This window comes from Actinomadura sp. J1-007, from assembly GCF_009793335.1.
Taxonomy (GTDB): domain Bacteria; phylum Actinomycetota; class Actinomycetes; order Streptosporangiales; family Streptosporangiaceae; genus Spirillospora; species Spirillospora yumaensis.
The window spans coordinates 54,413-168,762 of record NZ_WING01000001.1 but is presented as its reverse complement, the minus strand read 5'-3'; the positions used below and the strand labels follow the sequence as shown (position 1 = coordinate 168,762).

At 74.7% G+C, this 114,350-nt stretch carries 99 protein-coding genes and 7 pseudogenes (2 of these 106 running past the window's edge); 64 read left to right on the top strand and 42 right to left on the bottom strand.

Annotation, left to right across the window (positions count from 1 at the left end; translation table 11 throughout):
- Positions 1-484: the 5' portion of an AzlC family ABC transporter permease gene (locus tag GEV43_RS00785; RefSeq protein ID WP_160819065.1), read on the bottom strand. It extends 257 nt beyond the left edge of the window; 484 of the gene's 741 nt are visible here — the first part of the coding sequence; it begins with the start codon at positions 482-484; the stop codon falls past the left edge of the window.
- A gap of 73 nt (positions 485-557) precedes the next feature.
- On the bottom strand, positions 558-935 hold the full coding sequence (locus GEV43_RS00780) for a chorismate mutase (protein WP_160819064.1): 378 nt from the start codon (positions 933-935) through the stop codon (positions 558-560).
- Positions 936-1,472: 537 nt separating this feature from the next.
- Here GEV43_RS00780 and dnaE point away from each other — a divergent pair.
- A complete protein-coding gene (gene dnaE, locus GEV43_RS00775) occupies positions 1,473-5,003 on the top strand; it encodes a DNA polymerase III subunit alpha (protein WP_160819063.1) in 3,531 nt (1,176 codons plus the stop codon).
- A gap of 131 nt (positions 5,004-5,134) precedes the next feature.
- Here the strand turns inward: dnaE and GEV43_RS00770 are convergent, their stop codons facing one another.
- Entirely contained in the window at positions 5,135-5,848 is a 714-nt protein-coding gene (locus GEV43_RS00770) for a DUF6882 domain-containing protein (protein ID WP_160819062.1), read from the bottom strand.
- Positions 5,849-6,093: 245 nt separating this feature from the next.
- Between GEV43_RS00770 and GEV43_RS00765 the strand changes: the two genes are divergently transcribed.
- A complete protein-coding gene (locus tag GEV43_RS00765) occupies positions 6,094-6,672 on the top strand; it encodes a hypothetical protein (protein ID WP_164717162.1) in 579 nt (192 codons plus the stop codon).
- Here the strand turns inward: GEV43_RS00765 and ybaK are convergent.
- On the bottom strand, positions 6,556-7,053 hold the full coding sequence (gene ybaK / locus GEV43_RS00760) for a Cys-tRNA(Pro) deacylase (protein WP_160819061.1): 498 nt from the start codon (positions 7,051-7,053) through the stop codon (positions 6,556-6,558). The genes GEV43_RS00765 and ybaK overlap by 117 nt on opposite strands.
- 56 nt (positions 7,054-7,109) lie before the next feature.
- Positions 7,110-7,799, bottom strand: coding sequence for an LON peptidase substrate-binding domain-containing protein (locus GEV43_RS00755; RefSeq protein WP_160819060.1), 690 nt, complete (start codon positions 7,797-7,799; stop codon positions 7,110-7,112).
- Between the two features lie 226 nt (positions 7,800-8,025).
- Between GEV43_RS00755 and GEV43_RS00750 the strand changes: the two genes are divergently transcribed.
- Both GEV43_RS00750 and GEV43_RS00745 read left to right on the top strand, forming a co-directional pair.
- Entirely contained in the window at positions 8,026-8,202 is a 177-nt protein-coding gene (locus GEV43_RS00750) for a hypothetical protein (RefSeq protein ID WP_160819059.1), read from the top strand.
- 81 nt (positions 8,203-8,283) lie between these two features.
- A complete protein-coding gene (locus GEV43_RS00745; protein ID WP_160819058.1) occupies positions 8,284-9,108 on the top strand; it encodes a PhzF family phenazine biosynthesis protein in 825 nt (274 codons plus the stop codon).
- On the opposite strand, the gene GEV43_RS49040 is transcribed toward GEV43_RS00745, so the two are convergent.
- Positions 9,077-9,439, bottom strand: a complete 363-nt coding sequence (locus GEV43_RS49040; RefSeq protein ID WP_241682721.1) for a hypothetical protein — start codon at positions 9,437-9,439, stop codon at positions 9,077-9,079. The genes GEV43_RS00745 and GEV43_RS49040 overlap by 32 nt on opposite strands.
- Before the next feature lie 16 nt (positions 9,440-9,455).
- Between GEV43_RS49040 and hisD the strand changes: the two genes are divergently transcribed.
- The 9 genes from hisD (at position 9,456) to GEV43_RS00700 (ending at position 17,510) form a co-directional block, all read left to right on the top strand.
- Positions 9,456-10,781 (top strand): histidinol dehydrogenase, encoded by a 1,326-nt coding sequence (gene hisD, locus GEV43_RS00735; RefSeq protein ID WP_160819057.1) that lies wholly within the window; start codon positions 9,456-9,458, stop codon positions 10,779-10,781.
- Positions 10,778-11,866 carry a histidinol-phosphate transaminase gene (locus tag GEV43_RS00730; protein ID WP_160819056.1) on the top strand — a complete coding sequence of 363 codons (1,089 nt, stop codon included), beginning with the start codon at positions 10,778-10,780 and terminating at the stop codon, positions 11,864-11,866. Before hisD ends, GEV43_RS00730 begins: the two co-directional genes overlap by 4 nt.
- Positions 11,863-12,456 carry an imidazoleglycerol-phosphate dehydratase HisB gene (gene hisB / locus GEV43_RS00725; RefSeq protein ID WP_160819055.1) on the top strand — a complete coding sequence of 198 codons (594 nt, stop codon included), beginning with the start codon at positions 11,863-11,865 and terminating at the stop codon, positions 12,454-12,456. Before GEV43_RS00730 ends, hisB begins: the two co-directional genes overlap by 4 nt.
- A gap of 3 nt (positions 12,457-12,459) precedes the next feature.
- Positions 12,460-12,630 carry a hypothetical protein gene (locus GEV43_RS46720; protein WP_164717161.1) on the top strand — a complete coding sequence of 57 codons (171 nt, stop codon included), beginning with the start codon at positions 12,460-12,462 and terminating at the stop codon, positions 12,628-12,630.
- Complete coding sequence (gene hisH, locus GEV43_RS00720; RefSeq protein WP_160819054.1) at positions 12,627-13,268, top strand: imidazole glycerol phosphate synthase subunit HisH; 642 nt, start codon at positions 12,627-12,629, stop codon at positions 13,266-13,268. The genes GEV43_RS46720 and hisH overlap by 4 nt, the downstream gene beginning before the upstream one ends.
- Positions 13,269-13,356: 88 nt before the next feature.
- On the top strand, positions 13,357-14,076 hold the full coding sequence (gene priA, locus GEV43_RS00715) for a bifunctional 1-(5-phosphoribosyl)-5-((5-phosphoribosylamino)methylideneamino)imidazole-4-carboxamide isomerase/phosphoribosylanthranilate isomerase PriA (protein WP_160819053.1): 720 nt from the start codon (positions 13,357-13,359) through the stop codon (positions 14,074-14,076).
- Positions 14,077-14,140: 64 nt separating this feature from the next.
- Positions 14,141-14,893, top strand: a complete 753-nt coding sequence (hisF, locus tag GEV43_RS00710) for an imidazole glycerol phosphate synthase subunit HisF (RefSeq protein ID WP_160819052.1) — start codon at positions 14,141-14,143, stop codon at positions 14,891-14,893.
- Positions 14,894-15,249: 356 nt separating this feature from the next.
- A complete protein-coding gene (locus GEV43_RS00705) occupies positions 15,250-16,008 on the top strand; it encodes a RimK family alpha-L-glutamate ligase (protein ID WP_206681031.1) in 759 nt (252 codons plus the stop codon).
- A 923-nt stretch (positions 16,009-16,931) separates the two neighbouring features.
- Entirely contained in the window at positions 16,932-17,510 is a 579-nt protein-coding gene (locus GEV43_RS00700) for a hypothetical protein (protein WP_160819051.1), read from the top strand.
- 27 nt (positions 17,511-17,537) lie between these two features.
- Here GEV43_RS00700 and GEV43_RS00695 read toward each other — a convergent pair whose 3' ends face one another.
- The 4 genes from GEV43_RS00695 to GEV43_RS00680 all read right to left on the bottom strand — a co-directional run bounded on the left by GEV43_RS00695 (position 17,538) and on the right by GEV43_RS00680 (position 23,375).
- A complete protein-coding gene (locus GEV43_RS00695) occupies positions 17,538-18,806 on the bottom strand; it encodes a YeeE/YedE family protein (protein ID WP_160819050.1) in 1,269 nt (422 codons plus the stop codon).
- A gap of 636 nt (positions 18,807-19,442) precedes the next feature.
- Entirely contained in the window at positions 19,443-21,143 is a 1,701-nt protein-coding gene (locus tag GEV43_RS00690; protein WP_160819049.1) for a CocE/NonD family hydrolase, read from the bottom strand.
- 130 nt (positions 21,144-21,273) lie between these two features.
- Positions 21,274-22,230 carry an acyl-CoA dehydrogenase family protein gene (locus GEV43_RS00685; RefSeq protein ID WP_160819048.1) on the bottom strand — a complete coding sequence of 319 codons (957 nt, stop codon included), beginning with the start codon at positions 22,228-22,230 and terminating at the stop codon, positions 21,274-21,276.
- Positions 22,230-23,375 (bottom strand): acyl-CoA dehydrogenase family protein, encoded by a 1,146-nt coding sequence (locus GEV43_RS00680; protein ID WP_160819047.1) that lies wholly within the window; start codon positions 23,373-23,375, stop codon positions 22,230-22,232. The genes GEV43_RS00685 and GEV43_RS00680 overlap by 1 nt, the downstream gene beginning before the upstream one ends.
- A gap of 196 nt (positions 23,376-23,571) precedes the next feature.
- On the opposite strand from GEV43_RS00680, the gene GEV43_RS00675 reads away from it, so the two are divergent.
- From GEV43_RS00675 to GEV43_RS00660, 4 genes are all read left to right on the top strand, one after another.
- Complete coding sequence (locus GEV43_RS00675; RefSeq protein WP_160819046.1) at positions 23,572-24,234, top strand: hypothetical protein; 663 nt, start codon at positions 23,572-23,574, stop codon at positions 24,232-24,234.
- A gap of 192 nt (positions 24,235-24,426) precedes the next feature.
- The gene (locus GEV43_RS00670; RefSeq protein WP_309239371.1) at positions 24,427-24,819 is read left to right on the top strand and encodes a sigma-70 family RNA polymerase sigma factor; all 393 of its coding nucleotides are present in this window, start codon (positions 24,427-24,429) and stop codon (positions 24,817-24,819) included.
- Positions 24,816-25,979: a hypothetical protein gene (locus tag GEV43_RS00665; protein ID WP_160819045.1), complete on the top strand. Its 1,164-nt coding sequence runs from the start codon at positions 24,816-24,818 to the stop codon at positions 25,977-25,979. The genes GEV43_RS00670 and GEV43_RS00665 overlap by 4 nt, the downstream gene beginning before the upstream one ends.
- The gene (locus tag GEV43_RS00660; protein WP_160819044.1) at positions 25,976-26,341 is read left to right on the top strand and encodes a hypothetical protein; all 366 of its coding nucleotides are present in this window, start codon (positions 25,976-25,978) and stop codon (positions 26,339-26,341) included. Before GEV43_RS00665 ends, GEV43_RS00660 begins: the two co-directional genes overlap by 4 nt.
- Here the strand turns inward: GEV43_RS00660 and GEV43_RS00655 are convergent.
- Together GEV43_RS00655 and GEV43_RS00650 are read right to left on the bottom strand one after the other, a co-directional pair.
- On the bottom strand, positions 26,275-26,529 hold the full coding sequence (locus tag GEV43_RS00655; protein WP_160819043.1) for a hypothetical protein: 255 nt from the start codon (positions 26,527-26,529) through the stop codon (positions 26,275-26,277). The two genes, GEV43_RS00660 and GEV43_RS00655, sit on opposite strands and share 67 nt — an antisense overlap.
- 85 nt (positions 26,530-26,614) lie before the next feature.
- Positions 26,615-27,244: a superoxide dismutase family protein gene (locus tag GEV43_RS00650; RefSeq protein ID WP_160819042.1), complete on the bottom strand. Its 630-nt coding sequence runs from the start codon at positions 27,242-27,244 to the stop codon at positions 26,615-26,617.
- Positions 27,245-27,575: 331 nt separating this feature from the next.
- On the opposite strand from GEV43_RS00650, the gene GEV43_RS00645 reads away from it, so the two are divergent.
- Positions 27,576-28,097, top strand: coding sequence for a hypothetical protein (locus tag GEV43_RS00645; RefSeq protein WP_160819041.1), 522 nt, complete (start codon positions 27,576-27,578; stop codon positions 28,095-28,097).
- Positions 28,098-28,442: 345 nt separating this feature from the next.
- Positions 28,443-29,522 carry a S1 family peptidase gene (locus tag GEV43_RS00640; protein WP_160819040.1) on the top strand — a complete coding sequence of 360 codons (1,080 nt, stop codon included), beginning with the start codon at positions 28,443-28,445 and terminating at the stop codon, positions 29,520-29,522.
- A gap of 84 nt (positions 29,523-29,606) precedes the next feature.
- Here GEV43_RS00640 and GEV43_RS00635 read toward each other — a convergent pair.
- The 8 genes and pseudogenes from GEV43_RS00635 to GEV43_RS00605 all read right to left on the bottom strand — a co-directional run bounded on the left by GEV43_RS00635 (position 29,607) and on the right by GEV43_RS00605 (position 38,127).
- Positions 29,607-30,757: pseudogene (locus tag GEV43_RS00635) on the bottom strand (acyl-CoA dehydrogenase family protein).
- A 180-nt stretch (positions 30,758-30,937) separates the two neighbouring features.
- Positions 30,938-31,982 (bottom strand): annotated as a pseudogene (locus GEV43_RS55810) (winged helix DNA-binding domain-containing protein); the annotation flags it as partial.
- A 46-nt stretch (positions 31,983-32,028) separates the two neighbouring features.
- Complete coding sequence (locus tag GEV43_RS00625; protein WP_160819039.1) at positions 32,029-32,358, bottom strand: hypothetical protein; 330 nt, start codon at positions 32,356-32,358, stop codon at positions 32,029-32,031.
- A 156-nt stretch (positions 32,359-32,514) separates the two neighbouring features.
- A complete protein-coding gene (locus tag GEV43_RS47110; RefSeq protein WP_175249953.1) occupies positions 32,515-32,958 on the bottom strand; it encodes a hypothetical protein in 444 nt (147 codons plus the stop codon).
- A gap of 157 nt (positions 32,959-33,115) precedes the next feature.
- Positions 33,116-33,469 (bottom strand): hypothetical protein, encoded by a 354-nt coding sequence (locus GEV43_RS49025; protein ID WP_241682720.1) that lies wholly within the window; start codon positions 33,467-33,469, stop codon positions 33,116-33,118.
- Entirely contained in the window at positions 33,469-34,374 is a 906-nt protein-coding gene (locus GEV43_RS00615; protein ID WP_241682719.1) for a hypothetical protein, read from the bottom strand. Before GEV43_RS00615 ends, GEV43_RS49025 begins: the two co-directional genes overlap by 1 nt.
- A 133-nt stretch (positions 34,375-34,507) precedes the next feature.
- Positions 34,508-36,289, bottom strand: a complete 1,782-nt coding sequence (locus GEV43_RS00610) for an ABC transporter ATP-binding protein (RefSeq protein ID WP_160819038.1) — start codon at positions 36,287-36,289, stop codon at positions 34,508-34,510.
- Entirely contained in the window at positions 36,286-38,127 is a 1,842-nt protein-coding gene (locus GEV43_RS00605; RefSeq protein ID WP_241683164.1) for an ABC transporter ATP-binding protein, read from the bottom strand. The genes GEV43_RS00610 and GEV43_RS00605 overlap by 4 nt, the downstream gene beginning before the upstream one ends.
- Positions 38,128-38,334: 207 nt before the next feature.
- On the opposite strand from GEV43_RS00605, the gene GEV43_RS47780 reads away from it, so the two are divergent.
- The 21 genes and pseudogenes from GEV43_RS47780 (at position 38,335) to GEV43_RS00500 (ending at position 60,198) form a co-directional block, all read left to right on the top strand.
- Positions 38,335-38,865, top strand: coding sequence for a maleylpyruvate isomerase family mycothiol-dependent enzyme (locus GEV43_RS47780; RefSeq protein WP_206681030.1), 531 nt, complete (start codon positions 38,335-38,337; stop codon positions 38,863-38,865).
- Between the two features lie 500 nt (positions 38,866-39,365).
- Positions 39,366-39,572, top strand: coding sequence for a cold-shock protein (locus GEV43_RS00595; RefSeq protein ID WP_160819036.1), 207 nt, complete (start codon positions 39,366-39,368; stop codon positions 39,570-39,572).
- A gap of 117 nt (positions 39,573-39,689) precedes the next feature.
- Positions 39,690-40,079, top strand: a complete 390-nt coding sequence (hisI, locus tag GEV43_RS00590; protein ID WP_206681029.1) for a phosphoribosyl-AMP cyclohydrolase — start codon at positions 39,690-39,692, stop codon at positions 40,077-40,079.
- Between the two features lie 3 nt (positions 40,080-40,082).
- Positions 40,083-40,814 (top strand): Trp biosynthesis-associated membrane protein, encoded by a 732-nt coding sequence (locus GEV43_RS00585; RefSeq protein ID WP_160819034.1) that lies wholly within the window; start codon positions 40,083-40,085, stop codon positions 40,812-40,814.
- Positions 40,811-41,476: a response regulator transcription factor gene (locus tag GEV43_RS00580; RefSeq protein WP_160819033.1), complete on the top strand. Its 666-nt coding sequence runs from the start codon at positions 40,811-40,813 to the stop codon at positions 41,474-41,476. The genes GEV43_RS00585 and GEV43_RS00580 overlap by 4 nt, the downstream gene beginning before the upstream one ends.
- 52 nt (positions 41,477-41,528) lie before the next feature.
- Positions 41,529-41,960 carry a DUF2752 domain-containing protein gene (locus GEV43_RS00575; RefSeq protein ID WP_309239370.1) on the top strand — a complete coding sequence of 144 codons (432 nt, stop codon included), beginning with the start codon at positions 41,529-41,531 and terminating at the stop codon, positions 41,958-41,960.
- Between the two features lie 101 nt (positions 41,961-42,061).
- Positions 42,062-42,883 carry an indole-3-glycerol phosphate synthase TrpC gene (trpC, locus tag GEV43_RS00570; protein ID WP_309239369.1) on the top strand — a complete coding sequence of 274 codons (822 nt, stop codon included), beginning with the start codon at positions 42,062-42,064 and terminating at the stop codon, positions 42,881-42,883.
- Positions 42,884-42,993: 110 nt separating this feature from the next.
- Entirely contained in the window at positions 42,994-44,229 is a 1,236-nt protein-coding gene (gene trpB / locus GEV43_RS00565; RefSeq protein WP_160819032.1) for a tryptophan synthase subunit beta, read from the top strand.
- Positions 44,226-45,050: a tryptophan synthase subunit alpha gene (trpA, locus tag GEV43_RS00560; protein ID WP_160819031.1), complete on the top strand. Its 825-nt coding sequence runs from the start codon at positions 44,226-44,228 to the stop codon at positions 45,048-45,050. Before trpB ends, trpA begins: the two co-directional genes overlap by 4 nt.
- A 181-nt stretch (positions 45,051-45,231) precedes the next feature.
- Positions 45,232-45,726, top strand: coding sequence for a vitamin K epoxide reductase family protein (locus tag GEV43_RS00555; protein WP_160819030.1), 495 nt, complete (start codon positions 45,232-45,234; stop codon positions 45,724-45,726).
- A gap of 70 nt (positions 45,727-45,796) precedes the next feature.
- Positions 45,797-46,573 (top strand): thioredoxin domain-containing protein, encoded by a 777-nt coding sequence (locus GEV43_RS00550; protein ID WP_160819029.1) that lies wholly within the window; start codon positions 45,797-45,799, stop codon positions 46,571-46,573.
- A 227-nt stretch (positions 46,574-46,800) separates the two neighbouring features.
- Positions 46,801-47,595 carry a thioredoxin domain-containing protein gene (locus tag GEV43_RS00545; RefSeq protein WP_160819028.1) on the top strand — a complete coding sequence of 265 codons (795 nt, stop codon included), beginning with the start codon at positions 46,801-46,803 and terminating at the stop codon, positions 47,593-47,595.
- Between the two features lie 94 nt (positions 47,596-47,689).
- A complete protein-coding gene (lgt, locus tag GEV43_RS00540; protein WP_160819027.1) occupies positions 47,690-48,931 on the top strand; it encodes a prolipoprotein diacylglyceryl transferase in 1,242 nt (413 codons plus the stop codon).
- Positions 48,932-49,016: 85 nt separating this feature from the next.
- Positions 49,017-49,642: pseudogene (locus GEV43_RS00535) on the top strand (VIT1/CCC1 transporter family protein).
- Between the two features lie 70 nt (positions 49,643-49,712).
- The gene (locus GEV43_RS00530) at positions 49,713-50,510 is read left to right on the top strand and encodes a hypothetical protein (protein ID WP_160819026.1); all 798 of its coding nucleotides are present in this window, start codon (positions 49,713-49,715) and stop codon (positions 50,508-50,510) included.
- 732 nt (positions 50,511-51,242) lie between these two features.
- On the top strand, positions 51,243-52,007 hold the full coding sequence (locus tag GEV43_RS00525) for a hypothetical protein (protein WP_160819025.1): 765 nt from the start codon (positions 51,243-51,245) through the stop codon (positions 52,005-52,007).
- A gap of 410 nt (positions 52,008-52,417) precedes the next feature.
- Positions 52,418-56,974, top strand: a complete 4,557-nt coding sequence (gltB, locus tag GEV43_RS00520; protein ID WP_160819024.1) for a glutamate synthase large subunit — start codon at positions 52,418-52,420, stop codon at positions 56,972-56,974.
- A gap of 14 nt (positions 56,975-56,988) precedes the next feature.
- On the top strand, positions 56,989-58,452 hold the full coding sequence (locus GEV43_RS00515) for a glutamate synthase subunit beta (protein ID WP_160819023.1): 1,464 nt from the start codon (positions 56,989-56,991) through the stop codon (positions 58,450-58,452).
- Positions 58,453-58,546: 94 nt separating this feature from the next.
- Positions 58,547-59,125 carry a GNAT family N-acetyltransferase gene (locus GEV43_RS00510; protein ID WP_160819022.1) on the top strand — a complete coding sequence of 193 codons (579 nt, stop codon included), beginning with the start codon at positions 58,547-58,549 and terminating at the stop codon, positions 59,123-59,125.
- Between the two features lie 55 nt (positions 59,126-59,180).
- Positions 59,181-59,606, top strand: a complete 426-nt coding sequence (locus tag GEV43_RS00505; protein WP_160819021.1) for a helix-turn-helix transcriptional regulator — start codon at positions 59,181-59,183, stop codon at positions 59,604-59,606.
- 133 nt (positions 59,607-59,739) lie between these two features.
- Positions 59,740-60,198 (top strand): VOC family protein, encoded by a 459-nt coding sequence (locus tag GEV43_RS00500; RefSeq protein ID WP_160819020.1) that lies wholly within the window; start codon positions 59,740-59,742, stop codon positions 60,196-60,198.
- On the opposite strand, the gene GEV43_RS00495 is transcribed toward GEV43_RS00500, so the two are convergent.
- Complete coding sequence (locus GEV43_RS00495; protein WP_160819019.1) at positions 60,199-61,626, bottom strand: pyridoxal-dependent decarboxylase; 1,428 nt, start codon at positions 61,624-61,626, stop codon at positions 60,199-60,201.
- A 338-nt stretch (positions 61,627-61,964) separates the two neighbouring features.
- Here GEV43_RS00495 and GEV43_RS00490 point away from each other — a divergent pair, with 338 nt between their 5' ends.
- Both GEV43_RS00490 and GEV43_RS00485 read left to right on the top strand, forming a co-directional pair.
- Positions 61,965-62,843 (top strand): hypothetical protein, encoded by an 879-nt coding sequence (locus tag GEV43_RS00490; protein ID WP_160819018.1) that lies wholly within the window; start codon positions 61,965-61,967, stop codon positions 62,841-62,843.
- Positions 62,844-62,992: 149 nt separating this feature from the next.
- Entirely contained in the window at positions 62,993-63,415 is a 423-nt protein-coding gene (locus GEV43_RS00485; protein WP_160819017.1) for a DUF6010 family protein, read from the top strand.
- Positions 63,416-63,430: 15 nt separating this feature from the next.
- Here GEV43_RS00485 and GEV43_RS00480 read toward each other — a convergent pair whose 3' ends face one another.
- Positions 63,431-64,141, bottom strand: a complete 711-nt coding sequence (locus GEV43_RS00480) for a helix-turn-helix domain-containing protein (protein WP_160819016.1) — start codon at positions 64,139-64,141, stop codon at positions 63,431-63,433.
- A 72-nt stretch (positions 64,142-64,213) separates the two neighbouring features.
- On the opposite strand from GEV43_RS00480, the pseudogene GEV43_RS00475 reads away from it, so the two are divergent.
- Together GEV43_RS00475 and pyk are read left to right on the top strand one after the other, a co-directional pair.
- Positions 64,214-64,767: pseudogene (locus GEV43_RS00475) on the top strand (type 1 glutamine amidotransferase domain-containing protein).
- A gap of 106 nt (positions 64,768-64,873) precedes the next feature.
- Positions 64,874-66,306 (top strand): annotated as a pseudogene (gene pyk, locus GEV43_RS00470) (pyruvate kinase).
- A 93-nt stretch (positions 66,307-66,399) separates the two neighbouring features.
- Here the strand turns inward: pyk and GEV43_RS00465 are convergent.
- Positions 66,400-68,016 carry a zinc carboxypeptidase gene (locus GEV43_RS00465; protein WP_160819015.1) on the bottom strand — a complete coding sequence of 539 codons (1,617 nt, stop codon included), beginning with the start codon at positions 68,014-68,016 and terminating at the stop codon, positions 66,400-66,402.
- Between the two features lie 165 nt (positions 68,017-68,181).
- On the opposite strand from GEV43_RS00465, the gene GEV43_RS00460 reads away from it, so the two are divergent.
- Entirely contained in the window at positions 68,182-68,706 is a 525-nt protein-coding gene (locus GEV43_RS00460; protein WP_309239367.1) for a VanZ family protein, read from the top strand.
- Here GEV43_RS00460 and GEV43_RS54475 read toward each other — a convergent pair.
- Positions 68,687-69,463, bottom strand: a complete 777-nt coding sequence (locus tag GEV43_RS54475; RefSeq protein WP_309239366.1) for a nitroreductase family deazaflavin-dependent oxidoreductase — start codon at positions 69,461-69,463, stop codon at positions 68,687-68,689. The two genes, GEV43_RS00460 and GEV43_RS54475, sit on opposite strands and share 20 nt — an antisense overlap.
- A 5-nt stretch (positions 69,464-69,468) precedes the next feature.
- A complete protein-coding gene (locus tag GEV43_RS46710) occupies positions 69,469-70,206 on the bottom strand; it encodes an NAD(P)-dependent oxidoreductase (protein WP_164717159.1) in 738 nt (245 codons plus the stop codon).
- Between the two features lie 514 nt (positions 70,207-70,720).
- Between GEV43_RS46710 and GEV43_RS00450 the strand changes: the two genes are divergently transcribed.
- The 8 genes and pseudogenes from GEV43_RS00450 to GEV43_RS00415 all read left to right on the top strand — a co-directional run bounded on the left by GEV43_RS00450 (position 70,721) and on the right by GEV43_RS00415 (position 79,293).
- Entirely contained in the window at positions 70,721-71,692 is a 972-nt protein-coding gene (locus GEV43_RS00450) for a Gfo/Idh/MocA family oxidoreductase (protein ID WP_206681028.1), read from the top strand.
- The gene (locus tag GEV43_RS00445; RefSeq protein ID WP_160819014.1) at positions 71,689-72,546 is read left to right on the top strand and encodes a TIM barrel protein; all 858 of its coding nucleotides are present in this window, start codon (positions 71,689-71,691) and stop codon (positions 72,544-72,546) included. Before GEV43_RS00450 ends, GEV43_RS00445 begins: the two co-directional genes overlap by 4 nt.
- Positions 72,543-73,541, top strand: a complete 999-nt coding sequence (gene iolC / locus GEV43_RS00440; RefSeq protein ID WP_375539025.1) for a 5-dehydro-2-deoxygluconokinase — start codon at positions 72,543-72,545, stop codon at positions 73,539-73,541. The genes GEV43_RS00445 and iolC overlap by 4 nt, the downstream gene beginning before the upstream one ends.
- Positions 73,538-74,392, top strand: coding sequence for a 5-deoxy-glucuronate isomerase (gene iolB / locus GEV43_RS00435; RefSeq protein ID WP_160819013.1), 855 nt, complete (start codon positions 73,538-73,540; stop codon positions 74,390-74,392). Before iolC ends, iolB begins: the two co-directional genes overlap by 4 nt.
- Positions 74,389-76,235 (top strand): annotated as a pseudogene (gene iolD / locus GEV43_RS00430) (3D-(3,5/4)-trihydroxycyclohexane-1,2-dione acylhydrolase (decyclizing)). The gene iolB and the pseudogene iolD overlap by 4 nt, the downstream one beginning before the upstream one ends.
- Positions 76,236-76,277: 42 nt before the next feature.
- Positions 76,278-77,291, top strand: a complete 1,014-nt coding sequence (locus GEV43_RS00425; RefSeq protein WP_160819012.1) for a sugar ABC transporter substrate-binding protein — start codon at positions 76,278-76,280, stop codon at positions 77,289-77,291.
- Entirely contained in the window at positions 77,291-78,364 is a 1,074-nt protein-coding gene (locus GEV43_RS00420) for an ABC transporter permease (RefSeq protein ID WP_160819011.1), read from the top strand. Before GEV43_RS00425 ends, GEV43_RS00420 begins: the two co-directional genes overlap by 1 nt.
- Positions 78,361-79,293, top strand: coding sequence for an ATP-binding cassette domain-containing protein (locus GEV43_RS00415; protein ID WP_160819010.1), 933 nt, complete (start codon positions 78,361-78,363; stop codon positions 79,291-79,293). The genes GEV43_RS00420 and GEV43_RS00415 overlap by 4 nt, the downstream gene beginning before the upstream one ends.
- 60 nt (positions 79,294-79,353) lie before the next feature.
- On the opposite strand, the gene GEV43_RS49015 is transcribed toward GEV43_RS00415, so the two are convergent.
- From GEV43_RS49015 to GEV43_RS49000, 10 genes are all read right to left on the bottom strand, one after another.
- The gene (locus GEV43_RS49015; protein WP_309239365.1) at positions 79,354-81,015 is read right to left on the bottom strand and encodes a serine/threonine-protein kinase; all 1,662 of its coding nucleotides are present in this window, start codon (positions 81,013-81,015) and stop codon (positions 79,354-79,356) included.
- Positions 81,012-84,203: a hypothetical protein gene (locus tag GEV43_RS00405; protein WP_160819009.1), complete on the bottom strand. Its 3,192-nt coding sequence runs from the start codon at positions 84,201-84,203 to the stop codon at positions 81,012-81,014. Before GEV43_RS00405 ends, GEV43_RS49015 begins: the two co-directional genes overlap by 4 nt.
- Positions 84,140-84,523 carry a hypothetical protein gene (locus GEV43_RS00400; RefSeq protein WP_160819008.1) on the bottom strand — a complete coding sequence of 128 codons (384 nt, stop codon included), beginning with the start codon at positions 84,521-84,523 and terminating at the stop codon, positions 84,140-84,142. The genes GEV43_RS00405 and GEV43_RS00400 overlap by 64 nt, the downstream gene beginning before the upstream one ends.
- Before the next feature lie 153 nt (positions 84,524-84,676).
- A complete protein-coding gene (locus tag GEV43_RS00395; protein ID WP_160819007.1) occupies positions 84,677-87,937 on the bottom strand; it encodes a chromosome partitioning protein ParA in 3,261 nt (1,086 codons plus the stop codon).
- The gene (locus tag GEV43_RS00390; RefSeq protein WP_309239364.1) at positions 87,934-88,896 is read right to left on the bottom strand and encodes a hypothetical protein; all 963 of its coding nucleotides are present in this window, start codon (positions 88,894-88,896) and stop codon (positions 87,934-87,936) included. The genes GEV43_RS00395 and GEV43_RS00390 overlap by 4 nt, the downstream gene beginning before the upstream one ends.
- Positions 88,829-89,479 carry a hypothetical protein gene (locus GEV43_RS00385; protein ID WP_241682718.1) on the bottom strand — a complete coding sequence of 217 codons (651 nt, stop codon included), beginning with the start codon at positions 89,477-89,479 and terminating at the stop codon, positions 88,829-88,831. Before GEV43_RS00385 ends, GEV43_RS00390 begins: the two co-directional genes overlap by 68 nt.
- On the bottom strand, positions 89,476-90,693 hold the full coding sequence (locus GEV43_RS00380; RefSeq protein ID WP_160819006.1) for a hypothetical protein: 1,218 nt from the start codon (positions 90,691-90,693) through the stop codon (positions 89,476-89,478). The genes GEV43_RS00385 and GEV43_RS00380 overlap by 4 nt, the downstream gene beginning before the upstream one ends.
- 150 nt (positions 90,694-90,843) lie before the next feature.
- Positions 90,844-91,113: a hypothetical protein gene (locus GEV43_RS46705; RefSeq protein ID WP_164717124.1), complete on the bottom strand. Its 270-nt coding sequence runs from the start codon at positions 91,111-91,113 to the stop codon at positions 90,844-90,846.
- Complete coding sequence (locus GEV43_RS55805) at positions 91,005-92,552, bottom strand: protein kinase (RefSeq protein ID WP_375539075.1); 1,548 nt, start codon at positions 92,550-92,552, stop codon at positions 91,005-91,007. The genes GEV43_RS46705 and GEV43_RS55805 overlap by 109 nt, the downstream gene beginning before the upstream one ends.
- Before the next feature lie 115 nt (positions 92,553-92,667).
- Positions 92,668-94,575, bottom strand: coding sequence for an N-6 DNA methylase (locus GEV43_RS49000; protein ID WP_241683158.1), 1,908 nt, complete (start codon positions 94,573-94,575; stop codon positions 92,668-92,670).
- Positions 94,576-95,259: 684 nt separating this feature from the next.
- Here GEV43_RS49000 and GEV43_RS00365 point away from each other — a divergent pair.
- The 7 genes from GEV43_RS00365 (at position 95,260) to GEV43_RS00335 (ending at position 104,025) form a co-directional block, all read left to right on the top strand.
- Positions 95,260-95,409: a hypothetical protein gene (locus GEV43_RS00365; RefSeq protein ID WP_160819003.1), complete on the top strand. Its 150-nt coding sequence runs from the start codon at positions 95,260-95,262 to the stop codon at positions 95,407-95,409.
- Between the two features lie 1,100 nt (positions 95,410-96,509).
- Positions 96,510-97,022, top strand: a complete 513-nt coding sequence (locus GEV43_RS00360) for a DUF6461 domain-containing protein (protein WP_160819002.1) — start codon at positions 96,510-96,512, stop codon at positions 97,020-97,022.
- Entirely contained in the window at positions 96,941-97,618 is a 678-nt protein-coding gene (locus GEV43_RS00355) for a hypothetical protein (protein WP_160819001.1), read from the top strand. Before GEV43_RS00360 ends, GEV43_RS00355 begins: the two co-directional genes overlap by 82 nt.
- Positions 97,619-97,894: 276 nt before the next feature.
- Positions 97,895-100,930, top strand: a complete 3,036-nt coding sequence (locus GEV43_RS00350) for an NB-ARC domain-containing protein (RefSeq protein WP_241682715.1) — start codon at positions 97,895-97,897, stop codon at positions 100,928-100,930.
- 87 nt (positions 100,931-101,017) lie between these two features.
- Positions 101,018-101,275 carry a helix-turn-helix transcriptional regulator gene (locus GEV43_RS00345; protein WP_309239363.1) on the top strand — a complete coding sequence of 86 codons (258 nt, stop codon included), beginning with the start codon at positions 101,018-101,020 and terminating at the stop codon, positions 101,273-101,275.
- Between the two features lie 129 nt (positions 101,276-101,404).
- Entirely contained in the window at positions 101,405-102,997 is a 1,593-nt protein-coding gene (locus GEV43_RS00340) for a class I adenylate-forming enzyme family protein (protein ID WP_160819000.1), read from the top strand.
- 83 nt (positions 102,998-103,080) lie between these two features.
- On the top strand, positions 103,081-104,025 hold the full coding sequence (locus GEV43_RS00335; protein WP_160818999.1) for an AMP-binding protein: 945 nt from the start codon (positions 103,081-103,083) through the stop codon (positions 104,023-104,025).
- Between the two features lie 21 nt (positions 104,026-104,046).
- On the opposite strand, the gene GEV43_RS00330 is transcribed toward GEV43_RS00335, so the two are convergent.
- The 5 genes from GEV43_RS00330 to GEV43_RS00310 form a co-directional block, all read right to left on the bottom strand.
- Positions 104,047-104,667, bottom strand: a complete 621-nt coding sequence (locus tag GEV43_RS00330; RefSeq protein WP_160824193.1) for a response regulator transcription factor — start codon at positions 104,665-104,667, stop codon at positions 104,047-104,049.
- A gap of 80 nt (positions 104,668-104,747) precedes the next feature.
- Entirely contained in the window at positions 104,748-106,007 is a 1,260-nt protein-coding gene (locus GEV43_RS00325) for a sensor histidine kinase (RefSeq protein ID WP_160824192.1), read from the bottom strand.
- A 30-nt stretch (positions 106,008-106,037) separates the two neighbouring features.
- Positions 106,038-106,772 (bottom strand): ABC transporter permease, encoded by a 735-nt coding sequence (locus tag GEV43_RS00320; protein ID WP_160818998.1) that lies wholly within the window; start codon positions 106,770-106,772, stop codon positions 106,038-106,040.
- 101 nt (positions 106,773-106,873) lie between these two features.
- Complete coding sequence (locus tag GEV43_RS00315) at positions 106,874-107,800, bottom strand: ABC transporter ATP-binding protein (protein WP_160818997.1); 927 nt, start codon at positions 107,798-107,800, stop codon at positions 106,874-106,876.
- 156 nt (positions 107,801-107,956) lie between these two features.
- Positions 107,957-109,390 carry an aldehyde dehydrogenase gene (locus GEV43_RS00310; protein ID WP_160818996.1) on the bottom strand — a complete coding sequence of 478 codons (1,434 nt, stop codon included), beginning with the start codon at positions 109,388-109,390 and terminating at the stop codon, positions 107,957-107,959.
- Between the two features lie 393 nt (positions 109,391-109,783).
- Between GEV43_RS00310 and GEV43_RS00305 the strand changes: the two genes are divergently transcribed.
- Genes GEV43_RS00305 through GEV43_RS00295 form a run of 3 tightly spaced genes read left to right on the top strand, consistent with a single transcriptional unit; the run spans position 109,784 to position 112,895 of the window.
- Positions 109,784-110,944 (top strand): NAD(P)/FAD-dependent oxidoreductase, encoded by a 1,161-nt coding sequence (locus GEV43_RS00305; protein WP_160818995.1) that lies wholly within the window; start codon positions 109,784-109,786, stop codon positions 110,942-110,944.
- An 11-nt stretch (positions 110,945-110,955) separates the two neighbouring features.
- Positions 110,956-112,230 carry a nitrate/nitrite transporter gene (locus GEV43_RS00300; protein ID WP_160818994.1) on the top strand — a complete coding sequence of 425 codons (1,275 nt, stop codon included), beginning with the start codon at positions 110,956-110,958 and terminating at the stop codon, positions 112,228-112,230.
- Between the two features lie 59 nt (positions 112,231-112,289).
- Positions 112,290-112,895, top strand: a complete 606-nt coding sequence (locus GEV43_RS00295) for a disulfide bond formation protein DsbA (RefSeq protein ID WP_160818993.1) — start codon at positions 112,290-112,292, stop codon at positions 112,893-112,895.
- Positions 112,896-112,943: 48 nt separating this feature from the next.
- Here GEV43_RS00295 and GEV43_RS00290 read toward each other — a convergent pair.
- Positions 112,944-113,390: pseudogene (locus tag GEV43_RS00290) on the bottom strand (deaminase); the annotation flags it as partial.
- Between the two features lie 45 nt (positions 113,391-113,435).
- The gene (locus tag GEV43_RS00285; protein WP_160818992.1) at positions 113,436-114,122 is read right to left on the bottom strand and encodes a dihydrofolate reductase family protein; all 687 of its coding nucleotides are present in this window, start codon (positions 114,120-114,122) and stop codon (positions 113,436-113,438) included.
- Between the two features lie 174 nt (positions 114,123-114,296).
- On the opposite strand from GEV43_RS00285, the gene GEV43_RS00280 reads away from it, so the two are divergent.
- A protein-coding gene (locus GEV43_RS00280; RefSeq protein WP_160818991.1) for an exonuclease SbcCD subunit D crosses the window boundary here: on the top strand, positions 114,297-114,350 show its 5' portion. The gene runs 1,089 nt beyond the window's last position; the window shows 54 of its 1,143 coding nt (coding positions 1-54); it begins with the start codon at positions 114,297-114,299; the stop codon falls past the right edge of the window.

The window sequence follows — 114,350 nt, the reverse complement described above, 5'->3', positions numbered from 1 at the left end:
GCGCGAGGAACACCGCGGGGCCGAGCACGTCCAGGCCGTACCGCTCCGGATCGCCGAGCCGGGCGGCGCCGAGGGCGCCGAGCAGCGTCGTGGCGTTCCAGGTCGCGTAGAGGGTGAGCCCGGTCGTGAAGAAGCCGGTCCGCGCCGACGCCCGGTCGGGCTGGGCGGTGGCGACGGCGGTCGTCTCGTCGATCACCACGTGGGCGGTGAGGACCCGCCGCACGCCCCGCACGCGCAGGACGTCCGCGAGGCGCAGGCCGTAGAGGGCGTTGCGGCCGCCGAGCAGGACGGCGCCGAGCGTCCCGGCGACCAGCCCGCCGCCCCCGCCGACCACCCCGGCCAGCGCGAACTGCGAGGCGCCGGTGAACGCCAGCAGGCTCAGCATGCACGCCTGCGCGGCCGACAGCCCGGCCGTGACCGCCGCCGCGCCGTACGCGAACCCCGACACCCCGACGGCCAGCCCGACGCCGAGCCCGTCCCGCACGGCGCTCCGGACCGCGTCCGGGCCGTTCGCGGGCGGCGGTTCCGGGCCGGGCGGGCTTGGACGTCCACGGCGGTCAGACCGTGCGGCGGGAGCGGTCTTCGGCGGCCTCCAGGCCGGCCTCGATCACGGCGGCCATGATGCGGGAGAGCCGCTCGGCGCCGAGGGACGGGGCGCGCAGGGCCATCGCCTCGACGATCCGGCGCTCCCGCTCGGGGTCGCGCCCGGCGAAGCCGCCGACGGGCTTGAGCCGCTGGACGACGGCCGCGATGCCCGCACGGCGCTCCAGCAGCACGGCCAGGGCGGCGTCGATCTCGTCGATCGCGGCGCGCGCCTCCGGCAGCGTGGCGGGGGCGGCGGGGCCGTCCAGCCGCAGCGTCAGCCCGGCCGGGCCGTGCTGCTCCGCGGCCCGGGGCGCGCCGCCGTTGGCGGGCTCGGTCGTCGGATCGGTCATGTGGGGGTTCCCTCTCTCGCGGGCGGCCGTCCGCGCAGGGAACGTGCCGTCCGCGCCCGGGGCCGCGCTCTCGGATGAGCGGTGCTCGACCATGAAAAAGGCAGAGCCCTCGTGGGCTCTGCCTCTCGCCGGCTCCGGGGTCGTCGCTCAGGTCGCGTGGACCGGCTCACCCGGAGCCGGCCGCGTAAAGCCGAAACAGCGACGTTCCATGCCCGCAATGGTACGGGGCCGGGACGATGCCGCGTCAACTTCCGGACGCCGCGTCTCGTTCCCTGAGACACCCGCTGACGGCCGGAAACGGCGGCGGAGGCGGGCCGGGCGGGGGCGGCCGGCAACGGTGGGTAGTGGGGTGTTCGGGGCGGATGGGGCATCCGGAGTGTCGGGGCACGGGCGGGCGGCGGGGCGGGTTAGGCTCTCAGGACCGCGTCATTCCGGAGCGCGTTCCGGGGTGGCGATCTTCCCCCGGGACCTAGAGGGCGCCGACGCGTGCGGACCGCACGCGGGCGGTCGCATGCGAAAGCTGGAGGCGCAGAAGGCATGGCCGACTCGTTCGTTCATCTGCATGTCCATACGGAGTACTCGATGCTGGACGGCGCCGCGCGGTTGAAGCAGATGTTCGAAGAGGTCGGCCGGCAGAAGATGCCCGCGATCGCGATGACCGACCACGGCAACATGCACGGGGCCTACGACTTCCACAAGCAGGCCACGGCGGCCGGGGTGACGCCGATCATCGGGATCGAGGCGTACATGGCGCCCGAGTCCCGCTACCACAAGAAGAAGGTCCAGTGGGGCGAGCCGAGCCAGAAGCGCGACGACGTCTCCGGCGGCGGCCTGATCAACCACAAGACGCTGTGGGCGCGTAACCGGACGGGCCTGCACAACCTGTTCAAGCTGTCGAGCCGGGCGTTCACCGAGGGCTTCGTCTTCAAGTACGCGCGGATGGACGAGGAGCTCCTCGCCGAGCACGCCGACGGGCTGATGGCGACGACGGGCTGCCCGTCCGGCAAGGTCCAGACGCGGCTGCGGCTCGGGCAGTTCGACGAGGCGCTGAAGGCCGCGGCGACGTTCCAGGACATCCTCGGCAAGGACAACTACTTCCTGGAGCTGATGGACCACGGGCTCGACATCGAGCAGCGCGTCCGCCAGGGCCTGCTCGACATCGGCAAGAAGCTCAACATCCCGCCGGTGGTGACCAACGACTCGCACTACACGCACGAGAGCGAGGCCACGGCGCACGACGCGCTGCTGTGCGTGCAGGTGGGCAAGCAGCTCGCCGACCCCGACCGGTTCCGGTTCAACGGCAGCGGCTACTACCTCAAGACCGCCGACGAGATGCGCTCGATCGACCAGTCCGAGGCGTGGCTGGAGGGCTGCAAGAACACCCTGATGATCGCCGAACGGGTCGAGCCGGAGGGGATGTTCGAGTACCGGGACCTCAGCCCCCGCTTCCCGGTGCCGGAGGGCGAGACCGAGGAGACCTGGTTCCGCAAGGAGGTCTGGAAGGGGCTGGAGCGCCGCTTCCCGGACGGCCTGCCCGACGGGTACCGGGAGCAGGCCGAGTACGAGATGGGCGTCATCCTCGGCAAGGGCTACCCGTCGTACTTCCTCGTCGTCGCCGACTTCATCATGTGGGCCAAGGAGAACGGCATCCTGGTGGGCCCCGGGCGCGGCAGCGCCGCGGGCTCGCTGATCGCCTACGCGATGGGGATCACCGACCTCGACCCGATCCCGCACGGGCTGATCTTCGAGCGGTTCCTCAACCCCGAGCGCGCCTCGATGCCCGACATCGACATCGACTTCCCTGAAGACCGGCGGGCCGAGGTGATCCGCTACACCACCGAGAAGTGGGGCGAGGACAAGGTCGCCTACATCGCCACGTTCGGCACCATCAAGGCGAAGGCCGCCATCAAGGACGCGGGCCGCGTCCTCGGCTTCCCGTACGCGCTCGGCGACCGCATCTCCAAGGCGTTCCCGCCCGCCGTGATGGGCAAGGACATCCCGCTGTCGGGGATCTTCGACGACAAGCACCCGCGCTACGGCGAGGCGGGCGAGCTGCGCAAGCTGTACGAGGACGAGGCCGACGTCAAGCAGATCATGGACCTGGCGCAGGGCCTCGAAGGGCTGATCCGGCAGACCGGCGTGCACGCCGCCGGGATCATCATGTCCGGCGAGACGATCACCGACCACGTGCCGGTGATGCGCCGCGACGCCGACGGCGCGATCATCACGCAGTTCGACTACCCGACCTGCGAGACGCTCGGCCTGCTGAAGATGGACTTCCTCGGCCTGCGCAACCTGACGATCATCGACGACGCGCTCAAGGGCATCAAGAAGAACAAGGGCATCGACGTCGACCTGCTCTCGCTGCCGCTCGACGACCAGCCGACCTACGACCTGCTGGCGCGCGGCGACACGCTCGGGGTGTTCCAGTTCGACGGCGGCCCGATGCGCTCGCTGCTGCGGCTGATGAAGCCCGACAACTTCGAGGACATCTCCGCCGTCGGCGCCCTCTACCGGCCGGGCCCGATGGGCGCCAACTCGCACACCAACTACGCGCTGCGCAAGAACGGCCAGCAGGAGATCACCCCGATCCACCCGGAACTGGAGGAGCCGCTCAGGGAGATCCTCGACACGACCTACGGCCTGATCGTCTACCAGGAGCAGGTCATGGCGATCGCGCAGAAGGTGGCGGGCTACACGCTCGGCAAGGCGGACCTGCTCCGCCGCGTCATGGGCAAGAAGAAGAAGGCCGAGCTGGACGCCCAGTTCGTCGGCTTCGAGCAGGGGATGATCGACAACGGCTTCTCGAAGGAGGCCGTCAAGACCCTGTGGGACATCCTCGTCCCGTTCTCCGACTACGCGTTCAACAAGGCGCACTCCGCCGCGTACGGGCTGGTGTCGTACTGGACGGCGTACCTCAAGGCCAACTACCCGGCCGAGTACATGGCGGGCCTGCTCACCTCCGTCGGCGACGACAAGGACAAGAGCGCGCTCTACCTGTCGGAGTGCCGCCGCATGGGCCTGAAGGTGCTGCCGCCCGACGTCAACACCTCCGAGGCCGACTTCACCCCGCTCGGCGACACCGAGATCCGCTTCGGCCTGTCGGCCGTCCGCAACGTCGGCACGAACGTGGTGGACGGCATCGTCGCCGCGCGCAGGGAGAAGGGCGCCTACGCCGACTTCAACGACTTCCTCAACAAGGTCCCGCCGATCGTCTGCAACAAGCGGGTCGTGGAGTCGCTGATCAAGGCGGGCGGGTTCGACGAGCTCGGCCACGAGCGCAAGGCCCTGCTGATGGTGCACGAGCAGGCGATCGACTCGGTCATCGACATCAAGCGCAAGGAGGCGATCGGGCAGGACTCGCTGTTCGGCGCCCTGGAGAACGACGGCGGCGACGACGCGTTCGCCGTCGTGATCCCGGAGGGGGAGGAGTGGGACAAGACCACCCTCCTGGCGTTCGAGCGGGAGATGCTCGGCCTGTACGTCTCCGACCACCCGCTGCTCGGCGTCGAGCACATCCTGGAGCGCGAGGCCGACTGCACGATCGCCGTCCTGAACGGCGGCGAGCGCCCCGACGGCCAGGTGGTCGTCGTCGCCGGGCTGCTGTCGGGCCTCCAGCGCAAGGTGACCAAGCAGGGCAACTCGTGGGCGATGTTCCAGCTGGAGGACCTCGGGGGCTCGATCGAGGTCATGTGCTTCCCGTCGTCGTACCAGCTCTGCTCCACCCTGCTCGCCGAGGACGCCATCCTCGTCGTCAAGGGCCGCCTGGACCGCCGCGAGGACGTCGCGAAGATCATCGCGATGGAGGTGATCCAGCCGGACCTGACCATCACCGACGCGACCGGCCCGCTCTCGGTCACGCTCCCGCTGGGCCGCTGCACCCCGCCGGTCGTGTCCCGGCTGAAGGAGGTCCTGGTCACCCACCCCGGCTCCGCCGAGGTGCACCTCCACCTCCAGAACGGCCCCCGCATCACGGTCGTCCGCCTGGACGACAAGCTGCGCGTGGCCCCGTCCCCCGCCCTGATGGGCGACCTCAAGCAGCTCCTGGGCCCGTCCTGCCTGGGCTGACCTACCGAAGCCTCTGAAGGAACCCGCGGCGGCCGTCCCGCTCCAGCCCGAGCGAGGACGGCCGCCGCACGCTGCGCCTAGGAACCGCGCGCCGTGCCTAGGGAAGCCTCAGCCCGTCCGTGCTTGTCGGGTCAGGCGAGGGCCGTGGGGCGGGGCTTGGAGACGGTCCGCCCTTCCCAGTGGGTGAAGCGGCCCATGCCGTCGAAGTGGGCGCGGGCGCGGCCCCCGTCGCGGAGGCGGAGCTCGGTGAGGCCGTCGGTCTCGCGGTACGGGACGCGGTGGTGGCTCAGCAGGCGCGCCAGGGTGAGGCGCGGGTCGCGGGGGAAGAGGCTGACCGCGTTCATGAGCAGGCGGGGGAGCGGGACCGGGTCCCACGCGGCGGGCGGGGCCTGCGGGTCGTCGACGTGGAGGTACGCCGAGCCGCCGTCGTAGCCGGCGCCGATGTAGCCGCCTCCGCCGAGGACGCCCCCGGCGGCCATCGCGATCAGCTCGCCGCCGTGCCCGGCGGGCCCCTCGTACCAGGACAGGTCGACCTCGGGCGTGGTGAACTCGGGGATGCCGAGCCGTTCGCCGAGGGCGGGGATGACCAGGGTCGGCCCGACGGCGGGGTGGCCGTCGCCGAACTGGGGGTTGGCCCAGCCCCACAGCCAGGTGCGCTCGCGGGCGGCGTAGCTGCCGAGCAGCGACACCCGCACCGTGACGCCGCCGCTCGCGTACGTGCGGGCGGTCAGGTCGGCGCTCCAGTCCTCGCGCGGAAGGAACTCGGCGAGGGTCTCCTGCTGCTGGAGGACGACCGCGGCCAGGGCTGCGCCGAGGCGTTCGAACGCGGGACTGAATCCGGACATGTCGGGCACATTATTCCAGATGAATCGGGCCGTTCGGGGGCGGGAATCGGACAGTGCTGGATTGTCGATCGGCCGTTCGGGGCAGGCTAGGCTTTCGCTGCCGGGATCATTCCCGGTGGCGGTCCCCGGGACACCTGGGGGTTCGCCCGGACGGCGCCCGGCCGTCCTTGCGGACGTGGCCCCCCGCGGGGCACCTGACCTTTCCACTAGGAGCGTACGAGGTGCGGCGACCGACCGGGAGGGCCTTGCGAACCTGGGCGGTCACCACGGCGGTCGTGGCCGTCCTCGGCCCGCTCGCCGGGCTCCTCTGGCACGCGATCGTCCCGGACGTGGCGTACGTCGTGATCCAGGGCGAGGCGCTGCTCGCCGACCCCGAGGGGCAGGGGCCCATCGGCGTGGACGCCAGGTTCGCCCTGATCGGCCTGGTGGCCGGAGCGCTGTGCGGCGTCGCCGGCTACCTCGCGGGCGGGCGCCGCAACGACCTGCCGCTGCTGTTCGGGCTCGTGGTCGGCGGGGCCGCCGCGTCGCTGCTGGCCTGGCGCGTCGGCCACCAGATCGGCCTGGCCGACTTCCACCGGGCGGTGCGCGGCGCGCCCGACGGCAGGAACGTCACCGGGGTCGCCGACCTGCGCGCGACCGGCGTCCTGGTGTTCTGGCCGCTGGTGTCGGCCGCCGTGTACGGGCTGCTGGAGATGATCGTCAAGCGGCTACCGGCGCGCGATGGCGGCGAGCCGGGCGCCGGTGAGGCGGACCAGGTCGGCGGGGGCGAGCTCGATCTGGAGTCCGCGCCGTCCGGCCGAGACGTAGACCGTCGCGAACCCTGACGCCGACTCGTCCACCACCGTCGGCAGCCGCCTGCGCTGCCCGAGCGGGCTGATCCCGCCGACGACGTACCCGGTGGCGCGCTCGGCGTCGCGCGGGTCGGCCATCTGCGCCTTCTTCCCGCCCGCGGCGGCGGCGAGCGCCTTCAGGTCCAGCGTCCCCGACACCGGGACCACCCCGACCGTCAGCCGCCCGTCCACCTCGGCGAGCAGCGTCTTGAAGACCCGCTCGTGCGGGACGCCGAGCGCGTCGGCCGCCGCCGCGCCGTACGACTCGGCGTCCGGGGGCGGCTCGTACGGGTGCAGCGTGTACTCGATCTCCGCCTCGGCCGCCGCGACGGTCGCGGGCGTCCCCCTGCCTCCGGTCGACCTTGCTGGGCTCATGCCACCAGTGTGCCCGCGCCGATCTTCCGGCGCCGCCGCACCCCGCCGCGCGCGGCTCAGTTGGGCGTGAACGACCCGTCCAGGAACTGCCCCGCCGGGACGGTCGGCAGCACGTCCAGCAGGCGGTTCTCGCGGGCGAGCAGGTCGCGTTCGGCGCGCAGCCGCAGCGTGGCGTCCTCGGCCTCCAGCAGCCGCTGCTTCTCGTGCCCGTCCAGCACGATCGACGCGGCGATCAGGTACGACAGCCGCACCGGGTCGTCCGGGAGCGTGATCGGCTCGATCTCCCCGCGGCCGTCCGCGGGGTCGCCCGGGTCGGCGCCAGCCGCGGCCAGCCGGTGCCGGTACAGGTGGAACTGCTGCCGGACGCGGCGCGCGAGCGGGCCGGGCTCGGCGCCGGGCTCCTCCGGCAGGATCTCCACGTCGCCGCGCAGGTACGGGCGGCCCCGGTCGATCTCCTTGAGCCGGAACCGGTCGCCGCCGACCGCGACGATGTCGTACCGGCCGTCCGGATGCGGGGTGACCTCCCGCAGCTCGGCGACGCAGCCGACGTCCGCGAGCCGCCGCGCGGCGCCTTCGCCGACCTCGTGGCCGAGCTCGATGCCGACCACCCCGAGCCGCCTCGGCTCGGGCCGTTCGAGCAGGTCGCGGACCAGGAGGCGGTACCGGTCCTCGAACAGGTGCAGCGGCAGCACCAGGCCCGGGAACAGGACCGTACCCAGCGGGAACAGCGCAAGCCGGTCGGTCACCGTGCCCTCCCACGCTCGGGGCGGCCCAGGGGCGGCGCCCTCCGCGCCAGGGTACGTCCGGATCCGGGACGGGTCATCACCCGAACGGGCCACACCCGTTCGGGGCACGGGGGCATGGTCATCCCCGGCCACTTCGCGCGGTCCGCGCGCCCCGGCGGGCCGCCGCCGCTACGTTCGGGACCGATCCCGGGGGTTCGCCTCCCGGGCGGACCGTGGAGAGCGCCCCATGTGGCTCAACCTTCTGCTCCTGAGCGCGGCGAGCCTCGCCGTCGGATTCGTCCTCGGCTGGATCGCCGCCTGCCCGCGCCGCTGGGACGCCCGCTTCCGCGACGAGCCCGGCCCCGCCCGCGAGGACCTCCCGCCCTTCGCCCCCGCCGCGCCCCGTACGCCCACCCGGGCCTGACCCCCGGCCCGTCCGCGGACCGGGCCACTCGTCGGGATTGGCCGTGTCGGAACGGGAGCCGCCGGTTCTAGGCTCGTCGGCATGAGGATGCTCGTCGTCGACGCTTTCACCGACCGTCCGTTCGCCGGGAACCCCGCGGGCGTCTGCCTGCTGGGCGAGGCCGCCGACCCCGGCTGGATGCAGCGGGTCGCCGCGGAGATGAAGCACTCCGAGACCGCGTTCGTCCGGCCGGTCGACGCGCCGGACGCCGACTTCGAGCTGCGCTGGTTCACGCCGCTGGTCGAGGTGGCGCTGTGCGGGCACGCCACGCTGGCGTCCGCGCACGCCCTGTACGCCACCGGGACCGTCGCGCCGGACCGCCCGATCCGGTTCCAGACGCTCAAGAGCGGCGTGCTGACGGTCACGCGGGCCGCGGACGGGGCGCTGGAGATGGACTTCCCGTCGGTGCCGCCCGTCCCCGCCGACGCCCCCGCCGGGCTCGCCGAGGCGCTCGGCGGCGGGACCCCCGCGCGGCTCCTCGGCGTCGGCCGCAACGCGCAGAACGACCTGGTCGTCGAGGTTACCGACGAGGCGGCGGTGCGGGGCCTCGCGCCCGACATCGCGGCGCTCGGCCGGATCGACGCGCGCGGGGTCGTCGCGACGGCCGCCGCCGAACCGGGCCGGGCGTACGACTTCGTCTCCCGGTTCTTCGGCGCCCGCGTCCTGCTCGGCGACGGCGAGGACCCGGTGACCGGCTCGGCCCACTGCGCCCTCGGGCCGTTCTGGGCCGGACGGCTCGGCCGCGACGACCTCGTGGGCTACCAGGCGTCCGAGCGCGGCGGCCTGGTGCGGGTCTCCACGCGCGGCGACCGCGTCCGCCTGGCGGGGACGGCCGTCACCGTCCTCGACGCCGCCCTCGCCGTCTGAGCCGGGCGGCGCGCGCCGGGGACGGCGCGCCGTCCGCGCCGTCCGCGCCGTCCGCGCCGTCCGCGCCGTCCGCGCCGTCCGCGCCGTCCGCGCCGTCCGCGCCGTCCGCGCCGTCCGCGCCGTCCGCGCCGTCCGCGCCGTCCGCGCCGTCCGCGCCGTCCGCGCCGTCCGCGCCGTCCGCGAGGCCGCGCCGTCCGGGCCGTCCGGGCCGTCCGGGCCGTCCGGGCCGTCCGGGCCGTCCGCGCCGTCCGCGCCGTCCGCGAACCCGGGGCGGCCGGGGCTGATGGGTGCGTCTCGGGACGTGAGACGGTGCACGGGGGACGGGTGCCACTCCGTAGACTGGACGGGTGATTTCCCGTATCGACCTGCGCGGCTCGCTTCCCGGCGACCCGCGCTCCGTGCTGCCCCGCGCCGAGCTCGACGTCGAGGCCGCCCTGGACAAGGTGCGGCCCATCTGCGAGGACGTGCGCCATCGCGGCTCCGAGGCGGTACGGGAGTACACCAAGGCGTTCGACGGGGTCGATCTGGAGAGCGCCCGCGTCCCCGTCGCCGAGATCCACAAGGCGCTCGCCGGGCTCGACCCGGCCGTCCGGGACGCGCTGGAGGAGAGCATCCGGCGGGCGCGGCTCGTCCACCGCGACCAGCGCCGCGCCGACGTCACCACCCGGGTCGTCCCCGGCGGGACGGTCACCGAGCGGTGGGTGCCGGTCGGGCGGGTCGGCCTGTACGTGCCGGGCGGGCGCGCCGTCTACCCGTCCAGCGTGGTCATGAACGTGGTGCCCGCGCAGGAGGCCGGGGTCGAGTCCCTCGCCGTCACCTCGCCCGCGCAGAAGGAGTTCGGGGGCCTGCCGCACCCGGCGATCCTGGCCGCCTGCGCCCTGCTCGGCGTGGACGAGGTGTACGCGGCGGGCGGCGCCCAGGCCGTCGCGATGTTCGCCTACGGCACCCGCGACTGCCCGCGCGCCGACCTGGTCACCGGGCCCGGCAACATCTGGGTCGCGGCGGCCAAGCGGCTGCTCAAGGGCGTGATCGGGATCGACTCCGAGGCGGGCCCGACCGAGATCGCCGTCCTCGCCGACCGCACCGCCGACCCCGTGCACGTCGCCGCCGACCTGATCAGCCAGGCCGAGCACGACACCCTCGCCGCCGCCGTCCTGGTCACCGACTCGGTCGAGCTGGCCGACGCGGTCGAGGCCGAGCTGAAGGCGCAGGTCGCGCGGACCCGGCACACCGAGCGGATCACCGAGGCGCTCGGCGGGCGGCAGTCCGGCATCGTCCTGGTCGACGGCGTCGAGGACGGCCTGAAGGTCGTCGACGCCTACGCGGCCGAGCACCTGGAGATCCAGACGGCCGACGCCGCGGGGGTCGCCGCCCGGGTCCGCAACGCGGGCGCGGTCTTCGTCGGCCCGCACGCGCCGGTGTCGCTCGGCGACTACCTCGCCGGGTCCAACCACGTCCTGCCGACCGGCGGCTGCGCCTGCCACTCGTCGGGCCTGTCGGTCCAGTCGTTCCTGCGCGGGATCCACGTCGTGGAGTACGACGAGGCCGCGCTCGCCGAGGCCACCGCGCGCGTCGTGACGCTCGCCGAGGCCGAGGACCTGCCCGCCCACGGCGCGGCGCTGAAGGCCCGCTTCGACTGGCGCGTCCCGGCCGAGGGGGAGGCGCGGCCGTGACCTCGCTCGACGACCTGCCGCTCCGCGACGACCTGCGCGGACGCGAGCCGTACGGCGCGCCGCAGCTCGACGTGCCCGTGGCCCTCAACACCAACGAGAACCCCTACCCGCCGTCCGAACGGCTCGTGAAGGCGCTCGGCGAGGCCGTCATGGACGTCGCCGGGTCCCTCAACCGCTACCCCGACCGCGACGCGGCCGCGCTGCGCGCCGACCTCGCCGCGTTCCTCTGCGCCGACACGCCCGGCGCCGGGCTCACCGGGCGCAACGTGTGGGCCGCGAACGGGTCCAACGAGATCATCCAGCAGATCCTCCAGGCGTTCGGCGGGCACGGCCGCACCGCGCTCGGCTTCGAGCCGTCCTACTCGATGCACCCGACGATCACCAGGGTGACCGGCACCGGCTGGATCGACGCGCACCGCGCCGAGGACTTCGGGCTGGAGCCCGAACGGGCCGTCGCGGCGATCGAGGAGCACCGCCCCGACGTGGTGTTCCTCACCTCGCCCAACAACCCGACCGGCACAGCGCTGCCGCTCGACGCGATCGAGGCCGCGCTGGACGCCGCGCCCGGCATGGTCGTGGTGGACGAGGCGTACGGCGAGTTCCGGCGGGCGGGCACGCCCTCGGCGCTGTCGCTGCTGCCCGGCAACCCGCGGCTGATCGTCACCCGGACGATGTCCAAGGCGTTCGCGATGGCCGGGACCCGGCTCGGCTACCTCGCCGCCGACCCGGCCGTGGTCGACGCGCTGCTGCTGGTGCGGCTGCCGTACCACCTGTCGGCCGTCACCCAGGCGGTCGCGCGCACCGCCGTCGCGCACGGCGAGGAGCTGCTCGGCACCGTCGACGCGCTGCGCCGCGAGCGCGACGCGCTGGTGGCGTGGCTGCGCGGCGAGGGACTGACCGTGGCCGACTCCGACGCCAACTTCGTGCTGTTCGGGACGTTCCCGGACCGCCGACGCGTCTGGGAGGGCCTGCTCGAACGGGGCGTGCTGATCCGGGAGGTGGGACCGCCCGAGTGGCTGCGGGTGTCGGTCGGCACCCCCGCGGAGACGGCCGCCTTCCGCACCGCACTCAAGGAGATTCTGTGACGCGCAGGGGGAAGGTCGAACGGGGGACCAAGGAGACGCGGGTCCTCGTCGAGATCGACCTGGACGGCACCGGCCGGGTCGACGTCGCGACCGGCGTCGGCTTCTTCGACCACATGCTCGCCCAGCTCGGCAAGCACGGGTCGTTCGACCTCACGGTGAAGACGGCCGGCGACCTCTACATCGACAGCCACCACACGATCGAGGACACCGCGATCGCGCTCGGCCAGGCGTTCCGGCAGGCGCTCGGCGACATGGCCGGGATCCACCGGTTCGCCGACGCGTCGATCCCGCTGGACGAGGCGCTCGCCCAGGTCACCGTGGACGTGTCGGGACGCCCGTACCTGGTGCACGTCGAGCCCGAGGGCATGGCCCCGATGATCGGCCCCGAGTACGACACGACGATGACCCGGCACGTGTTCGAGTCGTTCGTGTCCAACGCGCGGATCGCGCTGCACGTCCACGTCCCGTACGGGCGCAACGCGCACCACATCGTCGAGGCGCAGTTCAAGGCCCTCGCCCGCGCGCTGCGCGACGCGGTCGCCCTCGACCCGAAGGTGCACGGCATCCCCTCCACCAAGGGGGCCCTGTAACCGGTGGACATCGGCGACCTGCACTTCACCTACGGCAACGTCGCGGTCTTCGCCGTGGCGGTGTTCCTGCTGATGGGCGTGATCAGCTTCATCAGGCAGGGGCTCAAGATCGCCGCCGGGATCGTCTTCGTCCTGTTCGCGCTGGCCGCGGCGGCGGGGGTGATGTGGCTGTGAGCCCCTCGGTCGCCGTCCTGGACTACGGGTCGGGCAACCTGCGCTCGGCCGAGCGCGCCGTCGCCCGCGCGGGCGCCGAGGTGACCGTGACCTCCGACTGGGACGCCGCGCTCGCCGCGGACGGCCTGGTCGTCCCGGGCGTCGGCGCGTTCGCCGCCTGCATGGCCGGGCTGCGCGCCGTCCGCGGCGAGCAGATCATCGGCCGCCGCCTCGCCGGGGGACGGCCCGTGCTCGGCATCTGCGTCGGCATGCAGATCCTGTTCTCCAAGGGCGTCGAGCACGGCGCCACGACCGAGGGCTGCGACGAGTGGCCCGGCACGGTCGAACGGCTCGACGCGCCCGTCCTGCCCCACATGGGCTGGAACACCGTCGAGGCCCCGGAGGGCACCGACCTGTTCCGCGGCCTGGACGCGGACACGCGGTTCTACTTCGTCCACTCCTACGCGGTGCGCCGCTGGGAGCTCGAACCCGACCCGTCCGGGCGGCTGACGCCCCCGGCGGTCACCTGGGCCGAGCACGGCGACCGGTTCGTCGCCGCCGTGGAGAACGGCGCGCTGTGCGCCACCCAGTTCCACCCGGAGAAGTCGGGCGACGCCGGAGCCCACGTCCTCCGCAACTGGCTCAAGACCCTCACCTGACGTCCCGCCGCGTGCCCGCCGCCCCCCCGTGCGGGGGAGCGCCCGGCGCCCGCGGCGGCCCTCCCACGAGCACGGATAAGGTTTCCGCATGACTCTGACGCTCCTTCCCGCAGTCGACGTCGCCGACGGCCGGGCCGTGCGCCTGGTGCAGGGCGAGGCCGGCACCGAGACCTCCTACGGCGCGCCGCTCGACGCCGCGCTCGCCTGGCAGAGCGCGGGAGCGGAGTGGATCCATCTGGTCGACCTCGACGCCGCGTTCGGGCGCGGGTCCAACCGGGAGCTGCTCGCCGAGGTCACCGGGCGGCTCGACGCGAAGGTGGAGCTGTCCGGCGGCATCCGCGACGACGCGTCCCTGGAGGCGGCGCTCGCCACCGGCTGCGAGCGCGTCAACATCGGCACCGCCGCGCTGGAGGACCCCGCCTGGTGCCGCAAGATCATCGCCTCGCACGGGGACCGGATCGCGGTCGGCCTGGACGTGCGCGGCACGACCCTCGCCGCGCGCGGCTGGACCCGCGAGGGCGGCGACCTGTGGGAGGTCCTCGCCCGGCTGGAGGACGACGGCTGCCCCCGCTACGTCGTGACGGACGTGACCAAGGACGGCACGCTGCGCGGCCCCAACACCGAGCTGCTGCGCGAGGTCTGCTCCCGTACCGACAAGCCCGTCATCGCGTCCGGCGGCGTGTCGTCGCTGGACGACCTGCGCGCCCTCGCCGGCCTCGTCCCGGACGGCGTGGAGGGCGCGATCGTCGGCAAGGCCCTCTACGCGCAGGCGTTCACCCTCGAAGAGGCCCTGGAGGCCGTCAAGTGACCGGACGCGTCGCCTCCGGCGGACGGCGCGTGGCCGCGGGCGATCCGGACGTTCGGGGGGAATCATGACGGTGGCCGTACGGGTGATCCCGTGCCTGGACGTCGACGCCGGACGCGTCGTCAAGGGCGTCAACTTCCAGAACCTGCGCGACGCGGGCGACCCCGTCGAGCTCGCCCGCCGCTACGACGCCGAGGGCGCCGACGAGCTGACGTTCCTCGACATCACCGCCTCCAGCGGCGACCGCTCCACCACCTACGACGTGGTGCGCCGCACGGCCGAGCAGGTCTTCATCCCGCTCACCGTCGGCGGCGGCGTCCGCACGGTGGACGACATCGACCGGCTGCTGCGCGCGGGCGCCGACAAGGTCTCGGTCAACACCGCCGCGATCGCGCGCCCGGAGTTCCTGCGGGAGGCCGCGCACCGGTTCGGGTCCCAGTGCGTCGTGCTGTCGGTGGACGCGCGCCGTACCGGCGACGGCGTCGAGGTCACCACGCACGGCGGGCGCAAGGGCACCGGCATCGACGCGGTCGAGTGGGCCCGGCGCGGCGAGGAGCTCGGCGTCGGCGAGATCCTGCTGAACTCCATGGACGCCGACGGCACCAAGGAGGGCTTCGACCTGGAGATGCTCCGCCGGGTGCGGGCCGCCGTCTCCGTCCCGGTGATCGCCAGCGGCGGCGCGGGAGCCGCCGCGCACTTCGCCCCCGCCGTGTCCGCGGGCGCGGACGCCGTCCTCGCCGCCAGCGTCTTCCACTTCGGCGACCTGAAGATCTCCGAGGTCAAAGACGCCCTCCGCACCGCAGGCCACCCCGTCCGCTGAGGGCCGGGTCGGCACCCGGTCTGCTGGCAGCCGGGCCCGCCCGGCTCGCTGACAGGTGGGCCCGGGCCCGTCTGCTGACAGGCGAGCCCGGGCCCCGTCTGCTGACGGGCGGGCCAGCCGTCCTCCGCTGACAGGCGGGTCGCCTTGCTGAGAGGCGGCTCGCTCCCCTCCGCCGACAGGCGGGCCTGTGCCCTCGGCTGGGAGGTGGGCCTGTGCCCCTCGGCTGAGGGGTGGCTCGCCTCGCCCCGCCGAAATGCGGGCCCGTGGCGTCTGCTGAGATGTGGACCGTTCCCTCCGTTGCCAGGTGAGCCGTTCCCGGCGCTTGGGAGAACGCCCCCGAACCGCTGGGAGGACCCATGTCCGATTCCCCGCGCGTGGCGCTCGCCACGTGCTCCTGGCTGCCCGATGGCAGCGACGATGTCGTTCACCTCATGAAGGCCCTCGCCGGGCTCGGGGTGCGCGCCGAGCCCGTCGTGTGGGACTCCGGCGCGGACTGGGCCTCGTACGACCTGACCGTCGTCCGCTCCACCTGGGACTACCCGGCCCGGCGGGACGCGTTCCTCGCGTGGGCCGACGCCGTGCCCCGCATCGTCAACGCGCCCGAGGTGCTCCGCTGGAACACCGACAAGCGCTACCTGCGCGACCTCGCCGCGGCGGGCGTCCCGGTCGTCGAGACGCTGTGGGACCCCGCCGACGTCCCGTCCTCCTGGCCCGAGTACGTGATCAAGCCCGCCGTCTCCATCGGCTCCCGCGACACCGCGCGCTGGGGGCCCGGCGAGGAGGAACGGGCCCGCGCCCACCTCCGCGCGCTCCGCTCCGAGGGCCGCGCGGTCATGGTCCAGCCGTACCTCTCGGCGGTCGACACCCTCGGCGAGACCGCCCTGGTCTTCCGGGACGGCGCGTTCAGCCACGCGGCCCGCAAGGCCCCGATCCTCACCGCGGGGGCCGGGATCGAGGGACCCGTCGCGTTCGACGCCTCCCGCGGGCAGGTCACCCCGTCCGAGGCGGCCCCGAGCAGCTCGCCGTCGCCGAACGCGCCCTCGCCGCCGCGCCCGGCGGCCTCCTGTACGCCCGCGTCGACCTCGTCCCGGGGCCGGACGGCGCGCCCGTGCTGATCGAGCTGGAACTCACCGAGCCCAACCTCTACCTCCAGCACGCGCCCGGCTCGGCCGCGCGGTTCGCCGAGTCCATCGCCGCGCGGCTCTGATCACTCCGGGTCGTCGAGCCGCGCGGCGACCCGGAAGGTGATCTCGACGTCCCGGTAGGCGTCGCCCTCCCGTACGCGCTCGGGCAGGTTGACCCGCTCGCTCCCGGACTCGCACCGCCCCGGGGCTCGGCACCGCCTCCCGCCGCGGCGTCCGGCGTCCGGCGGTGGACGACCTCGTCCGCCTTGGCGCGGGCCCTGATCTCCACGTCCGGCTCGTCCATCAGTCCCTCAGCCTCCTCAGAACGCCGCCCACCACCTGCTCCACCCCGGACAGCCCCGCCCGGACCGACTTGCGCCCGATCGCGCCGACCAGCCGCGACACGCTCTCGTCCTCGAGATCCTCGCCCGCGCCGCGCCCGCCAGGGCCGCCACGGCTGTCCGTGCCGTTGGGGCTGTCCGAGCCGTCGGGACGGTCAGTACGGTTGGGGCGGTCAGTGCCGTACGGTCCGTACGATCCGTTCGGGGCTCGGCGGTTCCGTCCGGCCACGCCGCCGCCGACCTCGTCGGCCGCGCCTCGCGCACCGTTCCGGAGGGCCGGGCCCGCGCCGCCCGTGCTTCGCGTGCCTCCGGGGGATGGGCCGCGGGTCCCGTTGGGCGTCGGCCTGCCCCCGCCCGCGTCCCGTGCCTCCCGGGCCGTTCCGGCGCCGCTTCCCGCGCCCCGACCGCCCGGCACGGCTCCGGCGACCGCCCCCGGACGGCCCCGCCCCCTCCGGCCCCCACGTCACGCACGCCTTGGCCCCTTCCGGTGCCTGCGTCGCGTACACCTTGGCCCGCGCTGGCCCCTGCGTCGCGTACACCTGGGCCCGCGCCGGGGCCCGTGTCGCGTACGGCTTGGCCCGTTCCGGCGCCTGCGTCGCGTACGGCTTGGCCTGCGCCCGTGCCGACGTCCTGGACGGCGCGGCCGGCGCCTTGGCCGAATGCGCCTACGGCCTGGCCGGTTCCGCCGCCGACGTTCTCCAGGAACGTTCCGGTGCCGCGGGTGACGTTCTCCAGGATCTGCGGGTTGGCGTCGATGGTCTGCATGACCCGTTCGACGATGCGGGCGACGTTGCCCAGGCGGACTTTCAGGAGGGCCCGGGCTTCGACGCCCTTGAGGGTGAGGTCCACGTGGCCGAGGACGACGTCGGCGCCCACGCCGAGCCGCAGCAGGTCCAGGACGTCGGCCTGGAGCGAGACGCGGGCCTGGAGGTTCTCGACCTCCAGGGTGATCTCCTCGACCTTGACCACCGGGACGTCGAGGAGGACGTCCGGTTCCTGGTCGCCGGTGCGGGCGAGGGCGTCCGGCCCGTCGTCCTGTCGGTCGTTCGCTGGCATGCCGTCCCCCCGAACGGTCCCCGGGATGAGGTCCTCACGGGTCGGCTACCCGGTCCGGCGGCCCTTCACGCCGGGAACACGCAGGTCAGGGCGTGAAGGGCCGTTCGCGCGGCGGGGCGGCGGTCAGCAGACGGAGTCCTTCGGCGTGGGGTTGGGGAGGGCGAACAGGGCGCGGGCGCGCAGGCCGAACCAGGTGCCCGCCAGGGCGGTGACGCCCCACAGCCAGCCGTGCAGGCTGCCGGAGGCGATCCCGGCGAGGTAGGCGCCGATGTTGCAGCCGCCCGCGAGGCGGGCGCCGACGCCCATGAGGACACCGCCGAGGACGGCGGCGACGGCGGTCCGCCAGGGGAGGCCGCGGTGCAGCGTCCAGGCGCCTCCGGCGGCGGACGCGACGGCCGCGCCGAGCATGATCCCGATGTCGGTCAGGCTGGTCTTGTCGCCGAGGACCGGGCCCGCGAGCATGTGCGCCTGCTTCGGCTGCTGCCAGTAGCTCCACGACTCGGGGTGCAGGCCGACGAGCTGGAGCAGCTTGGCCCCCCACAGGGCGAACGCGCTCGTGATGCCCCAGGCCCCGCCCGACACGACCAGCACGGCCGCGCCGAGGACGGCGAGGACGACCGCGCCCGCGAGCAGCGGCCACGAGCCGCGGATCGCCCGGATCGGGCCGCGCGCGGTCGGCGGCACGCCGACGGGCGGCGGGTTGCGGCGGGCCTGGACGACCCGGGTCAGCGCGACGACCCCGGCGAGGACGGCGATCGTCACCGCCCACGACCCGAACCAGCCGATGTGCTCCGACATCACCACGCCCGGCACCGACGGCAGGTCGTCCACCAGGTCGTACTGCCAGGAGTACAGGACGGACCCGGCGATGAACCCGCCGAGCGTCAGCACGATCGTCGACTGGCCCGACCCGATCGCGAACAGCGTGCCGGACGCGCACGCGCCGCCGAGCTGCATCCCGATCCCGAACACGAACGCCCCGGCGAGCAGCGCCACGCCGAGATCGCCGCCGGACGGCTCGGGATGCGACCCGAACAGGCCCGTCCCGGTGCCGATGACCAGGGCGAACAGCGTCGCGGTGGTGCCGAGCAGGACGGCGTGGGCGCGCAGCCCGGTGCCGTTGCCGACCGCGACGAGCTGCCGCCACGCCGAGGTGAACCCGAACCGGGAGTGGAACAGCGCCACGCCGAGCGCGAGGCCGAGCAGCAGGAGCACACCCGGCTTGGCGCCGTGCTCGGCCCAGACGTACCAGGTCAGCGCGGCGGAGCCGGCCGAGGCGACCGCGAGCGGGACGCGGCGTACGGGCTGGAGCCCGTCCGCCTCGGGCGGCGGGGAGGAGGTGACGGGCGGGGGCAGCGACGGCAGGCGTCGTGGCGGGAGCGTCGTTGACACGGGTTCTCCAGGGGGTGAACGACCCGGGCGTTCTCCGGCGGCGGGGGCGTGTGCCCGCGGCGCGGCCCGGAGGCGGGACGCGGGCGCGGGCGGCGGCCGTGCGGCGCGGCGCGATGCCGGGACGGGTCAGGGGATGGTCGGGCGGGGGAGGGGCGGCGTCAGCGCCGACACAGTCCGCCGTCGTCCACGCGCGCGAGCGTGATGGCGAACAGCACCATCCGCAGCCACGTCGTAGACCCGATCATGGCAGCCGAGGATACCCGCTCAACCGGACATAACGGCAGCCCACCCCCTCACTCCCTCCCGAGTCCGCCCCTCCCGTCCGCACGCCCGAGCCCGTCCGCCGTAACGAGACGTTCCCTGGGAACGGCTCCGACCGCGCTCCGCAGGGCGAACGGCCGGGCCGCCTCTCAGCCGGGAAGCCCCTCAGTCTGGGAGACTCCTCGGCCCGAAGGGCCCTCAGCCTGGATGGCATCTCAGGCTCGGAGGCCCCATCGGTCGTATCCGGTTCGCCTCGCATCCGGGCGCCGATCGGCCTGGGTGGTCCTTCAGGGCAGGAGGTCCTTCAGCCTGGACGGCCCGGCTCTTCGAGCCTGGAGGTCCCTCAGGGTGGGAGGTTGCTCGGCCCGGAAGCTCTCAGGCCGGGAGTTCGGGGTCGGTGGCGGGGGCGGGGACGGTGGCCTCGGGGGTGCGGGAGGCGATGGGGAGGATGATCGCGGACGGGTGGTCGGGGTCGTGGAAGACCTCCTGGCGGGCCGCGACCGTTCGGTACGCGGTGGCGAGGGGTTCGCCGGTGCCGGGGTTGGGGGCGACCTTCGGGTGGGCGCCGCTCGCCACGTGGACGCGGACGCGGTGGCCGCGCGCGAAGCGGTGGCCGGTCGGCCACAGGTCCACCGCGACGCGGCGGACGCCGGCGGTCCCGACGGGCTTGTCGGCCGCGGAGGGCAGCCGCAGGCCGCCCTCGCACACGTTGCGGGACGTCCCGTCGGGCGCGACGTCGCACAGCCGGACGATGAAGTCGGTGTGCTCCCGGTCGGAGCGGACGAACAGGTCGGCGCCGACCGGCCCGATCACGTCCAGGTCCTCGGTGAGGGCGGGCGAGGTGAAGACCAGGACGTCGCGGCGGCGTTCGAGGGGGCGGTTGTCGACCGGCTTCGAGCTGCCGAGCAGGGTCGGGCCGCCGAGCGCGGGCGTCGGGCGCGCCGGGTCGAACCGGTAGGTGCTCGGCGGCGCGTCCTGCGGGCCGTCCTCGCCGAGGCCGCCGCCGGAGTGCAGGTGCCAGCGGTCCTGCCGCGTTCCGGGCGGCGGCCAGTCGCGGTAGTCGCGCCACTCGCGCGCGCCCGTGACGTACAGCCGGACGGGGTGGCGGCGCAGCCCGGACGGGTCGCCGCGCAGGTGCGCGCGGAACCACGCGAGCGACTCGCGGAACGACACCAGGCCGTGCCGGGCGTCGGCGTGCCACCACGGCCCGATCGTCAGGTACGGTCGCCGTCCGGCGGAGCGCAGCGCCAGGTAGTCGCGGATCTCCCAGGGCAGGAACACGTCGTACCAGCCGCCGAGCAGCGTCACCGGCGCCTCGACCCGGCCGACCGTCCCGCTGAAGTCGCGGCGGTCCCAGTACTCGGACGGGTCGGGGCCGTGGTTGGCGAGCAGGTCACGGTAGAACCGCATCGGCGCGCCGCCCGTGAGGACGTCCAGTTCCGCCAGGGGGCGGCCCGACAGCGCCGCGCGGACCGCGCGGCGCCGCGACGTCAGCGGCGCGGTGAGCATCCCGAGGCGGGTCTGCTGCCGGTGCGTGAGGTCGGTCCAGGTCAGCGTCGACTCCAGCGCGAACGAGCCGCCCACGTACGCCGCGTCCCGGAACGACGACGCGGTGATCTGGAGGGCCATCGCGCCGAGCTCGGGCCCCGCCTCCGCGGCCAGCGCCCACGCCGAGTAGCCCAGGTAGCTCGCCCCGTACGTGCCGAACGAGCCGTTGAACCACGGCTGCCGCTTCAGCCACTCGACGGTGGCGACGCCGTCCGCGCGCTCGCTGCCGAGCGGGTCGAACTCGCCGCCCGACCCGAACGTCCCGCGCGCGCTCTGCACGACGAGCTGGAACCCGAACGGCACGAACGGCAGCCCGTTCAGCATCGCGGCGGGGCCGCGCCGCCCGTACGGGGTGCGGACGAGGATGGTGGGCGGCGGGCGCCGCACCCCGGTCGGGACGTACCGGTCGGCGAGCAGCGTCACGCCGTCCGGCATGGTCACCGGGAGGTCGCGGTGGACGGTGTAGCGGGGGAGCCTGCGGCGGAGCCGGATCGGGGGCGGAGCGGGCAGTCGGTCCCTGAGGGCCATGCTGTCTCCCAGTCGCCGTGCGTCCCCGGCGGGCCGGGGGCCGCCGGCCGGATCGGATGCTACTAACTGGTAACGGTAGCCGCTGGGACCCGCGGACGGCACCTCGCCCGGACGCCGCGGATCCGCGCGTTCAGCGGCCGGTGAGGGTCGCCCAGGGGTCCCCGGGACGTCCGCCGAGGACGTCCGCCCAGGTCGTCTCGTCGCCGTACTCCTCGCGCCACGACCACAGCCGCAGCGTGAAGCGCCGCAGACCGTGCTCCTGCGTGACACCGATCGCGCCGTGCACCTGGTGGGCGATCGCGGCGGCCCGGCCCGCGGCGCGCGACGCGTTCGCCTTGGCCGCCGCCACGGCGACCTCGTCGTCCGGGGCGCGGACGGCGGCGCGCACGGCGACGTCCGCGACGGCGGCCTCCCCGGCGAGCTCGGCGAGCATCTGCTGGACGGCCTGGAACCGTCCGATCGGGCGCCCGAACTGCTCCCGCTCGCCCGCGTACCGGACGGCCAGGTCCAGCGCGCCGCGCATCGCCCCGGTGAGCTGGACGGCCCGCGCGAGCGCGCCCCACCGCCGCAGCCCCGCCGCGTCCACGGGGGACGGCGCGGCGCGTTCGGCGCGGACGCCGTCGAACGTCACTTCGTCGCGGGGCTCGCCCGCCACGTTCTCCCCGGGCGTGATCGTCGCGAGCGCGGGATCGGCGACCACGACCTGCCGCCCGTCCGCGACGACGGCGACGCGGTGCGCCGACCGGGCCCAGGGAACGCGGCGCAGCGTGCCCGTCAGCACCCAGCCGTCCCCGTCGCGGACGGCCTCGAACGCGCCGTTCCCCGCGGCGGCGGTCAGGGGGCCGCGCGGCACCGGCAGGCCCGCGGCGGCGAGGAGGCGGCCCGCGAGCCAGCCCGTCTCCGCCAGCGGCACGGACGCGCCGTGGCGGCCGGACGCGCGGAGCAGGACGGCGGCGTCGGCGAGCGTCCCGCCGCTGCCGCCCGCGTCCTCCGGCACGCCCACGGACGCGAGCCCGGCCTCCTCCAGCGCCGGCCACGGATCGGGGCCGGACAGGATGTCGCGGGCGGTCTCCTCCAGCAGTCCCATCAGCGCACCCCCAGGCCGCGCGCGACGATGCCGCGCAGGATCTCGTTCGTACCGCCCCGCAGCGTGAACCCGGGCGCCTGCACGACCGCCTGCGCCAGAGCGCGCGCGAGCGGGTCGGGGGAGCCGGGATCGGGCTCGACGCCGGCGTGCTCGCGGACGGCGTCCACCACCTCGTTCTCGAACCGCGTGCCGAGGTCCTTCACCAGCGCCGCCGGGACGTCCGGCGTCCCGCCCGCCGCGAGCGCCCCGGCGACCGCCAGGGACGCCTGCCGCAGCGCCCACAGCCGCGCCATCAGCCGCCCGACGGTCCGCCGCGCCGCCGGGTCGGCCGTGTCCGCGGCGCGGCCGTGCAGGAGGCGGATCAGCATGAACGTGCTCAGCAGCCGTTCGGGGCCGCTGCGCTCGTACGCCAGCTCGGCGGTGACCTGGCGCCAGCCGTCGCCCGGCCGCCCGAGCACCATCGCGTCGGGCACGAACGTCCCGTCGAACACGACCTCGTTGAAGTGGTGCTCGCCGGACAGGCCGCGGATCGGCCTGATCGCCACCCGCTCGTCCGGCAGCGCCACGATGAACTGGCTGAGCCCCGCGTGCCGGTCGCCGGCGTCGAGGGGCTCGCTGCGCGCGAGGACGAGGATCGCGTGCGCGAGGTGCGCGCCGCTCGTCCAGACCTTCGTGCCGCGCAGCGTCCAGCCGCCGTCCGCGCGCTCCGCCCTGGTCCGGACGGACGCGAGGTCGGAACCGGAGTCGGGCTCGCTCATCCCGATCCCGAAGAAGCACTCACCGCGCGCGATCGCGGGCAGGAACCGCCGCTTCTGCTCCTCGGTCCCGTTGGCGAGGATGCTCGGGCCCGTCTGCCGGTCGGCGATCCAGTGCGCGCCGACCGGCGCCCCGGCGGCCAGCAGCTCCTCGATCACCACGAACCGCTCCAGCGGCGAGCGGCCGTGCCCGCCGTACCGTTCGGGCAGCGTCATGCCGAGCCAGCCGCGCTCACCGAGGGCCCGGCTGAACGCGGGGTCCGCGCCGGTCAGCCAGCTGTCGCAGCGGGGCGTGAACGACGCGCCCGCGAGGAACTCCCGCACCTCGTCCCGCAGCGCGCCGGCCTCGGGCGGGAGCGTCCCCGGTTCCAGCTCGGACAGGTTCGCCACGTGCGCCTCCCTCGGCCTCGCCCGTTCCGCGTTCCGCGTTCCCAGGGACGTTACCGACCGCGTGTCAGCGGCCCCTTACCCGCCCCCGCCCCCGCCCCGCGGTGAACGGGAGGTCACGGGTGCCGCGGGCGTCTGGCGGTGGACCGCGTTCTCTGCGATCGTTGCCGGGCGTACGGACGTAGCGGAGAGGACCGACATGTGGCCCGGGTCTGACTCGCCGCCGCCACCGGCGCCGCCGCCCGGTGCGGGGCCGCCCTACGGCGCCCCGCCGCCGTACGGGCCCGGACCGGGTCCGGGGCCCGCCGGGCAGGGGCGGCCGGGCGCGGCGCCGCTGCGGCCGCGCGCCGGCTGGTACGCGCTGCCGCTCGTCCTCGTCGCGCTGGCCGCCTTCGGGTTCCTCGGCTTCCTCGGGTACGCCTGGGAGGACTCCGAGGTCGCCGACGGGCCGTCCGCCGTGGGCGACCCGGTGGCCGGGATCCGGGTCCGGCTGACCGAGGGGCACGGGTACTTCCTGTACGTCCGGGACCACGGATCCGCGCCGTACGCGTGCGCGGTCTCGCTCGGCGAGGTGTCCGGGCCGCTCCGGCTCACCCGGACCAACTCCTGGAGCGCCTCCGAGCACCCCCCGTACCGCTACACCGCCACGTTCAAGGCGCCCGTCAGCGGCGAGGCGCGGCTGACCTGCCGCGGCGCGGCGGCGCCCGTGCTCGTGACGCCGGACGACACCGTGCACGGCTACCTCGGCATCGCGTTCTTCGCCGCCCTCGGCGTCACCGGGCTCGCGGGCGTCGCGTTCGTGGTCATCCTCGCGAGGCGGGGCGCGGCCAAGCGGCGCGGCGTCACCCCGTACGCGAGATGAGCGCGCCTCCGGGGTAAACCTTTCCGCCCCGCGTTCGTCTCTGACCCGTGATGGAACAGAGGACCCACCCGGCGGCGCGCGCCTCCGGCGGCCGTCCCCCGGCGACGGCGGGTACGAGGAACTGTTCGACGCGCACTTCTGGGGCTGGTCAGGCTCGCGACGCTGCTCGGCGCCGACGACGCCGAGGACGTCGTGCAGGACGCGTTCGTCCGGCTGCACCGCAGGCGCGACACGCTGCGCGACGGCGACGCGGCCCTGTCCTACCTGCGCGCCATCGTCTGCAACTCCAGCCGCAGCAGGCTCAGGCACCTGCGCATGGCGCGCCGCAGGCACGCCCAGATGGTCCTCCCGGAGGACATCGGGTCGGCCGAGCAGCAGGCCGTGCACCGCGAGGACGTCCGCGCGCTGCTCGCGGGCGTCGCGGAGCTGCCCGGCCGGCAGCGCGAGGTGCTCGTGCTGCGCTACTGGCTCGACCTCAGCGAGCGGGAGACCGCCGAGACGCTCGGCATCGCGCTCGGCACCGTGAAGGCCCACGCCGCCCGCGCCGTCGCGGCGCTCGGCAAGCGACTGAAGGACACGACATGACCGACACCATCGAGGAACGGCTCAGGGAGGCGTTCGACGCCCGCGCCGCCGCCGTCCCGACCCACCCGCGGGCGCTCGCCGACAACCGGCGGAGGCTGCGCCGGGCCGAAATCCGCAGGGCCGCCCTCGTCCCGTGCGTCGCGGCGGGCGCTGCCGCCGCCGTGATCGTCCCGTTCGGCGCGCACGCCCTCAAGGACGGCGACGCGAACGCCCTCGGCCACGGCGACCCCGGCGCGCTGGTGGACCCGGCGACCGTCGTCCGCATCCCGGCCCGGCTGCCCGACGGCCGCCCGTTCCGCGTCGACGCGCTCGGCCCGGACGGGACGGTCGCCGGCCGCACCCCTGACGCGCAACTGTGGAGGGCGGACCGCAAGGGCGGGACGCCGGAGGCACTCAACGCCCGTGCGCAGGGCGGGGTGTCGGCCGGCGAGGGCTCGGTCACCTGGATCGCGCCCGGCTCGTACGCTCTCGAATGCGCGACGGCGGGCCGGCCGAGACAGGTCCTCGCCGACGACGCGGGGTCCGGGCGCCCGGTCCTGATGGACCAGGGCACGATCGCCTGGAACGACGTGATGGACCAGCCGTACGTCGCGTCCGGCTGCGCCGCCAAGAGGCGGATCCTCCCCAACCACGGGCTCGGCGTCCTCGGCCACGCGGTGGCGCTCAACGGTTCGACGCTCTTCGCCGCCGACCTGATGAACGACCGGGTGCTGCGCGAGATCGACGTGAGATCAGGGGCGATCAAGGCCGAGCACGCCCTCCCGGAGGGCGTCCGGCCCAACGGGAAGAGGTCTGTCGGAGGGTCCGCACACGAGCGGGGCAGCATCCCGCCGCCCGTGGTGACCGTCCTGACGGCGGAGCAGCGCTGGCAGGCCGCCGCCACCGGGCGCTGGTTCGCGTGGTCGGTGGACGGCGTCCTGCGCGTCGCCGACCGGACGACGTGGCGGCAGGTCGTCCGGACGGCGCGCGTCCCCGCCGCGTCCGGCGCGAAGCTCACCGCGGGCGACCGGCTCGTGGTGCTCTCCACCGGCAAGGGCCGTTCGGTCCTGTACGACACCGCGACCGGCGAGACGACCGTCCAGGACGGCGAGGCGTACACCGCGGGCGGCTGGCTCCTCTGGCGCGACGGCGGCTCCTACCGGCTCGGACGGCTCCGGTGAGCGGGCCGTACGAGACCGCGGACGACGCGGTCGCCGAGGTCCGCGACATCTACGCCGCGCACGCCAAGCGCGGGGTCATGCGGGCGCGGGCCCTCGACCTCCTGCTGCGCGCCTGCGCCGACAGCGGCGTCGAGGTCGGCGCGTACGACCTGCGCGTCCTGCACTGGCTGGCCGCGCAGCCGCCCGAGTCGGCCCAGGTCGTCGCCGCGCTCATCGCCAGGGCCGCCGACGCCGCCCGTTCCCGGCCGCCGACACCGCCTGACCCGGGCCCGTACGCGGCGCCGCGGGCGCGCGCTCAGCACGCCTCGGCGCGTCCGCCCTCCAGCACGCGCATCATCGCCAGGCGCGCCGCCCGGCCGTAGTGCTCCACCGGCTCGCCCTCGGCCAGGCCGCGCTCCCACGCCCACCGCGCGTGCTCCTGCACCTTCGGCACGTCGGCGTCGCACATCGGGCAGTACTCGGCCACCTCGTACCCCGTGCCCGGCTGCGTGCTGTCCTCGACCCAACCGAGCCGCGGGTGACCCGGTGTGCGGCATTTCGACCCCGTCATGCCGGAAGGCTAAGACTGTCCCGATCCAGAGGGAAGACAGGGCGGAAAGCAACACCCGGCGCCCATGACCTGGTCAAAGCTTCCGCTACGCCCGCCGGTCCCGCGAGCCGATCACGCCGCACGCGATCCGTCCGCCGGAGTCGCCCGCCTTCAGCGTCTCCGCGTCCGGCCCCTTCTTGCCGTCGGACGAGTACCGTTCCGGGATGTTGGCGTGGTTGTCCGCCAGCGCGTGGACGACGATCGCGCTGCCGTCGGAGTCCAGCAGGTGCTGGGCCCGGAACCGGTCGGTGACCGCCGACCCCGCGCCGCGCCCGTTCGCGCCGACCGTCAGGTTGGGCAGGTCGCCGGCGTGCGACGGATGGCTGTGCGAGCCGTCCACGTCCAGGTGACCACCGGCGGTGAAGAACGGGCTGACCTTGCCGGTGGTCGGGTCCACCGCGGCGGGGTCGCACTTGCCGGTCGTGTGCACGTGGAAGCCGTGGAACCCGGCGGGCAGGTTCCACGCGCGCACGGTCAGGCGGACGGTCCCCCAGCCCGCGGGCTCGACGGAGAGCGCCCCGACCTCCTTCCCCTGGACGTCGCGGATCTGCGCGGTGAGGTCGCGGGGCTTCTCCCCGGTGGCCGCCTGGACGCCGGCGGAGACGGCCAGCGTGCCGCCGACCGCGCCGAGGGCGGCCAGCGCCGTGAGCTGGGCGGCCGACAGAAACTTATTCATGTTCTCGTCCCTTTTCGCGTAGCGCGGAGTCACTTCGGGCCTGGGGTTGCGCATCGGCTGCCTTGTTAGCGCGGACGGCCCCGGTCTGGCAATGGCCTCCAGCGGATCGGGCAGTCCCTGAATAGTGCACGGCAGGCTCGGCAATGCCGAGATGTACGCCGAAATATTGAATCACGCCGTCCGGCCCGGTCTAGTCCGCTTTTCAGTCCGTTCACCCAGGGCCTTGCGGCCACAGAAGAGAATCGATACCGCATTGGTCGCGTTCCTGGCCGCCGACCCAATGGGACGGGAAAATGACCCACTACATCCCACCCCGCCGTCGGGAGCCACGATGCCCGTCCAGACGCGATCCGCCACCGCCACCGAGTACGACACGAGGAGCCCGGCGCGTTACGCCTGGGCGGTCTCCCGGTTCTTCCTCGGCTGGATCTTCCTGTGGGCGTTCCTCGACAAGCTCTTCGGCCTCGGGAAGCCGGCGACGAGCGGCTGGCTGGACGGGACGTCCCCCTCCGAGCACTTCCTCAGCGGCGCGGGCGGGCCGTTCGCGGGCATGTTCCACGCCATGGCCGGGGTCCTGTGGGTCGACGCCTCGTACATGTTCGGCATGGCCGGACTCGGCGTCGCGCTGTTCCTCGGGATCGGCCTGCGCGTAGCCGCGGCCGGTGGAACGGTCCTGCTGGCCATGCTGTGGGCGGCGTCGCTGTGGCCCGAGGCCAACCCGTTCATGGACCTGCACTGGATCTACGCCGGGCTCCTCGTCTGCCTCGCGGCGACCGACGCCGGCGACACCCTCGGCCTCGGCGGACCCTGGTCCCGTACGGCCCTCGTACGCCGATTCCCTTTCCTCCGCTGACCGTTCGTCGGCGGCGCCGACCGCTCCCGCGGATGATCACGGCGGGGCGCGAACGCGTCGGAATCGCGCAGCGCTCCGCCGATTCACCGACCGCGAGAGTTCCGCCCCGATTCCGCTTCGCCATCCGGCCGGCCCGGGACGCACGTGTGCCGTATTGAAAAGTCTTGAAATTTCAGTCGTGTCTTGAGATCTGGTCACTGAAAGCCCCACCGAAGTACTTTGCTCCCACGCGACGCCTCAGGCGAAGGCCCGTACCAGCGGGCCTCGCGGGGCGGTCGCGTGCCCCCGCCAACCCCGAACTGCCGCCGGCGCCCACAGGCGACCGGTGGCGAAAGGTGGACACACGTGAACCGTGGACTCCCCCTCAAACGCATGCTCCCCCCGGCGTTGGGCGCCGCGGCGCTGATCACGCTGCCCGCGCTCGCGGCCGTCCCCGCGACGGCCGAGACGCAGCCCGCGGCCGTTCAGCACGCCCAGCCCGCACCGCCCGAGAAACTGGCCGACCAGTTGGCCGCCCGCCTCGGCTCCCAGCACGCGGGCTCCTACGTCGACGGCGCCGGAAAGCTCGTCGTCAACGTGACCAGCGCCTCGGCCGCCCAGCAGGTCAAGGCGGCCGGCGTGCAGGCGCGCGTCGTCGAGAACGGCATGAAGCCGCTCAACGACTCCAAGTCCAAGCTCGACCGCCTCGCGGGCACCGCCGGCACGACCGGCTTGTCCTGGGGCGTCGACGTCATGACCAACTCCGTCGTCGTCAACGTGCCCAAGAACGACAAGGACGCCGCGACCAACGCGTTCGTCAAGCGCGCACGCGCCATCAGCGACACCATCCGCATCCAGCGCGTGCCGGCCCCGGCCCACGTGGTCCTCGCCCCCGGCGACGCCATCCTCACCAGTGGCTCGCGCTGCTCGGTGTCGGCGATCGGCGTCAGCGGCGGAACGACCTACGTCGTCACCGCCGGGCACTGCACCAACATCGGCGCCTCGTGGACGACCTCGGGCGGCCAGACGGTCGGCACCCGGCAGGCCAGCAGCTTCCCGGGCAACGACTACGGCACCATCCGGGTGACCAACAGCTCGCTGCCGACCACCAACGCCCAGCTCACCCAGGTCGGCCGTCCCCCGGTCGGGACCCAGATCCAGAAGAAGGGCTCCACCACCGGCACCACCTCCGGGACGATCCGCGGCTACGGCCGCACCGTCAACTACCAGCAGGGCGCGGTGACCGACCTGATCGCGACCAGCGCCTGCGCCCAGCCCGGCGACAGCGGCGGCTCGCTCCAGAGCGGCAGCACCGCCATCGGCATCACCTCCGGCATCAGCGGCAGCTCCTGCGGAGGCAGCGGCTTCGAGTCGTTCTTCCAGCCGCTGGACGAGGCGCTCCAGTCCCAGGGCCTCACCCTCAAGCAGGGCCTCCCCCTGAAGTAGACCCGGCTCCCATCCGGTTCACGTGGGGCTCCCGACCCGTCGGGAGCCCCACCCCCGTCCCGCCCGGGGACGGGGAGCCGGGCGTCAGGGGGCGGCGTCCTTGGCGAGGTGGCGGCCGATGACCATGCGCTGGATCTGGTTGGTGCCCTCGAAGATCTGCATGACCTTCGCCTCGCGCATGTAGCGCTCGACGGGGAAGTCGCGGGTGTAGCCGTAGCCGCCGAGGACCTGGACGGCGTCGATGGTCACCTTCATCGCCGCGTCCGTCGCGACGAGCTTGGCGATGGACGCCTGCCGGGCGAACGGCAGGCCGCGGTCCTTGCGGCGGGCCGCGTCGAGGTAGGTGGCGCGGGCCGACTCGACGGCCGCCGCCATGTCGGCCAGCAGGAACGCCAGCCCCTGGTTGGCGATGATCGGGCGGCCGAACTGCTCGCGCCCGGTCGCGTACGTCACGGCGCGGTCGAGGGCGCCCTGGGCGAGGCCGACCGCGCACGCCGCGATGCCGAGCCGGCCGGAGTCGAGCGCGGCGAGCGCGATCGGGAAGCCCTGGCCCTCGTCGGCGATCCGCCGGTCGGCGGGCACCGGCGCGCGGTCGAAGTGGAGCTGGGCGGTGGTCGAGCCGTTGAGGCCCATCTTGCGTTCGGGCGGCCCGAACGTCAGCCCGTCCAGCCGCCCGTCGACCAGGAAGCAGGAGATGCCGCGCCCGCCCTCGTCGGACGTCCGCGCGAACAGCGTGTAGAAGTCGGCCTCGCCGCCGTGCGTGATCCAGGTCTTGGTGCCGGTGACCAGGTAGCGGTCGGCGTCGCGGACGGCGCGGGTGCTGAGCGCGCCCGCGTCCGACCCGGCGTGCGCCTCCGACAGCGCGTACCCGCCGAGCAGGTCGCCGGCGAGCAGCTCGGGCAGCCGCTTGCGCTGCTCCTCGGTGCCGTACGCCGACAGCGGGAAGCACGACAGGGTGTGGACGCTGACGCCGACCGCGACCGACGCCCACACCGACGCGATCTCCTCCAGCACCTGGAGGTAGACCTCGTACGGCTGGCCTCCGCCGCCGCAGTCCTCGGGGTAGGGCAGGCCGAGCAGCCCGGACCTGCCGAGCAGCCGGAACATCTCGCGCGGGAACGCGGCGTCCTCCTCGGCGGGCGCGGCGCGCGGCGCGAGCTCGTTGCGGGCGATGTCGCGGGTCAGCGCGATCAGCTCTTCGGCCTCGGGGTGGGGAGCATCCGGTCAGCGGGCATGGGTCCATCTTCCCGGATTCCGCGGGCGGGGCGAAGCGGGGATCGCCGCGACGCGCCGCTAGGAGGACAGCTCGCGTTCGAGGGGGTGCGGAAGCGGGGCGTCGCGCGGACGTCGCCGTACCACGCGGCGGTGCGGGCGGCCTCGGCGTCGACCGCGGCGCGGGCCTCGGCGCCCGCGTCCTCCAGGAGGCGGACGGCGATCTCGCCGTCGGCGCGCTGGGCCCAGCCGCCGACGATCCGCCCGTCCCACCAGACGGTGGGCCCGATGTTGCCGCTGGTGTCGAACAGCGCCGGGCCGTGGTCGCCGAGGAACCAGGACCGCTCCTGCCAGCCCATCGGGGTCGGGTCGAGCGCCGGGAGCAGCGCCGCCCACGGCTCGGGCGGATCGGTCGGCGCGGTGTCGTCGGCGAGGACGAGCCCGGTCGCGCCGCCGCCGAGGTCGACCTCGGCGGTGTCGAGGGCGGCGACGGCCTTCTTGACGTCGCCCGCCGACCAGCCCGTCCACCACTTGAGGTCGGAGACGGGGCGGGGCCGAACGCGCGGAGCCAGCGCCCGGCGACCTCGGCGCGGGCCGCGTCGGCGGGCACGGCGGGACGCCGCCGGGCAGCCACGCCTCCACCGGCGACCACCTGTACTGGCTGCTGATCCACGATCCCTTGGGACGGCCCCGGACGATGAGCCCCTCGCAGCCGAGCGTCACCAGGACCCACGTCGTGACGCTCGTCGGCTTGGAGTAGGACTTGCCGGGCGCCGCGTCGACCTTGGTGCGCAGCGCGGGCACGGCGGCGCTGAGCTGGGCGCCGGTCGCCTCGCCGCGCGCGACCAGCTCCTCGTGGGTCGCCTCGGCGACCTCCTTGAACCACGTCTCGACGTCGTCCACGACCCCGGCCCGTTCGATGAGGCGGCCGTAGGTGCGGCGCTGCTTGACGGCGAGCGCGTCGGCGGTGGACGCCTGGAGCGCCGGGACGAGCTCGACCGGCGCGACGAACATCGTGCGCCGCATCGCGAGCATCCGCAGCAGCGCCCGGTCGTCGTAGAGGGCGCGCTCGACGTCGGCGGGGACCGCGCCGGGCGCCCGCGCGGCGACGGACAGGTACACCGTCGCCGGGTCGGTGGCGTGCAGGACCACCAGGGAGCGCGCGACCGCCGCCACGTCGTCGGTGCGCTCGGCGCGGGCGAGCCGGTGCCGTACGGCCAGCCGGGCCCGCCGCTCGGCCACGTCCATCTTCAGCATGGCGGGCAGCCTACGCGCCGCCTCCGACGAAACGGCGTCAGCCGTTGTTGGAGATCTTGACGACGACCTGGTCCTTGGTGACCGAGCGCACCGAGATGTCGAAGCCCTCGGACTGCTCGTTGTCGCCGACCGGGACCGTGACCTGCTGGCCCGCGACCTTGAGCGTCACCTGCCGGTCGTTCGCGGCGACCAGCTCGGCCTTGACGCCGAGGATGGACGCGTTCGCGTCCACGCCCCGGTCGAACGTGATCGTGCACGAGTTGCCCGAGCAGTCGGTCTTGCTGTTCTCGCCGCCGCACGCCGCCGCGGCGCCCAGGGGGAGGAGGACGAGGGGGAGGACGGCCAGGCCGCGCCGGAGGGGGATCATGCCGGTGAGTCTAGGCGGGGCCCTCTCGGCCGTTCCCCCTCCCGCAGGCGGAACCTCCGCGGCCCGGAGTAGTACCGCACGGTGACCCCGGCTAGTCCGGAGAAGCCCGCCGTACGGGGCGTACGGACGAGATCGCCCTGCTCCTCGCGGAGGATGTCAGCCGTGGTGGTCGCCGTTCATGACGTGCCCGCCGAGGTCCGCGCGGAGCGACTCCAGCGTCCGCGGGGCGCCGACCGCGACCCAGCGCGTCCCGACGAGGTACGAGCCGCCCCAGGGCCTGGCCTCCTCCAGCCAGGCGTCCCGGCCCCTGTCGGTGGTGAAGCTGACGAGCGTGTAGCGGCCCTTGGCCGTACGGCACGCGCCCTGCCTCAGCTCCTCCGAGCCTCGCTTGCCGCTCAGCGCGCATCCGGTCCTGGCGGCGAGCTGCTCGATGGTCGCGGGGGACGCCGCCGCGCCGTGGGCGCTGTGCGCGCCGTCCGCGCCGTCCGCTCCGTTCCCGGCGGCGGCGCCGGAGCAGGCGGAGGAGAGCGGGAGCGTCACGGCGGCGGCGCCGCACAGCAGCGCCGCCCTGGCGGGTGTGAGGTGGTGCGGGGAGCCCATGGGCCGTCCTCCCGGGAAGAGTCGCTCGTTTCCGGCGGGTGGTACGCGCCGTACGCCGGAGGGGTTCACGAACGAGCGGGAGCGGGTCCGCGGGAGCGGGCCGACGGGCGGGCCGGTCGCCGGCCGACGGAGATCCGGGGCGGCCGGGGGAGTCAGGTCATGAGCCGTGCGGCGGCGGCGCCGCGCACGCCGGGATCCTCGGCCTCGTCGTGGTGGAGGCGTTGCAGGCGGATCCGGGTGTCCTGGGTGAGGGGGCGAGCTGCGCCGCCTCGTGGCGGACGCGCTCCTCGCAGTCCCACAGCCCCTCGACGGTGTAGGACTCGGCGGTGTGCGGGGCGGTGCGGGTGAGCGCGGTGAGGACGCGCGGCCGCAGGTACGCGTACGTGGACTCGGTCCACGCGGTCTTCAGCAGGGGGACGGCCTCGCCGGCGCGGAGCCGTCCGAGCCCCTCGATGGGCCCGGCGGCGGCGCCCCAGTCGAGCCGGTCGAGCGCCTCGCGCAGTTCGCTCATCAGCAGGGGGATGTCCTGGCGGGTGCCGTGCCTGGCGAGGATGCGCAGGCCGATGTCCGAACAGCCGCCCCGCTCGGACGCCCACGCGCGGGCGCGCGGGAGCACCTCCGGGCCGTACTCGCGCAGGGCGCGGGTGACCGCGCCGCCGAACCGGCTGGGGCGCTGGGGAGGAGCTCTTCGGCGAGGTCGAGGAGGCCGGGGGCGCGTCTGCGGCCCAGTTCGAATATCGCGGCCACGGCGCCGTCGTCGCGGCGGCGGGCCAGGTCCAGCAGCTCGGCCTCGGAGCGTTCGGCGCGCTCCCTGGCGGCCCCGCCCGGACGGCGCGCGGCGGCTCCCGAGCCGCGGCGGCGCTCCAGCGCGTCGGCGATGCGCGGGCGGCGTGCGGCCCACGTCTCGATCACCGGATTGTGGGTCCCGGACCCGGCCAGCAGCAGGTCCAGCTCCGCGTCGTCGCACCGTTCGGCGACCAGGCCGTCCAGGCCGTGCGCCAGGGACGGGTCGCCCAGCGACACCAGCGCGTCGAGGGCGTCGAGCCAGTGCGCGCCCTCCTCGGCGTACCGGCGCAGCGCGTACGCGGCCTCGCGGCGGCTCAGCCGCACCAGCTCGGCCAGGACGTCCAGCGCCAGCTCGACCCGCCAGTCGTCGGGATCGGTGTGATCCGCTGGATCGAACATATGTTCGGCAATGGGATGGACGGGCAACTCCAGGTCCACCATCAGGCGCGCGTAGTACAGCCCGCGCTCCTCGCACTGGGGGTCCCAGCGCGGATCACGGCGCACGCAGTCGTACACGTACTCGCCCGCGCCCGGCTTCTCGGCGGCGCGGCGCGCCGCCCGGCCCAGTCCGCGCTGCATCTGACCGTGCAGCGTGCCCGCTGATTCCATGACGACCTCGTTGCTGCTCACCACGCCAGAATGCGCACTCGACCAGATAACGGGCAAGTGCTTTACCCCAGGCAGTCACATCCGTTCCGCCGGCTCTCCCGCGCCGCCCGCCGCCGCCCGGAGCAGCGGCGGGCGGGCGGCGCCCGGGACCCGCTCAGATCTCGCGCTGCGCCATCCACGACGCGTACAGGTCGGCGTACACCCCCGGCTCGGCCGCGAGGTCGGCGTGCGGCCCGCGCTGGACGATCCGCCCGGCGTCGAACACGATCACCTCGTCCGCCGCCTCCGCCGTGGACATCCGGTGCGCGATCGAGATCGCGGTGCGCCCGCGCGTCACCCCGTCCAGCGCGCGCTGGATGCGGACCTCCGTCGCCGGGTCCACCGCCGACGTCGCCTCGTCCAGGACGAGCAGGTCCGGGTCGGCGACGTAGGCGCGGGCGAGCGCGACGAGCTGCCGCTCGCCCGCCGACAGCGACTCCCCGCGCTGCCCCACCGGCGTCGCGAGGCCGAGCGGCAGGCCCTCCAGCCAGTCGGCGAGGCCGAGCTCGGCCATCGCCCGCGAGAGCTCCTCGTCGGTCGCGCCCGGCCTGCCGTAACGGACGTTGTCCGCCAGCGTCGCGTCGAACAGGAACCCGTCCTGCGGCACCATCACGATCCGCTCCCGCAGGGACGAGAACCGCACCCGGTCCAGCGGCACGCCGTCGACCAGCACCCGGCCGGACGCCGGGTCCATGAGCCGCGTCAGCAGCTTGGCGAACGTCGTCTTGCCCGAGCCGGTCTGCCCGACGACCGCCACCCGCGTGCGCGGCGCGATCTCCACGTTCACGTCGTGCAGGACGGGCGGCCCCTCCGGATAGGCGAACCCGACGTGCTCGAACCGCACCTCGATCGGCCCGCGCGGCAGCGTCTCGCCGCCGTCGCCCGGATCGGCCACGTCCGGGACGGTGTCCAGGACGCCGAGCACCCGCCGCCACCCGGCGATGGCGTTCTGCGCCTCGTTCAGCACCTCGGTCGCCGTCTGCATCGGGCTGACGAACAGCGTCACCAGGAACAGGAACGCCACCAGCTCGCCCGCGGTCAGGTGCCCGCCGACGCCCAGCAGCGTGCCCGCGACGACGACGGCCGCCGTCGCGACCGCGGCGACGATCTCGCTCGCCGGGAACGTCATCGCGACGAGCGCCTGCGCCCGCGTCTGCGCCCTGCGGTGCTCGTCCACGGTCGCGTCGACCTTCCGCGCCGTCCGCTCCTCCGAGCCGTACGCCCGGATCACCGATGCGCCGACGACCGACTCGCTCACCGCGGACAGCAGGTCGCCCATCCGCTCGCGCACCCGCGTGTACGCGGCGGAGACCAGCCGCTGGAACCGCCGCAGCGCGAACGTCAGCGGCAGGAACGCCGCCCACACCAGCAGCGCGAGCGGCCACGAGTAGACGAGCATCAGCACGCTGGCGACCACGAGCTGCCCGAGCGACACGATGAACATCAGCCCGCCGAACTGCATGAACTGGCTGATCTGGTCCACGTCGCCCGTCACCCGCGACACGAGCGCGCCGCGCCGCTCGCCGCTCTGGGTGAGCATCGACAGGTCGTGCACGTGCCGGAACGCCCTGATCCGCAGCGCGGCGAGGCCGCCCTCGCTGGTCTTGTAGAGGCGCACGTTCATCGCGTACGCGCTGAGCGCGGTGAGCAGCACCGCCACCGCGCACAGCAGCACCGCCGTGCGGACGAACCCGACGTCGGGCGAGCCGGCGTCCCCGAGCCCCTTGTCGATCGTCTGCTGCACGGCGATCGGGACGACGATCCGCCCCGCCGTCGCGACCAGCGCCAGCAGCAGCGTCCCGGCCAGCCCCGCCCGGAACTCCGGGCTCAGCCTGAGCCCGCGCCGCAGCGTGCTGATCGCGCCCTCCCGGACGGAGATGTCGCTGAGTGCGGTCATCGGAACGCTCCCTCCCCGCCTTCGACGGCCTCCACGGCCTCTTCCACGGCGCCCGCGCCGTCCGCCCCGTCCCTCTCGGCCTCGGCGCGCTCGTAGGCGTTGACGAGGTCGCGGTAGCCCGGGGACCGTTCCAGCAGCTCGGCGTGGGCGCCGCGGTCGGCGACCGTGCCGTGCTCCAGGTAGACGACCTCGTCGGCGAGGGCGATCGTGGCCTTGCGGTACGCGACGACGATCACGGTCGCGCCGCCGCCGCCCTCGGCCGCCTGCGCCTCCCGCAGGGAGCGCAGGATCCGCGCCTCCACCTGCGGGTCCACACTGGACGTCGCGTCGTCCAGGACGAGCAGCCGCGGCCGCCGGACCAGCGCGCGGGCCAGCGCGAGCCGCTGCCGCTGGCCGCCCGACAGCGTCGCGCCCCGTTCGCCGACCTTGGTGTCGAGCCCGCCGGGGAGCGCCGCCACGAACCCGTCGGCCTGCGCGAGCCGCAGCGCCTCCCAGACCCGCTCGTCCGGGAGCTCCAGCCCGAGCGTGACGTTGCCCCGCACCGTGTCGTCGAACAGGAACGTCTGCTGCGGGACGAGCGCCGCCGCCTCCGCCACCCCGCCCCGCCGGACGTCGCGCACGTCCACGCCGTCCAGCAGCACCGTCCCGACCGCCGGGTCCACGAGCCGGACCAGCAGCGAGGTGAGCGTCGACTTGCCCGACCCGGTCGGCCCGACGAGCGCGACCGTACGGCCGGGCGAGGCGCCGAACGACACGTCCCGCAGGACGTCCCGCCCGGCGCCCTCGTCGCCGCCGGGCGCCTCGTAGCCGAAGCGGACCCCGCTGACCTCCAGCGCCGCGGCCCGCCCGGCGTCGAGCCCGTCCGTCCCGAACGGCAGCGAACCCCCGGCGTCCAGGACGCCGCGCACCCGCGTCCAGCCGACGACGCTGCGCGGCACCTCGGCCAGCACCCAGCCGAGCGCGCGGATCGGCCAGGCCAGCAGCGTGAACAGGTACGCCACGTGCACCAGGTCCCCGGCGTTCATCGCGCCCGACTCCAGCCGCACCGACCCGATCAGCAGGACGGCGAGGACGCCGAGGTTCGGCAGCGCCTCCAGGATCGGGTCGAACAGGCCGCGGACCCGGCCGACCGCCACGTTCGCGTCGCGCAGCGCCTCCGCGCCCGCCGCGAACCGCTCGGTCTCCGAGCCCTCCCGGCCGAGCGTCTTGACGACCAGGCCGCCCTCGAAGCTCTCGTGCGCGACCTCGCTGACCTCGGCGCGCAACTGCTGCGCGCGGGTCGCGACCGGCGACAGCCTGCGCTGGTAGACGACGTTCAGCAGCGCGATCGCCGGGAAGACCAGGAACCCGACGACCGCCACCGCGGCGTCCGTGGCCACGATCGACACCGCCGCGATCAGCAGCATGAACACCACGCCGACCGCCATCGGCAGCGGCGCGATCGGCGCCCAGGCCGCCTCCACGTCGGCGTTGGCGTTGGACAGCAGCTGCCCGGTCGGGTGCCGGTGGTGCCAGGCGAGCGGCAGCCGCAGGTACTGCCGGGTCACCTCGCGCCGGTACCTGGCCTGCATCCGGTACTGCATCAGCCCCGCGTAGTACCGGCGGCCCGCGACGCCGAGCGCCTTGAACAGCGCCACGCCGACGATCGCCGCCGCCGCGCCGGAGAGCGCGCCCGCGGTCGTGTGCCCCGACCGGAACGCCGGGAGCATCACGTGCTCGGTCACCCAGCCCAGCACCTGCGCGGTGGCGACGGTCATCGCGGCGTACAGCGCGCTCGCGAGGACCGAGACCGCGAACACCCGCGGCTCGGCCTTGACGGCGACCCACAGCACGCCCATCCCCTCCCGCAGGACATGCGGGCTCACACGTCTGGACCCTGGTGGCACGGCGAACTCCTCGATCTCGGACGGCCCGGGGGCGGCACCCCTGGCGGGTCCGGATCGCGGGGCTACGCACCGGATCGCAGGGGTATGTGGGCTCGCTATGCCTACCATCCGGATCGGGCGGATATTCCCGTCCCGTGGTCCACCGCTTACGATCGCCCCATGAGCACGCCTGAGCCAGGCGAGGCGCCGGACGCCCCCGGAACCGCCCGGGACGCGCCCGGAACCGCCGGTGCGGAGGCCGGCCGGGCCGGAGCCGGTCGGGCCGCCCGGCACGGCGGCGGGTCCGCCAACCCCGCCCGGGACGAACGCCTGCTGCTCTGCGACGCCCTCGACCTCGCCGGGCCGGACGCCCCCACCAAGTGCGCGGGCTGGACGGCCGCGGACCTCGCCGCGCACCTCGTCGTCCGGGAGACGCGCCCCGACGCCGCCCCCGGCATCCTGCTGCCGCCGCTCGCCTTCTACACCGAGCGCGTCCGGCGGCGGGCGGCCCGCTCCGTGCCGTTCGGGAGGCTGGTCGAACGGATTCGCCAGGGACCTCCGAAGTTCTCCCCTACGCGGTTACGGTCGTGGACAAAAACACCAACACGGTTGAGTTCTTTGTTCACCATGAGGACGTCCGGCGCGCGCGTGCGGACTGGGAGCCCAGGAACCTGCCGCCGCCGCTTGAGGAACTGCTGTGGCGACGGATAAAAATTGCCCGGTTTGTCCTAAAGAAAGTGCCAATCGACGTGACTCTCGTCCGTCCGGACGGACGGGGCGCGCGCGTCTCCGGCGCCCGGCGCGGCGGGCCGCGCGAGACCCGCGGGCCCGTGCGGGTCCACGGCCCCGTAGGCGAACTCGTCCTGTGGTCGCTCGGCCGGACGGACGTCGCGCGCGTCCGCGTGACGGGGCCCACGGACTCTGTCAAGACCCTGACCGAGACCGGTTGGAGCCTTTAACAGCCTGGTAACGGCGGGGTTCGCCGAGAGGTGAATCATCGGGCTTGCGGTTCCTCCGCTTTACGCGGAACCGGTGATACGGTGGGGCCGTCGGTTGCAGTCGTGGTTCTCGATCGTTTGTCCAGACGCCCGCGGACTGATGGCAGCGGGCGTTTTGGCTTTTCCGGGACCGTACGGGGGGCGAGGGCGTTCCGCAGCGACCGCGCTGGGCCCGCGAGGTGTGGGCCCATGTTTTGCCGCAAGGAGAAAGACATGCCCCAGCAGGGCACCGTGAAGTGGTTCAACGCCGAGAAGGGCTTCGGATTCATCGCCGTGGACGGCGGCGGACCGGACGTCTTCGTGCACTACTCGGCAATCCAGGCCTCCGGGTACCGCACTCTGGACGAGAACCAGCGCGTCCAGTTCGAGGTGACGCAGGGTAACCGGGGACCGCAGGCCGACCAGGTCGTCCCCCTGTAACACCCGTAGTCGTACGTCTGGGCCCGCCTCCCTCTCCGGGGAAGGCGGGCCCTTTCGTTGGCCCCCAGGTGAAAACCGGTGTCGGCCCACCGCGCGCGACCCGGCACAATGGAACCCATGTCCGCTCGCCCGTCCAATCTGGACCCCAAGATCGCCGACCGTCTCAAGCGCGACGCCGACGGCCTCGTGCCCGCCATCGCCCAGCAGTACGACACCGGCGAGGTGCTCATGCTCGGCTGGATGGACGACGAGGCGCTGCACCGCACCCTCACCACCGGCCGCTGCACCTACTGGTCCCGCAGCCGCCGCGAGTACTGGGTGAAGGGCGAGACGTCCGGCCACCAGCAATGGGTCAAGTCCGTCGCGCTCGACTGCGACGCCGACGCGATCCTCGTGAAGGTCGACCAGGTCGGCGCGGCCTGCCACACCGGCGACCGCACCTGCTGGGACGCCGACGTGCTGGACGCCGTGACCGGGGAACGGCCCGCCTCCGCCGACGGTGCATGACCCGTGGCGTCCCCCGGGCGTGAGCGCGGCCTGACCGCGCTGCTCTGCGCCGCCGGCGCCGGCCTCGCGCTGCTGTCGGCCGGGCGCCCCTGGGCCGGGGTCAAGGCCCGCGACGCCATCACGCCGTTCGCGCTCGACCTGACCGGCCGCGATCTCGGCGGCGCCGCGAGCGCCCTCGGCTGGGCCGGGCTCGCCGGGCTCGCCGCGCTGTTCGCCACGCGCGGGCGCACCCGCTCGCTCGTCGGCGCGCTCATCGCGGCGTTCGGCGCCGCGATCGTCTACGCGTCGGTGACCGCGACCGGCCGCGGCCACGTGCTCGACGTCGCGGGCGAGAAGAGCGCCCTGCTCAAGCTCGGCGCGCATCCGGCCGTCAGCGTCAACCAGTGGTGGCTGGTGTCGGCCGCCGGGGGAGTGCTGCTCGCCGCGGGCGGCCTCGTCACGTTCGCGCGGGGCGCGCGCTGGCCCGGGATGTCCGCCCGGTACGAGCGCCAGGCCCCCGCCGCCCGGACGCGGGGCGCCGCCGCGGGCACGGCGGCGGGCGCGGCCCCGGCGGTCGAGGACGACGACCCGTCCAGCCTGTGGAAGTCGCTCGACCGCGGCGAGGACCCGACCGACGCGCCGACCCCCGAAACCGGCCCGGCGCCCGGCCCCGAGCCATCGCCCGAACCCGCGCCGGACTCCGCGGAGCCCGGCGCGGCGGCGGAGGCGCGCGCGTCCCGCGAACGCCGGCCATGAGCGCCGACGGAGGCGGCCTGGTCCTGGTGGCCGAGCACGAGCCCGCCGTCGCCGAGCTGGAGCGCCGCTACCTCGCCCGGGAGGGGTTCGAGGTCGAGATCGAGCCCGAGCCGTCCAACGCCCCGGCCGCGGCCGAGCGGATCCGTCCCGACGCGGTCGTGCTGGACCTGTCCACGTCCGCGCTGCCCGCCGACCTCTACCGGCGCGCCTGCGACGCCGCCCGCCCGGCGCCGGTGATCGCCGTCGTCGGCCCGGTCGACCCGGCCGTGGCGCGCGTGCTCGGCGGCCACCGGGTCGTCCGCCCGTTCGGCCCGCGCGTGCTGGTCGGCGCGGTCGCCGAGGCCCTGCGCCGGGGCGGCGGGCCCGACGTGCCGGGCCTGCTGCGCGCCGGGCCCGTCACGGTCGACCCGGCCGCCCGCACCGTCTGGGTGGAGGAGCGGAGCGTTCCGCTCACGGTCACCGAGTTCGACCTGCTGCGGTTCCTGATCGGCAACCCCGGCCGGGTGTTCACCCGCGAGCAGCTCCTCGACGCCGCCTGGGGCCCCGGCGCGGGCGCGGGCAGCCGCACGGTCGACGTCCACGTGGCCCAGCTCAGGGCGAAGCTGGGCGAGGGCAGCCCGATCAGGACGGTCCGCGGCGTCGGCTATGTCCTCGACGCCTGAGCCCTCCGCCCGCCAGGCCAGGGAGACGTGGCCCGGGGATTAGGGTGGGGACGTGGCTGGTTCGCGGGTGGGCGCGGCGCGGGTCGTCCCGCGGCTGGGGCGGTACGCGCCGTACGGGGTGCTGGGCGGCGTCGCGGCGGGCACGCTGCTGGTCGCGTTCCTCGACCCGCACGAGAAGGGCCACTACCCGACCTGCCCCTTCCTGTTCATGACCGGGCTCTACTGCCCCGGATGCGGCGGGCTGCGCATGGTGAACGACCTCGCGCACGGCGATGTCGGGGCCGCGTTCGGCTCCAACCCGCTGCTGTTCCTGCTGATCCCGTTCGCGGTGTACCTGTGGGCGCGCTGGGCCGTGCTGAGCGCGCGCGGTGCCGCGATGCACAGCGTCCTGCTGCGGCCCCGGCCGGTGTACGGGCTCGTGGCGGTCATCGCCGCGTTCTGGATCGTCCGGAATTTGCCGTTTGCCCACGTTCTTGCTCCATAAGGCCGTTTGTCCGCTCCCGACCCCCCTCCCGGGTGCGGGGAGCGTCGGAGGGTGCGGCTACCATCGGTGCACGGATCGACCGGACCATAGGGGGCCCAGGCGTGAGCGAGCGAAGCCCGAACGTGCTCGACGAGATCATCGACGGCGTCCGGGCCGATCTCGCCGACCGGCAGCGCGAGGTGCCGCTGGAGGCACTCAAGGACAAGGCCGCGGCGGCCCCGCCCGCGCGCGACGCGCTCGCGGCCCTGCGCGGCCAGGGCGTGTCGGTCATCGCCGAGGTCAAGCGCAGCAGCCCGTCCAAGGGGGCGCTCGCCGCGATCGCCGACCCGGCGGCGCTCGCCCGCGACTACGAGGCCGGCGGCGCCAAGGTGATCAGCGTGCTCACCGAGCGGCGCCGCTTCGGCGGCAGCCTCGACGACCTCGCCGCCGTCCGCGCCAACGTCGACGTCGCCGTCCTGCGCAAGGACTTCATCGTCACCTCCTACCAGCTCTGGGAGGCGCGCGCCTACGGCGCCGACGTGGCGCTGCTGATCGTCGCCGCGCTGGAGCAGGACGCCCTGGTCTCGCTGGTCGAGCGGGCCGAGTCGATCGGCCTGCTCCCGCTCGTCGAGGTGCACTCCGAGGACGAGGCCGCCCGCGCCGTCGACGCCGGCGCCAAGGTGATCGGCGTCAACGCCCGCGACCTGCGCACCCTCAAGGTCGACCGCGACGTGTTCAAGCGCGTCGCGCCCCTCATCCCCAAGGACGTCGTCAAGGTCGCCGAGTCCGGCGTCCGCGGCCCGCACGACCTGCTCGCCTACGCCTCCAGCGGCGCCGACGCGGTGCTGGTCGGCGAGAGCCTGGTCATCGGCCGCGACCCGCGCGCCGCCGTCGCCGACCTCGTCGCCGCGGGCGCGCACCCGGCGCTCCGCCAGAGCGGCTGACGGGCGGTAGGGTACGGCCATGCAACCCGAGCCGCTGCGCGAACGATGGTGCGCCCGTCTGACGTCTCGCTGACCGACGGGCCCTTCTCGCACGACAGGACGATCTCCAGATGACCATCGACGCCGCGCGCGGTGCCAGCGCCGCCGTGCCCGATTCCAGCGGCCACTACGGCCTCTACGGGGGGCGGTTCGCCCCCGAGGCCCTCATGGCCGCCCTCGACGAGCTCGAGACCGAGTTCGCCTCCGCCATGCGCGACCCCGCGTTCACCGCGGAGCTGAACGACCTGCTCGCCGGCTACGCCGGGCGCCCGAGCCTGCTGACCGAGGCCCGGCGCTTCGGCGAGCACGCCGGGGGCGCCCGGATCCTCCTCAAGCGGGAGGACCTCAACCACACCGGCTCGCACAAGATCAACAACGTGCTCGGCCAGGCGCTGCTGACCCGCCGGATGGGCAAGCGGCGCGTGATCGCCGAGACCGGCGCCGGCCAGCACGGCGTCGCCACCGCCACCGCCGCCGCCCTCCTCGGCCTGGAGTGCACGGTGTTCATGGGCGAGGTCGACACCGAGCGGCAGGCCCTCAACGTCGCCCGGATGCGGATGCTCGGCGCCGAGGTGGTCCCGGTGCGCACCGGCAGCCGCACCCTCAAGGACGCCTGCAACGAGGCGTTCCGCGACTGGGTCGCCACCGTCGACCACACCCACTACTGCGTCGGCTCCACGATGGGCCCGCACCCGTTCCCGATGATGGTCCGCGACCTCCAGCGCGTGATCGGCGTCGAGGCCCGCGCGCAGGTGCTGGAGCTGACCGGCCGCCTGCCCGACGCCGTGGTCGCCTGCGTCGGCGGCGGGTCCAACTCCATGGGCGCCTTCCACGCGTTCATCCCCGACGAGACCGTCGCGCTGTACGGCTTCGAGGCGGCGGGCGACGGCGTCGAGACCGGACGGCACGCCGCCACGATCTCCGGCGGCTCGGTCGGCGTCATCCACGGCATGCGCACCTACCTGCTCCAGGACGAGGACGGCCAGACCATCGAGTCCCACTCGATCTCCGCCGGGCTCGACTACCCCGGCGTCGGCCCCGAGCACTCCTGGCTGCACGACTCCGGCCGCGCCGCGTACCGGCCGATCACCGACGCCGAGGCGATGGCGGCGTTCTCGCTGCTGTGCCGCACCGAGGGCATCATCCCGGCGATCGAGTCCGCGCACGCGCTGGCCGGCGCGATCAAGGTCGGCGAGGAGCTCGGCCCGGACGCGACGATCGTGGTGTGCCTGTCGGGCCGCGGCGACAAGGACATGCACACGGCCGCCGACTACTTCGGCCTGATGCCCGAGGGAGGGGCCGAGTGAACGGCCGCGACGGCGTCCGCGCCGCGTACGACAGGGCGAGGTCCGAGGACCGCGCCGCGCTGGTCGGCTACCTGCCCGCCGGGTTCCCGACCTACGACGGCGCCGTCGAGGCCGCCAAGGCGATGGTCGACGGCGGCTGCGACGTCATCGAGATCGGCCTGCCCTACACCGACCCGATGATGGACGGCCCGACCATCCAGGACGCCGTCCACCAGGCGCTCGTCGGCGGGATCCGCGTCGCCGACGTGTTCCGCACCGTCGAGGCGGTCGCCGCGACCGGTGTCCCGACCCTGGTGATGACCTACTGGAACCCGGTCGACCACTACGGCGTCGACGCGTTCGCCCGCGACCTGGCGTCGGCGGGTGGGGCCGGGCTGATCACGCCCGACCTCACGCCCGAGGAGGCCGGGCCGTGGCTGGAGGCCGCCGACGCGCACGACCTCGACCGGGTGTTCCTGGTCGCGCTCAGCTCCACCGACGAGCGCATCGCCACGATCACCGAGGCGTGCCGGGGCTTTGTGTACGCCGCGTCCCTGATGGGCGTGACCGGCGCCCGCGCCGCCGTCGACACCGGCGCGCCGCGCCTGGTCGAGCGCACCCGCACCGTCCTCGCCAAGAACGGCTCGACGCTGCCGGTCGGCCTCGGCCTCGGCGTCGGCAACGGCGCGCAGGCCGCCGAGGTCGCCGGGTTCGCGGACGGGGTGATCGTCGGCTCGGCGTTCATCCGCCGCCTGCTCGACGCCCCCGACCCGCGGGCGGGCCTCGCCGGGGTCCGCGAGCTGACCGCCGAGCTGGCCGCCGGAGTCCGCGGGAACGCCTGAGGACCTGCGGCGACGCGAAACGTTGGGCGCCCGTGGAACGACTTTCGTCGACCTTCCACGGGCGCTTCGCGCGCCCGCCGGGAACTCGCCGGCACCGCCGCCCCGTTCGTGCTTGTGGCGGGGCCGCTCTCCCGTAGGGTGAGTGTTCGCCAGCGCAGGGTGCCGGCCCGGAAGGATCACGATGACGCAAGAGACGACGGCGCGGGACGCCGGCGCGGCGGCCCCCGGCCCGGCCCGGCCGCTCTGGTTCCTCGCCCCGGCCTGGCTGCTCACGCTCGCCGGGCTCGGGATCTCGGTCTACCTCACGATCACGCACTACGACAGCGACGTGAACCTGGTCTGCTCGGCCAGCAGCACCGTCGACTGCCACGCGGTGACGACCAGCAAGTACTCCGAGCTCGCCGGGGTCCCGCTGCCGCTGCTCGGGCTGCTGTTCTTCGTCGCGTTCGCCGTGCTGATCACCCCCTGGGCCCTCCGCGCCGAGCACCCCCTGCTGCGCTGGAGCCGGATCGCGAGCGCGTCGGTCGGCGTGCTGTTCGTGGTCTACCTGGTCACGGTGGAGCTGGCGCTGCTGCACAAGGTCTGCCTGTGGTGCACCGGGGTGCACGGCATCACTATCCTGCTGTTCGTCCTCGTTCTGCTCGACGAGTTCCGCCGGATCGGCCAGGTCGACTAGCCTCCTGGAAACCCCGCCGGAACGGGCCGCGCCGCGTCGGCGTGGAGGCCCCCCACGCATAGGAGATCCAATGAGCAAGGCCGCACGGGAGCGCTCCGCGAGGGAACGCCTGGCCGCCGAGCGCAAGCGGCAGGCGGCGCGGGACAAGCAGCGGCGGCTGCTCGCCATCGTGCTCGGCGCGGTCGTGGCGGTGGCGGTCGTGGTCGTCGCCGCGGTCCTGGTCCTCAACCGCGAGGACAAGGGCGGCCAGACCGCCTCGGCGCACACCGGGCAGCTCGCCCCGGTCACCCGCGAGGCCGACGGGTCGGTCGTGATGGCGAAGCAGGGCGTGACCAAGCCGGTGCTGGAGATCTTCGAGGACTTCCAGTGCCCCATCTGCAAGCAGATGGAGGAGACCACCGGCAAGACCGTCCAGCAGCTCGCCCTGGAGGGCAAGGCCAAGGTCGTCTACCGCCCGTTCCACCTGTTCGGGCAGCAGCGCGACCCCGTGAAGACCAACTCGCTGCGGTCGGCCGCCGCGGCGCTCTGCGTGCCCGCCGACAAGTGGGTCTCCTACCACGACGCGCTCTTCAAGTTCCAGCCGGAGGAGGGCTCGAAGGGCTTCGCGCCCAAGGACCTCGCCAAGTGGGGCAAGGACGTCGGCGTCACCGACCCCGGCTTCGAGAAGTGCGTCACCGACATGCAGAAGAAGCCCCAGGTCGACGCGATGACCAAGTACGCCCTCCAGGACCGCAAGGTCGAGGGCACCCCGACGGTCTTCCTGGACGGCAAGCAGCTCGACCTCCAGAGCCAGATCATGAACCCGAAGGCCCTGGAGGCCGCCGTCACCGCCGCCTCCGGCAAGTAACCGACCGGTCGTACGGACGGACGCCGCGCCGACGCGGTCCGTCCCGTCCCGTCCGTCCGGCCCGAGCCGCCTTTCCGGGCCGCCGAGTTCGTTCGCCGGGTCGCCGTCCGTTCCGCGGACGGCGGCCCGGTTCGGCGTCGCGACGGCGCGGCCCACCCGCCGCCGGACGGTCCCCCCACTACGCTCTTACCTGCGACAACAGCGGGGCAAGGCCGATCGGGGGATCGATGAGCAACGCCGGGAGAGAGCGTTCCGCACGGGACCGGCTCGCGGAGCGGAGGGCGGCGGACGCCGCGCGGCGGCGCAAGCAGCGGCTGCTGCTGGTGGTCCTCGGCGCCGTGGCCGCGGCGGCCGTCGCCGTGGTGGTCGTCACGGTGGTCGTGCGGCAGGGCGACGACGACCCCGGCCCGTCCTACGGCGGGGCGCTGGCGCCGACGGCCCGGCAGCCGGACGGCTCGGTGGCGATGGCCGCCGCGGGCGTCACCGCGCCGGTGCTGGAGGTGTACGAGGACTTCCAGTGCCCCGCGTGCAGGCACCTGGAGGACACCCTGGGCGCCACGATCAAGGAGCTGGCCGCGCAGGGCAAGGCCAAGGTCGTCTACCGGCCGTTCCAGCTCTTCCGGCAGGAGCCGCTGAAGTCCAACTCCCGGCGCGCCGCCAACGCCGCCGAGTGCGCGCCCGCCGACCGGTGGGTCCAGTACCACGACAGGATCTACGGCCACCAGCCGCCCGAGGGCGACAAGGGCTTCTCCAACGCCGACCTGATCGAGTGGGCGGGGAAGGCCGGGATCGCCGGCGACCCGTTCGCCCGGTGCGTGAACGGCGGCCAGAGGCTCGCGGCGGTCGACCGGGCCGGGGCGCACGCCCAGCAGGCCGGCGTGACCGGCACCCCCCACCTCGCGCTGAACGGCGCGAAGATCGCCGACGAGGCGCTGGCCTCGCCGGACGCGCTCCGCAAGGCCGTCCAGGACGCCGGGAGGAACGCTCCCGCGCCCGGCGGGTCGGCGTCGCCGTCGCGGTGACGGGCGCGCCCCGGGGCGACCGCCGGGAGACGATCGCGCGTCCTGATCGCGGACGTGCGGCCCTCGCCCGCCGGAGGCGGTAACGTCAACGCTCATGCAGCCGCTCGCCTTCATCCCGAGTCCCTCACAGGGCGTCTGGCATCTCGGGCCGATCCCGGTCCGCGCCTACGCCATCATGATCATCATCGGCATCGTCGTCGCCGTCTGGCTGGGCGAGCGGCGCTGGGCGGCCAAGGGCGGCGCGCCCGGTGTGATCATCGACGTCGCCGTCTGGGCGGTGCCGTTCGGCCTGGTCGGCGGGCGCCTGTACCACGTGGTCACCGACTACCAGCTCTACTTCGGCGACGGCGGCGAGCCGGTGAAGGCGCTGAAGATCTGGGAGGGCGGCCTCGGCATCTGGGGGGCGGTCGTCCTCGGCGCGCTCGGCGCCTGGATCGGCTGCCGCAGGCACGGCGTCTCGGTCGCCGCGCTCGGCGACGCGATCGCCCCCGGCATCGCCCTCGCGCAGGCCATCGGCCGCTGGGGCAACTACTGGAACCAGGAGCTGTACGGGCGCCCGCTCGACACGTTCTGGGCCCTCAAGATCGACTACGCGCACCGTCCGACGCTGCCGGGCGGCGCCCGCGACCCCGAGTACGCCGACGTCGCGACCTACCACCCGACGTTCCTGTACGAGTCGCTGTGGTGCGTCGGCGTCGCGATCCTCGTCATCTGGGCGGGACGGCGCTACAAGCTCACGCACGGCCGCACGTTCGCGCTGTACGTGGCCGCCTACACCCTCGGGCGGTTCTGGATCGAGTCGCTGCGCATCGACGAGGCCCACCACGTCCTCGGCATGCGCCTGAACGACTGGACGGCCGTCCTCGTCTTCGTGGGCGCCATCGCGTACCTCTTCTGGGCGCGCAGGCTCACCGGCCCCGAGGACCTCGGCCACGTCCCCGCGGTCCCCGACGACGGCGCGTCGGCGCCGGCCGCCGGAGCCGGGACCGGCACCGACTCGGAGCCGGAGGCCGGGCCCAAGGCCGAGGGCGCGGAGAAGGTGGACCTCCGGAAGAAGGCCGAGCCGAAGCCGAAGCCGGAACCGGCACCGGAGACGGAGCCGGAGACGGACGAGAAGCCTGAGGCCGAGGCCGATCCCAAGGACGACGAGCCCGAGCCCGAGCCGGAAGCGGAAGCGGAAGCGGAGAGCGCCGCGGCGGCGGATGAGCCCGAGCCCGAGGACAAGGCCCAGGACGAGCCCGAGGCCGCCGAGGACGGTCCGGAGCCGGAGCCGGTGAAGGAGAAGGAGACCGCCGGGGCCGACGGCAAAGGGGAGCCCGTCAGGGATTCCCAGTGACCGAGGGAACGGGGCGTCCGCCGAACACCACCACCAGCACCGCGACGTCACGGGCGGGTGGCTGCGGCCCGCGGTGTTCGGCGCGATGGACGGGCTGGTCTCCAACTTCGCGCTGATCGCCGGGATCGCGGGCGGGCAGGCGAGCCAGAAGGTCGTGCTGCTGGCCGGGCTCGCGGGCCTCGCGGCGGGCGCGTTCTCGATGGCGGCGGGGAGTACATCTCCGTCGCGTCGCAGTCGGAGCTGGCCGAGGCCGAGATCGAGGTGGAGCGCCTGGAGCTGGCGCGCCATCCCCGCGCCGAGGAGCGCGAGCTCGCGGAGGTGTACGAGGCGCGCGGCGTGGACCCCGAGACGGCCGCCGAGGTCGCCCGGCAGCTCTCGCGCAACCCCGAGGGCGCGCTGGAGATCCACGCGCGCGAGGAGCTCGGGGTGGCGCCGGGCGAGCTGCCGTCGCCGCTGCTCGCGGCCGGGTCGTCGTTCCTGTCGTTCGCGATCGGGGCCGTCCTGCCCGTCCTGCCGTACCTGCTGGGGGCCACGAGCCTGTGGCCGGCGGCGGTGATCGCGGGGGCGGGGCTGTTCGCGGCCGGGGCGCTGGTGTCGCGGGTCACGACCCGGGCGTGGTGGTTCGGCGGGCTGCGGCAGTTCGCGTTCGGGGCGGCCGCGGCGGCGATCACGTACGGCGTCGGCGCGCTCATCGGCACCAACGGGGCGTGACCGCATTGAATCCGGATGAAACGGCCTTTTGGCCCCGCCGGGGGCGGCCGGGGCGCTAGGCTCCGGGACTGTGATCGGAGCGCGTGACACTGGTTCCCAGCAGGCGGACCGCCCGGAGGGCGGCCGGGACTTCTGGCCCGAGGACGAGTCCGGCGGCGGGAAGAAGAAGGGGCCCAACCCGAAGCTGCTGTACGGCGCGGCGGCGGCCGTGGTCGTGGTCGTCGCGGCCGTGGTCGGCGCGGTGGTGCTGACCGGCGGCGGGGACGACTCCAAGTCCGCCGACGGCGGCAACGGCAAGCAGGTGCTGCCGACCGCCTACACCCCCGACTTCGACGGCGACGGCATGGCGAAGGTGGCCCGCCGGGCCGCCGACAAGCGGCCGTTCACCGAGGGCGAGGTCTTCGGCGGCGACGCCAAGAGCGTCAAGTCCGGCAGGTTCTCGTTCACGCTCGCCGGGTCGCAGGTCTCCGCCGACTGCAAGGCGGTCACGTGGGGCCCGCGGCTCCAGGCCGACCTCGCCAAACACGGCTGCACGCAGATCGCCCGCGGCGCGTACCTCAGCTCCGACAAGCAGTTCGCCGGGCAGTTCATGATGATCAACCTGGAGAGCCAGGAGGGCGTCCAGCAGATCCTGCGCGACCTCGACCGCGCCACCGGGGCCGGGTTCGTGCTGCCGCTGAAGGCTCCGGGCGCGCCCTCGTTCGGCTCCGGGTTCAGCGCCGCGTACGCCAAGACCTACGGGCACTACGCGGTGGTCTCCTGGGTGCAGCGGGCGGGCGGCGCGCAGCCCCGGTCGCTGAACGACCTGATCGAGGCCAGCCTCGCGATCGAGCGGCCCGCCGACTTCGTGTACGGGCGGTTCGGGTGACCGGCGGGCGCGCCGTCCCGGCGTCCGGGGCGCGGCGCGGCGCCGCGCGCACGGCCGGCAGGCAGTAGTCTGCGCGGTCGTGGAGCACGATGAGCCCGGCCGCCGAGGCGGCCCCAGGCGCGGACCGGTGACCCGCGGGGGAGGGCGGCAGCCCGCCCCGCGCAGGGGAGCGCCGCGCCGCGCCGGAGGCCCCCGCCGCACGCCGCCGTCCGCGCCCCGTCCGGGCCGCGGCGACGCCGCCGGGCGTCCGCCCGCGCGTGACGAGGACGCCGCCCGGCCGCAGCCGCCCTACCCGGACGAGTCCCCGGCCCAGCCCCCGCCCTCGCGCGGCGGTCGCGGTGGGCGCGGCGGCAAGGGCCGTGCCCCGAAGGAACGGGCCCCGAAGGACCGTGCCAAACGGCCCAAGGGCCGTGCCCCGAGAACCGCCGCCGCCCGAGCCGGGACGTCCCGTACGAGGCCCCTCAGGAGCCCGCCTACGAGGACCCGGCCTACCCGGCGTACGCCGAGGATCCGGCCTACCAGCAGTACCAGCAGGCCCAGGAGTATCCGTACGACCCGGGGTATCAGCAGGAGCCTGAGTACCAGCACGACCTCGGCTACCAGCAGGATCAGGGGTACCAGGGAGAGGCTGACTACGGGGAATCCTCGGCGCAGGCCGGGCCGCCGTCACCGTCGCCGCCGCCGGCCAGGACCGCTCGGCGGGGTGCGAAGCGCGGGGGGCCGTCGGGCGGCTTGCTCGGCGGGCTGGGGCCGCGGGTGTACTTCGGCGCGGCCGGGGCGCTCGGCGTCGTTCTGGTCGGGGTGCTCGTCCTGGTGCTGGTCACCGGGTCCGGTGGGGGCGGCGGGGCCGCGCACGCGCCGAGGGCGGCGCTGCCGCCGATGGGGCGCGCCGCGGCGACCGGCCCGTCGCCCGACTCGTACTCCAGTTCCCCGTCCACGCAGGCGTACCGGACGATCGCGGCGCGGACGAGCGACGGGGCCCCGCTGACCGAGCACGAGCTGTTCCCCGCCGAGGCCAGGACGATCACGACGCCGGACGGCCGGGCGCGCCCGGCGCTGCGGGCCAAGCGGCTCGACCGCGACTGCGCCGCCGCCGTCTGGGGCGCGGCGACCGCGGGCGCGCTGCGGCAGGGCCGCTGCACGCAGGCCGGACGCGCCACGTACGCCGACACCCGGCGGGGCTACGCGGTGTCGGTGACGGTGTTCAACCTGGCGTCCGCGCCCGACTCCGACCGGGTCGTCCAGGCCATCGGGGACGGCCGCGGCGCGGGCTTCGTCCTGCCGCTGCCCGCCGGGTCCGCGCAGGTGGACCGGTTCGGGCAGGGGTACGGGATGGCGCGGGGCCTCGCGATGGGCCACTACGCGGTCGTCGCGTGGGCGCAGCGCCTGGACGGCAAGGGCGACGAGCGCGACGAGACGCTGCTGTCCCTGCTGATCGAGGGCGGCAAGGCCCCCTCGGTGCTCGGCCGCGCGGCCCGTACGTCCGGCGGCTCCTGAACGGCCGGCCGTGATCCACCGCCGCTGACCGGTCCGCGGGGAGGCGGTGGCCCGGATCTTGACCGGGGGGACGGGCCGTCCTGACGGGCGGCGCCGACTGGAGACGGCCGGTTCCAGCCGCCGAGGGTTGCCTCGCGTATCGCTCTTGTTTCCGGTTTCACACCGTAAACATCCCTTCCCGGTGACGATGATCACCGAGGTCAGCGCGTTTTCGCCCGGATGAAGCCAGCTATCCTGGTCTAAACCACTCAGCGGTGACCTACGGCGGATCGGCGGTCGGAAGTTTCGCGATCCGGTCCAGTCGGGCATGATCCCGGCAGTGATGTAATGTCATCACACCGCAGCAGGGCCAACGTCGTCCCGGACTGCACTGACATCGAAGCAGTGACACGAAGACGACGGGAGGGTTGATGGCTGCTGCTGCCCTCACACCGGGCCGCCCCGTTTCCCAGGGGCTCTACGACCCGGCTGACGAGCACGACGCGTGCGGCGTCGGCATGGTCGCTGACCTGCACGGACGCAAGAGCCACGACATCGTCCAGAACGCCCTGACCGTCCTGCGGAACCTGGACCACCGCGGGGCCGTCGGCGCGGAGCCCGACGACGGGGACGGCGTCGGCATCCTCGTCCAGATCCCCGACGCGTTCTTCCGCGAGGTGTGCGGCTTCGCGCTGCCCGAGGCGGGCGGCTACGCGGCGGGCATCGCGTTCCTGCCCGCCGAGGCCGAGGAGCGCGCCGCCGCGGTCGAGCACGTCGAGACGCTGTGCGTCGAGGAGGGCCTGACCGTCCTCGGCTGGCGCGAGCTGCCGTACGACGCGGCGTTCGCCGGCCCGGCCGCCCGCCGGGTCATGCCGCACTTCGCCCAGCTCTTCCTGGCCCCCGCCGCGCGCGGGCCGCACGCGGGCAAGACGGGCCTGGAGCTCGACCGCGCCGTGTTCTGCATGCGCGAGCGGGCCGAGCAGGACGTCCGGGTCTACTTCCCGAGCCTGTCGAGCCGGACGCTGGTCTACAAGGGGATGCTGACCACCCCGCAGCTGGAGCCGTTCTTCCCCGACCTGTCGGACCGCCGGTTCGCCAGCGCGATCGCGCTCGTGCACTCGCGGTTCTCGACCAACACCTTCCCGGCGTGGGAGCTGGCGCACCCCTACCGGTTCATCGCGCACAACGGCGAGATCAACACGGTCAAGGGCAACCGGAACTGGATGCGCGCCCGCGAGGCGCTGCTGAAGTCCGACCTGATCCCGGGCGAGCTGTCCCGGATCTACCCGGTGATCGACATCGAGGCGAGCGACACCGCCTCGTTCGACGAGTGCCTGGAGCTGCTGCACCTCGGCGGCCGGTCGCTGCCGCACGCGGTGCTGATGATGATCCCCGAGGCGTGGGAGAACCACGCCGAGATGGACGCCGAGCGCCGCGCGTTCTACGAGTTCCACTCCACCCTGATGGAGGCGTGGGACGGCCCGGCGAGCGTCAGCTTCACCGACGGCACGGTCGTCGGCGCGGTCCTGGACCGCAACGGGCTGCGCCCCGGCCGCTACTGGGTGACCGACGAGGGCCTGGTCGTGCTCGCCAGCGAGGCGGGCGTGCTCGACATCCCCGCCGACAAGGTGGTGCGCAAGGGCCGCCTCCAGCCCGGCAAGATCTTCCTGGTCGACACCGAGGCCGGGCGGATCGTCGAGGACGACGAGGTCAAGGCCGAGCTGGCGGCCGAGCACCCCTACGGGGAGTGGCTGCACGAGGGGCTCGTACGGTTCGAGGAGCTGCCCCGCCGCGAGCGGGAGATCCCGACGCACGAGACGCTGGTCAAGCGGCAGCAGACGTTCGGCTACACGCTCGAAGAGCAGCGGGTCATCCTGACGCCGATGGCGCGGACCGGCGCCGAGCCGATCGGGTCGATGGGCACCGACACCCCCATCGCGGTGCTGTCGAAGCGCCCGCGGCTGCTGTTCGACTACTTCAAGCAGCTGTTCGCGCAGGTCACCAACCCGCCGCTGGACGCGATCCGCGAGGAGCTGGTCACCTCGCTCCAGTCCACGCTCGGCCCGGAGGGCAACCTCCTGGAGCCCGGCCCGGACTCGTGCCGCCGGCTGGTGCTGCCCACCCCGATCCTCGACAACGACGAGCTCTCCAAGATCATCCACATCGACGACGAGGGGTCGCTGCCGCATCTGGCCGCCCACGTCGTCCACGGCCTGTACGACGTGGCCGGGGGAGGCGAGGCCCTGGAGGCGCGCCTGGAGGAGATCTGCTCGGAGGTGTCGCGGGCGATCGCGGGCGGCTCGCGGATCATCGTGCTGTCGGACCGCGGGTCGGACTCGGCGCGGGCAGCGATCCCGTCGCTGATGCTGACCGGTGCCGTCCACCACCACCTGATCAGGGAGAAGACCCGCACCCGGGTCGGCCTGGTGGTCGAGACGGCCGAGGCCCGCGAGTGCCACCACATGGCGCTGCTCATCGGGTACGGCGCGTCGGCGATCAACCCGTACCTGGCGATCGAGACGGTCGAGGACCTGATCCGCACCGGCGCGATCGAGGGCCTGGACCAGGAGAAGGCCGTCCGGAACCTGGTCAAGGCGTACGGCAAGGGCGTCCTGAAGGTCATGTCCAAGATGGGCGTGTCCACGGTCGCGTCCTACACCGGCGCGCAGATCTTCGAGGCGATCGGCCTCGGCGCGGGCGTCGTCGCCCGCTGCTTCACCGGCACCACGTCCCGGCTCGGCGGCGTCGGCTTCGACGTGCTCGCCCGCGAGGTCGCCGAGCGGCACCGCCGCGCGTACCCGCCGGGCGGGAACGAGGCGGCGCACCGCACCCTGGAGGTCGGCGGCGAGTACCAGTGGCGCCGCGAGGGCGAGCCGCACCTGTTCGACCCGGACACGGTGTTCAAGCTCCAGCACGCCACCCGCACCCGCCGCTACGAGATCTTCAAGGAGTACACCGCCGGCGTGGACGCGCAGGCCGAGCGGCTGATGACGCTGCGCGGGCTGTTCCGGCTCAAGGAGGGCGAGCGGCCCGCCGTGCCGATCGAGGAGGTCGAGCCGGTCGCGGAGATCGTCAAGCGGTTCTCCACCGGCGCGATGTCGTACGGGTCGATCTCGGCGGAGGCGCACGAGACCCTCGCGATCGCGATGAACCGGCTCGGCGGCAAGTCCAACACCGGCGAGGGCGGCGAGGACGCGCGGCGGTTCACCCCCGACGAGAACGGCGACCTGCGCCGCAGCGCGATCAAGCAGGTGGCGTCCGGCCGGTTCGGCGTGACGTCGGAGTACCTGACCAACGCCGACGACATCCAGATCAAGATGGCGCAGGGCGCCAAGCCCGGCGAGGGCGGCCAGCTCCCCGGCCACAAGGTGTACCCGTGGATCGCCAAGACGCGGCACTCCACGCCCGGCGTCGGCCTCATCTCGCCGCCGCCGCACCACGACATCTACTCGATCGAGGACCTCGCCCAGCTCATCCACGACCTGAAGAACGCCAACCCGGCCGCGCGCGTGCACGTCAAGCTCGTCGCGGAGGTCGGGGTCGGCACGGTCGCGGCGGGCGTGTCCAAGGCGCACGCCGACGTGGTGCTGATCTCCGGGCACGACGGCGGCACCGGCGCGTCCCCGCTCACCTCGCTCAAGCACGCGGGCGCGCCCTGGGAGCTCGGCCTCGCCGAGACCCAGCAGACGCTGCTGCTGAACGGGCTGCGCGACCGGATCGTCGTGCAGGCCGACGGGCAGCTCAAGACCGGCCGCGACGTGGTGGTCGCCGCGCTGCTCGGCGCGGAGGAGTTCGGCTTCGCGACCGCGCCGCTGGTGGTGTCGGGCTGCGTGATGATGCGGGTCTGCCACCTGGACACGTGCCCGGTCGGCGTCGCGACGCAGAACCCGGTGCTGCGCGAGCGGTTCGGCGGCAAGCCGGAGTTCGTGGTCAACTTCTTCGAGTTCATCGCCGAGGAGGTCCGCGAGTACCTGGCGGCCCTCGGGTTCCGTTCGCTGGACGAGGCGATCGGGCACGTCGAGATGATCGACGCGCACCGGGCCGTGGACCACTGGAAGGCGTCCGGCCTGGACCTCTCCCCGGTCCTGCACGCGCCCGAGCGCCCCTACGGCGACTCGATGCGGCAGGTCGCGGCGCAGGACCACGGGCTGGAGAAGGCGCTGGACAACACGTTGATCCAGCTCGCCGAGGGCGCGCTGGCGTTCGGCGACAAGGTCCGCCTCGACCTGCCGATCCGCAACGTCAACCGCACCGTCGGCACGATGCTCGGCCACGAGGTCACCAAGAAGTGGGGCGGCGCGGGCCTGCCCGACGACACGGTGGACGTCACGTTCACCGGTTCGGCGGGCAACTCGTTCGGCGCTTTCGTGCCGAGCGGCGTCACGCTGCGGCTCGTCGGCGACGCCAACGACTACGTCGGCAAGGGCCTGTCGGGCGGGCGCCTGACGCTGCGGCCCCCGGAGGACGCCGCGTTCGCCGCCGAGGAGCAGATCATCGGCGGCAACGTGATCCTGTACGGCGCGACGTCGGGCGAGCTGTTCGCGCGCGGCGTCGTCGGCGAGCGGTTCTGCGTCCGCAACTCCGGCGCCGTCGCGGTCGTCGAGGGCGTCGGCGACCACGCCTGCGAGTACATGACCGGCGGCCGGGCGGTGATCCTCGGCCGGACGGGCCGCAACCTCGCGGCCGGCATGTCCGGCGGGGTCGCCTACGTGCTGGACCTCGCGCCCGAACGGGTCAACCCCGAGATGGTCGACCTGGAACCGCTGGACGCCGCCGACGAGGCGTTCGTCCGCGAGCTGGTCGCGCGGCACCGCGCCGAGACCGGCTCGGCGGTCGCCGAGCGGCTGCTGGCGGACTGGGACGCCGCCGCGGCCCGCTTCACCAAGATCATGCCGCGGGACTACCGCAGGGTCCTGGAGGCCAAGGCGAAGGCCGAGGCCGAGGGACGCGACGTCGACGAGGCCATCATGGCCGCCGCGCAGAGCTGAGAGGGGGACTCCACATGGCCGACCCGAAGGGATTCCTGACCACGGCGCGGGAGCTCCCGAAGCGCCGCCCGGTGGACGTGCGGATCCGGAGCTGGTCCGAGGTCTACGAGGACTTCGGCCGGGACCGCCTGGAACGGCAGGCGAGCCGCTGCATGGACTGCGGCGTGCCGTTCTGCCACCAGGGCTGCCCGCTCGGCAACCTCATCCCCGAGTGGAACGACCTGGTCTACCGGCACGACTGGCACGAGGCGATCGAGCGGCTCCACGCCACCAACAACTTCCCGGAGTTCACCGGGAGGCTGTGCCCCGCCCCGTGCGAGAGCGCCTGCGTCCTCGGCATCAACCAGGACCCGGTGACGATCAAGCGGGTCGAGGTCGAGATCATCGACCGGGCCTGGGCCGAGGGCTGGGTGCGCCCGCAGCCGCCCGCGGTCAAGACCGGGAAGCGGGTCGCGGTCGTCGGGTCCGGCCCCGCCGGGCTCGCCGCCGCCCAGCAGCTCACCCGCGCCGGGCACGACGTGCGGGTGTACGAGCGGGCCGACCGCGTCGGCGGGCTGCTGCGCTACGGCATCCCCGAGTTCAAGATGGAGAAGCGGCACGTCGACCGCCGCGTCGCCCAGATGCGCGCGGAGGGCACCGACTTCAAGACCGGCGTGAACGCCGGCGTCGACGTCACCGGCGACGAGCTGCGCTCGCGGTACGACGCGGTCGTGCTCGCCGGCGGCGCCACCGCCTGGCGCGACCTGCCCGTCCCCGGCCGGGACCTGAACGGCGTGTACCAGGCGATGGAGTACCTCCCGCCCGCCAACCGGGTGCAGGAGGGCGACCTGGAGGTCTCGCCGATCTCGGCGGAGGGCAAGGACGTCGTGGTCATCGGCGGCGGCGACACCGGCGCCGACTGCATCGGCACGGCGATCCGGCAGGGCGCCCGCTCGGTCACCCAGCTGGAGATCATGCCGCGGCCGCCGAAGACCCGCCCGGACGCGCAGCCCTGGCCGACGTACCCGATGCTGTTCAAGATGGAGAGCGCCCACGAGGAGCTCGCCGACACCGGCGGCGAACGGGTCTACGCGATCTCCACGACCGAGTTCCTCGGCGACGCGAACGGCGACCTGCGGGCGCTGAGGATCGTCGAGGTGGGCGGCCCGGAGACCGGCTTCGCGCCGGTCGAGGGGACCGAGCGGGAGATCCCGGCGCAGCTCGTCACGCTCGCCATGGGCTTCCTCGGCCCGCAGCGGGAGGGCCTGCTGGAGCAGCTCGGCGTCGAGCTGGACCAGCGGGGCAACGTCGTCCGCGACAAGGACTACCGGACCTCGGTGGACGGCGTGTTCGTCGCCGGCGACATGGGCCGCGGGCAGTCCCTGATCGTGTGGGCGATCTCCGAGGGGCGCTCCGCCGCCCACGGCGTCGACCGGTTCCTGACCGGCCACAGCGCCCTGCCCTACCCGATCCCTCCGACGGCACGTCCGATAGCCTGACCGCCGTTCAACGACACCTCGCCCCGCCGCGCCGTGGCGGCGCCCCGTCCAGGGGCCGCCCGGCGCGGCGGGTTTCGTCTGCCATAGGGGGAACATGCCGACCCGGCGTCTGGATGTCACGACCTGGTACCTGGAGCAGCGCGACCCGTCCGACCTGAAGCCCGCGCGGGTCCCGTCGGTCCCGGTCGCGATCGCCCGCGCCGAGGTGCCGAGCCCCGAGCTGAGCCGGTTCCTCTACACCGCGGTCGGCGGCGACTGGTACTGGACCGACCGGCTCGGCTGGACGTACGAGCAGTGGCGCAACTGGCTGTCGCGCCCCGGCGTCGAGACCTGGGTCGCGTACCGGCTCGGCACCCCGGCCGGGTTCGTCGAGCTGGACCCGCAGCCGGACGGGGAGGTGGAGATCCCCTGCTTCGGCCTGCTCCCCGCGTTCACCGGCATGGGCCTCGGCGGGCACCTCCTCGACGTCGGCGCCCGCCGCGCCTGGGACCTCGCCTCCCGCTGGCCGGACCGCGCGCCCACCCGCCGCGTCTGGCTGCACACCTGCTCCAAGGACGGCCCGCACGCCCTGCCGAACTACCAGGCCAGGGGGTTCCGCGTGTACGACGTCCAGACCGGCCCGGAGACCGTCTCCCACACCCCGCCCGGCCCCTGGCCGGGCGCCCGCCGCTGACGCCCTGAGCGGCGCGCGGAGGGCGCGCCGCGGGACGCTGTGCCAGCATGTGGGGATGGGAACGGGGACGGGTGCGAGGGCGGTCGACGTGGCGACGCTGGCCCGCGTCCGGGCGGGCAGGGACGCCATGGACCGCGACTGGGCCGAGCCCCTCGACGTCGCCTCCGTCGCCGCGAGCGCCGGGTACTCGCGCTACCACTTCGTCCGGCTGTTCCGCGAGGTGTACGGCGAGACGCCCGGCCGCTACCTGAGCCGCCGCCGCGTCGAACGGGCCCGCGAGCTGCTGCGTTCGGCCAACCTGACCGTCACCGAGATCTGCGTGCTGGTCGGGTTCAGCAGCCTCGGCACGTTCTGCACGCGCTTCAAGGAGGAGACGGGCATGACGCCGACCGAGTTCCGCGCGCGGGCGCGGACCCCGGGCGCGGCGGCGATCCCGGGCTGCTTCGTGCTGTTCTGGGCCGGCGGTTTCCGGGGCCGCTGAACGGCCCGCCCGGCCCACCCGGCCCCTCCGTCCACGATGCCCCGCAACTTTCGAGAAGCCCGGCCGCGCGGCGCCGCCCTAGCGTGATCGCCACGGGGAGGCCCTCCCCGCACCGAACGGAGGGAGCGACGACATGATCACCGGACTCGGCCTCGCGACGATCTGGGTGCTCGACCAGGACTCGGCCAAGGCGTTCTTCGTCGACAAGCTCGGCCTGGAGGAACGCGCCGACATGACCCTCGGCGACGGCGGCATGCGCTGGGTCGCCGTCGGCGCCAAGGACCAGCCGAGCCTCCAGCTCGCGCTGATGGTCCCGGGGCCGCCCTCGCTGGACCCCGAGTCGGCCGGGCACCTGCGCGGGCTGATCGCCAAGGGCGTCCTCGGCGCGGGCGCGTTCAACACCGACGACTGCCGGGCGGAGTACGAGACGCTGTCGGCCCGGGGCGTCACGTTCATCCAGAAGCCCGAGCGGCGCCCGTACGGCATCGAGGCGATCTTCCGCGACGACTCGGGGAACTGGTACAGCCTCACCGAGCCGTTCGACAGCCTCGACGAGTCCGCGGACTGGTGCCCGCCGAAGGACGCCGGCTGATCACCTCACCTTGGGGGCCAGCTCGCGCAGGACGTCCAGCAGCAGCTCCACGTCGGCGGGCGTCGTGCGCCAGTTGAGCGGCGCGGGACGGAACACCGTCATGCCGCGGTAGGTGGTCGTCCCGGCGTACACGCGGCCGTCCGCGAGGAGGGCCTCGCCGAGGCGGGCGTTCAGCCCGTCCAGGTCCTCCTCGGGGACGTCCGGCGGACGGTAGCGGAAGCACACGACGCAGAGCTGTACGGGCGCGAGCAGCTCCAGGTCGGGGGCCTCCTCCACGAGCCCGCCGAGATGCCGCGCCACGTCCAGGTGGCGTTCCACCATGCGGCGGTGGCCGTCCCTCCCGTACGCGCGCAGCGTCGCCCAGATCGGCAGCGCCCGCGCCCGCCGCGACGACTCGGGGCCCAGCATGTTGTAGTTGACCCGCTCGTCGTCGGGGTCCGGCAGGTACGCCGCGCCCCACCCGCCGAACGCCGCGCCGAGCAGCGCGGGGTCCCGCACGAACGAGAAGCCGCTCTCGTACGGCACGTTCAGCCACTTGTGGCCGTCCGCGGTGACCGAGTCGGCGCGCTCGACCCCGCGCGCCAGGTGCGCGGTGCGCGGCGACAGCGCGGCGAACATCCCGAACGCGCCGTCCACGTGCAGCCACGCGCCGTACCGCCCGGCGAGGTCGGCGAGGTCCGCGATCGGGTCGGAGTCGCCGGTGTTGACGTCCCCGAGGTTCGCGACGATCACCGCGGGGGCGCCGTCCAGCGCGGCGAGCGCCGCCTCCATCGCGGGCAGGTCCACCCGGCCCGCGTCGTCCCGGGCGAACGTGCGCAGGGTGTCCCGGCCGCAGCCGAGGATCTGGAGGGCCTTGCGCGTGCTCACGTGCACCAGCCCGCTGCTGAGCACCGGCATCGCCGGCAGCCCCGCCAGGCCCTGCGACGTCACGTCCACGCCGTGCCGTCCCGCCCACCAGCACCGCGCCGCCGCGAGCCCCGTGACGTTGGCGAACGTCGCGCTCGGCGTCAGCACCCCGCCGTACGACGCGGGCAGCCCGAACAGCTCCCGCAGCCACCGCAGCACGACCGTCTCCACGCGCGCCGCGAGCGGCGAGGTCAGCCACAGTCCCGCCGCCTGGTCCAGCAGGGACGCCGTCCAGTCGCCCGCCATCGCCGCCGGGGTCGAGCCGCCGACCACGAAGTGGAAGAACCGCGGGCCGGACGAGTGCGTGGCGGCCGCCGTGCCGACCCGCAGCAGCCGTTCCACGCTCTCCACCGAGCCGTGCCCCTCCTCGGGCAGCGGGCCGTCCAGCTCGTCGATCAGCGCGTCGCGCGCCCGGTCGTGCACGGGCCGGTCCGCGAGCCCGTCCAGGTAGGGGCCCGCGGCCCGCGCCACCAGCCCGAGCGCGTCCGCCGCGATGTCCCGTTCGTCCAAAGGATCACCCATGCGGTCAGTGAAGCAGCGGCGCCGCCCGACCGCCAGACCTCGCCCCGCCCGCGAGACCTCGCCCCCGCGCGCCGGACCCCGCCCCGCGCGGCCGGGTCCCTCCCGTCGGCGGAATCTGGGCCGATCGTGGCCGCACCTTGTCACCGGGTGCCGTAATACGCGGCGTCCCTTGTGCCGCACCGAGCATTCGGCTACTTTTCGCGCCAGAGTCACGCACGTGGTACGCGGGACCGAGGGCCCCGGTCACCCACCGCTGGGGTGACCGGGCCCGCCCGCGACGACGGTGCCGTGTCCGTTCCCGACAAGACCCGCGCGAGGCCGGCTCCTAGCGTGGCCGCATGAACGTTCTGAACGCCGAGGACCTGGCACTCGCCGAACGGTTCGTCCGGCTCAACGCGCGGCTCATCGACCGCCACCGGTTCGCCCTGCACTTCCGCGGCGGGTCCGCCGCGCCCGTCCTCGCGGCCCTGCGGCCCTACGAGAACCCCGACGGCGGCTACGGCCACGGCCTCGAACCCGACCTGCGCGGCGAGCACAGCCAGCCCGTCCCCGCCCAGCACGCGCTGGAGTTCCTGCACGAGGCGGGCGCGGACGACGACCCCGCCGTGGGCCGCGTCTGCGACTACCTCTCCACGATCACGACAGGCGACGGGGGAGTGCCGTTCGTCCTGCCGTCCGTGCGGGAGGCCCCGCACGCGCCCTGGTGGCGGACGCCCGACGACCCGCCCGGCGGCATCAATCCGACCGCGACGCTCGCCGGCCTCCTCCACCGCGCGGGCGCGGACCACCCGTGGCTCGGCCCCGCCACCGGCTTCTGCTGGCGCCACCTGGAGGCCGCCGGAGCCGACCCCGGCCCGTACGACGCGCTGGCGATCCTGACGTTCCTCGACCACGTCCCCGACCGCGACCGCGCCGAGGCCGCGTTCGCCCGGCACCGCGGCGCGCTCGCCGCGCCCGTCGCCCTCGACCCCGCCGCGCCCGGCGCGCAGCACTTCCCGCTCGACTTCGCGCCCGCGCCCGGCGGGTTCGGCCGCCGCCTGTTCACCGACGAGGTGATCGACGCGCACCTCGACGCCCTCGTGGCCTCCCGTCCGGACGACGGCGGCTGGACGGTCCCGTTCCTCATCTGGACCCCGGCCACCGGGCCCGAATGGCGCGGCCACGTCACGGTCGAACGGCTCAGGGCCCTCCGCGCGTACGGAAGGCTCAAGCCCTAGGGGCACGGTCCGGATTCGGGCAGCTCAGGGGCCTTGCGCGGGCCGTGGCGGGAATCCGTTGGAGACTGTCGATAATGCCACTGGGAGCCGGGACGGCCGCCCAATAGCGTCGGTCGCGACAACCGCCATCCGGAAAGAGCGACCCACTCATGATCTACTTCACCGCGGTCCTGGTCGGCCTCCTGTACGCGCTGCTGATGTCGCTGGTCCGCGAGCCGCACCGGCGCCGCCTCAACGCGCTCATGGTGGCCGGCGCGGGCGCCGCCTATCTGAGCGGGGGCGGCTTCGGGGGCTGGGAGTTCCTCTACGCCGCCGTCGCCACGTACGTCGCGTACCGCGGGCTGGAGTCGTGGACGTTCATCGGGATCGCCTGGCTGATGCACACCGCCTGGGACGTGTTCCACCACGTCAAGGGCAACCCGATCATGCCCTTCTACCACGACTCGTCCCTCGGCTGCGCCATCTGCGACCCCGTCATCGCCCTGTGGTGCCTGCGGGGCGGCCCGTCGCTGATCGCCCTCGTCCGCCGCGGGTCCGTACGCTCCGGGTCGGCCGACGCCACCGGCGCGTGACCGGGTCCGGCGGGCTCAGAGAAGCGTTCTGATGGAGGTGTCGGCCAGGGCGCGGACGTCGTGGGACAGGTGCGGCTGGTCGGCGTACCCGGCGGCGTGGGCGACGTCGGCCAACGGCATCCCGCCACGGGCGAGGCGCAGGGCCCGCTGGAAGCGCAGGACGCGCTGGACGGTCTTCGGGCCGTACCCGAACGCGGCGATCGTCCTGCGGCGGAGCTGGCGCTCGCCGAGGCCGAGCTCGGCGGCGACCGTACGGACCGGAGCCCGCCCCAGCCCCGCGATCAGCGGCGCGACCAGGGGGTCCACCGGCTCCCCGGCGCGGGCGCGTCGGGCGGCGGCCTCGGCCAGCGCCTTGGCGGGCGCGCCGGACGCCGCCACGGCCTCGCCCAGCCTGTCGGCGTCGTCGCCCCACAGGTCCCGCAGCGGAATCCGCCCGTCCCGTACGGCGTCGGCGGGGACGCCCAGCGCGGACGGCGCGGTGCCCGGCGCGAACCGTACGCCCACCAGCGCGTCGCCGGGCCTCATCAGCGCCGGGGCGGGACGGGTGTCAGGCCCCGCCACCTGCACACTCCCGTCGCGGCGGGACCAGATCAGGTCCACGCAGCCGTCGGGAACGACGCGCTGGACGAAGGGCTCCGCCGCGTCCAGCGGCAGCTCCGAGCGCCACACGCACGCCAGGCCCGGCCACTGCGGCGCGGGGGCCTCCTGGTAGCCCGTCGGGTTCACCCCTTCTGCATACCACCCGCCGAACCGGGCACGCCAAAAGGAGGAAACCACCGAAACGGGAGGTCAGACACCATGGCGACCGATCTACAGGGCAAGACCATCGCGTTCCTGTGCGCCCCCGAGGGCACCGAGCAGGTGGAGCTCACCGAGCCCTGGAAGGCCGTGGAGCAGGCCGGGGGACGCCGAGGCTCGTCTCCACCCAATCGGGGCGCGCCCAGGCGTTCAACCATCTCGACAAGGCCGACACGTTCCAGGTCGACACGACCGTGGACGTCTCGGGGCACGAGGAGTTCGACGGGCTCGTGCTCCCCGGCGGCGTCGCGAACCCGGACTACCTGCGCACGGTGCCGGAGGCGGTGGCGTTCGCCAAGGCGTTCTTCGACGCGGGCAAGCCCGTCGCGGCGATCTGCCACGCGCCGTGGACGCTGATCGAGGCGGACGTGGTGAGCGGCCGTACGGTCACGTCCTGGCCGAGCCTCCAGACCGACCTGCGCAACGCGGGGGCGACCTGGGTCGACCGGGAGGTGGTCACCTGCGAGGGCGGCCCGAACGTGCTCGTCACCAGCCGCAAGCCGGACGACCTCAAGGCGTTCGGGCAGGCGGCCGTGGAGATCTTCAAGCGGTGACCCTCCGCATGGTCTAGACCTCTGAGCTAGACCATTTCGTGAACCTTGGGCGACCGTACGCTGCACGAATATCCGTACCGGCAGGTAACTAAGTACCGTTGTGCGGGTGACCCGTCGAGCGAAGATTGTCAGCACCATCGGTCCCGCCTGCTCCAGCGCCGAGCAGATCCACGCCCTCGTCGAAGCCGGGGTCGACGTCGCCCGCCTCAACATGAGCCATGGCGACCACCCCGGCCACGAGGAGGTCTACCACCGCCTCCGGAAGGCCGCCGAGGCCACCGGGCGCGGGGTCGGCATCCTCGCCGACCTCCAGGGACCCAAGATCCGCATCGGCCGGTTCCCCGACGGGCCCGTACGGCTCACCCTCGGCGACGGGTTCACCGTCACCACCGAGGACGTCCCGGGCAACCGCAAGGAGGTCTCCACGACCTACAAGGGGCTGCCCGGCGACGTGAGCCCCGGCGACACCGTCCTGATCGACGACGGCCGCGTCGCGCTGCGCGTGACGGAGGTCGACGGCCCGCGCGTGCGCACCACCGTCACCGTCGGCGGCATGGTCTCCGACAACAAGGGCCTCAACCTGCCGGGCGTCCCCGTCAGCGTCCCCGCCCTCACCGACAAGGACGAGGCCGACCTGCGCTGGGCGCTGCGGCTCGGCGTGGACATGGTCGCGCTGTCGTTCGTGCGCAGCCCCGCCGACGCCGAGATCTGCTACCGGATCATGGAGGAGGAGGGCGTCCGCGTCCCGCTGATCGGCAAGATCGAGAAGCCGCAGGCGGTCGACAACCTCCAGGAGATCGTCGCCGCGTTCGACGGCATCATGGTCGCCCGCGGCGACCTCGGCGTGGAGCTGCCGCTCGAACAGGTCCCGATCGTCCAGAAGCGGGCCATCGAGCTGTGCCGCGAGAAGGCCCGCCCGGTCATCGTCGCGACCCAGATGCTCGAATCCATGATCTCCGCGCCCCGGCCCACCCGCGCCGAGACCTCCGACGTCGCCAACGCCGTCTTCGAGGGCGCCGACGCCGTCATGCTCTCCGGCGAGACCAGCGTCGGCCAGTACCCGATCGAGTCGGTGCAGACGATGAGCCGCATCGTCGAGACCGCCGAGGCCGCCGCGCTGCACGCCACCCACACCCTCGACCGGATGCCCGAGACCGTCGGCGGCGCCATCGCCCGCGCCGCCGCCGAGGTCGGCGCGATCGTCGGCGCCGAGGCGCTCGTCGCGTTCACCATGTCGGGCGAGACGGCCCGCCGCCTGTCGCGCTACCGCTCGCCGATCCCGCTGCTGGCGTTCACCTCGGTGCCCGCCACCCGGGGCAGGCTCGCGCACGTCTGGGGCGTCGAGACGTTCATCGTGCCGCAGGTCGACCACACCGACGACATGGTGCGCCAGGTCGAGCAGGGCCTCCTCGAACTCGGCCGCTGCCAGAAGGGCGACCGCGTCGTGGTCGTCGCCGGCTCGCCCCCCGGCACCCCGGCTCCACCAACGCCCTGCGCGTGCACCGCATCGGCGACGCCATCAACGTGGACCCCCGCTGACCGCCTTCCGGGCGAGGCCCCGCCGGGAGAGGCACGGTCGCCGGTGGGACCGTGCCTCCCGCGGGAACGGGCGGTCGCGCGCCCCGTCCGGGCTCAGCAGCCCCTGAGATCGACGGTGGCGGTGCCGCCCCGGGCCACCGAGACCCGCACGCGCTTGCGGGGCTTGCCCCAGAGCGAGCAGGTCAGGGTGTACGACTCGGGCAGCAGCCGGGTCGCGTACTGGTCCTGCCGGGGCGAGGGGTTGACGTCCCAGGTGAACGAGCCGCCGAGCCGGGTGCTCATCGTGGACGTGAGGGCCGTCGGCACGTGCCGGGCGGCGCCCGTCGTGCCGTCCGGGTTGCGGACGGCCGAGGTGTGCAGGTCGATGTCCTTGGTGAGGGTGAGCGTGCGGCCCATGGGGGCGCGGCCCTTGATGACCGAGTGCAGGCCGCGGTCGGCGGCGGCCTCGAACGCCTCCAGGAACGCGCGGCGGACGTTGGACCGGGCGTACATGCCGCGGCCGAGGTACTGATCGATCACGTACTTGTACTCGGGGTGGAAGCTGTAGCTCCCGTCGTGGCCGGGGGTGTTCTCGAACGTGAACGCGAACGCGCCGGTGGCGTAGAACGCCATCTCCTCCGTCGTGCCGCTCGCGTCGTAGTAGACGTCGGGCCAGGGGCCGGTCTCCCAGCCGGTGTGCCCGGCGAGGCGGCGGCCGAGGGCGTCGTACGCCGCCTCCTCGGCGGGCTTCGGCTCGTTCGGCGCGGACGGGACGCGCAGCACCTTCGCGTCGGGCGTGTGGTTGCTGATCGCGACCGTGATCTGGTGCGTGGTGATCAGGTCGCGCATGTTCTGGATCTCGGGCTCGGAGAACGGGGCGGCGCCGCGGTAGTTGCTGTCGGTGACGCCCGTTCCGGCGCCGGGACCGCCCCAGAACGCGCCGTAGTTGCGGTTGAGGTCGACGCCCTTGTCGGGGTTGGCGGCGCACTCGGCGCGGGTGGGGATCCGGCCGTCCACGACGCGGCAGTTGCGCCGCTTCTGCTCCTGGACGAGGCTGCGCGACATGTCGTAGCCGTCCGGGTTGACGATGGGGACGACGATGAGCTTCGCGCGGTCGAGCAGCGGATTGCGGTTCTTCAGGACGTCCCAGGCGAACTCCATCGTCAGGTCCACCGTCGGCCATTCCCGGGAATGGTGCAGCCCGGTCAGCAGGAACGCCGGCTTTCGGTCCGACACGGCGACGCGGTTGCTGATTTCCAGGCCGTAGACGTCCTGGCCGAGCAGCGATTTGTGCGGCAGCCTGAACCGTTTGACGCGGGTCGGATAACGGCGGGCGAGTTCCTTGAGTTCGTCGTTGGTCTCGCGGAGCGTCCGGTAGGTGACGCGGCCGGTGGGCAGGTCGGAGCGCTCGCCGCGGCGGGCGGCGGCCTCCTCGGCGGCGCGCGCCTCGCGGTTCTTCGCCGCCACGTCGGTGACGAGCGTGGTGGCGCGCAGTCCGGCGCGGCGGAGCTTCGACGCGTCGTCCGGGCCGTACAGCAGGACCTGCGCCTTGCCGGGACGGATCGTCATGATGTCGAGGTCGGACGCGGCGAGTTTCCGCGCCGCGGTCTTGTCGGGGACGTCCACCCGGACGATGGAGATCTTCCCGGTTTCGGCGCGGGCGGGCGCCGCGGCCAGGCCGAGGGCGGACAGGGCGGCGCAGGCGAGCGCTGCGGTCTTTCTGAAGGGCACGGCGAATTCCCTGCGTGAAAGGGACGGGGGTCAAGATCACTATGCGTAGCGCCATTCGCGGGTGTCAACGCCGGATAAACAGAGTTAAAGAGAGTTGGCGTCCGGGCGCATAGTCGGCGGCGCACCGGGCATGTGCCGCTCCGGGGAGACGGGAGAGGTGAAAAGGTGACGACGGCGGGACGGCGGTACGTGACGGCGCTGTGGCAGCCGGCGGCGGACGGCGAGCGGGCGCCCTGGTACATGGTGCTGCTGCGCGCGGCGGCGGTGGTGGTGGCGCTCGTCGCGCTCGGCGTGTTCTGGTACTACGCCTTTCGGCTGACGCTGACGCCCGTGCGCGACAACGGGCAGGCGGGCGGCAACACCGACCCGGGCCGGTCGCTGCGCTTCTACCTGGACGAGCCGATCGGGGCCGCGCTGAGGCAGCTCGGCGGGAACCTCGTGCTCCTCGCGCCGCTCGGCGTCCTGCTGCCGGTGGTGTCGGTCGCGCTGCGCGGCCCGCTGCGGCTGCTGCTGGTCGGCGCGCTCTGCTCGCTGGCGATCGAGGGCGTGCAGGGCGCGTTCGTCATCGGGCGCGCGTTCGACGTGGACGACGTCATCCTGAACGCGGCGGGCGTCGTCCTGGCCTACCTGCTCGTCGGCAGGCGCGTGTCGCTCGCCCTGCGCGGACGCCCTAGCGGTCCACGGGCGTGAGGCGGAAGACGCGGAGCCGCCGGTCGACCCGTTCCTCGTAGCGGTCGTAGACGGGCCACACCTTGAGCAGCCGCGGCCACACCTCGGCGCGCTCGTCCTCGTCGAGCAGGCGCGCGGTGACCCGCGTCGTACGGCCGCGGAAGCTGACCTCCGCGCCGGGGTTCTTGAGCAGGTTCCCGGTCCAGGCGGGGTGCTTCTCGCGGCCGAAGTTGGAGCCGACCACGACCCACGTGCCGTCCGGCTCGGGCAGGCAGGCGAGCGGCGCCTGCCGGGGCTGCCCGCTGACCGCGCCCGTCGTCGTCAGCACCAGGCTCGGGACGAGCGCCTGCCCGACGAGGAACCGGCCGCCCGTCAGCTTGTGCAGGGCGCGGTCCAGCGGCGGGACGACCTTCGGCCCGACCTTGGAGAACCAGGCCGCGCCGGACACGCGCTGGAAGGTCGGCTTGAGGGCCCTCTGCACGAACGTCATGCGTCGCTCCTTACCGGCGGGCGCGAGCCGCCCGGCCTTGCGGGGGTCGAGGTGGCCCGCCTCCGCCAGCCAGCGCAGGCTGTCCGCGAGGGTCTCCTCCGGCGGGCGCAGGGTGAGGCCGAGGGCGTCCAGCAGGGGCCGGTCGTCGGTCGGGACCAGCGTGACCATGAACTCGGCGGCGTCGCGGGTCAGCGGGTAGTCGAAGTCGCGGATCCGCTTGGCGGCGTCCAGCGCGGTCCCGGCGCCGAGCATCACCGCGCTCGGCACGCGGACGCGCCGGCACCGCACGCCGGTCACCGCGTCGCACAGGTCGGCGTACTCGGGCCAGGTGCGGTAGTGCCGCCGAGCAGCCAGCGCTCCCCGCCCCGGCCGGACGACACGGTGCGCGCGAGCGCCTCCGCGAGGTCGCGCACGTCCACCGCGGTCACGCCGCCGCCGGGCAGCGGCCACAGCTTCCCGAGCCCCGCCGCGAGCCCCTCCATCAGCGCGTCCAGGACGGGCTGGTGCGGGCCGCAGACGCCGCCCGGATAGACGATGGTGACGGGCGCGCCGCCGTCCTGGAGCTCCCGGACGTACCGTTCGGCCGCGAGCTTCGAGCGCCCGTACGCGGTGCGCGGCGAGGCGAGCGGCGCGTCGGCGGTGATGACGGGCGCGGACGGCGGGACGAACACCGCCATGGTGGACACGTGGACCACGGGGGCGAGGCCGAGCTCGACCGCGCCGCCGACGACGTTGCGGGTGCCCGCGACGTTCACCTTCACCAGGTCGCCCGCCGCGCCGGTCACGCCGATCGCGGCGGCGGCGTGGACCGCGGCGTCGCAGCCGGCGAGGGCCGCCCGCACCGCCTCCGCGTCGAGCATGTCGCCCGCGACCAGCTCGACGTCGCCCGCGTCCACCCCGATCGCGGCGAGCACGCGCGCCGCCTTGGCGGGGTCGCGGACCAGGGCGCGCGGCCGGTGCCCGGCGGCCAGCAGGGCGCGGACGGTGTACGACCCGACGAAGCCGGAGGCGCCGGTGAGGAAGACCCGCATGGGAACAAACTAGCGCTTGGTGAAGACCGGCGGAACGCCGCCCCGGCCCTCGCGCGCGCCGCCGCCCGCCCGTACGGCCGGACGTGGACAGCGACCGCGCCGGGACCTCGGCTTCCGCGCCCGCCCGATCGTATGCGAACCGCGCCGGTGGGGCGGGCGCGGCGGGTGGTGCGGGAGGCGGAGGAGGGCCCGGATCCGCCCGGTTTCGGTCCGCGCCGTATCCCGGATGGTGCGGGGCCGGGCGTTGACGCAGGTGGAACGCTCCAGCACATTGGGGGCCCACCCAACCGCCGACCGGGAGGGGACCCATGAGAATCGGACTCGCCGGCGCCGGACGGATCGGCGCGCGCCATGCCGCCGCGCTGAGCCGGCTGCCCGGGATCCAGACCCTCGTCATCGCCGACGCGGACGCCGCGCGGGCCCGCGAGCTCGCCGCCCGGCTGGACGCGGCCGGGCCGCGCGCGGCGGACGGCGCGCCCGCGGGCCCGTCCGCTCCGTCCGCCCGTCCGCGGGCGTGTCCGCCGCGCGCCGCGAGCGCCCCGGCGGGGCCGCGCCGCCCGGCGCGGCGGCCAACGCCCGCGCCGCCTCCGGCGACCACGGCGAGCGGGCCGCGGGGGAGGGCGGCGCCAGGGTGCTCGCCGACTCGGTGGACGGGATGTTCGCGGGCGGCCTGGACGGGCTGGTCGTGGCCGCCGCGACCGACGCGCACGCGTGCCTGGTGGAACGGGGCGTGGCGGGCGAGGTCCCGGTCTTCTGCGAGAAGCCGCTCGCCCCGGACCTGTCTGGAACGTTCCAGATCATGGCCGCGGCGCGGTCCGCCGGGGTGCCGGTGCAGGTCGGCTTCCAGCGCCGCTTCGACGCGGGCAACGCCGCCGCCCGGGAGGCGCTGCGGTCGGGACGGCTCGGCTGGGTGCACACGGTGCGGTCGTGCAGCTTCGACCCCGCGCCCCCGCCGCCCGAGTACGTCCCGGCGTCGGGCGGGCTGTTCCGCGACTGCGTGATCCACGACCTGGACCTCATCCGGTTCGTCACCGGCCGGGACGTCGTGCGCGTCATGGCGGCCGGGGCCAACCGGGGCGAAAAGTTCTTCCGCGAGTGCGGCGACGTCGACAGCGGCGCGGCGCTGCTCGTCCTGGACGACGGGACGATCGGCCTGGTCGCGGCGACCCGCTACAACGCCGCCGGGTACGACGCGCGGCTGGAGCTGTTCGGCTCCAAGGACAGCGTCGCGGCGGGGCTGGACGAGCGCACCCCCGTCACCGGCCTGCCCGGCCGGCGGCGCGGCGAGGCGCCCTACGGCGGGTTCCTCGAACGCTTCGCCGACGCGTACGACACCGAGTTGCGGGCGTTCGTCGACGTCGTCGCCGGGCGGCGCCCGAACCCGTGCCCGCCGGAGGAGGCGCTTGAGGCGTTCTACCTCGCGGAGGCGTGCGAGCTGTCCCGCAGGGAGGGCCGCGTCGTCGAGGTCGGGGAGGTGCGGCGATGAGGATCGCGGGCGCGCCGATCTCGTGGGGGGTGTGCGAGGTGCCGGGCTGGGGCCACCAGCTCGCGCCCGAGCGGGTGCTCGGCGAGATGCGCGAGGCCGGGCTGACCGCGACCGAGCTGGGGCCCGCCGGGTTCCTGCCGGACGACCCGGAGGAGCGGGGGAGGCTCTTGCGGGCGTACGGGCTGGAGCTGATGGGCGCGTTCGTCCCCGTCGTGCTGCACGACCCGGACGCCGACCCGGTGCCCGAGGTCGAGCGGGCGCTGGACCGGCTCGGCGGCGACGCGGTGCTGGTCCTCGCGGCGGCGACCGGGCTGCACGGGTACGACGCGCGGCCCGCGCTCGACACGCGCGCGTGGGCGGCGCTGCTGTCCAACCTCGACGCGATCGCGGCGCGCGCGGCCGCGCGGGGCCGCGTGGTCGCCCTGCACCCGCACGTCGGCACGGTCGTCGAACGCCGCGACGAGGTCGAACGCGTCCTCGGCGACTCGAACGTCCCGCTGTGCCTGGACACCGGGCACCTGCTCGTCGGCGGGTGCGACCCGGCGTGGCTGACCCGGTTCGCCGCCCGCCGGATCGCGCACGTCCACCTGAAGGACGTGGACGCCGCGCTCGCCGCGCGGGTGCGGTCCGGCGAGGTCGCCTACGCGCGCGGGGTGCGGGACGGCTTGTACCGGCCGCTCGGCGAGGGGGACGTTGACATCTCCGGGATCGTCCGCACCCTGGAGGGCGCCGGGTACGAAGGCTGGTACGTCATGGAACAGGACACCGTCCTCGCCGCCGAGCCCGCCCCGGGGAGCGGGCCCGGCGAGCACGTCCGCGCGGCCCTGGAGTACCTCGCCCGGGTGGCCCCGTGACGCCCCCGGCGCCCGCCGCGAGGTCCGAAGCCGCGCCCGCCGGGCCGTTCGGTGGCGGGCCGTTCGACCTGATCACGATGGGGCGGGTCAGCGTGGACGTGTACCCGCGCGAGGTCGGCGTGCCGCTGGAGGACGTGGAGACGTTCGGCAAGTACCTCGGGGGCAGCCCGACGAACGTCGCGGTGGCGGCGGCCCGGCACGGCCGCCGCGCCGCGGTGGTCACGCGGACGGGCGACGACCCGTTCGGCCGGTTCGTGCGCCGCGCGATCGCCGCGCACGGGGTGGACCCGCGGTACGTCACGGCGGTGCCGGGGCTGCCGACGCCGCTGGCGTTCTGCGAGATCTTCCCGCCGGACGACTTCCCGCTGTACTTCTACCGCTACCCGAAGGCGCCGGACCTGGAGATCCACGAGCACGAGCTGGACATGGACGCGATCCGTTCGGCGCGGATCGTGTGGGCCACGGTGACGGGGCTGTCGCAGGAGCCCAGCCGGACGGCGACGCTCGCGGCGATGGCGGCGCACCCCGGGCGGACCGTGCTCGACCTCGACCACCGCCCGATGCTGTGGGCCGACCCCGGCGAGGCCGGGCACTGGGCGCGGCGCGCGCTCGGGCACGCCCGGGTCGCGGTCGGCAACCTGGACGAGTGCGCGATGGCCGTGGGGGAGCGGACGCCGCGCGAGGCGGCCCGCGCCTTGCTGGACCGCGGCCCGGACCTCGCCATCGTGAAGCTGGGCCCGGACGGCGTGCTCGCCGCGACCGCCCGGGAGACGGTCGAGGTGCCGCCCGTCCGGGTGGAGGTCGTGAACGGGCTCGGCGCGGGCGACGCGTTCGGCGGCGCGGTCTGCCACGGCCTGCTGGCCGGGTGGGGCCTCGAACGGGTCGTCGCGTTCGCGGGCGCGGCGGGCGCGCTCGTCGCGTCCCGGCTGGCCTGCGCCGACGCGATGCCCGCGACGGACGAGGTGGACGAGCTGCTGCGAGCGGAGGCCCGATGACCGTGCACCATCAGCGGAACCACCTGCCCGCCGGAAGCACCGCGGACGGCCCGTACGACCTGGTCGTCACGCCCGAGTCCGCCGGATGGACGCACACGTCCCTGCGCACGCTCGACCTCGACGGAACGCACGTGTTCAGCACGAGCGCGTTCGAGACGATCGTGCTGCCGCTGGCGGGCTCGGGGCGGGTGGTGTGCGACGGCGAGACGTTCGAGCTGCGGGGGCGGCGGAGCGTGTTCAGCCGGGTCACCGATTTCGCGTACGTGCCGCGCGACGCGAGCGTCACCCTCTCCGGGCGGGGGCGGTTCGCGCTGGCGGGCGCGCGCTGCTCGCAGCGGCGCGTCCCCCGGTACGGCCCGGCGGAGGACGTGCCGGTCGAGCTGCGCGGCGCGGGCCAGGCCAGCCGCCAGGTCAACAACTTCGGCACGCCGGAGGGCTTCCCGTTCGCGGAGAAGCTGATCGCGTGCGAGGTGCTGACGCCCGGCGGCTGCTGGTCGTCGTACCCGCCGCACAAGCACGACGAGGAACGGCCCGGCGAGAGCGTGCTGGAGGAGATCTACTACTTCGAGCTCGCGCACCCCGACGGCATCGCCTACCAGCGCGTCTACGGGACGACCGACGTCCTCGCGGAGGTCCGCTCGGGCGACGCGGTGCTGATCCCGGACGGCTGGCACGGGCCGTCGATGGCGCCGCCGGGCTACGACCTGTACTACCTGAACGTGATGGCCGGGCCGTCGCCCGAGCGGGCGTGGCGGATCAGCGACGACCCCGCGCACGCGTGGGTGCGCGGCGCCTGGCCGGGCCTCCCGGCCGACCCCCGGCTGCCGCTGACGTCTCCGGAGGAACGATGACCAGGCTCACCGTCGGGCAGGCGATCGCGCGGTTCCTCGCGCGCCAGTACTCCGAGCGGGACGGCGAGCGGCGCCGCCTGATCGAGGGCTGCTTCGGCATCTTCGGGCACGGCAACGTCGCGGGGCTCGGCCAGGGGCTGCTGGAGGAGCGCTTCCCGTACCTGATGGCGCGCAACGAGCAGGCGATGGTGCACGCGGCGGCCGGGTTCGCGCGGATGACCGACCGGCTCGCCACGTACGCCTGCACGACCTCGATCGGGCCCGGCGCGACGAACCTGGTGACCGGGGCGGCGCTGGCGACCGTCAACCGGCTGCCCGTGCTGCTGCTGCCCGGCGACGTCTTCGCGACCCGTCCGGCCAACCCGGTGCTCCAGGAGCTGGAGGACCCGCGCTCGTACGACGTGTCGGTGAACGACTGCCTGCGGCCGGTGTCGCGGTACTGGGACCGGATCAACCGGCCCGAGCAGCTCGCCCCCGCGCTGCTGGCGGCGATGCGGGTGCTGACCGACCCGGCCGAGACGGGCGCGGTGACGCTGGCGCTGCCGCAGGACGTGCAGGCCGAGGCGTACGACTGGCCCGAGGAGCTGTTCGCCGAGCGCGTCTGGCGGGTGCCGCGCCCGGAGCCCGAACCGGCGGCGCTGGAGGAGGCCGCCGCGGTGCTGCGGTCGGCGCGGCGCCCGCTGGTCGTGGCGGGCGGCGGGGTGATCTACGCGCGGGCCGCCGGGGAGCTGGAGGCGTTCGCGCGCGAGACGGGTATCCCGGTGGCCGAGACCCAGGCGGGCAAGGGCTCGCTGCCGTGGGACCACGAGCGCGCCGCCGGCGCGATCGGCGCGACCGGCGGCACCGCCGCCAACGCGCTCGCCCGCGACGCGGACGTGGTGCTCGGCGTCGGGACCCGCTACAGCGACTTCACCACCGCGTCCCGGTCGCTGTTCGCGCGGCCGGGCGTCCGGTTCGTCAACCTCAACGTCGCGCGGTTCGACGCGGCCAAGCACGCGGGCGTCCCTCTCGTCGCGGACGCCCGCACGGGCCTCGCGGGTCTGCGCGCGTCCCTCGCGGGGTACACCGTCCCGGACGACTACCGGGAGGAAGCGCGCGTGCTGACGGCCCGCTGGAACGCCGCCGTCGATCACGCGTGCGCGCTCGGGCACGGCCCGCTCCCGTCGCAGCCCGAGGTCATCGGCGCGGTGAACGACGCGGCGGGCGAACGCGACGTCGTCGTGTGCGCGGCCGGGTCGATGCCGGGCGACCTGCACAAGCTGTGGCGGACCCGGGACCCGAAGGGCTACCACGTCGAGTACGGCTACTCCTGCATGGGCTACGAGATCGCGGGCGGCCTCGGCGTGAAGCTCGCCGACCCGTCCCGCGAGGTGTTCGTGCTCGTCGGCGACGGCTCGTACCTGATGATGGCGCAGGAGATCGCGACCGCCGTCGCCGAGGGCGTCAAGCTCGTCGTCGTCCTCGTCCAGAACCACGGGTACGCCTCCATCGGCGGCCTGTCGGAGAGCGTCGGCGCGCAGCGGTTCGGCACCGCGTTCCGCGCGCGCACCCCGACCGGGCTGGACGGGCCGACGCTGCCGGTGGACCTCGCCGTCAACGCCGCCAGCCTCGGGGCCGACGCGGTCCGCGCCGCGAACGTCGAGGAGCTGCGGGCCGCGCTCCGCCGGGCCCGTTCCGCCGAGCGGACGACGGTCGTGCACGTGGAGACCGACCCGTCCGTTCAGGCCCCGACAGCGAGACCTGGTGGGACGTCCCGGTCGCCGAGGTGTCGGCGCTGGAGTCCACCCGCGAGGCCCGCGCCCGCTACGAGAAGCGGCGGGAGGCGAGGCGCGGGCACCTGTAGCCACCTCCTCCATCCACCTCGGGGAGAACGGGAGTTGCGTTCATGACGTCCACGAAAGGCAGATCCGGGCGCGGGCGGGCGCGCGGCGCGGCGGCGGTCCTGGCGGCGGGGGTGCTCGTCCTCGGGGCGTGCAGCGGCTCCGGGGGCAAGAAGGCCGAGGAGCGGGAGTCGAAGGCGGCGGGCGGCGCGAGCGGGCCCCGGCTGAAGATCGCGATGGTCACGCACTCCGGGCCGGGCGACACGTTCTGGGACATCGTGCAGAAAGGCGCGCGGGCCGCGGCCGCCAAGGACAACGTCGAGTTCCTCTACTCGGCCGACCCCGACGGCGGCAAGCAGGCGCAGCTCGTGCAGGCCGCCGTCGACAAGAAGGTGGACGGCATCGTCGTCACGTTCGCCAAGCCCGACGCGCTGAAGGACGTCGTCGCGCGCGCGACCGCCGCGAGGATCCCGGTCGTGTCGATCAACTCCGGCGCCGACGTGTCCGCCCGGTACGGCGCGGTCGCGCACTTCGGGCAGGACGAGGCGATCGCGGGCGAGGCCGCCGGGCGGGAGATGGCGCGGATCGGCGCGAAGAAGGCGCTGTGCGTCATCCACGAGCAGGGCAACGTCGGCCTGGAGGACCGCTGCGCCGGGGCGCGCAAGACGTTCGGCGGGCAGATGCAGAACCTGTTCGTGCAGGGCACCAACATGCCGCAGGTCAAGTCGTCCATCACCGCCAAGCTCCAGGCCGACAAGGGCGTCGACGGGGTGCTCACGCTCGGCGCCCCGTTCGCCGCGACCGCCGTCGACTCGGCGAAGGAGGCGTCGAGCGACGCCAAGGTCGGCACGTTCGACATGAACAAGGACCTGATTGACGCCGTCAAGGACGGGCGCATCTGGTTCGCCGTGGACCAGCAGCCCTACCTCCAGGGGTACGAGGCCGTCGACGGGCTGTGGCTGCTGAAGCACAACGGCAACGTCCTCGGCGGCGGCCGTCCCGTGCTGACCGGCCCGGCGATCGTCACCAAGGCCAACGCGGCGGCGCTCGAAGGGTTCGCGAGCCGGGGGACCCGCTGATGGGGCACGCCGTCGCGCAACCACCACGACCCCCGGAGCCCGCGCCGTCGCCCGCGGACGACGAGCGCCTGGCCAGGCGGTCGCCCGTGCGGCGGCTGCTCGGCCGACCCGAGCTCGGCGCGCTGCTCGGCGCGGTCGCGGTGTTCGCGTTCTTCTCCGTCGCCGCCGACGCGTTCCTCCAGGCGTCCTCGTTCTCCACCGTCCTGTACGCGAGCTCCACGTTCGGGATCATGGCGGTCGGGGTGTCGCTGCTGATGATCGGCGGCGAGTTCGACCTGTCCGCCGGGGTGCTGGTGACGACGTCCGCGCTGATCGCCGCGCTCGTCAGCTACCAGCTCACGCTGAACGTGTGGGCGGGCGTGGTCGTCTCCCTGGTCCTCACCCTGCTGCTCGGCATGGTGAACGGCCTGCTGTACGTCAACACCGGGCTGCCGAGCTTCGTCGTCACGCTCGCCACGTTCTTCATGCTGGCGGGCGCGAACCTCGGCGTCACCAAGGCCGTCACCGGCAACGTCGCGACCGACTCCGTACGCGACATGGACGGGTTCGACTCCGCCCGCGCCGTGTTCGCCTCGGACGTGGACCTGGCCGGCGTGAACGTCAACGTCACCGTGTTCTGGTGGCTGCTGCTCGTCGCCGCCGCCACCTGGCTCCTGCTGCGCACCCGGACCGGCAACTGGATCTTCGCGGTGGGCGGCGCGGCGGCCAGCGCCCGCGCGGTCGGCGTCCCCGTCGCCCGGACGAGGATCGGGCTGTTCATGGGCGTCGCGTTCTGCGCCTGGCTGTCGGGGATGCACCTGGTGTTCGCGTTCGCGACCGTCCAGTCGGGGGAGGGCGTCGGCAACGAGTTCTTCTTCATCATCTGCGCGGTGATCGGCGGGTGCCTGCTGACCGGCGGGTACGGGTCGGCGATCGGCGCGGCGATCGGCGCGTTCATCTTCGGCATGACCAACAAGGGCATCGTCTACGCCGAGTGGAACCCCGACTGGTTCAAGTTCTTCCTCGGCGCGATGCTGCTCATCGCCACCGTCGTCAACCTGATCGTCCGCCGCAGAGTGGAGCGAGCGCCATGACCGCCGCACCGGGCCCGAACCCGTCCCCCGAGCCGCCCACCGGCGCGTCTCCCGAGCCGTCCTCGGGGGCGTCCGCGCGGGGGGACGGGCCGCCGCTCGTCCGCCTCACCGGCGTCGGCAAGAACTACGGCAGCGTCATCGCGCTGCGCGGGGTGTCGCTGGAGGCGCGCGCCGGCGAGGTGACCTGCGTCCTCGGCGACAACGGCGCGGGCAAGTCCACCCTCATCAAGATCGTCGCCGGGCTGCACCGGCACGACTCCGGGACGTACGAGGTGGCGGGGGAGCCGGTCTCGTTCGCCTCGCCGCGCGACGCGCTCGACCGGGGCATCGCGACCGTCTACCAGGACCTCGCCGTCGTGCCGCTGATGCCGATCTGGCGCAACTTCTTCCTGGGGTCGGAGAAGCGCCGGAGCCTCGGCCGCCTCGACGTCGGCCACATGCGCCGTACGACCAGGCGCGAGCTGGCCGAGATGGGCATCGACCTGCGCGACGTGGACCAGCCGATCGGCACCCTGTCCGGCGGCGAGCGCCAGTGCGTCGCGATCGCCCGCGCCGTCCACTTCGGCGCGCGGGCCCTCGTGCTGGACGAGCCGACCGCCGCGCTCGGCGTCAAGCAGGCCGGCGTCGTCCTGCGCTACATCGTGCAGGCCAGGGAACGCGGGCTCGCCGTCGTGTTCATCACCCACAACCCGCACCACGCCTACCCCGTCGGCGACCGCTTCCTCATCCTCAAGCGCGGGCGCGGCATCGGCCACCACTCCAAGTCCGACATCACCCGCGACGAGCTGACGGCGCTGATGGCGGGCGGCGCCGAGCTGGAGGAGCTGGCCCACGAGCTCAAGGCCGCGTCGGCGGGCGGCGCCGGGGCCGCGGCGGCGCGGGAGCTGACCAGGCAGGCGAAGGACCTCGGCATCACCGGCAAACCTTGACCCGGACCGGCCCCCGGGCCCCTGAGCCACGGCGGCCCGGGGACCGGGGGCGCGGAGGGGTCAGGTCCAGGTGGCGCGCTCCAGGATGCCGCCGAGGCCCGGGGCGTTCCACTCGTCCACGATGAGGATCCTCGACTGCGGGAAGAACCACGTCCGCTGGACGAACCTCACGTTCGAGGGCGTGCCGATGCCGGTGACGCAGCGCAGCCGCCACTCGTGGTACTCCGCCCTGCGGTTCCCGACCCGCGCGAGGCCCTTGGTGAGGAGCTTGTCCGGGACCGCGCCGATGTACTTCTTCGGGGACGGCGGGCAGACGTGGCCGATGTCGTTCGACGGGTGGAACGGCCTGCCGCGCACGTACGTGCCGTCGTACGCGTCCGGTCCCTTCCAGCCGAGCGCCCACTCGTCCAGCACGGCGAAGCTCGGGCACCAGTTGTTGTAGGCGTCGATGTAGTTCGCGGGCTCATGGTCCGTGGGCGGGCAGCGTCCCGGGAAGTTGACCCTGAAGTTGACGCCGTCGCCCCTGAGGCGCCGCATCTTCCATCCCGGCGGGACGGAGATGCGCAGCCGCCCGAGCGTCATCGGCGTTCCGGGCGGACGGGTCGAGGCGACGGCGGCGGGACGCTTCGGCGGGTCGTCCGGACGGGTCGCCTCGTACACGCCGACGCCTCCGACCGACGTGCCGACGAGCGCGGTCCCGGCGACCGCGACGCCCGCCTTCGTGCCCACCGCGGCGATCAGCCCGGACGGCCCCGCCGCCGCCGTACCGCCCGCCGCCGTACCGCCCGCCGCCGCCGTACCGCCCGCCGCCGCGGTGCCGCCCGCCGCCGCACCGGCCGCGCCCGCCGTGCCGAGCCCCGCGGCGGCCAGCGGGAACAGCGCGGCGAGAGCCACGGCCGCCCCGGCCAGCACGCGCACGCCCCGCGCCTCCCAGTCCGCGCCGTACGCGCCGCGCGCCACCGACTCCAGGTCGCCCACGAACGCCGCCGCGCTCGCGGGCCGTTCGCCCGGGTCCTTCGCCATGCCGCGCGCGATCAGCGGCCGGAGCGGCTCGGGCGCCGCGTCCACCGGAACGGGACCGCCGAGGTGGCCGTCGCGGAGCGCGGCCCGGTCGCCCGGCGGGTACGGCCTGCGCCCCGTCACGCACTCGAAGAACACGCACGTCGCCGCGTACACGTCCGCCGCGGGCCCGGCGGGCTCGCCGCGCCACTGCTCGGGCGCCATGTAGAGCGGCGTCCCGGCCGCCGCGGCCTCCCCGGCGGGCGTCGCGATGCCGAAGTCGATGAGCTTGCTGCGGCCGTCCGCCGGGACCATCACGTTCGCCGGCTTGTAGTCGCGGTGCACGACGCCGGCCGCGTGCGCGGCGGCGAGGCCGAGCAGCGACCCCTTGAGGACGGCGAGCGCCGCCTCCGGCTCCAGCGTCCCGTACCGGGCGAGGATCTCCTTGAACGGGACGCCGTCGACCGCCTCCATCACGATCGCCACGCCGTGCTCGCTCTCCACCAGCCGGTACAGCCGCGCGACGTGCGGGTCGTCGACCTGCCCGAGCATCCGCGCCTCGTACCGGAACCGCTCCATCGCCTCCGCGCCGGCGCCCGCGGGCAGGTACTTGATCGCCACCGCGGTCCCGGCGGTCGCGTGCCGCGCCAGCACCACCCGGCCCTGCCCGCCGCGCCCGAGCTCGCGCACCTCGTCGAACCCCGAGACCCGCCACCGCGTCACACCGAACTCCTAGCGCCGTCCTCAGCCGTCCGGTCCGTCCGTCTTTGTGACGCCGCCCACGCGCGAAAGGTTGAGCGCGATGCCTCCCGCGCCACCGGGTCACTCGGGGCGGTGCGGATCCGGTGTGCCGCGTATGACACGTCCGGGTGGTCGTGGGCGCGGAGCCGTCGCAGCAGCGTCCGCCACTCCTCCGGCCAGCCCGCGCGCTCGGCGTGCCTGCCCCCGAGCGCGCAGGCGAACAGGCCGCCGCTGAGGTCGCCGCGGGCAGCGAGCCGTTCGGCGTGCGGGAGGACGGTGCCGGGGTCCGGTTCCGTCCGGGGCGGGCTCCAGACCGCTCGCGGGTCGTCCGGTCCCTGGGCGAGCGCGGCGGCGACGTCCAGGACGGCCAGGACGCCGGTGCCCGCGCATCGGTCGGCCAGTCCGTCGATGACCTCGGCGGTACCGGGGTGCGCGGCCGTGGCGGCCGGCGGGTCCCAGCGGAGGGTCGCGGCGACCAGTTCGGACGCGAGCGGCTCCGGCAGGCGGCCGTCCAGCGCGCGGATCGCGGGCTCGGCGGCGGTCCGGTCGGCGATGGCCGCGTCGCGGACGGACGCGACGAGGGCTTCGAGGCGTTGGACGGCGGGCAGGTCGCGTTCGGCACCGGCGTCGTCCCGCTCGGACGCGGTGGGCGCGGTGGGCGCGGCGCAGGCGGCGGGCGCGGCGGAGGCGGCGGCGAGTCGGGTGGCCGTGGTGCCCAGTTCGGACGTGCCGGTTCCGCCGGTGGCGCAGCGGACCAGGGAGGCGAGCGCGGCGCTCCAGTGCCGCGTCTCGCCCAGGTCGGTGATCAGGTCGGCGAGCATGGCGGGGGCGTCCGGCGACCACGGCGCCCACTGCGGGACGGCGTGCAGCGCGGCGTCGCGGGCCTCCGGGTCGCCGCCCCCGGCGACGCGGAGGACGAGCGCCGCGTACCGCTCCCGGAAGCGTTCCTCGATCAGCAGCGGGGACGTGCCGAGCACCTGCCGGGCGAGGTCGCGGGGGCCGTTCGCGGCCTCGGCGAGGATCCGCTCGGCGGCGGGCTCGGCGAGGCGCGCGCGGACGGCCGACACGATCGCGGCCTTCACGTCGCGGTGCTGCTCCGGGTCGTCCCACGCGGCGGTGACCAGGGCCGCCGCCTCGGGGGCGCGATGGTGGAGCAGGATGCGCGCCGCCTCCTTGCGCGCCGTGATCCTCCCTCCGGACAGCACCGGCCCGAGCACCGCCGCCAGCTCGGACGGCGGGACGAACCGCGCCGCGCGGCTCGCCGCGTACACCGCCACGTGCGCGTCGTCCGACGGCGCGAGGGCGAGCAGGTCGGCCAGCATGTCCTGCGGTCTCGCGACCCACGGCGCGGCGGTGAGGGCGGCGCGGCGCTGCGCGGCGTCGCCGGTGCGCAGGTACGGCCGGAGCCGTTCCGCGCCGGCTCCCGCCACGGTCGCGATCGCGGCGACCGCGCGGTTCCGCGCCGTCTCCAGGAGGCCGGGGTCGGTGGCGAGTTCGTCGAGCAGGTCGAGGAACGACTCGCGCTGCCGTGCCGTCCACCGGCGCGTCCACGACGGCTCGACGTCCGGCACCGGACTCGCCGCGGGCGGCTTGAACCGCCCGCGCGGGCCGGCGATGACGAGGCTCAGCAGGTCGGTGCGCTCGCGCGCCACCGCGGCGAGCACGGACGGCAGCCACACGGCGGACGGCTCGCGTCCGAGGACGGCCCCGGCGCGCGCGGCGCGCGTGCGGGGCGGCTCCAGCCAGTACGCGATCGCCCGCGCGGCCACCTCGTTCCGCGACGAACGGGTCGCGGCCTCCAGGGCGTCCTGGAGTTCGGGCACGCCGTGCCCGCGGCGGCCGAGCGCGCGCGCCAGCGCGAGCGCGGCGCGGTGGTCGCCGCGCCGCGCCGACGCCTCCACCTGCCCCGCCAGCGCGCGGACGAGGTCGTGCTCCTGTCCGCGCCGCAGCACGCGGTCGATCCCCGCCATGGACGGCGGCGCGGTGTACGCGGCGAGCCGTTCCAACAGGTCGAACCCCGCCGCCACCAGGCCGGTGTCGCCCGCGGCAGCGCCGTCGCGGCACAGCCGCACCGCGATCCGCTCCAGCGCGGACCGGGTGCCCGGCGAGCAGTCGCGGGCGTTCAGCGCGTCGGCCGCGAACCGTTCGACCGCGGGAACGTGCCGCCGCCCGAACGCGTACCCCGGAAGGCTCACGAGCGCGTTGAGCGCCGCCTGCCGCACCGGGTCCTGCTCGTTGCGGAGCCGCCCGAGCGCGTCCATCAGGCGGTCCGTCACCTCCGGCGAACGGGCCCGCCCGGCGCAGCGGACCAGCAGCGCGTAGCCCCGGGCGCGCTCGTCGGCGTCCGGCCTGCGCGTCAGCTCGCGCAGCCGGGGCAGCGCCTCGCCGTACGGGAGGAACGAGGCGACCTCGCAGGCGCGCCACGGCGACTCGGCCACCCACCGCAGCCGCAGCATCCGCGCGGCCTCGCGCGCCCGCCGCGCGTGCGGGAGGACGTCGAGGAGGTCCCCGCCCGGCTCCGCCGTCGCGAGGTCCTTCCCGGCCATGGCCTCCTCGAAGATCCGTTCACGCGCGGCGGGCGGGAACGCGGCGAGCAGCAGCCGCAGGGCGCGCTCGTCGTCCCGGACGGCGCGCGCCACCGCCGCCACGTCGCCGGCGTCGAGGCGGAGGAGCCGGTCGCGGAACGAGCGGCGCGCCATGAGGCGGCACAGCACCCCGCGCCGTTCGGGGACGAGGAGGAGGCGCAGCATCCGCGCGGGCTCTGCCGCCAGCAGGTATCCGACGCGGGGCTCCAGCGGCCGCGGCGGCGTCGGCGCCGTCCAGTGGCGTTCGAGCAGGCCCACGACCCGTCCGGGATCGTGCTCCACCGCCGCGGCGACGCCGGGCGCGTGCCGCCGCCACCAGTCGTCGCGGACGCCCTCCCGCAGCCCGGCGAGGCTCCGTTCGGCGTGGTCGAGCATCGGGCCGGGATGCGCGCGCCCGACCGACGCCCAGTTGGCGACCGCGTACGCGAGCCGGTCGAGCCGCGAGCGGACGGCCTCCGCGCCGCACGCGGGCAGCAGCCGCGCCGCCTCCGCGTCGCCCCACCGTTCGCCCACGGCGTCGATCAGCGCCTCGGCGAGGTCGGCGCGCCCCGCCCCGCGGACCGCGGCGTACGTCGCCGCCCGCACCGCCGCCGGGGCGTCGCCCAGCCGCGCGGCGAACGCCTCCGCCCCAGCCCGAACCGCGCGGCCAGCGCGATCGCCTCGGCGGCCAGCCGCGCGTCCGGGTCCCGCATGGCCCGCGCGACGTGCGCGCGCGACGCCTCGTCCCGCACGGCCGCCGCGACGAACAGCGCCAGCGACCGCTCGTAGTGGCCGCGCGCCGCCAGCTCGTCCAGCAGCCCGGCGAGCGCCGGATCACCCGCCGAGCGGCGCAGCCCGGCGAGCCGCCCGCACCGTTCGCGGTACGCCAGCGGTTCGATCTCGGTCAGCAGTTCGTCGGCGCGCATGCCGCGCAATCCTGCCGCACCCCCACACCACCGTCACCCCATATTTCCCGGCATCCGCCCGTTCCTCCCCGGGTGTGCCGAAGCCGCCCCATCCGCCGGCGGCGGGATCTCGGGCGGGCGCCGATCCGTCGGCGGGGACGGGGCGGGCGGTGGTCAGTCCGCGGCGGAGGCGGCGGGGACGGGGCGGGCGGCGGTGATCTGGGCGGCGAGCTTGCGGACGCGCGGTTCGTGCTCGTCGTAGCCGATCACGACGGGCGGCTCGTTGTAGGGCATGGTGTCGGACGAGCGGCGCAGCTTGACGTACTGACCGCAGGCGTCGATCGCGTACGGCTCCATGTCGTCCTGGAGCGCGCCGATCACCGTGATCCCGTGCGTCTCGCCGATCTTGCGGAACAGCGCGACGGCCTCCTTGCGGTGCTCCTTGCCGAGGTTGCGGCCCAGCTCGTCCAGGACCAGGCAGAGCCGTCCGCCGCCGGAGCTCGCGAGCGCCGCCGCGCACACGAGCTTCACGGCCTTCTCGTCCATGAGCGCGGTGTTGGCGCGCCGGTTGTACGGCACGTAGCGCTGGCCGTCCGAGCGCCGCCACTTCGGAGTGACCCGCCACCGCCACTCCTGCTCCGGGTCGCCGGGCGGCTCGGGCGTCGGGAAGTCGAGCGTCGCGCCGTACCCGCCGTACGACACGTCCAGCTTCTCGAACTCCTCCGACACCCGCTGGAGCCGCGCCCGGATCGCGGCGGTCAGCGCGGTGCGGTGCGCCTCGGCCGCGCCCGCCGACTCCTCCGCGCCCTTGCGGGCCTTCTCCAGGTCGGCGCGGCGCGCGGTGAGCTGCACCTCGATCTGGCGGCGCTGGTGCCGCTCGTAGTCCTCCTGCTGCCGCAGGTACGCCTCCATCGCCTTCACCAGGCGCGGGAACGTCGCCTGCTCGCGGTCGGTGCGGCGGCCCTCGCCGTCGGCGCGTTCACGCAGCAGGAAGCGCATCTCCTCCGGCATGTCCTCGTCGGCCGCGCCGTCCGGGAACACCCGCCGCAGCGCCTCGGACAGGTGCTTCTCGGCGGTGTGCCACCATTCGGCGGGCGTCCAGGTGCGCTCGTCGTCGTCGAGGGCGGCGAGCCATTCGGCGGCGGCCTCGCGCGAGCCGCCCCAGTCGCGCTCCAGCTCGTCCAGGCCGAGCGCGGCGCGCCGGTCGGCCAGCTCGGCGGTCTGCGCGCGGATCCGGTCGCGGTCGCGCTCGTGCGCCTCGCGCCGTCCGCGCAGCCGGTCCACCTCCAGCGCGCGGGTGTCGGCCTTCGCCTGGAGCCGCCGCACCGCCTGCTCCGCCGCGCCGAGCCTCGGCCCGAGCCTGGCCTCGCTGCCCGCCAGCTCCTCCAGGCCCTCGCGCAGCTCCGCGACCCGTTCCCGTACGGCCTCCAGCTCCGCCGCCGCGCGCGCCCCGGCCAGCCGCCGCTGCGCGAGCCCGACGTCGCCCGCGCTCGCGGTCGTCCGCTCCCGGGCCTCCTCCAGCGCCTCCCGCGCGGCCTCCAGAGCGGCCCGCGCCGCCCGTACCCGCGCGACCTTCCCGGTGACCGGCTCGGGGAACCCGCTCACGATCACCACACCGGTGCCGTCCCCGCCGTCCAGCGCCTCGAAGAACCGGCCGAGCCGCGGCCCGCACCGCACCCCGTCCGGCAACGCGCGCCCCCCACCCGAGCCCGCCCCCGGACCGCCCCCGGCCCGTTCGCCTCCGTCGGCCGGTGCGGCGGAGGGGCGTTCGCCGTCTTGGGACGGGTCGGGGTCGCCGGTCAGGTCGCCGTCCGCGGGGACGACCATCGAGCCGGGGAGGGCGGCGAGGGCCTTCGCCGCGCCGTCCAGGTCGCCGGCCGAGACGACGACGGCCTCCCGGTACGGCCAGAGGGCGGCCTCCCAGCGTTCGCGGACGTCCTCGGCCAGTTCCACGGCGTCCAGCAGCCCGACCGCGGCGATCCCGGCGCCCGCGAGCGCGCGGATCTGCGCGGGCGCGCTGCTCTGCCCGGCCTCCGCCTCGGCCAGGTCGCGTTCGGCCCGCGCCACCGCGCCCCGCGCGATGCCGAACTCCTGCTGCGCCTCGTCCCGCCGCGCCTCCGCCTCGGCCAGCTCCCGCCGCGCCGTGTCCTCGTCGCGGCCGTCGGACTCGCGGCGCCGGTCCTCCAGCGCCGAGATCCGCCGCCGCAGCTCCTCCAGGCGGTTGCGGGCGACGGCCTTGTCGGCGCCGAGCTGGTCGGCCTGCCCCTTCAGCTCGGCCAGCGCGGCGCCCGCCTCGCCCAGCCTCGCGTCCAGGGCGCCGCCGGTGAGCTGCTCGACCTCCCGGTCCGCCGCCTTGATCGCCGCGTTGACCTCGCCGGTCTCGGCGTGCAGCCGGTCCTGCTCGGCCGCGCACGCCGCGTCGGACTCCGCCGCGTCCACGAGCCGCCTCGCCTGCCGCGTCCGCCAGTGCCGCAGCGCCGCCGCGACCTCGTCGCGGGCCCGGTCGCGCCGGTCGAACGTCGCGAGCAGCGACGCCGCCTCCCGCTCCCACTCCGCGAGCCGCTCGACCGCCTCCGCCGCCTTGCTCCGCTCCCGGTGCTCCTCCGCGCGGGACGTGCGCTCGGCCTCCAGCTCCCGGTCGAGCCCGGTCAGCGCCGCGATCGCGCTGAAGATCCGTTCGGGGGTGATCTCGTTGAGCGGCTGCGACAGCAGGTTGGTGGCGACCTTGCTCCGCACCGACGTCGACAGGAACGACACGCAGCGCACCTGCCCCCCGTACAGCACCCGGGACAGGTCCTTCGCCACCAGGTCGCGGCGGCCCGCGCTGCGCGGGAGCTGCGCCCACATCCGGTCGGCCAACGCGACCCGGTCGGCCTCGGACGGCGCCGCCGCCAGATACACGCCCTCCCGCCAACGGATCTCCAGGTGCGGCGCGTCCACGTTCACCCGCAGCCACACGGTCACCGCGGTCTCGCCGCCCTCTCCGCCGTCGCCGTCCGCGTCCGCGCTCGCGCCTGCGCCGCCGCCCGCGTCCGCCTCCGCGCCGCCGTTCTCGCTCTGGGCCTCGTCGGCGTAGTCGAAGACGCCGACGATGTACCCGTGCGCGGCGCTCGCCCAGTGGTTCTCGCCCTGCGCCGCCAGCTCCGCGTTGAACAGCAGCTCCGCCACCGCCCGCGCGCCCGACGCGAACCGCCACTGCTCGTCCCCCAGCAGCGCCGTGATCGCCGCGATGAACGACGACTTGCCCGCGCCGTTGGAGTCCTTCGGCCCCTGCCCGGCCACCACGATCAGCGTCCCGGGGACGGTCGGCACCGGATGCGTCGAGAGCCGCGAGATGTTGACCGCCTGCACGGCGACCAGCGTCCGCGCCCCGACGACGTTCTCGCTGTCCGCGCCCCCGCGCGCGGGTATCAACGGTTCCAGGACTGCGGTCATGCCTGCTCCCCACGTTCTCCATCGCCCCCGGCACCGGACACCCCGTCCAGCCCGGCCCCCTCCACGCCCCCGCGCGCGTCCCCGCGCCCGTTCTCCCGCGCGCGGCCTGACGGCCCGCCTCCCTGCGCCGCGCCGGACGGCCCGCCTCCCTGCGCCGCGCTGGACGGCCCGCCTCCCTGCGCCGCGCCGGACGGCCCGCCTCCCTGCGCCGCGCCGGACGGCCCGCCGCCGCGCGCTGCGTCTCGTTCGGGGCTTCGCGCGTCTTCGCGTTCCTGACCGCGTCTGCGGGCTCGGATGGCGGCGGCCAGAGGGGAATCGGGACCGGCGGCGAGGATCAGTTCCTCCTGGAGGCGGCGGCGGGCCGCGTCCGTCAGCCGGTGGAACTGCGGGCCCGGAACGAACCCCCCGGCCTCGTCGCCGCCCGCCTTCATCTGCGCCACGAGCCCTGCCATGCGCAGCCGCCGCAGCGCGCTCTCCAACTCGCCGATGGGGAGCTGCGTGCGCCGCCTCAGCTCGTCCACCGGCGTCGGGTACGGCGACAGCCACGAGTCGTTCGAGAGGAGTCCGGCCGCCCTCGGGATCGCCACCGAGTGGATCAGTACGAGCACCAGCACGGCGCGGTCTTCCACGGGAGGGACGCACTGCGGGTCCGCGGCGAGCTCGGCCGCGACGTCGTCCCGGTAGCCGGAGATCCACGCCTGATCCGACCGCACGAGCGTCCGCCCCGAGAGTCCGAGCATCTTCTCCACGGTCCGCCGCAGCGCCGGTTCGCGCAGCGCCGGGAACCGCACCTCCGGCACCGGTTCCGCCGCGTACTCGACAGCCATGTAGGCCGCGACCAGCTCCGCGCGCCGCTTCTCGTCGTACGACCGGAGCAGCGGCTCGAACACCTCACTCACCGGCACCCGCCACTTCGCCAGCATCCTCGGCCTCAACACCGTCGTGTCGTTCAGCGGCACCGCCCGCTTCTTCAACAGCGCCGTCCAGCGGCTCGGCGGGGGCCGTTTCGTCAGCGGGCTGGAGGGTGAGGGCGTCGTCGGGCGGGGGTTGGGGGAGGCGGCGCAGGAGGTCGCGCAGTGAACCCAGGGTGCCGTCCGGCCAGAGCGCCACGCGGGGGCCGGGGCGGACGGTTCCGGACTGCTCGTCCAGGAGGAGCCAGCCGGTGTCGGCGAGGCGGCGCAGTTCGCCGGTCGCCCACCTGCGGGCGAGTTCGGCGTCGCCGCGCGACATCCCCGCGTACACCTCCAGGACGGCCGCGACCGCCGCTGGACGGCCGGGCCAGGGGTCGTCGTCCAGGCGCGTCCAGCAGCAGCGCAGCGCCGCCGCCAGGACGCGCCGCGCCTGGCCTGGACGGTCCAGGGGCATGGGCGCGGTCTGGTACTCCTCCAGCAGCGCGGGCGTCGCCCCGTCCGGCCAGGCGGGGAGCGGCCAGACGCGTTCCCCGTCGGACGCCGAGGACATTCCCGCGGGCACCGGCTCGGACACCGGGATCGACGGGGTTCCGAGCACGCGGGCCCTCGCCCGAGCGACCTCCTCGTTCACGGGCCGGTCCTCTCGAACACCCCCGGCGAGACCCACGTGGGCGAGCCGTCCAGCCGCGCCGTGAGGCCGTCCGACCAGACCAGCCGGTACGGGAGCTCAGGGTGCAGGTGCGCCGACGACAGGTCCGCCAGGACGCGCCGCGCCGTCACCCAGTCGCGGTCGAGCAGGTCCTCCACCGCGATCGCGTCGCGGCCCCTGAGCACCTCCTCGGCCACCGTACGGAGCCGTTCGGCCTCGACGCCGTCGCTTCCCGCGTCCTCCGAAAGACCGTTGTCGGGCAGCGACGCCCGGGGCGGCGCGGGACGCGGGGGCGTGCTCCGGGGCCCGTCCTCCACGGCCGTCACGATCGCCGCCGGCTCGTGCCAGGGGGCCGCCGCGTCGAACACGAACCCGTCCAGAACGGCCGCCAGGTCGTCCCGGGAGGCCGTCCGGGAGAACGTGCGCCACGTCTCCGGCGGCAGCAGCGTCAGGTTGCGGGTCGTCCCCGCGGAGTCGGAGAGCCTCGCCGCCGCCCGCCGCGACGCGTCGCCGTACGCGTAGATCGCGGCCCGCAGGTCGGTGCACGTCCGGTCGAGCTGCGGCCACCTGCGCAGGATCGCGCCGTGCAGCCGTTCCGCCCTCAGCAGGATCTCCTCGGTGCCCCACAGCTTGGGCGCCTGCTCGCGCAGCTCCTCGATCGTCCCGTTCGTCAACGTCACCAGCTCGACGCTCCACAGCCGGAACGCCCGCGCGAGCCCTTCCGCGCCGTCCCGCGCCTGCTCCGGCGTCATCCGGGGGTCGGCCACGTTGAGCTGCTCCAGCGCGAGCAGCCGGTGCATCTCGCTCTGCCCGCCGTCCAGCATCATCCGCCGGACGAACATCAGCCCCACGACGCTCGTGAACGACGCCCGGTAACGGAGCTGGTTGGGCTTCGGGAACACCTCCCGGATCGCGCCGAGCCCCTTCAGGACCCGCAGCCGGTTCTCGAACACCTCCGCCGGATAGCCGCGGCACACGTACCGCATCTGCTCCCGGCTCAGCCCGTCCTCGCCCGCGTCGGCGAACGCCGCGAGCAGCGTCTCCGCCACGTCCACGAGCTCCGGATCGTCCACCACCGCCCCGCTGTCCCGCGCCAGCGCCGCGAACATCTGCCGGTAGACGCCCAGCACCGCCTCGCCGACGAGCACGTCATCGAGACTCGTCGCGCCGGGAGCGTTCTCGGAGGTGGGGGACACGGCGACCTACCGTACGGCCCCGAAGCCCCCAAGGTGGAATCGGACACGAGACTCCCTCCACCATCGAGCAGACCGCGGACGCCCGCCGTCCCTCCCCGGCCCCGCCTGCAAAGCCATCCGCCCGCGGCTCAGATCCGTCCGGACCGTGGCTCAGCGCCGCCCGAGACCGGGCAGCGCCCGCAGCCGGAGCCGTTCAACGTTGACGATGAACGCGTGCACGGGCGCGGAGAACGTCAGCACCACCGTGAAGATCGCCGGGATCGAGGATCCGCCGTGGTCCGGATCGACGTTCGGGGTCGCGAGGATGAGCGTCAGCTCCGCGATCGTGAGCCCGAGATAGACGAGAGCCGTGACAAGCCACGCGCGGTGCCGATGCCGCAGCGCGATGTAGAGGAACGCCGCCCAGGGGAACAGCCCCATCGTGAACGTCGGCAGGACCCAAAGGCTATGCAGAACCGTCCACGCGACCCCCCGCCCCCGGACGGCCGCCCCGCCCCCACCAAACCCCCAGCCCCCGCAACCTGCACTCCGACCGACCCGCCAACGCCGGAACGCTGCGCTTCCGCCGAGGCGGCAGCGCCGTAAGGCTGTCCCTGCGCCGAGCCTCCAGCGCCGGGTCGCTGCCCTTGTGCCGGGATGCCAGCGCCGGATTGCTGTCCTTGCGCCGGGACGCCAGCGTCGGATACCTGCGCGCCCAGCGGGATGCCAGCGCCGGATACCTGCGCGGCCACCGGGCCGCCAGCCCCGGAAACCGGCGCGCCACCGGCGGAAGGCGGAAACCCGCTCCCGCCGAACGTCCCGTACGGCGCCTCGGACGGAGAACCCGTCCCGAGTCCGCTCCGCCCCCCTTCGCCGCCCGCACCAAACCACACCCCGTCCTCGCTCCCAACGCGGTCAGCGCGCGGCCCGATGCGGTCAGTGTCCGATCGTCCTCCCGATGCGCCGTTCCGCGGTGGGCTTTCCCCGTGCCCTGCGGCGTTGCCCTGCCACGCCGCGTCGTTCGGTTCCGCTGCGCCGTACTCCTCCGCTGGGGCGTTCGGCCTTGCTGCGGGGGTGTGGGGGAGTGGGAGGTCGGCTGGAGGCATGGGCGGGGTGCTGAACGGTTGGAGGAGGGTCAGGACCTCGTTGGCGTCGGCGGGGCGTTGGCCGGGGTCCTTGGCGAGGAGGCGCTGGACGAGGTGTTCGAGAGCGCGCGGGACGTCCGGGCGGCCGATGGGGTCCGGACGGCGTTCGAGGTGCTGGTATCCGACGGCGTGCGGGGACGGGGCCTCGAAGACGCGCCGTCCGGTGAGCATCTCGTACAGCACGCAGCCCAGTGCGTACAGGTCCGTGCGCGGTACGACGCGTTCGCCGCGTAGTTGCTCGGGCGCCATGTAGGCGAGCGTTCCGATCGGCGTGCCCGTCTGGGTGATGCGGGCGGCCCCGGGGCTCTCCAGAACGGCCGCGACACCGAAATCGAGCACTTTCACAGCGCCGTCGTCGGCGAGCATCAGGTTCTGCGGCTTGATGTCGCGGTGGACGAGCCCGCGTTCGTGCGCGACGGCCAGAACGGAGCAGACCTGCGCCGCGATCGTCGCGGCCTCGGCGTACGGCAGCGCGCCCCGTTCGGCGATCAGCTCGTCGATCGTGCAGCCCTCCACCAGGTCCATGACCAGGTAGAGGCCCTCCTCGTAGATGCCGGTGTCGTGAACGGCCGGGACCCCGGGATGCCCGAGCCCCGCCGTCACCGACACCTCGCGGGAGAACCGCCGGATCAGCTCGGCGGGGTCGCTGCGGTCGGCGATGACCTCGTGCGTGACCAGCTTGACCGCGACCCGGCGGCCGGAGGCGCGCTCGACGGCCTCCCAGACCTGGCCCATGCCGCCCCGACCGAGCGGCATGGTCAGCTCGTAGCGACCCCCGAGTACAACGTGCGCCATCCCGCCCCCAACCCGTCCACGCAGGGCACATCGTGGCCGGGCCGCTGACCGCCGGTCAAGATCCCTCCTGCCGGAGGCGGCCGAGCGCGACGCCGTCCGCGAGGAGCTGGACGAGTTCGCCGCTCAGGTCGGCGGCCGTACGGAGCGCGGCCTCCAACTCCTGGCCGCGCCTGAGCATCTGCCCGAGCGCGCGCTGCTCGTCCAGCGGCAACCTCGGGATCTGCACGCGGTTCAGGTCCGCGCGCCCGCCCGTCGTGGCGGACGCCGCCGCGCGCGCGTTGCCCGAACTGCGCAGTACGCCCGCGAAGAAGTACGGGTCCACGTCACGCATGCTGACCAGCACCAGATGCGGGCCGAGAACGGTCCCGTCCCGTTCGATCACCCGTGCGGCGAGCCGGGGACCCGTCACCACCGCGACGTCCCCGGACTGGCCGACCACCGACCGCGCACCGGCGGTCCCGCGCCCGGTCGGCCCCCGCCCGGCCAGCACGTCCTCCACGGTGAGCACCGGCGAGTCACCCGTCCCGTCCCGCCCGGTCACCGGCCGCAGGTGCAGCGACCCGAGCCGTTCCAACTCGGCCACCGAGACCATCGGCACGTCCCGCCGCGCCGGCTCCGCCCGGGGGGCCAGCTCGCCGAACCCGTCGATGAGCCGCGACAGCCTGCCCCACGTCTCGGCGAACCGTTCAGCCGTCTCCTCCACACCGGACGGCGACAGGTGCCGTCCCGGCCTCAGGTCCACGTCGTCGTCCAGGAGCTCGATCACGGGTACGCCGCGCCCGACGCCCGGCCGGTCGATGTCCGGCCGCCGCTGGAACTCCCGCCACAGCCCGACCAGCTCCTCCGCGCCGTCGGCCTCGCCCATCAGCACGCTGGAAGGAGCGCCCCCCTCCGGATGCCGCAGCAGCCACAGGTGATGCCCGTCCACCGAGAGGACGGCCCGCAACGCGCCCCGCCGCAGCAACTGAGCCCGCACCCGCCGTCCCGAACGCCGTGCCGCCGCGACGGCCGGCATCAGCACGATCGCGAGCCCGCCCGGCTTCACGCACCACAGCGCGTGCTGCACCCAGGCCAGCTCGGACTCCGCCCGGGACGGCAGCCCGTACTCCCAACGAGGATCGGCCGCCACCGCATCCGGATCCCACCCGACGCCCGCGAACGGCGGATCGCACACCACAACGTCCGCGACCCCACCCCCGAACGCCGCCCCCCGCAACGAATCCCCAGCCCGAACCTCAACCTTCCCAACCTCTCCAGCCCCAGCCCCGGCAGCCCCATACCCGGCCTCGGCAGACTGAGGCCCGGTCTCGGCAGCCCCAGAGCCAGCCTCGCCAGCCCGAGGCCCAGTCTCGGCAGCCCGAAGCCCGGCCTCTCCGGCCCTAGGCTCGGCCTCTCCATCCCCGGCCTCGCTCTCCGACCGAACCTCCTCCCCCGCCCGAGCCTCATGCTCAGGCTCCCGCTGCTGCTCCGCCGCCAGCCCCGACCCTTGCTCTGGTCCCGGCCCCACCTCCGGCGCTGGCCCTTGCTCTGGCCCCAGCCCTAGCTCCGGCCTTAGCGCTGGCCCTTGCTCTGGCGCTTCCTCTGGCCCCGGCCCCGACCCTGGCGCTGGCGCTGGCTCCGTTCCTAGCTCCGGCTTTGGCACTGGCCCGTGCGTTGGCCCTGACCCTCGCCCCGGCGCTGGCCCCGGCGCTGGCCCCGGCCCTTGCTCTGGCCCCAGCCCCGGCCCCAGCCCCGGCCCCAGCCTTGGCGTGGGCCTCGCCCCTGGTGCTGGCGCTGGCTCCGGTCCTAGGTCCGGCCTTGGCGCTGGCCCGTGCTCTGGTCCCGGCCTGTGCTCTGGCCCATGCGCTGGCGCTGGCGCGGTGGGCGGGCGTTGGGTGGTGCGGAGGCGGAGGCGGGCGGCGGCGATGCGGGTCGAGGACGGGTCCAGGTCTTGCCCGAGCAAAGTCGTCGGGGCGTCGCTCATCTCGTTCGCCGCCAGGAGCAACGTGCCCGTCCCGCAGGCGGGATCGAGGATGACGCGGGCTTCGGGCGGGATGAAGGCCGCTATGAGCGCGGCGGTCTCGGACGCGGTGGCAGGTGCGCGGCGTCCCTGCGTCTCGTGCAGGCGCGCCACCAGAAACTCCAGCGTCTCGCTCGGCCCGGTCGTTTCGACGAGTCGTACGAGTTCAGGGGCTACGGACGCGAGATGGGCGGTGTCTCCGCGGGACGCTCGCACGAGCGCGTCGCCGGCGTCGCCGATCACCGTCGCGAGCTGGGCGTCATGCGTCGCCGCGCGGAAGCGCTGCCAGGTGCCTTCCTCAAGGGGTACGTCTGCCAGCTTCCCCTGGTGCCGCAGCCATCGGGTGACCTCGCTCAACGAGAAGACCGGGCTGGCGGCCGTGCCCCCGCGAGGCTGGGGGAAGTCGGGATGCCGACGTCGCCAGTTGCTCACCGCGGCCCGCCCGACGCCCGCGAGACGCGCGATGTCGGCCGCCGTCACGTCCACGTTGCCAGGATCCCGTTCCACCCGAGGACCGTACCGGATACACGAGTCACAGGACAGGTAGGCGAAAATCGAGTTCACAGGATGAGCTTGTGAACTCGATTCACATCGTGATCTACTTTCCCCCGACAGCGCCGTTGGGGCGCGGCCCAGGGGGAGCCATCAATGCTTGAGACCTTGAAGACCGTGTCCATGTGGGTCGGCGCCGTCGTGCTCGTCCTGATGGCCGTCACCACGGCCAGCGTCCTCGTGACCGTCATCCGCGATGAGCTCCGGGACTGCGGCATCCGCCGCTCCTGTTCCCGACGCCCGTAGAGACGAAGTCCCCTGCTGACCCCGGCCGCTACTCGGTCCGTCCTCGCGCAGGGGTGACCCCTGGTGCGGGACGACCGTTCGCGCTCCGCCGACAACCATCAAGGACCGTCGAGATCCTCCGAGATCCGCCGAGCACGGTCGAGAACGGTCAAAAACTGCCGACTGTGAACGTGCACCGGCGGACGTCGGGGGCGGGGCTCGGCGGCGCCGCAAGTTCCGGCGAAGGGACGGTGCGCCCCAGGGGTCACCGCGAGGGCCGCGCTGCGAGGGGCGGTGCGAGGGCCGCGGTGCGAGGGCGGTGCGAGGGCCGCGGTGCGGGGGCCGCTGCGAGCTGCCGTGTCGGGGCGGTGTGAGGGCCACTGCGAGGGCCGCGCCGCGAGGGCCGCGCCGCGAGGGCCGCGCCGCGAGGGCCGCGCCGCGAGGAGCGGTGCGAGGGCCGCGCTGCGCGGGCCGGTGCGAGGGCCATTGCGAGGGCCACGCTGCGAGGTGCGGTGGGAGGGCGGTGCGACTGCTGTGTCAGGTGCGGTGCGTGGGGTGCTGTGAGGGCCACTGTGAGGGCGCGCTGCGAGGTGCGGTGTGAGGGGTGCTGCGGGGGCCGCTGCGAGCTGCGGTGTCAGGGGCGGTGCGAGGGCGGTGGGAGTCCAGCACATCGACGGCGCGCTCGATGTGCTGGGTGGGGGTGAGGTCGTCATCGCCCTGTGGCAGGGCTCTGCTCGGAGTTGGTGGGGCAACCTGCCGGGGCGCGTGCGGGAAGGGGTGTCCATCGAGGTGTCGAGATTGCCTTCCGGGGCGTCAGGTCGCCGCTGACTCCCGTGAAAGATGAATCCGCCGCGAAACCATCACAGGTCAGGGCTGTATTCGGTTGGAATTGTGTCGGTGACGCTAAGGTCGCCGAGCCCGACAGAGCTGCGTATCCGACGCTCTTTCCGGACGTTATTGCACCAGGAAAGGTGAAGGGCGAACGAAACTGGCCGGGACGGTTTTCGGGGCGCATTGGGATTCGTGTGCGCCGTCCTCCAGACGCGGCGGGGACGGGACGGGGTTGTCGTTGGCGGCTGCCATGATCTGCGGGCCAGGTCACCGAACGTCCCGGAGGGATCATGCTTGAGGTGTCGCGCGACGGCGTTGAGTGGATGGACGACGACGAGCCGCTTGGGGAGATCTGCTGTCTCACCTTCGTCAAGGGGGTCGACGAGAACGAGGTGCTGTCGCGTCTGGGCGCCCTCCCGGACACGCTGCGCCCTCGCACCTTGGCGGAGGCGGACGGCTCGTACGAGGCGGGCTATCCGCAGTTCGCGTTCGCGCTGGACCTCGGCGGCTGGACGGTGCTGATCGAGCCCAACGGCTTCCAAGGAACGCTCATCGAGCGGCTGACGGCGCTGTCCCAGGGTACGGAGGCCGTTTCGGTGCAGCGGCACGATTACGCCGACCATGGTTTCCGGTACGCCGTTGACGGCACGCTGGTCACCGGATTCGAGCCGACCTGGCCCGGTCGTCGCTGGGGAGCGAGCCCGATCGCCTGCTCGGGCAGATGCGCGCCGTGGGCCTGGCCCCGGCGCCCGCCGACGACGCGGACGGAGACGAAGACGAGGATGAGGACGACTCCCTGCTGAGCGCCTACGTCCCGGCGCTCCTGCTCGCGGGGCTCATCACCGGGGCCGTTCCGCACGCGGACGCCCTGGCCGGGGAGTTGTCGTCCGCCGAGATCGAGCCCTGGTTCAGTGCCGCGCCGCCCTCGTTCTCCCACGGCCCCACAGACCCGGCCATGCTCGCGGCGCTCGAAGCCGCCCCGCCGCATCTGCTCCGCGCGGTCGCCGCGGACGAGGCGATGCGGCTGGCCGGCGTTCTCGGACTCGACGGCACTCCCGGGCTGGCCGAGGCGGTCGCCGCGGCCGAGCGCGGTGAGGCGGTCACCGTCTCGCCCGGTTCCGAACTCGGTGCGCACGTCCGCTCGTGGCTGAGGCGTTCACGCCAGGCGGGGTGGTCGCTCAACGACTCCGCAGGCTCCAGGATGAGCGACGACGAACGGACCGCCGCGTTCATGCGGGGCTGGTTCGCCGACGCGTTGAACGCCGCGCTGTGGCCCGAGCCGCACGCGGCTGCCCGCGCCGCCCTCCGTCCGCTCACGGAAGGCCCGCCGCAACTCCGCGATCCCGACCGGGAAGCCGTCGTTCTGCGCACTCTGCGCGGTGGCTCAGGTTCGAGATGATCGTCCAGGTCGCCTTGGCTCGCCGTTCGGACCCCGTGGAGTGAGGTACGGAAAATGGTGAGAAATGTAGATTTAAGGGATTGGTCAGCGAGGGACGGGGAGTGGTCGGCTGTTCGGCCGTGACCGCCGTCTGGAAAGGGGACCAAGGGGCCCGGGGGCCCGCGTGGCTGGCGGAGGAAGATAGTCAACCCCGGGAAACGAAAGACGGCGCATGCACGGCGATGTCACACTCCAGGTACACAGGCATGCACTGCCGGACGACATTTTGCTGGGCGCATGACACCGTTGAACTCTGCTGCGAAGACCAATCTGCCCGCCGAGACGAACGCGTTCGTCGGACGCGAGCGGGATGTGGCCGACATCCGCCGCCTGCTGGAGACGATGCGGGCGGTGACGCTGTGCGGGGCGGGCGGGATCGGCAAGACGCGCCTCGCGCTGCGGGTGGCGCGCTCGCTGGTGGACGGCTACCCGGAGGGCGTGTGGTTCGTCGAGCTGGCCGACACGCCCGCCGACGGCCCGCCCGAGCAGGTGGCCCGGCGGGTCGCGGCGGTGCTCGGCGTCGCCGAGGAGGCCGGGCCCGGCGGGACGGCCGAGACGCTGGCGGGGGCGCTCAGCGCGAGGACGGCGCTGCTCGTCCTCGACAACTGCGAGCACGTCGTGCAGGAGTGCGCCGAGCTGACCGGGCTGCTGCTCGCCCGGTGCCCCCGGCTGCGGGTGCTCTCGACCAGCCGCGAGCCGCTGCGGATGGCGGGGGAGAACGTGTGGCGGGTGCCGCCGCTCGACCCCGCCGAGGCCGTCGCCCTCTTCGTCGAACGGGCCCGCGCCGTCCGGCCCGACTTCGACGGCGCCGGCGCGGTCGAGGAGGTCGGCCGCGCGCTGGACGGCGTTCCGCTGGCGCTGGAGCTCGCGGCGGCCCGCGTGCGCGTGCTGTCGGTCGAGCAGATCGCGCGGCGGCTGGCCGACAGGTTCCGGCTGCTCAGCGCGGGCGACCGCACCGCGCCGCCGCGGCAGCGGACGCTGCGGGCCGCGATCGACTGGAGCCACGACCTGCTGGCCGAGCCCGAACGCGTCCTGCTGCGTCGCCTGTCGGTCTTCGCCGGGTGGACGCTGGAGCAGGCCGAGCAGGTCTGCGTGGACGGCGCCCTGCCGGTGGAGGACGTCCTCGACCTGCTGACGGCGCTCGTCGACAAGTCCCTGGTCGTGGTGGGCGGCGAGGTCGCGGGACGGGTGCGGTTCCGGCAGCTCGACAGCATCCGCGGGTACGCGGCCGAACGGCTCGAAGCGGCCGGCGAGACCGCGGAGCTGCGCGAACGGCACCGCGACGCCGTCCTGGAGGCGGCCGAACGGCACGGCGAGTTCGCCATCGCCGAGAGCCCGGGCACGTGGGAGGGGCGCGTCGGGCTGTTCCACTGGTACGACGCGGAGATCGCCAACGTGCGGGCCGCGCTCGGCTGGTGCCTCGACCGGGGCGAGCACGAGGCGGGCCTGCGGATCTGCACGGCGCTGCGCACGTTCTGGATCGTCCGGGGGCGCGTCGCGGAGTGGGCCGGGTGGACCGACCGGTTCCTCGGCCGGGCCGTGGACGTCCCGCCGTACGTGCTCGGGCCCGCGCTCGCCGGACGCGCCCAGCTCGCCGTCGGCGGGCGCGACTTCGCGCGGGCGGGCGCGTTCGCCGAGGACGCGCTCGGGCCGTGCCGCGAGGCCGGCGACGACTTCATGACGGCGACCGCGCTGATCAGCTCGGCGGAGTCGCTGACCCGGGCGGGACGGTTCGCCGACGCCGCCGGACGGCTGGACGAGGCAGCCGCGCTGGCCGCCGAGCCCGGCCAGGAGTGGAACCGCGGCTACGCCTCGATCGCCCGCGGCTACCTGCTGATCCGGCGGGCGCGGCTCCGGGAGGCGCGCGAGCACCTGGAGGACGGCCTGCGGACGATGCGCGACATCGAGCAGCTCTGGGGCGCCTCGCACGCGCTGATCGGCCTCGGCCGGCTCGCCGAGCTGCGCGGCGACCCCGGCGCGGCGGGCGGCCACTACGCCGAGGCGCTGCCGATCCTGGAGGAGATCGAGGCCCTGCCCGAACGGGCCCGCGCCCTCGCCGGCATCGGCCGCGTCGCCCTCCGCCAGGACGACCTGCCCGCCGCCCGCCGAGCGCTGTCCGAAAGCCTCGCCCTCAGCAGCTCGGCCGGGATCCGGCTGGACGTCGCCCGCGCCCTCGAACCGTTCGCCGAACTCCTCGCCCGCGAAGGCGACCAGCACGGCGCGGTGACCCTCGCGGGCGCCGCCGAGGCCCTGCGCGAATCCGCCGGGAAGCAGCCCGCCACCGGCGCCCGCGTCGAACGCACCCTCGGCCCCATCCGCAGACGCCTCGGCGAGCCGCTCATCGCCCAACTCTGGGCGAGGGCCGCGCCATGGACCCCGACGAAGCCGTCACCTACGCCCTACATCCCCCCGCCCCCACCACCGCCGCCCCTGCGCCCGAGCCCCCACCCGTACCCGTGCCCGCCGCCGACCCCGCGCCCGTACCCCCCGCCGCCTCCGCGCCCGTACTTCCCGCACCTGTACCCGCCGCCGAGCCTGCGGCCGTACCCGCGCCCCGCGCCGCTCCCGCACTCGCTCCCACCGCCTCCGCCACGTCCTCCGCCCAGTCGGCCCCGGCAGCGTCCTCTGCCCCGTCCACACCGTCGACCCCCGCCGCACCGCCGACATCGTCCGCACCCGCCGCCCCCTCCGCTCCGGCTGCCCCGTCCGCCCCGATCACGCCCTCCGCATCGCCCGCGCCTGCTGCTCCCGTGTCCGCCGCGTCGGCCGCCCCCGGCGCGCCGTCCGCGGCCTCCGCCCGGCCTGCACTCCCCGTGTCGTCCGCGCCTGCCGCGCCCCCTGTACGGTCCGCGCCTCCTGCGTCCGCCGCGTCCTCCGAGCCACCCTCGCCATCGGCGTCGTCCGCGCCCGCCGCGTCGTCTGCATCGGCCGCGTCCTTCGCCCCGGCTGCGCCGTCCGCCCCGAATGCGCCGTCCGCGTCGTCCGAGTCCTCCGGGCCTTCCGCGTCCTCCGGGCCTTCCGCGTCCTCCGGGCCTTCCGCGTCCTCCGGGCCTTCCGCGTCCTCCGGGCCTTCCGCGTCCTCCGGGCCTTCCGCGTCCTCCGGGCCTTCCGCGTCCTGCGCGTCCTGCGCGTCGCCCGCGTCGCCCGCGCCCTCTGACCCCGCTGCGTCGTCCGCTTCCGCTGCGTCCTCCGCCCCGGCCCCGCCGTCCGCGCCCCCGCGCCGTCCGCGCCCTCCACGTCCCCCGCGTCATCCGCAGCCGGTCGGGCGCATGAGCGCTCGGCGTTGGGTGCGCCTCCCACCCCGGGCTCGCCGGCCGTGCCGGGCTCGGCGTCCGGGCGTCTGCGGCGTTCAAGGGTGGGGTGGGGCCGCGGGCTGTTGCGCATCGGCGGCCTGTTGTGCCTGTTACGCCGCCCAGCACCCTGACCCCTCGTGAACGGGAGGTGGCACGGCTCATCGCGCGGGGGCTCAGCAACCGCGGTATCGCCGAGGAGTTGTTCATCAGCCCCGCGACGGCGGCTCGGCATGTCACCAACATCCTCACCAAGCTCGGGTTCACTTCCCGGGCGCAGGTCGCGGCCTGGGCGGTCGACCACGTTCGCGGTGACGACCCTGCCTGACCCGCCGCGCCTCGGGGACGCCCGGGAGATGTGTACACACTCCCGGGATCCGCTCCGCGCCGCGGAATACGACCCGGGTTGCGCATTCCGGCGCATGTGGGGGCGGACGTCCGGTCCTACCGTCGCAGCATGATCTCCATCGGTGTGGACGCCTGGGCCGCCCGGCCCGCCATCTCGGTCTCCCGAGCGGTCTTCGGCCGGGCGGACGCCGGGACGGCCGGGACGCCCGGGGCGTTCGGCGGGCCAGGCGAGCGCGGCGGGCGAGACGGTCCAGGCGGGCCCGCGGCGGCAGGCGGGGGCAGCGCGGGCGCCCGTCCGGCCCTGCTGGACGCCGCGTCGGGGCGGACGCTGTCGTACGCCGGGCTCGCCACCGCCGTCGGGTCCGCCGCCGCGGGGCTCGCCCGCGAGGGGATCGGGCCCGGAACGGTCGTCGGCCTGCACCTGCCCGACAGCCCCGAGTTCGCCGTCGCGTTGCACGCGGTGACCGCGGCGGGCGCCGTGCCGTTCCCGCTCCGCGCGTCCCTGTCCGCGCCGGAGCTGTCCCGGCTGCTCGCGGAGGCGGGCGCCCGGACGCTGGTCACCTGGCCCGTCCTGCTCGGCACCGCCCAGCGGGCCGCCGCCGAGACCCTCTACTGCTTCGGCGACGAACCCGGCGCCCAGCCGTTCTCGGGGCTGATGAAAGGCGGCGCCGCGCCCGACGTGCCGATCGAGCCCGCCCGCGACGCCGCGCTGCTCGCCTGCACGCGCGGCACGGCGGGACCGGCGAGGCCGGTGCGGCTCACCCACGCGGAGGTCGTCGCCGGGCTCACCCGCGTCGCGGCGGCGGGCATGCTCGGCACGAGCGACATCGTGCTGTCCGCGCTGCCGTTCTCCGACGTGCTCGGGCTGAACGGCGCGCTCAACCCGGCGCTGCGGCTCGGCGCCACCGTCGTCACGCTCGCCGGGACCGGACGCCACGACCTGCTGCGTGCGCTCCAGGAGCACGCCGTGACGGTCGCGCTGCTCCCGCCCCGCCTCGTCGAGGTCCTCGCCTACGACCGGGCCGTGCCGCGCTATCGGCTCGGGGCGCTGCGCGCGGTCGTGTCGGCGGGCGGGCCGCTCGGCGCGGACGCCGCGCGGGCGTGCGCGGCGCGGCTCGGCTGCCCGGTCAGGCAGGCGTACGGGTTCGCGGAGGCGGCCGGGTTCACCCACCTCAACCTGCGCGCGCTGGAGGAGGGCACCCTCGACTCCGTCGGGCGCGGCCTGCCGGACGTGACGTGGCGGGTGGTGTCGGCGCGCACCGGCTGCGAGCAGCCCGCCTACCAGCCGGGCGAGCTGTGCGTGCGGCTGCCCGTCACGCCCGACGCGGCGGTGCCTGCGCGGTGGCTGGCGACCGGTGACGCGGCGTTCGCCGACGAGCACGGCCGGGCGTTCGTGCTCGGCCGCCTCGGCGACGGCCGGCCCGAGCCGCCCGCCGAGCCCGAGGCCGTCCTCGCCGCGCACCCCGCGGTCCGCGACGCCGCCGTCGCGCCCGCCCCCGACCTCGACCTCGGGCTGGCCCCGCACGCGTTCGTCGTGCTGGACGAGCCCGTGCCCGCCGAGGACCTGCTCGGCTACGTCAACGGCCACGTCCCGCCGTACCGCCGCGTCCTCGCCGTCCACGTCGTGGACTTGATCCCCCGTACGCCCGGCGGGTGCGTCCAGCGGCGCGGCCTCCTCGAACGCGCCGGGCTGGCCACGTGACCCGTCCGCTCCGGCGCGCCTACACACCCGTCTACACAGTTCGGCGGATGTGGCGGTCGGCGCGCGCGGCGTACCGTCGCCGCATGCTGGACCGATACCCAGGACCGCCGGCCGTGTCCGAGACGTCGGTGACCGGGGCCGTGCTCGCGGCCGCCAGGGACCACGCCGCGCGCCGCGGCGACCGCCCGGCCCTCGCGTGCCCCGGCGAGGAGGTCGGCTACGCGCGGTTCGCGGCCACGGTCCCCGCGGCGGCGGACGGGATGCGGCGGCTCGGCGTGCGGCCCGGCGACGTCGCGGCGGTCCACCTCGCCGGCGCGTGCGACCTCGCGCTCGCCGTGCACGCCGTCACCGCCGCCGGCGCCGTGCCCGCGCCGCTGCCCCTCGACGGCGGGGTCGGCGACCTCGCGGCGGCGCTGACGGAGACGGGCGCACGGTTCCTGTTCACCGCGCGCGGCACGTCCGCGCGGTCCCTCGCCGCCGCCGAACGCTCGTTCGTCCGGCAGGTCTTCGCGTTCGGGGACGTGCCGGGAACGACGCCGTTCGCGCGCCTCGTGCGGACCGGCGCGCACGCCGCCCCGGCCGAGCCGCTCCCCGGGCCCGCCGCCGACCCGCTGCGCGACCTCGCGCTGCTGCTGAACGGCCCGGCCGGGGAGGTCAGCCACGCCGACCGGCTCGCCGACCTCTACCGCCTCGGCGGCACGGTCGGCCTGTCGGACGGCGACGTGCTGGTCTGCTGCGGGCGCGACTGCACCCCCTCGACGTGGATCGGCCTGATCGACCTGTGCCTCACCCACGGCGCCACGTTCGCCGGCGTCCGCGACCCGGACGTGGCGGCGCTGCTCGCCGCCGTCCGCGACCGCGCCGCGACCGCCGCCGTGGTGACGCCCGCGAAGCTGCGCGCCCTGACGTTCGACCACGATCCCGTGCCCGTCCCCGGCGTGCGGCTGCTGGTGACCGGCGCGGCGCCTCCCGAGGTCGTCCAGGCGTGCCGCGTCCGCCACGGCTGGACCGTCACGCCCCTCGGCTGACCGGGCCGCCCGCCCCGGCGGCTAGCCGCCGGGGCGCAGCAGGCCGCGGTCGAACGCGGCCGCGACGGCGGCGGCGCGGTCGTTCACGCCGAGCTTGCCGTAGATGTGCAGCAGGTGCGTCTTCACGGTCGCCTGGCTGATGAACAGCCGCGCGGCGACCTCGCGGTTCGTCCCGCCGCGGGCGATCAGGCCGAGCACCTCCAGTTCCCGGGGGCTGAGCGGCTCGCCGCCGGACGCGCCGCCCCAGGACGCCGCGGAGGGCGGCGGCGCGGAGGACGCCGCGGCGCGCATCTGGTCGAGGAGCCGGGTCGCGACCGGCGGCGACAGCACGGCCTCGCCGCGCGCCGCGGCCCGCACCGCGCGGAACAGCTCGTCCTGCCGCGCGTCCTTCAGCAGGTAGCCGGTGGCACCCGCCTCGATCGCCGGCAGCACGTCGGTGTCGGTGTCGTAGGTGGTGAGGACGAGCACGCGGGACGGCACGCCCCGTTCGGCCAGCCGGGTGATCGCGGTGACGCCGTCGCCGCCGGGCATCCGCAGGTCCATCAGCACCACGCGGGGCCGCAGCTCCTCGGCGAGCCGCACCGCCTCCTCGCCGTCGGCGGCCTCCCCGACCACCTCGAACCCGGGCTCGCCGGCGAACATGCCGCGCAGCCCGTCCCGGACGACCGGGTGGTCGTCCACGATCAGCAGCGTGATCGTCCCGCCGGCGGGGCCGTCCGCGGTCACGCGGCGTCCCCGGCGGGCACCGCGGGGACGCTCGCGCAGATCGCGGTGCCGGCGCCCGGCTCGGACTCGATGTCGAGGGTCCCGGCGACGCGGGCGACGCGGCGGCGCATCGCGGTCAGCCCGTACCCGCCGGTCTCGGTCGGCCGCACCCGGCCGGGCGCGAAGCCCGCGCCGTCGTCGCGGACGTCGAGGGTGACCAGGTCGCCCATGTACGACAGGGTCAGCGCGACCCGGGACGCCCGCGCGTGCTTGGCGACGTTGGCGAGCGCCTCCTGCGCGGTGCGCAGCAGCGTCCCCTCCACCTCGGGGTGCATGGGCCGTACGGTACCGGTCGTGCTGACCTCCACCGGGACGCGGTGCAGCGCGGTCCAGCGCTCGGCGACGCCGGCGAGCGCCTCGGCGAGCCCGGCCTCCTCCAGCGGCCGGGGCCGCAGCGCCTGCACCGAACGGCGCGCCTCGGCCAGGCTCTCGCGCGCCATCTCCTGAGCGAGGTCGAGGTGCCGCTCCCAGTCGCGGTCGCGGTCGCGGGCGTTGCGGGCGGCCTGGAGCTGGGTGATGACCCCGGCCAGGCCCTGCGCGATCGTGTCGTGGATCTCGCCGGCCATCCGCTGCCGCTCGTCGTGCACCCCGCCCTCGCGGGCCCGCGCGAGGAGCCGGGCGTGCAGGCCCGCGTTCTCCTCCAGCGTGGCCTGGAGCCGCGCGTTGGTCTCCGCCAGCTCGGCGATCATGGCCTTGCGCTGGCGCCGCTCCTCGTCGTTGCGGCGGCCGAAGAACGTGAAACCGCCCGCCAGCAGCGCGTTGACCGTGAGGACCAGCAGGAAGACCGGCACCATCCGCCCGGTGATCATGCCGTACCCGCCGAGCTGGGACGCGGAGGCGAGCCCCGCCGCGGCGATCACGCCGGGGAACCGCCAGCCCCGCGGCAGCCGGAACGCGTGCACGTAGCCGGTGATCATCGCGAACCCGAACAGCGGGTTCAGCGCGATCAGCCCGCCCAGCAGCGCGAGCAGCCCGGCGAAGTAGGCGACGCCGGGCGCCGTCCGGTGCGCCAGGCCCGGCCGCCGCGTCACCAGGCACCAGACCCACAGCGCCGTCGCGGCGGAGAGCCCGGCGACGGCGGCGGTGCGGGGCGCCGAGCGGTGGTCGACCAGCAGCGCGAGGACGGTGGCGAACGCGAGGGACACGTACGGCACGTAGCCGAGGGCGGCCTCCTCGCGGCGCTCCCACCTCTCCAGCGCCCGTTCCCGGTCGCGCATCGCCCCCACTTCCGCTCCTCCCGCTCCCGCCTACTCCCAGCGGAACGTGCGCGCGGCGACCGCGCCCGCGACCACCGCGTACAGCCCCAGCACCGCCAGCTGCGACGCCTCCGGCGCGTGGCCCGTCCACGCGTCACCGATGGTCTTGACACCGGCGCCCAACGGAGTGTAGTCGCCGATCCGCGCCACGGCCTCCGGGAGCTGCGAGCGCGGCACGTAGTAGCCCGCGAAGAACATGCTCGGGAAGAACAGCACCATCCCGATCGCGTTGCCCGCCCGGCCGCTCGGCGCGAGCGCGGCGATGAGCAGCCCGACCGCGAACAGCGCGAGCAGGCTCAGCGCCACCGCCGCCAGGAACCAGCCGAACGCGCGCGGCAGCGCCGTGCCGAGGGCGAGCCGTCCGACGACGACCATCGTCGCGGCCGACACCGCAGCCGCGCCGAGGTTGACGGCGAGCTGCGCGGCGAGGAGCGCCGAGGGCCGCACGGGGGTGGCGCGCATCCGCCGCAGCACGCCCTTCTCGCGGTAGTCGGACAGGACGCTCGGCAGCATGACGACGGCGAGGATGACGAACGCGACGCCCATCCCGAGCACGGCGATGTACTCGGCGAGGCTCTGCCCGCCGAGGTCGGCGTTCGGCCTGCCCGCGTGCGGCAGCAGCCCGAACCCGAACAGCATGGCGAGCGGCAGCGCGAGCGCGAACGCGGGCGTCAGCATCTCCCGCATCCGCATCCGGAACTCGACGATCGTGATCTTGATCAGCATGGGACCCCTTCCTGGGCGGCTCTTCCCGGACGGCTCGGACGCCGGGCGCGCCGCCGGGCGGCGGGCGGCGGGCAGCGAGCGGCGGGCAGCGGACGGCGGGCTCAGACGCCCGCGGTCTCGTCGCCGACGGAGGCGCTGCCGGTGAGGGCCGCGTACGCGTCGTCCAGGGTGTGCCGGTCCATGCGCAGGTCGGCGACCAGGATGCGGTGCCGCGCGAGGGCGGAGGCGACGGCGGTGGCGAAGTCGCCGGCGCCCGAGACCACGACGTGCCGTCCGGACCGTTCGACCCGGGTGACGCCGGGCACCTCGGCGAGCAGGGCGAGGTCCGGCTCGCCGACGGGCCGAAAGCGCATCCGGTGCGTCCCGCCGGCCCGGTCGACCAGCTCGCCCGGCGTGCCCGAGGCGACGATCCGGCCGCCGTCGAACAGCGCGACCCGGTCGCAGAGCTCCTCGACCTCGTCCATGAAATGGCTGATCAGCACGACCGTCACGCCCGACGCGCGGACCTCCTCGACCAGCCCCCAGGCGGCCCGGCGCGCCGACGGGTCCAGGCCCGTGCTCAGCTCGTCCAGGAACGCCACCTCGGGCGACCCGACGAGGGCGAGCGCGATCAGCAGCCGCTGCTTCTGCCCGCCGGACAGCCGTCCGAAGCGGTCGTCGCGCCGTTCCTCCAGGCCCCAGCGCGCGAGCAGCCCGCGCGGGTCGGCGGGCCGTCGGTAGAACGAGGCGTAGAGCTCCAGCGCCTCGCCCACCTTGATCGCGCCCGGCAGGGCGCTCTCCTGGAGCTGCACGCCGATCCGCTGGCGCAGCTCGGGGCCGTCGCGCCACGGGTCGAGCCCGAGCACCCGCACGGCGCCCTCGTCGGGGCGGCGCAGCCCCTCCACGCATTCGACCGCGGTGGTCTTTCCCGCGCCGTTCGGACCGAGGATCCCGAAGATCTCGCCCTGCCCGACGCTGAACGAGACGCCGTCCAGCGCGAGCCGCGCCCCGTACCGCTTGGTGAGGCCCGTCGCCTCGATGACCGCCATCGCCGTCCCTCCCCGGCCCGCTCCCGGGCCCGGGTCAAGGCTCTCCGGGCGGGCTCCCGCGCCGCATCGACCGGCCGGCCACGCCGCGGCTGATCCGCCGCATCGACCGATCGGCTGATGCGGTCGACGCGGCGGGCCGGGGGGACGGAGGCGCGGTCAGGCGGGGCGGGGGATGGACTTGTGCTCGACGTACGCGGCCAGGCCCTCGGGGCCGAGCTCGCGGCCGAGGCCGCTGTCCTTGTAGCCGCCGAACGGGGTGTTGGGGTCGAGGCTGTAGAGGTTCACGCCGCAGCTCCCGGTGCGGATCCGGCGCGCGACGTCGCGGCCGTGCTCGACGTCGGACGTCCAGACCGAGCCGCCGAGGCCGTAGTCGCTGTCGTTGGCGATGCTGACCGCGTCGTCCTCGTCCTCGTACGGGATGAGCGCGAGCACCGGGCCGAAGATCTCCTCGCGGGCGATCCGCATCTGGTTGGTGACGTTGCCGAACACGGTCGGGGCGACGTACCAGCCGCGGTCGTGCGGGCGGTCCAGCCCGCCGGTGATGATCTTGGCGCCCTCGTCCTGGCCGATCCGGATGTAGTCCTCCACCCGGTCCTGCTGGCGCTTGGCGACGAGCGGCCCGATCTCGGTGCCGTAGTCGGCCGGGTCGCCGACCGCCATCGCGCCGACCATCGCGCCGAGCGCGTCGGCGACCTCGTCGTAGCGGCTGCGCGGGGCGAGGATGCGGGTCTGCGCGGCGCACGCCTCGCCGTTGTTCATCAGCGAGGCCATCTTGAAGCCCTCGACGGTCGAGGCGAGGTCGGCGTCCTCCAGGATGATCGCGGCGGACTTGCCGCCGAGCTCCAGGGTGACGCGCTTGAGCTGCTCGCCGCAGACCGCGCCGATCTTGCGCCCGGCGGCGGTGGAGCCGGTGAACGACACCTTGTCCACGTCCGGGTGCGCGACCAGGTACGCGCCGGCCTCGCGGCCCCCGGGGACGATGTTGACCACGCCGTCCGGGATGCCCGCCTCCTTGATCCACTCGGCCAGCAGATAGGTGTCCAGGGGGGTCTCGGGCGACGGCTTGGCCACCACGGTGCAGCCCGCGATCAGGGCGGGGGCGAGCTTCAGCATGAGCGTGAACTGCGGGACGTTCCACGGGACGATCGCGGCGACGACGCCCACCGGCTCCTGGGTCACGGTGACCGGGCCGAGCATCCCCTGCCGCTCCTCCTCCCAGGTGTGGGACGCGGCGAGGTCCACGTAGTACTGGAGCACCATCTGGGGGATCGCGGCCTGCCCGAACACCGAGAACAGGATCGGCGAGCCCATCTCGGCGGTGACGAGGTCGGCCATCTCCTGCTGGCGCTCGGCGTAGATCGCGGAGAGGCGGCCGACGGTCTCGGCGCGCTCGGCCGGGGTCATCCGCGGCCAGGGGCCGTGGTCGAACGCCCGGCGGGCGGCGGCGACGGCGGCGTCCATGTCGGCGGGGGTGCCGTCGGGGACGCGGCCGATGACCTCTTCGGTGTGCGGGGAGATGACGTCGATCGTGCCGGTGCCGGCCGGTGCGGCCCATTCGCCGCCGATGAACAGCCGATCGTGCTCGCGCATGCTGCTGTGCCTCCTGCCCCTCGCCCGAGGGCCCCGGAAAAGTGCGGGTGGGATGTGGGTGGGGATCGTTGACCGAATGCTTGCTTGGTCCTGCTGGGACCCAGCATCGCACGGTGCCCCGGGGGATTGGCAAGGGTCCGGGCGCGGTGATGAGACGCGGGTCTCACCCGCGGGGGGCCGTCCGGCGAAGGGCCGACGGCGTTCGGGCGGCGTTCAGGTGGCGGTCCGGTTCCGCCAGGTATGGCCGTACGCGCATATCGGACGCGACAAACGGCATTTGTGGTGCATATCTCAGGCAGGCGAGCATGGCCGCACCAGTACGTGAGGCACGGCCCCCGTGCGGTCCACCGTGGCCCGACGCGGTCCGCGCCTCTGAAAGGCAGGGCGGTGACCATGGCGACCACAGGGCATGCCGAGATCGTCGGAGCGGGCCTCGGCGGCCTGACCGCGGCGGTGGCGCTCGCGCAGCGCGGCTGGAGCGTCCGGGTGCACGAGCGCGACGACGAGATCCGCGCGATCGGGGCGGGCATCTGGATCTGGAGCAACGGCCTGAAGGTCTTCCAGTCCCTCGGCATCCACGACGAGGCGGTGGAGGGCGCCCACATCGGCACCGTCACCGAGACCCGCGACGCCCGCAACCGCACCGTCGAGGCCATCCCGATCAACGGCGGCGACGGCCCGCGCCTGTGCACCATCGTCCGCGAACGGCTCATCGGCGCCCTCGTCGGCGCCGCCGAGAAGGCCGGGGCCGAGATCGTCACCGGCTCCACCGCCGTCTCCGCGCGGCCCGACGGGACCGTGACGTTCCAGGACGGCTCGTCCGCGCGCGGCGACCTCGTCGTCGCCGCCGACGGCGTCAACTCCCGGCTGCGCGACGGCCTCGGCCTCGTCAAGCGCCGCGTCCGGATGAAGCAGGGCGCGACCCGCGTGCTCATCCCGCGCCAGGCGGGCTTCGTCGCCCCGGAGGACGAGCCCAAGTACATCGAGTACTTCTCCGGCTCGCGCCGCGTCCTCTACACCCCGAGCAGCGCGGGCGAGCTCTACATCGCGCTCGTCTGCGACCTCGCCGACGACCGGGGCCGCGCGATCCCGATCGACAAGGCCACCTGGCGGGAGTCGTTCCCGCACCTGCGCGAGCTGATCGACGCGCTGGACGGAGAGGCCCGCTGGGACGCGTTCGAGTTCATGGAGCTGACGAGCTGGTCGGCCGGGCGCGTCGCGGTGCTCGGCGACGCCGCGCACGCCCAGCCCCCGTACCTCGGGCAGGGCGGCGGCTGCGCCATGATGAACGCCCTCGGGCTGGCCCACGCCGTCACCCGGCGCGGCGGCTCGCCCGCCGACCGGCTGCGCGCCTGGGAGGCCGTCGAACGGCCCGTCATCCAGCACACCCAGCGGTTCTCCCGGCGGCTCGGCACGCTCAACGCGCTGCCCGAGGCGCCGCGCACCGCCGTGATGTCCCTCATGGGCCGTTCCCGCGGCCTCGCCCGCAGCCGCCTGCGCGCGGCCATGACCTCCCCCACCGGCTACGCGGCGACCGCCGCCTCGGGCTCCTGAAGGAGACCCCCATGACCAGTCGACCCCGCGACCCGTCCCCGGCAGGCCCGGACGGCGGCGACCTCGCCGACGACCCCCGCAAGTGGGTCATGCTCGCCATCGTCTCCGCCGGGTTCCTGGTGATGACGATGAACTGGTTCAACATCGCGCCGGGCTTCGGGCAGATCAGCGACGCGTTCGGCCTGGAGATCCCCGAGGTCGCGACGCTGATCTCCGTGTTCGTCGTCGGGTACGGGGTGTTCCACATCCCCGGCGGGTTCCTCGCCACCCGGTGGGGGATGCGGAGCGTCCTCGCGATCGGCCTCGCCGTCGAGGGCGGCGCGGCGGTGCTGTCGGCGATCGCGCCCAACTACGCGACGCTGATGGCCACCCGCGTGGTGTGCGGCGTCGGCGCCTCGGTGTTCGCCGCGATCGGCGTGGCGGCGGTCAGCGTCTGGTTCCAGCGCCGCCACCACGCGCTCGCGCTCGGCGTCACCTCCGCGTGCTTCGCGCTCGGCTCCGCCCTCGGCCTGTACGTGTGGGACCCCGTCACCGACGGCCTCGGCTGGCGCGGGGCGCTCGCACTCGGCGGCGCGATCTGCGTCGGCGTCGCGGTCGTCAGCGCGCTGTTCTTCCGCGTCCCGGCGGGGAGCGAGCGCCTGCACGGCATCCGGCTGTCGCGCGAGGCCGTCCGCGAGACGCTCGGCAACCGCGACATGTGGCTGTACGGGCTCGCGTTCCTCGGCGCGTACGGCGCGTTCCTCGGCGGCTCGCAGCTCCTCGGCGACTACGGCCACGACCAGCGGCACTTCGGCTCGACCGAGGTCGGCCTCGCCGCGCTGCTGATCGGCGTGGCCGGGGTGCCGGGCAGCGTGCTCGGCGGGTGGATCAGCGACCGGTTCGCCAGCGTGCGGACGGTCTTCACCGTCGCGGCCGTCGTCGAGGGGCTGTTCTTCTTCCTCGTGCCGATGGTGGGGACGGGCTGGTTCTGGCTGCCCGCGTTCGGCATCGGCTTCATGTTCAACTTCGGCTTCGCCGTCTGGCAGACCGTGCCGGGCACGGCGCGCGGCGTCTCCGAGGAGAACATCGGCACCGCCGTCGGGCTCATGCTGACCGTGTCGGCCGTGGGCGGGTTCCTGCTGCCGTTCCTGTTCGGCCGCATCGCCCCGTCGGGCGGGTACGGGATGGCCTGGGGGTTCTTCGGCGTCGTCGCCATCGTGTGCGCGTTCGCCGCGCTGCTCGTACGGCGCCCGGCCCCCGCGGCGGCGGAGGCCGACGAGGTCGGCCTGGCCCCCGCCGAAGCCTGACGCCCACCCGCCGGGCGCGCGCCCGGCGGCGCGCGTACCTCCTGGCTAGGGTGGGCGGAATGACCCGGATCTGCGAGTTCTGGTTTGACTCGTCCTGCCCGTACACGTGGATCACCTCCCGCTGGCTGCTGGAGGCCGCGGCGGTCCGGCCGATCGAGGTGCGGTGGCGCGTGCTCAGCCTCGCCGCGCTGAACGAGGGCCGCGACGACGATCCGGAAGGGGACCCGGAGGGCTACCTCTGGCTCCCCGCCCGGATCTGCGTCGCGGTCGCCGACCGTTACGGGCACGAGGCGCTCGGCCGCTACTACACGGCCCTCGGGGCGCGCGTCCACCGGCCCGGCGAGCCGGAGTGGAACCCCGAGACCTGGCCCGACGCGCTGGCCGATGCCGGGCTGCCGCGCGAGTTGGCGGACGCCGCGTCCGACACCGGCCTGGACGGCGCGGTCCGCGCCGCCACCGCCGAGGGGATCGGCAAGGTCGGGCCGCACATCGGCACCCCTGTGATCGCCGTCGAGGGCGGCCCGGCGTTCTTCGGCCCCGTGCTCTCGCGCGTCCCGACAGGCGAGGACGCCGGACGGCTTTGGGACGGCACCCTGCTCGTCGCAGGCGCCCCCGGCTTCCACGAACTGAAGGCCGCCCCACCCGCAAAGCCCGCCTACACGTGACCGGCCCGGCTACGCGTGACCGGCCTCGTCTGCGTGTTGCCGGGCCGTCTATGCGTGGCCGAGGAGGTGGGCGTTGGCCTCGCGGGCGCGTGCGGCCAGGGCCGGCAGCTCGACGACCTCGACGCCCGCGGCGATGAGCCGTTCGGCGCCCGTTCCCTCGACGAAGAGCGTCGGCTCCCGCCACGCGAACACGACGCGGGACGCGCCCGAGGCGAGGATCAGCTCCGCGCACGGCGTGCGGTGCGACTTGCGGAGGCCGCACGGTTCGAGCGAGCTGTAGACGGTCGCCCCGGCCAGGCCGGCGCGCGCCTTGGCGAGGGCCGCCTCCTCGGCGTGGCCGGACGGGTCGTCCTCGCGGGAGTGGCCTCGGGCGATCTCGCGGCCGTCCGCGCCCACGACCACCGCGCCCACGGAGAACGCGGTGAGCGACGGCGGGCAGAGCAGCGCGAGGTCGCACGCGAGCGACAGCCAGCGGTCGTCGTCCGCCCGCGCCGGGCCCCGCGCCGCGCCGCGCCGCCCCCGCCGTCCGGACGGGGCGCGTCATCCACGGGCGGCGCCGATCAGGTAGCGGAGCAGCGCCAGGTCGCCGATCCGCGTGACCTCGTCCAGGCGCATGGCCCGCCCCGGCGCCTGCGGGAACACGCCGGGATGCACGAAGCGGGGCGCGGACGGGTCGCCGACGAAGAACGGCGCGACGACGAGCTGGAGCTCGTCCACCAGGCCGGACGTCAGGAACCAGGTGTGGATCCCGCCGCCGCCCTCGACCATCAGCCGCCGCACGCCCCGCGCGGCGAGGTCGCCGAGAACGGTCTCCAGCGCGACCGCGTCGCCCGTGTCGACCACCTCGGCGAGCCCCTCCAGCCGTCCGGCCAGCGCGGGCGCGGTGCCGGACGGGGCGTAGACGAGCTTCGGCGACTCGCCCGTGGTGAAGAACCGCGCCGCGGGGTCGATGTCGCCGCTCCACGTGACCGTCACCTTGGTCAGGTCCGGCGGCTGCCCGCGCGCGACGCGCTTGTCGCGCCGCGCCTGCGAGCGCAGCAGCAGCTTCGGGTCGTCGCCGCGGACCGTTCCGGCTCCGACGAGGATCGCGTCGCACGCGGCCCGCACCCCGTCCACCCGGTCGAAGTCGGCGGGGCTCGACAGCCTCAGCCGTTCGGGGGTCGCGTCGTCGATGTAGCCGTCCACCGACATCGCGCAGCTCAGCAGGACGTACGGGCGCTCGCTCACGCCGCAACCCTAAGGGAGCCGGGCCGGTGGAGCGGTTCGTGGCGGACGCGTCACCCACCGTCCGCGCCCCCCGGCGGGGCCCGGACCGTGCCCGCGCGGGGCCGGAGATCCTTTGGGGTGACTCGGCGTTTCTGCGCCGGATGTGTCGGAGGGGGTGCCTATGGTGTCTGCGACATGCGAATCCTCCACACCTCCGACTGGCATCTCGGCAGATCCTTCCACCGCGAG

Bases quoted from the DNA above. Each gene is read 5' to 3' on its own strand.
- GEV43_RS00780 (WP_160819064.1), bottom strand. From the start codon at position 935: ATGACCGATCCGACGACCGAGCCCGCCAACGGCGGCGCGCCCCGGGCC.
- dnaE (WP_160819063.1), top strand. From the start codon at position 1,473: ATGGCCGACTCGTTCGTTCATCTGCATGTCCATACGGAGTACTCGATG.
- GEV43_RS00770 (WP_160819062.1), bottom strand. From the start codon at position 5,848: ATGTCCGGATTCAGTCCCGCGTTCGAACGCCTCGGCGCAGCCCTGGCC.
- ybaK (WP_160819061.1), bottom strand. From the start codon at position 7,053: ATGAGCCCAGCAAGGTCGACCGGAGGCAGGGGGACGCCCGCGACCGTC.
- GEV43_RS00750 (WP_160819059.1), top strand. From the start codon at position 8,026: ATGTGGCTCAACCTTCTGCTCCTGAGCGCGGCGAGCCTCGCCGTCGGA.
- GEV43_RS00745 (WP_160819058.1), top strand. From the start codon at position 8,284: ATGAGGATGCTCGTCGTCGACGCTTTCACCGACCGTCCGTTCGCCGGG.
- priA (WP_160819053.1), top strand. From the start codon at position 13,357: ATGACTCTGACGCTCCTTCCCGCAGTCGACGTCGCCGACGGCCGGGCC.
- hisF (WP_160819052.1), top strand. From the start codon at position 14,141: ATGACGGTGGCCGTACGGGTGATCCCGTGCCTGGACGTCGACGCCGGA.
- GEV43_RS00705 (WP_206681031.1), top strand. From the start codon at position 15,250: ATGTCCGATTCCCCGCGCGTGGCGCTCGCCACGTGCTCCTGGCTGCCC.
- GEV43_RS00690 (WP_160819049.1), bottom strand. From the start codon at position 21,143: ATGGCCCTCAGGGACCGACTGCCCGCTCCGCCCCCGATCCGGCTCCGC.
- GEV43_RS00685 (WP_160819048.1), bottom strand. From the start codon at position 22,230: ATGGGACTGCTGGAGGAGACCGCCCGCGACATCCTGTCCGGCCCCGAT.
- GEV43_RS00675 (WP_160819046.1), top strand. From the start codon at position 23,572: ATGTGGCCCGGGTCTGACTCGCCGCCGCCACCGGCGCCGCCGCCCGGT.
- GEV43_RS00665 (WP_160819045.1), top strand. From the start codon at position 24,816: ATGACCGACACCATCGAGGAACGGCTCAGGGAGGCGTTCGACGCCCGC.
- GEV43_RS00655 (WP_160819043.1), bottom strand. From the start codon at position 26,529: ATGACGGGGTCGAAATGCCGCACACCGGGTCACCCGCGGCTCGGTTGG.
- GEV43_RS00650 (WP_160819042.1), bottom strand. From the start codon at position 27,244: ATGAATAAGTTTCTGTCGGCCGCCCAGCTCACGGCGCTGGCCGCCCTC.
- GEV43_RS00645 (WP_160819041.1), top strand. From the start codon at position 27,576: ATGCCCGTCCAGACGCGATCCGCCACCGCCACCGAGTACGACACGAGG.
- GEV43_RS00625 (WP_160819039.1), bottom strand. From the start codon at position 32,358: ATGATCCCCCTCCGGCGCGGCCTGGCCGTCCTCCCCCTCGTCCTCCTC.
- GEV43_RS47110 (WP_175249953.1), bottom strand. From the start codon at position 32,958: ATGGGCTCCCCGCACCACCTCACACCCGCCAGGGCGGCGCTGCTGTGC.
- GEV43_RS49025 (WP_241682720.1), bottom strand. From the start codon at position 33,469: ATGAGCGAACTGCGCGAGGCGCTCGACCGGCTCGACTGGGGCGCCGCC.
- GEV43_RS00610 (WP_160819038.1), bottom strand. From the start codon at position 36,289: ATGACCGCACTCAGCGACATCTCCGTCCGGGAGGGCGCGATCAGCACG.
- GEV43_RS00605 (WP_241683164.1), bottom strand. From the start codon at position 38,127: ATGGGCGTGCTGTGGGTCGCCGTCAAGGCCGAGCCGCGGGTGTTCGCG.
- GEV43_RS47780 (WP_206681030.1), top strand. From the start codon at position 38,335: ATGAGCACGCCTGAGCCAGGCGAGGCGCCGGACGCCCCCGGAACCGCC.
- GEV43_RS00595 (WP_160819036.1), top strand. From the start codon at position 39,366: ATGCCCCAGCAGGGCACCGTGAAGTGGTTCAACGCCGAGAAGGGCTTC.
- hisI (WP_206681029.1), top strand. From the start codon at position 39,690: ATGTCCGCTCGCCCGTCCAATCTGGACCCCAAGATCGCCGACCGTCTC.
- GEV43_RS00580 (WP_160819033.1), top strand. From the start codon at position 40,811: ATGAGCGCCGACGGAGGCGGCCTGGTCCTGGTGGCCGAGCACGAGCCC.
- trpB (WP_160819032.1), top strand. From the start codon at position 42,994: ATGACCATCGACGCCGCGCGCGGTGCCAGCGCCGCCGTGCCCGATTCC.
- GEV43_RS00555 (WP_160819030.1), top strand. From the start codon at position 45,232: ATGACGCAAGAGACGACGGCGCGGGACGCCGGCGCGGCGGCCCCCGGC.
- GEV43_RS00550 (WP_160819029.1), top strand. From the start codon at position 45,797: ATGAGCAAGGCCGCACGGGAGCGCTCCGCGAGGGAACGCCTGGCCGCC.
- GEV43_RS00545 (WP_160819028.1), top strand. From the start codon at position 46,801: ATGAGCAACGCCGGGAGAGAGCGTTCCGCACGGGACCGGCTCGCGGAG.
- lgt (WP_160819027.1), top strand. From the start codon at position 47,690: ATGCAGCCGCTCGCCTTCATCCCGAGTCCCTCACAGGGCGTCTGGCAT.
- gltB (WP_160819024.1), top strand. From the start codon at position 52,418: ATGGCTGCTGCTGCCCTCACACCGGGCCGCCCCGTTTCCCAGGGGCTC.
- GEV43_RS00515 (WP_160819023.1), top strand. From the start codon at position 56,989: ATGGCCGACCCGAAGGGATTCCTGACCACGGCGCGGGAGCTCCCGAAG.
- GEV43_RS00510 (WP_160819022.1), top strand. From the start codon at position 58,547: ATGCCGACCCGGCGTCTGGATGTCACGACCTGGTACCTGGAGCAGCGC.
- GEV43_RS00505 (WP_160819021.1), top strand. From the start codon at position 59,181: ATGGGAACGGGGACGGGTGCGAGGGCGGTCGACGTGGCGACGCTGGCC.
- GEV43_RS00500 (WP_160819020.1), top strand. From the start codon at position 59,740: ATGATCACCGGACTCGGCCTCGCGACGATCTGGGTGCTCGACCAGGAC.
- GEV43_RS00495 (WP_160819019.1), bottom strand. From the start codon at position 61,626: ATGGGTGATCCTTTGGACGAACGGGACATCGCGGCGGACGCGCTCGGG.
- GEV43_RS00490 (WP_160819018.1), top strand. From the start codon at position 61,965: ATGAACGTTCTGAACGCCGAGGACCTGGCACTCGCCGAACGGTTCGTC.
- GEV43_RS00485 (WP_160819017.1), top strand. From the start codon at position 62,993: ATGATCTACTTCACCGCGGTCCTGGTCGGCCTCCTGTACGCGCTGCTG.
- GEV43_RS46710 (WP_164717159.1), bottom strand. From the start codon at position 70,206: ATGCGGGTCTTCCTCACCGGCGCCTCCGGCTTCGTCGGGTCGTACACC.
- GEV43_RS00445 (WP_160819014.1), top strand. From the start codon at position 71,689: ATGAGGATCGCGGGCGCGCCGATCTCGTGGGGGGTGTGCGAGGTGCCG.
- iolB (WP_160819013.1), top strand. From the start codon at position 73,538: ATGACCGTGCACCATCAGCGGAACCACCTGCCCGCCGGAAGCACCGCG.
- GEV43_RS00425 (WP_160819012.1), top strand. From the start codon at position 76,278: ATGACGTCCACGAAAGGCAGATCCGGGCGCGGGCGGGCGCGCGGCGCG.
- GEV43_RS00420 (WP_160819011.1), top strand. From the start codon at position 77,291: ATGGGGCACGCCGTCGCGCAACCACCACGACCCCCGGAGCCCGCGCCG.
- GEV43_RS00415 (WP_160819010.1), top strand. From the start codon at position 78,361: ATGACCGCCGCACCGGGCCCGAACCCGTCCCCCGAGCCGCCCACCGGC.
- GEV43_RS00400 (WP_160819008.1), bottom strand. From the start codon at position 84,523: ATGCGCGCCGACGAACTGCTGACCGAGATCGAACCGCTGGCGTACCGC.
- GEV43_RS00395 (WP_160819007.1), bottom strand. From the start codon at position 87,937: ATGACCGCAGTCCTGGAACCGTTGATACCCGCGCGCGGGGGCGCGGAC.
- GEV43_RS46705 (WP_164717124.1), bottom strand. From the start codon at position 91,113: ATGGGGCTGTTCCCCTGGGCGGCGTTCCTCTACATCGCGCTGCGGCAT.
- GEV43_RS55805 (WP_375539075.1), bottom strand. From the start codon at position 92,552: ATGGGCCAGGTCTGGGAGGCCGTCGAGCGCGCCTCCGGCCGCCGGGTC.
- GEV43_RS49000 (WP_241683158.1), bottom strand. From the start codon at position 94,575: ATGAGCGACGCCCCGACGACTTTGCTCGGGCAAGACCTGGACCCGTCC.
- GEV43_RS00365 (WP_160819003.1), top strand. From the start codon at position 95,260: ATGCTTGAGACCTTGAAGACCGTGTCCATGTGGGTCGGCGCCGTCGTG.
- GEV43_RS00360 (WP_160819002.1), top strand. From the start codon at position 96,510: ATGCTTGAGGTGTCGCGCGACGGCGTTGAGTGGATGGACGACGACGAG.
- GEV43_RS00355 (WP_160819001.1), top strand. From the start codon at position 96,941: ATGCGCGCCGTGGGCCTGGCCCCGGCGCCCGCCGACGACGCGGACGGA.
- GEV43_RS00350 (WP_241682715.1), top strand. From the start codon at position 97,895: ATGACACCGTTGAACTCTGCTGCGAAGACCAATCTGCCCGCCGAGACG.
- GEV43_RS00340 (WP_160819000.1), top strand. From the start codon at position 101,405: ATGATCTCCATCGGTGTGGACGCCTGGGCCGCCCGGCCCGCCATCTCG.
- GEV43_RS00335 (WP_160818999.1), top strand. From the start codon at position 103,081: ATGCTGGACCGATACCCAGGACCGCCGGCCGTGTCCGAGACGTCGGTG.
- GEV43_RS00330 (WP_160824193.1), bottom strand. From the start codon at position 104,667: ATGTTCGCCGGCGAGCCCGGGTTCGAGGTGGTCGGGGAGGCCGCCGAC.
- GEV43_RS00325 (WP_160824192.1), bottom strand. From the start codon at position 106,007: ATGCGCGACCGGGAACGGGCGCTGGAGAGGTGGGAGCGCCGCGAGGAG.
- GEV43_RS00320 (WP_160818998.1), bottom strand. From the start codon at position 106,772: ATGCTGATCAAGATCACGATCGTCGAGTTCCGGATGCGGATGCGGGAG.
- GEV43_RS00315 (WP_160818997.1), bottom strand. From the start codon at position 107,800: ATGGCGGTCATCGAGGCGACGGGCCTCACCAAGCGGTACGGGGCGCGG.
- GEV43_RS00310 (WP_160818996.1), bottom strand. From the start codon at position 109,390: ATGCGCGAGCACGATCGGCTGTTCATCGGCGGCGAATGGGCCGCACCG.
- GEV43_RS00305 (WP_160818995.1), top strand. From the start codon at position 109,784: ATGGCGACCACAGGGCATGCCGAGATCGTCGGAGCGGGCCTCGGCGGC.
- GEV43_RS00300 (WP_160818994.1), top strand. From the start codon at position 110,956: ATGACCAGTCGACCCCGCGACCCGTCCCCGGCAGGCCCGGACGGCGGC.
- GEV43_RS00295 (WP_160818993.1), top strand. From the start codon at position 112,290: ATGACCCGGATCTGCGAGTTCTGGTTTGACTCGTCCTGCCCGTACACG.